71 protein-coding genes, 1 tRNA gene and 1 pseudogene are annotated in these 80,953 nt (G+C 47.9%); 24 read left to right on the top strand and 49 right to left on the bottom strand.

Annotated elements, in window-relative coordinates; genetic code table 11:
* Positions 1-123: 123 nt before the first annotated feature.
* Entirely contained in the window at positions 124-1,413 is a 1,290-nt protein-coding gene (locus tag AC5JLB_RS19115; RefSeq protein ID WP_495875413.1) for an O-antigen ligase family protein, read from the bottom strand.
* Between the two features lie 146 nt (positions 1,414-1,559).
* Complete coding sequence (locus AC5JLB_RS19110; RefSeq protein ID WP_495875412.1) at positions 1,560-2,828, bottom strand: glycosyltransferase; 1,269 nt, start codon at positions 2,826-2,828, stop codon at positions 1,560-1,562.
* Between the two features lie 597 nt (positions 2,829-3,425).
* Between AC5JLB_RS19110 and AC5JLB_RS19105 the strand changes: the two genes are divergently transcribed.
* From AC5JLB_RS19105 to AC5JLB_RS19090, 4 genes and pseudogenes are all read left to right on the top strand, one after another.
* The gene (locus tag AC5JLB_RS19105) at positions 3,426-5,804 is read left to right on the top strand and encodes a glycoside hydrolase family 9 protein (RefSeq protein WP_495875411.1); all 2,379 of its coding nucleotides are present in this window, start codon (positions 3,426-3,428) and stop codon (positions 5,802-5,804) included.
* A gap of 2 nt (positions 5,805-5,806) precedes the next feature.
* Positions 5,807-7,168 carry an oligosaccharide flippase family protein gene (locus AC5JLB_RS19100; RefSeq protein WP_495875410.1) on the top strand — a complete coding sequence of 454 codons (1,362 nt, stop codon included), beginning with the start codon at positions 5,807-5,809 and terminating at the stop codon, positions 7,166-7,168.
* A gap of 375 nt (positions 7,169-7,543) precedes the next feature.
* Entirely contained in the window at positions 7,544-8,674 is a 1,131-nt protein-coding gene (locus AC5JLB_RS19095; protein WP_495875409.1) for a glycosyltransferase family 4 protein, read from the top strand.
* A 140-nt stretch (positions 8,675-8,814) separates the two neighbouring features.
* A pseudogene (locus AC5JLB_RS19090) lies at positions 8,815-9,060 on the top strand (hypothetical protein); the annotation flags it as partial.
* Between the two features lie 55 nt (positions 9,061-9,115).
* On the opposite strand, the gene AC5JLB_RS19085 reads toward AC5JLB_RS19090, so the two are convergent.
* The 5 genes from AC5JLB_RS19085 to AC5JLB_RS19065 all read right to left on the bottom strand — a co-directional run bounded on the left by AC5JLB_RS19085 (position 9,116) and on the right by AC5JLB_RS19065 (position 14,203).
* A complete protein-coding gene (locus AC5JLB_RS19085; RefSeq protein ID WP_495691775.1) occupies positions 9,116-9,562 on the bottom strand; it encodes a ferritin-like domain-containing protein in 447 nt (148 codons plus the stop codon).
* Between the two features lie 110 nt (positions 9,563-9,672).
* Positions 9,673-10,656, bottom strand: a complete 984-nt coding sequence (locus tag AC5JLB_RS19080) for an FTR1 family iron permease (protein WP_495875408.1) — start codon at positions 10,654-10,656, stop codon at positions 9,673-9,675.
* A gap of 117 nt (positions 10,657-10,773) precedes the next feature.
* Positions 10,774-11,790 (bottom strand): 4-helix bundle domain-containing protein, encoded by a 1,017-nt coding sequence (locus tag AC5JLB_RS19075; RefSeq protein WP_495875407.1) that lies wholly within the window; start codon positions 11,788-11,790, stop codon positions 10,774-10,776.
* Positions 11,791-11,965: 175 nt separating this feature from the next.
* Positions 11,966-12,973: a multicopper oxidase domain-containing protein gene (locus tag AC5JLB_RS19070; RefSeq protein WP_495875406.1), complete on the bottom strand. Its 1,008-nt coding sequence runs from the start codon at positions 12,971-12,973 to the stop codon at positions 11,966-11,968.
* A 237-nt stretch (positions 12,974-13,210) separates the two neighbouring features.
* Positions 13,211-14,203, bottom strand: coding sequence for a glycosyltransferase family 2 protein (locus AC5JLB_RS19065; protein WP_495875405.1), 993 nt, complete (start codon positions 14,201-14,203; stop codon positions 13,211-13,213).
* Between the two features lie 738 nt (positions 14,204-14,941).
* Between AC5JLB_RS19065 and AC5JLB_RS19060 the strand changes: the two genes are divergently transcribed.
* From AC5JLB_RS19060 to atpC, 3 genes are all read left to right on the top strand, one after another.
* The gene (locus AC5JLB_RS19060; protein ID WP_495875404.1) at positions 14,942-16,264 is read left to right on the top strand and encodes a glycosyltransferase family 4 protein; all 1,323 of its coding nucleotides are present in this window, start codon (positions 14,942-14,944) and stop codon (positions 16,262-16,264) included.
* 434 nt (positions 16,265-16,698) lie between these two features.
* A complete protein-coding gene (atpD, locus tag AC5JLB_RS19055; RefSeq protein ID WP_495875403.1) occupies positions 16,699-18,156 on the top strand; it encodes a F0F1 ATP synthase subunit beta in 1,458 nt (485 codons plus the stop codon).
* Positions 18,157-18,248: 92 nt separating this feature from the next.
* A complete protein-coding gene (gene atpC, locus AC5JLB_RS19050; RefSeq protein WP_495875402.1) occupies positions 18,249-18,659 on the top strand; it encodes an ATP synthase F1 subunit epsilon in 411 nt (136 codons plus the stop codon).
* A gap of 100 nt (positions 18,660-18,759) precedes the next feature.
* Here the strand turns inward: atpC and AC5JLB_RS19045 are convergent, their stop codons facing one another.
* Positions 18,760-20,250, bottom strand: coding sequence for a type IV pilus twitching motility protein PilT (locus tag AC5JLB_RS19045; protein ID WP_495875401.1), 1,491 nt, complete (start codon positions 20,248-20,250; stop codon positions 18,760-18,762).
* A 249-nt stretch (positions 20,251-20,499) separates the two neighbouring features.
* Between AC5JLB_RS19045 and AC5JLB_RS19040 the strand changes: the two genes are divergently transcribed.
* The gene (locus AC5JLB_RS19040) at positions 20,500-20,694 is read left to right on the top strand and encodes a hypothetical protein (protein WP_495875400.1); all 195 of its coding nucleotides are present in this window, start codon (positions 20,500-20,502) and stop codon (positions 20,692-20,694) included.
* Between the two features lie 2 nt (positions 20,695-20,696).
* Here AC5JLB_RS19040 and ctpC read toward each other — a convergent pair whose 3' ends face one another.
* From ctpC to AC5JLB_RS19010, 6 genes are all read right to left on the bottom strand, one after another.
* Positions 20,697-21,974: a carboxyl-terminal processing protease CtpC gene (gene ctpC, locus AC5JLB_RS19035; RefSeq protein WP_495875399.1), complete on the bottom strand. Its 1,278-nt coding sequence runs from the start codon at positions 21,972-21,974 to the stop codon at positions 20,697-20,699.
* A 94-nt stretch (positions 21,975-22,068) separates the two neighbouring features.
* A complete protein-coding gene (ispG, locus tag AC5JLB_RS19030; RefSeq protein WP_495875398.1) occupies positions 22,069-23,289 on the bottom strand; it encodes a (E)-4-hydroxy-3-methylbut-2-enyl-diphosphate synthase in 1,221 nt (406 codons plus the stop codon).
* Between the two features lie 181 nt (positions 23,290-23,470).
* Positions 23,471-23,659, bottom strand: coding sequence for a hypothetical protein (locus tag AC5JLB_RS19025; protein ID WP_495875397.1), 189 nt, complete (start codon positions 23,657-23,659; stop codon positions 23,471-23,473).
* Between the two features lie 610 nt (positions 23,660-24,269).
* A complete protein-coding gene (gene ylqF / locus AC5JLB_RS19020; RefSeq protein WP_495875396.1) occupies positions 24,270-25,115 on the bottom strand; it encodes a ribosome biogenesis GTPase YlqF in 846 nt (281 codons plus the stop codon).
* A gap of 33 nt (positions 25,116-25,148) precedes the next feature.
* Positions 25,149-25,811 (bottom strand): nuclease-related domain-containing protein, encoded by a 663-nt coding sequence (locus AC5JLB_RS19015; RefSeq protein WP_495875395.1) that lies wholly within the window; start codon positions 25,809-25,811, stop codon positions 25,149-25,151.
* A 68-nt stretch (positions 25,812-25,879) separates the two neighbouring features.
* Positions 25,880-26,284: a universal stress protein gene (locus AC5JLB_RS19010; RefSeq protein WP_495875394.1), complete on the bottom strand. Its 405-nt coding sequence runs from the start codon at positions 26,282-26,284 to the stop codon at positions 25,880-25,882.
* 143 nt (positions 26,285-26,427) lie between these two features.
* Between AC5JLB_RS19010 and AC5JLB_RS19005 the strand changes: the two genes are divergently transcribed.
* A complete protein-coding gene (locus AC5JLB_RS19005) occupies positions 26,428-27,633 on the top strand; it encodes a phosphoglycerate kinase (protein ID WP_495875393.1) in 1,206 nt (401 codons plus the stop codon).
* A 53-nt stretch (positions 27,634-27,686) separates the two neighbouring features.
* Here AC5JLB_RS19005 and AC5JLB_RS19000 read toward each other — a convergent pair whose 3' ends face one another.
* Positions 27,687-29,597 (bottom strand): sensor histidine kinase, encoded by a 1,911-nt coding sequence (locus AC5JLB_RS19000; RefSeq protein ID WP_495875392.1) that lies wholly within the window; start codon positions 29,595-29,597, stop codon positions 27,687-27,689.
* Between the two features lie 82 nt (positions 29,598-29,679).
* On the bottom strand, positions 29,680-30,588 hold the full coding sequence (locus AC5JLB_RS18995) for a transporter substrate-binding domain-containing protein (RefSeq protein WP_495875391.1): 909 nt from the start codon (positions 30,586-30,588) through the stop codon (positions 29,680-29,682).
* Positions 30,589-30,673: 85 nt separating this feature from the next.
* On the opposite strand from AC5JLB_RS18995, the gene AC5JLB_RS18990 reads away from it, so the two are divergent.
* The gene (locus AC5JLB_RS18990; RefSeq protein WP_495875390.1) at positions 30,674-31,450 is read left to right on the top strand and encodes a TrmH family RNA methyltransferase; all 777 of its coding nucleotides are present in this window, start codon (positions 30,674-30,676) and stop codon (positions 31,448-31,450) included.
* Here the strand turns inward: AC5JLB_RS18990 and AC5JLB_RS18985 are convergent.
* A complete protein-coding gene (locus AC5JLB_RS18985) occupies positions 31,442-31,645 on the bottom strand; it encodes a hypothetical protein (protein ID WP_495875389.1) in 204 nt (67 codons plus the stop codon). The genes AC5JLB_RS18990 and AC5JLB_RS18985 overlap by 9 nt on opposite strands.
* Positions 31,646-31,921: 276 nt before the next feature.
* Between AC5JLB_RS18985 and lpdA the strand changes: the two genes are divergently transcribed.
* The 5 genes from lpdA to AC5JLB_RS18960 all read left to right on the top strand — a co-directional run bounded on the left by lpdA (position 31,922) and on the right by AC5JLB_RS18960 (position 37,235).
* The gene (lpdA, locus tag AC5JLB_RS18980) at positions 31,922-33,352 is read left to right on the top strand and encodes a dihydrolipoyl dehydrogenase (RefSeq protein WP_495875388.1); all 1,431 of its coding nucleotides are present in this window, start codon (positions 31,922-31,924) and stop codon (positions 33,350-33,352) included.
* A gap of 156 nt (positions 33,353-33,508) precedes the next feature.
* Positions 33,509-34,393: an indole-3-glycerol phosphate synthase TrpC gene (gene trpC, locus AC5JLB_RS18975; protein ID WP_495875387.1), complete on the top strand. Its 885-nt coding sequence runs from the start codon at positions 33,509-33,511 to the stop codon at positions 34,391-34,393.
* Between the two features lie 167 nt (positions 34,394-34,560).
* Entirely contained in the window at positions 34,561-34,833 is a 273-nt protein-coding gene (locus tag AC5JLB_RS18970) for a DUF5340 domain-containing protein (protein ID WP_495875386.1), read from the top strand.
* A gap of 86 nt (positions 34,834-34,919) precedes the next feature.
* The gene (locus AC5JLB_RS18965) at positions 34,920-35,954 is read left to right on the top strand and encodes a hypothetical protein (protein WP_495875385.1); all 1,035 of its coding nucleotides are present in this window, start codon (positions 34,920-34,922) and stop codon (positions 35,952-35,954) included.
* A 126-nt stretch (positions 35,955-36,080) separates the two neighbouring features.
* Positions 36,081-37,235 (top strand): pyridoxal-phosphate-dependent aminotransferase family protein, encoded by a 1,155-nt coding sequence (locus AC5JLB_RS18960; RefSeq protein WP_495875384.1) that lies wholly within the window; start codon positions 36,081-36,083, stop codon positions 37,233-37,235.
* A gap of 141 nt (positions 37,236-37,376) precedes the next feature.
* On the opposite strand, the gene AC5JLB_RS18955 is transcribed toward AC5JLB_RS18960, so the two are convergent.
* The 11 genes from AC5JLB_RS18955 to AC5JLB_RS18905 form a co-directional block, all read right to left on the bottom strand.
* Positions 37,377-37,916, bottom strand: coding sequence for a hypothetical protein (locus AC5JLB_RS18955; protein ID WP_495875383.1), 540 nt, complete (start codon positions 37,914-37,916; stop codon positions 37,377-37,379).
* Between the two features lie 138 nt (positions 37,917-38,054).
* Positions 38,055-38,819 carry a class I SAM-dependent methyltransferase gene (locus AC5JLB_RS18950; RefSeq protein ID WP_495875382.1) on the bottom strand — a complete coding sequence of 255 codons (765 nt, stop codon included), beginning with the start codon at positions 38,817-38,819 and terminating at the stop codon, positions 38,055-38,057.
* Positions 38,820-39,089: 270 nt separating this feature from the next.
* A complete protein-coding gene (locus tag AC5JLB_RS18945) occupies positions 39,090-40,532 on the bottom strand; it encodes an O-antigen ligase domain-containing protein (protein ID WP_495875381.1) in 1,443 nt (480 codons plus the stop codon).
* A gap of 38 nt (positions 40,533-40,570) precedes the next feature.
* On the bottom strand, positions 40,571-41,716 hold the full coding sequence (locus AC5JLB_RS18940) for a glycosyltransferase family 4 protein (protein WP_495875380.1): 1,146 nt from the start codon (positions 41,714-41,716) through the stop codon (positions 40,571-40,573).
* On the bottom strand, positions 41,713-42,894 hold the full coding sequence (locus AC5JLB_RS18935; protein WP_495875379.1) for a glycosyltransferase family 4 protein: 1,182 nt from the start codon (positions 42,892-42,894) through the stop codon (positions 41,713-41,715). Before AC5JLB_RS18935 ends, AC5JLB_RS18940 begins: the two co-directional genes overlap by 4 nt.
* The gene (locus AC5JLB_RS18930) at positions 42,891-44,093 is read right to left on the bottom strand and encodes a glycosyltransferase family 4 protein (protein ID WP_495875378.1); all 1,203 of its coding nucleotides are present in this window, start codon (positions 44,091-44,093) and stop codon (positions 42,891-42,893) included. Before AC5JLB_RS18930 ends, AC5JLB_RS18935 begins: the two co-directional genes overlap by 4 nt.
* A gap of 51 nt (positions 44,094-44,144) precedes the next feature.
* Complete coding sequence (gene hepA, locus AC5JLB_RS18925) at positions 44,145-45,998, bottom strand: heterocyst formation ABC transporter subunit HepA (RefSeq protein ID WP_495875377.1); 1,854 nt, start codon at positions 45,996-45,998, stop codon at positions 44,145-44,147.
* A gap of 134 nt (positions 45,999-46,132) precedes the next feature.
* Positions 46,133-47,083 carry a heterocyst development glycosyltransferase HepC gene (gene hepC, locus AC5JLB_RS18920; RefSeq protein ID WP_495875376.1) on the bottom strand — a complete coding sequence of 317 codons (951 nt, stop codon included), beginning with the start codon at positions 47,081-47,083 and terminating at the stop codon, positions 46,133-46,135.
* Positions 47,084-47,873: 790 nt separating this feature from the next.
* Entirely contained in the window at positions 47,874-50,093 is a 2,220-nt protein-coding gene (locus AC5JLB_RS18915) for a GumC family protein (RefSeq protein WP_495875375.1), read from the bottom strand.
* Positions 50,094-50,131: 38 nt separating this feature from the next.
* On the bottom strand, positions 50,132-51,244 hold the full coding sequence (locus AC5JLB_RS18910; protein WP_495875374.1) for a glycosyltransferase: 1,113 nt from the start codon (positions 51,242-51,244) through the stop codon (positions 50,132-50,134).
* Between the two features lie 714 nt (positions 51,245-51,958).
* A complete protein-coding gene (locus AC5JLB_RS18905; RefSeq protein ID WP_495875373.1) occupies positions 51,959-52,474 on the bottom strand; it encodes a phosphoribosyltransferase in 516 nt (171 codons plus the stop codon).
* 101 nt (positions 52,475-52,575) lie between these two features.
* Between AC5JLB_RS18905 and AC5JLB_RS18900 the strand changes: the two genes are divergently transcribed.
* Complete coding sequence (locus AC5JLB_RS18900; RefSeq protein WP_495875372.1) at positions 52,576-54,006, top strand: MFS transporter; 1,431 nt, start codon at positions 52,576-52,578, stop codon at positions 54,004-54,006.
* A gap of 230 nt (positions 54,007-54,236) precedes the next feature.
* Here the strand turns inward: AC5JLB_RS18900 and AC5JLB_RS18895 are convergent, their stop codons facing one another.
* From AC5JLB_RS18895 to AC5JLB_RS18870, 6 genes are all read right to left on the bottom strand, one after another.
* Entirely contained in the window at positions 54,237-54,326 is a 90-nt protein-coding gene (locus AC5JLB_RS18895; protein ID WP_495875371.1) for a hypothetical protein, read from the bottom strand.
* Between the two features lie 78 nt (positions 54,327-54,404).
* Positions 54,405-54,566 (bottom strand): hypothetical protein, encoded by a 162-nt coding sequence (locus tag AC5JLB_RS18890; RefSeq protein WP_495875370.1) that lies wholly within the window; start codon positions 54,564-54,566, stop codon positions 54,405-54,407.
* A gap of 96 nt (positions 54,567-54,662) precedes the next feature.
* Positions 54,663-54,854 carry a hypothetical protein gene (locus tag AC5JLB_RS18885; RefSeq protein ID WP_495875369.1) on the bottom strand — a complete coding sequence of 64 codons (192 nt, stop codon included), beginning with the start codon at positions 54,852-54,854 and terminating at the stop codon, positions 54,663-54,665.
* Positions 54,854-55,123 (bottom strand): hypothetical protein, encoded by a 270-nt coding sequence (locus AC5JLB_RS18880; protein WP_495875368.1) that lies wholly within the window; start codon positions 55,121-55,123, stop codon positions 54,854-54,856. The genes AC5JLB_RS18885 and AC5JLB_RS18880 overlap by 1 nt, the downstream gene beginning before the upstream one ends.
* Positions 55,124-55,204: 81 nt before the next feature.
* On the bottom strand, positions 55,205-55,405 hold the full coding sequence (locus AC5JLB_RS18875) for a DUF2283 domain-containing protein (protein WP_495875367.1): 201 nt from the start codon (positions 55,403-55,405) through the stop codon (positions 55,205-55,207).
* A 247-nt stretch (positions 55,406-55,652) separates the two neighbouring features.
* On the bottom strand, positions 55,653-57,740 hold the full coding sequence (locus AC5JLB_RS18870) for an NACHT domain-containing protein (RefSeq protein ID WP_495875366.1): 2,088 nt from the start codon (positions 57,738-57,740) through the stop codon (positions 55,653-55,655).
* A 19-nt stretch (positions 57,741-57,759) separates the two neighbouring features.
* Here AC5JLB_RS18870 and AC5JLB_RS18865 point away from each other — a divergent pair, with 19 nt between their 5' ends.
* From AC5JLB_RS18865 to ypfJ, 3 genes are all read left to right on the top strand, one after another.
* Positions 57,760-58,128 carry a hypothetical protein gene (locus tag AC5JLB_RS18865; protein WP_495875365.1) on the top strand — a complete coding sequence of 123 codons (369 nt, stop codon included), beginning with the start codon at positions 57,760-57,762 and terminating at the stop codon, positions 58,126-58,128.
* A gap of 96 nt (positions 58,129-58,224) precedes the next feature.
* Entirely contained in the window at positions 58,225-58,488 is a 264-nt protein-coding gene (locus tag AC5JLB_RS18860) for a hypothetical protein (protein ID WP_495875364.1), read from the top strand.
* A gap of 150 nt (positions 58,489-58,638) precedes the next feature.
* Positions 58,639-59,499, top strand: coding sequence for a KPN_02809 family neutral zinc metallopeptidase (ypfJ, locus tag AC5JLB_RS18855; protein WP_495875363.1), 861 nt, complete (start codon positions 58,639-58,641; stop codon positions 59,497-59,499).
* 44 nt (positions 59,500-59,543) lie between these two features.
* Here the strand turns inward: ypfJ and AC5JLB_RS18850 are convergent, their stop codons facing one another.
* The 5 genes from AC5JLB_RS18850 to AC5JLB_RS18830 form a co-directional block, all read right to left on the bottom strand.
* Positions 59,544-59,771: a hypothetical protein gene (locus tag AC5JLB_RS18850; protein WP_495875362.1), complete on the bottom strand. Its 228-nt coding sequence runs from the start codon at positions 59,769-59,771 to the stop codon at positions 59,544-59,546.
* A gap of 253 nt (positions 59,772-60,024) precedes the next feature.
* Entirely contained in the window at positions 60,025-60,303 is a 279-nt protein-coding gene (gene rbp / locus AC5JLB_RS18845; RefSeq protein ID WP_495875361.1) for an RNA-binding regulator, read from the bottom strand.
* Between the two features lie 1,154 nt (positions 60,304-61,457).
* Positions 61,458-61,542, bottom strand: a tRNA-Ser gene (locus tag AC5JLB_RS18840).
* Positions 61,543-61,587: 45 nt separating this feature from the next.
* A complete protein-coding gene (locus AC5JLB_RS18835; RefSeq protein WP_495875360.1) occupies positions 61,588-63,813 on the bottom strand; it encodes a ComEC/Rec2 family competence protein in 2,226 nt (741 codons plus the stop codon).
* Positions 63,814-63,975: 162 nt separating this feature from the next.
* Complete coding sequence (locus tag AC5JLB_RS18830) at positions 63,976-64,458, bottom strand: DUF4079 domain-containing protein (protein ID WP_495875359.1); 483 nt, start codon at positions 64,456-64,458, stop codon at positions 63,976-63,978.
* 153 nt (positions 64,459-64,611) lie between these two features.
* On the opposite strand from AC5JLB_RS18830, the gene AC5JLB_RS18825 reads away from it, so the two are divergent.
* Complete coding sequence (locus AC5JLB_RS18825; protein WP_495875358.1) at positions 64,612-65,211, top strand: hypothetical protein; 600 nt, start codon at positions 64,612-64,614, stop codon at positions 65,209-65,211.
* Between the two features lie 214 nt (positions 65,212-65,425).
* Here the strand turns inward: AC5JLB_RS18825 and glyQ are convergent, their stop codons facing one another.
* Together glyQ and AC5JLB_RS18815 are read right to left on the bottom strand one after the other, a co-directional pair.
* Entirely contained in the window at positions 65,426-66,313 is an 888-nt protein-coding gene (glyQ, locus tag AC5JLB_RS18820; RefSeq protein ID WP_495875357.1) for a glycine--tRNA ligase subunit alpha, read from the bottom strand.
* A gap of 7 nt (positions 66,314-66,320) precedes the next feature.
* On the bottom strand, positions 66,321-66,893 hold the full coding sequence (locus AC5JLB_RS18815; protein ID WP_495875356.1) for a Uma2 family endonuclease: 573 nt from the start codon (positions 66,891-66,893) through the stop codon (positions 66,321-66,323).
* A gap of 82 nt (positions 66,894-66,975) precedes the next feature.
* Here AC5JLB_RS18815 and AC5JLB_RS18810 point away from each other — a divergent pair, with 82 nt between their 5' ends.
* Positions 66,976-67,755 (top strand): photosystem II electron transport protein, Sll1252 family, encoded by a 780-nt coding sequence (locus tag AC5JLB_RS18810; RefSeq protein ID WP_495875355.1) that lies wholly within the window; start codon positions 66,976-66,978, stop codon positions 67,753-67,755.
* 132 nt (positions 67,756-67,887) lie between these two features.
* Here AC5JLB_RS18810 and AC5JLB_RS18805 read toward each other — a convergent pair whose 3' ends face one another.
* The gene (locus AC5JLB_RS18805) at positions 67,888-70,170 is read right to left on the bottom strand and encodes a glycoside hydrolase family 65 protein (RefSeq protein ID WP_495875354.1); all 2,283 of its coding nucleotides are present in this window, start codon (positions 70,168-70,170) and stop codon (positions 67,888-67,890) included.
* A gap of 391 nt (positions 70,171-70,561) precedes the next feature.
* Between AC5JLB_RS18805 and AC5JLB_RS18800 the strand changes: the two genes are divergently transcribed.
* On the top strand, positions 70,562-72,193 hold the full coding sequence (locus AC5JLB_RS18800; RefSeq protein ID WP_495875353.1) for a B12-binding domain-containing radical SAM protein: 1,632 nt from the start codon (positions 70,562-70,564) through the stop codon (positions 72,191-72,193).
* A 163-nt stretch (positions 72,194-72,356) separates the two neighbouring features.
* Positions 72,357-73,163 carry a GH25 family lysozyme gene (locus AC5JLB_RS18795; protein WP_495875352.1) on the top strand — a complete coding sequence of 269 codons (807 nt, stop codon included), beginning with the start codon at positions 72,357-72,359 and terminating at the stop codon, positions 73,161-73,163.
* 51 nt (positions 73,164-73,214) lie between these two features.
* On the opposite strand, the gene AC5JLB_RS18790 is transcribed toward AC5JLB_RS18795, so the two are convergent.
* From AC5JLB_RS18790 to upp, 4 genes are all read right to left on the bottom strand, one after another.
* Complete coding sequence (locus AC5JLB_RS18790; protein ID WP_495875351.1) at positions 73,215-74,708, bottom strand: DASH family cryptochrome; 1,494 nt, start codon at positions 74,706-74,708, stop codon at positions 73,215-73,217.
* A gap of 165 nt (positions 74,709-74,873) precedes the next feature.
* Entirely contained in the window at positions 74,874-75,179 is a 306-nt protein-coding gene (locus AC5JLB_RS18785; protein WP_495875350.1) for a YggT family protein, read from the bottom strand.
* Positions 75,180-75,261: 82 nt separating this feature from the next.
* Positions 75,262-75,627, bottom strand: a complete 366-nt coding sequence (locus AC5JLB_RS18780; RefSeq protein ID WP_495875349.1) for a ssl2009 family thylakoid membrane protein — start codon at positions 75,625-75,627, stop codon at positions 75,262-75,264.
* A 97-nt stretch (positions 75,628-75,724) separates the two neighbouring features.
* Positions 75,725-76,381 carry a uracil phosphoribosyltransferase gene (gene upp, locus AC5JLB_RS18775; protein ID WP_495875348.1) on the bottom strand — a complete coding sequence of 219 codons (657 nt, stop codon included), beginning with the start codon at positions 76,379-76,381 and terminating at the stop codon, positions 75,725-75,727.
* A gap of 276 nt (positions 76,382-76,657) precedes the next feature.
* Here upp and AC5JLB_RS18770 point away from each other — a divergent pair, with 276 nt between their 5' ends.
* The gene (locus AC5JLB_RS18770) at positions 76,658-76,891 is read left to right on the top strand and encodes a hypothetical protein (protein WP_495875347.1); all 234 of its coding nucleotides are present in this window, start codon (positions 76,658-76,660) and stop codon (positions 76,889-76,891) included.
* A 55-nt stretch (positions 76,892-76,946) separates the two neighbouring features.
* On the opposite strand, the gene AC5JLB_RS18765 is transcribed toward AC5JLB_RS18770, so the two are convergent.
* Genes AC5JLB_RS18765 through AC5JLB_RS18755 form a run of 3 tightly spaced genes read right to left on the bottom strand, consistent with a single transcriptional unit; the run spans position 76,947 to position 80,859 of the window.
* On the bottom strand, positions 76,947-77,723 hold the full coding sequence (locus AC5JLB_RS18765; RefSeq protein WP_495875346.1) for an HNH endonuclease family protein: 777 nt from the start codon (positions 77,721-77,723) through the stop codon (positions 76,947-76,949).
* 53 nt (positions 77,724-77,776) lie between these two features.
* A complete protein-coding gene (locus tag AC5JLB_RS18760; protein WP_495875345.1) occupies positions 77,777-79,357 on the bottom strand; it encodes an AAA family ATPase in 1,581 nt (526 codons plus the stop codon).
* Positions 79,354-80,859, bottom strand: a complete 1,506-nt coding sequence (locus AC5JLB_RS18755; RefSeq protein ID WP_495875414.1) for a restriction endonuclease subunit S — start codon at positions 80,857-80,859, stop codon at positions 79,354-79,356. The genes AC5JLB_RS18760 and AC5JLB_RS18755 overlap by 4 nt, the downstream gene beginning before the upstream one ends.
* Positions 80,860-80,953 lie beyond the last annotated feature (94 nt).

Raw genomic sequence — 80,953 nt, 5'->3', positions numbered from 1 at the left:
TCCAAGCCTATCACCTTTCCCTTTTCCGCCGGTCTTATTTAATCCACGTTCCTAAGCCTCCCTACTAGTTATTAGAAATGGAAACGAAAGAAGCTGGATCGAAGGAGATCCAGCTTCTTTCGTTTAGTCTTCTCTTACCTGTAGATTTCCGTATTCTGGTAAACGCAAATTCTTTTCAGGGTCTTCCTCTTCATCGACTTGCCATCTGCGTCTGAGTGTCAATGTGGTTACGATAAATAACACAAGGTAAACGTTGCTTAGCCGGAGTAAATAACTCTCGGTCATATTGTTGATTGCTAAGAACGTAAGAAATGCTAAGGGGAACAGCTCCTCAGAATGCTTTGCGGCGTAAGCCCGCTGTAAGGCACAAAGGTAGGCTGCTACGAAGCAGATAAGAAACAGCGCCAGTCCAATTAATCCAATATCTAACGCTGTATCTATAAAGCCATTATGAGCATGGGGAGGAATATATTGGTCTCCAAAGAAGAGCGCTGCTGTTCTTGGAAATCGGCTTTCGGGTGCCCAAAACGCACCGCGTCCAAATCCAAACCAGGGTTTTTCCCAGAAGTGCAGTCCAACAACCTGCCAAATGAAGGTTCTTCCGCTTAAGGTCGGGTCTCTTCCCAGCCCTTTGACGATTTCCATCCAGCTACTCAACAGGGCAGTTACCACACACCCCATCAGGAGAACGCCCAAGTCCAATAGAACGACGGAAAGCTTGCCCTGCCAACGGAATCTTCGGTAGAACGCTAACATTCCGACTATTACTACTAGGAGAATAAGAGCAGTCTTAGACGTAGTTAGAAGAATCATCGCTGTGCAGAACGCCAACCCAAGCCACTTGAGGACTCTTTCAACTGGGCGTTCAATGGGCATCAGAAAGAAGGTAATTACTCCTAACACCATCATGCTACCGAAGGTGTTTTTGTAATCATAAATTCCTTTCCATGCTCCGGGGTGATCTGCACCGTGTTTTCCCGCAGAAGGCAGCCCGATCGCAAAGAGCGCACTTGCCAATCCACCTACTACTAGCGATAGGGCAAGGAGCCGTACTTGCTCACGTAAGGTAAAGCGAGTCGCAAAGTACAGCCCAAAGGAAATCATTTGCAAGACTTCCCGCTCATTCCAGAAGACCCACTCTGGCAAATCTGACCAAGCAAAAGAAACAAGAGTGAGTGCCAACACAAGCCAAAGAATCCAGTCTCGGCTAGCCGTGAAGAGGGCTTTTCTCCAATGCACTATAACCAACAAGCTAGACACGAGCCAGATAAAATATCGAATTCCGGTTACGACAGCAATCGGAATTAAACCTGCTGTCCCATCTTCGGTTCCGCCGAGGGCAAAACCCCCTGTAAAAAAGGTGAATCCTAGGACGACAAAGCAGGTTTCGGCAAATCCAAGTAGCTTTTTCACGGCACAAATTCTGTGGTTTCACAAAAGAACTCCCAACGTTGGAAGTTCTGTTATCTAGAGTAGGCGGTTTTGATGCTTTACTCCCTGCTCCACGTGCCTATCATTCATCTGAAACATTAGTGATGAAATATTACTGAAAGTTTTATCTAGCGGGAGTAAGGAGCTGTGGATAGTACTGAGTCAGGTTTAGCAGGGAGATGTTTCTTAATCAAGCCACTTCGATGATGGAACACAGTCTCTTCATCAAATTGTTGTCCTGTTCGCGTCGCTTCTTGCACTAGAAGACACAATCTTGATCGATCGGCATTGAGCTGAATAATGTGTTCAGTTAACGTAACTTCGTCGTTTATGGGTGAAAACAATCCTCCACCCTGTGCTGCAACCAGTCCCCTAGGATAAGAACTGTCGTATCCGACGATTGGGCATCCCGAAACCAATGCTTCGATGAGACAACGCGGCGATTCTGGAGTTTTGTGACAAAAGAGAAAAAGATGCTGCTGGCGTAAGATTTTTAGAATTTTCTGACGATCTCCTACAAATCCCTCAAAGTGAATGCGATCGCGAATCCCAAGATCGGCTGCAAGCTGTTTCATCTGGGGTAATAACTCCCCATCACCTAACCAAGTTGCGTTGACCTTCACACCCGCTTCACGAAGACGGTAGATGACTCGTATCCAGTCCAGCCCACCCTTCATCTCTGATGCTCGCCCGACATATCCAATCTTAAGAGGCTGTCCCTGAACGAGCTGGTCAATTTTACTGCTCAGCCTATCGCGGCTAATTTGGTCTTCCTTTTGAGTGTGAACATCATAGACGCAGTGGGCATTGTTGCAGAATTGAGAAAACACTTCATAGCATTCTTGTCCCTGGAACAGCCCCAAGCGGCTGCGTTGAATCAAGAATTTTAGGTAGGGCGGCATGAGAGGCAGCAGCAAAAGCTCTTTGATGCGATGCTTCAGTGGATAGCTATTCAGGGTTCTCCAAATCACTTGGTACTCGACGCGATCTGTCGAAACGGCGTAGGGTCGATTTAGCTTCATCGCTTCCAGACAGGCGACGCCTGACCAATCGCCTACTAAAACGCAAGGTGAGAAACAAAGATACTGAGACTCGCGAATCTTGGTTCTAAGAAGCTGTCGGGTTTTGCGATAGGTTCGGATGAAATCTTGAATGCGGTATGCGTAGGGCAAAAGTACAAATTCAATGCGATCGCGACAGGGCAAATCATCGATCGCTCTCCACGTCTCAGAGCTTGATGGTGTGACTTGCTGTGGCAGCACAGTACATGCAAAAATGACCTGCCCAAAGCTTTCAGTCCATCGAACTAGTTTTTCACACGTTTGTTCATCTAATCCTAACCGCCCATTTACCTTGCGTAAACTTACGGGGGAAACTAGAAAAATCTTTTTGCTCATCGTCAAAAACGCTCTCAAATTAGGAGTGGGGGCAATGCACACTAAGTCAGTTGGAAAGGAGCAAAACGGAAAGGGTCTGCGTAACTTAGCTAGGTAACTAAATGTCAGGATTTGAAGAAGATTTGGATTCAAAAATACGCTAGTTCTAAGTAAGCTATACGCATATGCTGAAAAACTTAGAACAAACTTTTCGGCTGCTCCGGGAAAGTACTGCCATTGTAAATACTAAAATTTTGAAACTTCATCCTTAAGTGACAGTAGCTTGACCTGCCCAACGAAGGAGATGTATCTGTTAGGGCAACTATGGCTGAAACTTAAGGCAATCATAAGTCGCAGAATTAGGTTTGAGATTAAAAGACCTTAAAGACTAAGTAACAAATTGATGAACTTTGATCTATTTTTTCTAGAATAATGCGCTTTTTTGATAGGCTAGCAGCGCTTCTTAAGTGCATCTTAATAGTTGGCGCAAATTCTAAAATAATCGAAGCTACTTCACTTAACCAGGTTAACTATAGTAATTCTTCTTAGAAAGACTACGGATGCATCGAAGCAGTTGTTGCAGAATATTGAGAAATGATTTGCGCTAAGCTAAACGCCATGAATGGGTTGCAACGATTAATTTCAATTAGTTTTGCTGTTCTGCTAGCTGGTTGCTCAGCAGACGTAGTGGCAGGCGATCGTCCGCAGATTAAAGTTTCTCAAGCTTATTTAGTGAAACCAGATATTCTGACACTGCAAATCAACTCAGGGCAAGTAGTTCTGGGCAAGCAAGTCCCGTACCAAAAGCAGTTTGGCGATCAGGTGAAACAACCTCGTCCGGTTGGGGATGACTGGGTGAGTCGAGGGGGACAAGAAATTGGTTCTCTTGCGGGTCCGCAGCGCAATATTCTACGTACATTTGATCAGGTTGTTGGTGCGCGGCTAGATCCTCAGTGGGCAGATCAGCAAACGAGCTATAAAATTACGTCTTCAACCGATTCAAGTTATTCATCGGGCATAACTCCTACGGCTGTTTTTAGAAAAAGCAAGCCAACCAATATGGCGCGAACGGGTGCATGGAAATTTGATTTTCCAGTCGCACATACGGTCTATCTCAAGCTTCCCTCTGCGCTTAAACCTGGTAAAACCTATCAACTCAATTTTTCTGGTGGAAATGTTGAGCGGTTGTCATTCAAGTACGAACCTAATGTCACTCGCAGTGAGGCAGTTCATGTTTCACAATTGGGCTTCCATCCGAATGACTCAGCAAAGGTTGCTTTTCTATCGACCTGGATGGGCAGTGGCGGAAAAGCGACATATCCACAAGGACTCAACTTTTCGGTGATTGATGAAGCGACAAACCGATCGGTGTACACAGGTAAAACTAAGCTCTCTAGAGCAAGCAATCAACCCGAAGATCCAGAGAATCGCAATCACACCCTTACCGATGTTCATCTTCTAGATTTCACTTCGTTGCAGAAGCCTGGGCGTTATCGAGCTTGTGTTGACACTGTTGGCTGTTCCCTATCTTTTCAGATCGATCAAACTGTCTGGCAGCAAGCGTTTTATGTGTCTGCACGAGGACTCTATCATCAGCGTAGTGGAATTGAGCTAGGCCCGCCCTATACCAGTGTGAAGCGTCCTCGTCCGTTTCATCCCAAAGATGGAACGACAGTCTACGCGACTACAAAGTCTCTTGCAAGTGTCGATCAAGGAATCGGAGCCGATGATTTCTCGAAGGTTATTGCCAAAAGCAAGACAAATGAGAAACTTCCGAATGCGTGGGGGGGCTACTTTGATGCTGGTGATTGGGATCGCCGAATTCAGCATGTTGACGTCTCGCGATCGTTGCTGGAAATGCAGGAACTTGCGCCCACCTATTTTAGTCAGGTCAATCTCAATCTTCCTGAATCCAACAATTCAATTCCAGATGTTGTAGATGAAGCTTTGTGGAATATTGATTTCTACAAGCGGTTGCAAACTTCCGATGGCGGGATTCGAGGGGGAATTCAATCTGAGATTGATCCAAAGACTGGAGAAGCGAGTTGGCAAGAATCGACGACAGTGCTTGCCTATGCGCCCGATGCCTGGTCAAGCTACCTCTATGCAAGTGTGGCAGCTCGTGCTGCTCATTGGTTTAAGTCCAAAGATGCTAAACGCGCTCAAGACTATCAATTGAGCGCAGTCCGAGCTGTTCAGTATGCAGATCGGCAATCTGCGGATGCGGGTCGTTGGCAAGTTCGAGATGCCCGAAACATAGCGGCTCTAGAGCTATATCGATTGACGGGAGACTCTAAGTGGCATCAGGTTTTTCTACAAACGACGGTGTTTAAAGATGCAAAGCAAGAAACGAATGAGTGGGATAAGCACAATCAGCGAGATGCTGCATTTCTGTATGCGCGGTTGCCTCAAAATCAGACCGATCGCACTGTTCAACAAAACGCGTTTAACGCGCTGATCCGAGAAGCCGATGCGGTGACTGCTTTGACTGATACGACGGCATTCAAGTGGTCAAAACAGCATCCCTACGAACCGATTGGTTGGGGGGCTGGACTCGGCGCTCCTAAAGCCGTTGCAATGGTGCGCGCCCATTATCTCACCAACAATTCCAAGTACCTGAAAGGAAGTGTTTTGGCAAGTCAGTTCTCGCTGGGAGCGAATCCCGATAATATGACTTACACAACAGGTCTTGGACAACGTAGCCCTCAAAATCCGCTAGTCATTGATCAGCGCATGTTGGGACAAGCTCCTCCACCGGGAATAACAGTTTATGGCCCCTATGATCCGGTTCGATACGGTGATTTTTGGACGATTGAACTGCTTAAACCTTCTATTTTTCCTGCTCCCAACACTTGGCCTACCGTTGAATCCTACTTTGATGTGTTCCTGTTCCCAATGGCAACTGAATTCACTGTAATGCAGTCGATTTCCCCCACAGCTTATGTTTGGGGTTACCTTGCTGCTCAAACTGCTCCGAATTTAAGGAACGCAAATTAATCATGGCTGCCTCTCTCAAAAAGCTCGCCGTTCGGGGTGCAATCTGGACAATTCTTGGCTATGGATCAGGGCAAGCGCTGCGACTAGGCAACAATTTGATTCTCACGCGCTTACTAGTGCCCGAGTTTTTCGGACTGATGGCATTTGTAGTCACGCTACGCATGGGAATTGAACTGTTCTCAGATTTTGGAATTTCTCAAAGCATCGTTAACAATAAGCGAGGAGAAGATCCAATCTTTCTGAATACAGCTTGGACACTTCAGATCATTCGTGGGGTTCAAATCTGGCTGATCAGCCTGCTGTTAACGTACCCTATTACAAAGTTCTACGGAGACGATCGGCTGTTTATCCTGATTCCTTTGGTCTGCTTCTCTTCAGTACTTGATGGATGTTCCTCAACGGCAATTCATACGTTGCAACGTCGCTTGGATTTGGGTAGGCTAACCGTCTATGAACTGGTGCTTCAGGTGCTGGCGTTCTCAGTTTTAATTGGACTGTGCTGGTTTAGCCCTTCGGTTTACTCCTTAGCGCTCGGAACTTTATCTGGTGCAGTGCTGAATTTAGTAGGAAGCCATTTATTAATTCCAGGCTACTCCAATCGTTTAGCGTGGGATCGAGAATGTCTGGTGGAACTGCGATCGTTTGGAAAATGGATGGCAGTTGCGTCTGCCTTCATGTTTGTTGCAGACCAGTCCGATCGCTTACTCTTGGCAAAATTGCTCTCATTCCAGCAGTTAGGAATTTATACGATCGCAAATACGCTAGCCAGTATTCCGCGAGAAATCATTCGACAGTTAAGTAGTCGAGTGATTTTTCCAGCGATCTCAAATCAGCTTGAGCTGCCTCGTCATGAACTGCGTCGCAAAATTGTACGCAAACGTTGGCTCATATTAGTTGGACTAGCTGGCTTTCTAGCATTGCTTGTTTGCTTTGGGGACTGGGTGATTGTTGCACTGTATAAGGGTCGTAATCAGCATTGGGATCAGTATCAGCAAGCGGCTTGGATGCTGCCGATTTTAGCTTGTGGAATCTGGTTTTCAGTCTTGTTTTACAGCACGAGTCCAGCGCTACTAGCAATTGGAAAACCGATGTATTCTGCTCAAAGCAACTTGGCGCGATTCATTACGATCGTTGGTGGATTGCCTATAGCATTCTCGCTTTACCAGACGCTAGGAGCGATTGTAGTAATTGCTTTCAGTGATTTTCCGCTGTATGTCGTGAATCTCTTTGCGCTTAAAAAAGAAAAGCTGTCCTGCATAACTCAAGATGTTGTAGCGACGGCGATGTTTGCAGTGCTTCTTGCCATTCTGCTAGTTGGTAGAAAAATCTTAGGGTTTGGAACTCCCATTGATGTCATTCTTTAGACCTTAAAAAGCCTCGTTAATCTTCTCTATGCCCTAGTAGCTCAATCTGTCAGGCTGCTAGGGCGTAGCTTTGTCTGAAGCATGTGTTGTGTTGCATCTCTTATACGGAGAGATCCGGTCGCAAATTCGCGAAAACTTCATCTCTATAGGAATTTCTATAAACTTTTCATTTCGCTAAAGAAAGTAACAGATGATACCTGTATTATTGTCCTCAGTATTTACACTACACGGTACCCAGAAGGCAGTTTTAAGTCTATTCGTAGAGCAGCTTCAGGAGCTTAGGGTACTGACTTGGTGTGAAGCACTCCACCTCAGGCTCAGACTAGTCAGACTTTGTAAGACGTCTTATTCCATCCTCATCTAAAGGAGAATCTGGTGCGGTATCACCTCGTTTTAAATCATCCGTTTGACCTCGACAAAATTGCCCAGGAAGCAGACGCTGACGAGCGTCCACGGCACTGCATGACTGATGCTGGAAAGCTTCTTAATGCAACGATCCACTTGCCCGGTCAAGACTCGATTTCACTGCTCGATAAAGTGTACTCAAAATTAGTTGGGCGTCCTCAAGATTGGGCACTGGCACGGCGGCTTGTAGCTCAATTAGGCAGTGAAGACGTAGTGTTCTGCATTGGAGAGACTGTTGGATTTGCGATCGCTGCCCTTTGCAATCCTCAAAATGCGCCCAAACTCGTGGTCTTCATGCACAATCCTGACCGACCAAGAGCGAAATTAGCGATGAAGCTATTTGGTCTGAAGCAGCGGATTGATCTGTTTATGACCAATACCGTCTTTAAAGCAGAGTTTCTGCAACAGTATTTGCAGTTACCGTCTGATCGAGTTTCTCTATTCCGAGAGCAGCACACCGATATTCGCTTCTTTACGCCAGCAACGCCGTCAGCGCCTAAAAAGCGTCCTCTTATTGGCAGTGGTGGGCTAGAAAGCCGAGACTACCACACCTTGGCAGCGGCAGTTGCCGATTTAGATATAGATGTCCGAGCATCAGCCGTGTCTCCTGATGCAAAAGCGTCTTTGCGTAATATGCCAAAAGTATTGCCAAGCAACATGGTTTGTCGCTATCACGATTGGCACGAACTGCGTCAGTTGTATCGCGACTCTGATGTTGTAGTCATCAGTCTACTGGATCATAACTATCAAGCAGGCTTAACCACATTGTTTGAAGCAATGGCGTGTCGGAGACCTGTGATCATGACACGGACGCCCGGACTGGTTGAAGAAGTGATTGACGGCGGATACATTATTGGTGTCAATCCTGGAGATGTAGATGGGATGAAACAGGCGATCGCAGATCTACTAAATCAGCCTGAAAAAGCTGAAGCTCTTGCTCAGAAGGGCTATGATTTCGTGATGCAACAGCACAACCATAATGTCTACGTTCAGTCGTTTGCGGATCAATTGACATCCCGCTATGGAGCGCCTTCTCGTTCTTCTGATGTGCTCGTAGAAGCTCCAGTTGTCTCTAGAGTTGCAAGTGCAGTTGAGAGTTAGTCTAACTTGCATCACTACAACTTTGAATTGAATCACTACAACAGCGAGAGAGTGTGAGAAGCGATCGACAGAACCTCTGAGCGGATCGCTTCCTCCAACGATCAGGTTGAGGTCTGATAGGTTATTGAGACTAAGCAGCCTTGTTGATTCAGCAGTGCATTCCCATTCAAGACATTTTTAACTCATGTCACGGGTTGATTTGCCATGAGATTGTTCATCACATAGCTATCACTAAGGTCAGTCTTTTCACCCAGACATCGCTTATTTTTGCGGCTGGGTTTCTCGGTTCGTACACAACGTTTTCTACTTACACATTAGATATTTCACTTCCAATGCGATCGCAAGGACTCTACCTAGCGTTGTTTTATTGGCTAGGTAGTGCTGTTTTGGGTGTAATAGGGTCGAACTTGGTGGCGTTGGCGCTCGCATCAGATAACACAATTAGCTCGCGTTGGGTTGAAAGTCGCGTAGCATCTTGCGTAATTCCATCCCATGCAGTTCTTCTTGCCCGATCATACCCCGGGCAAATTCTTCAAGATAAATACTGGCATCTTCTACCACTTCTAAGAGTTGTTTATACAAAGTCAAGGCAGAGGCTTCGTGGTTCAAGCTCTCTAGCAAAATGTCATAGATTGAGTGCTTATGAGTCTCCTCAACGGGAGCAATTTTGAGGCTGGGATGCCCGTTTAACCCAGTTAAAATCTCGCCTGCTTGCTGAGCGTGAATCAGCGACTCACTGGCTTGGTCTTTGAGAAACTGAACGATTGGAATTCGATTGGGTCCAGTCACCATCAGCGAATAATGGGTATAGCGCACAACACCCGCCAATTCTGCTTCCATTATTAAATTAAGCAAGTGTGTCGCCTTGTCTGTATCGAGGTCTCTCATAAATTTATTTGTGTGAATCTATCGCGAACAGGACTGACAAACACTTTACTAGCAATTCTACAAAGCGTGGCAAATCCACTTTCTTCGGATTGCGCTCTGCACTAACCCGCTTATGTTGTTTGTTTAGATTTAGAGGAATTCGGTTCGACGCCCTTAGTGGAGGCTTTGCGAGAAAAGACTGCCCGTCCAGAAAGCGTCTGAAAATAAATACTACCGATCGTCGCTAGAAAAACGACATAAGCAACGGCTTGAACCGCATACAATCGCTGAGTATAGCCAAACAACGCGCTCAAGATTGCTCCTGGGAACCGATCGTCAGGCAGCACTTTTGCAAAGTTCCAAACCATGGGGCCTAGAATGCAGTCTCGGTCTTGAGGTTTGGCAAACCGTTCGTAAAAGAAACACAAAGACTGAGATTTCCGATCAAGCTGTGCCACTGTACTGAGGGCAGTGTCAAAGTGTCCCAATGCTGTGACGACCAGACCCGACACAATGAGCAGCAACAGCACACCCATCACTAAGAAAAATTTTCGCAAATTGAGCTTGATGCCCCACTTAAACAGCAAGACGCCAATTCCAGCAGATGCAGCGATTCCAGACAAAGCGCCGATCGCGGGAATTAATCCTTGCTGAAACTTGCCCACAATAAACAGGACAGTCTCAAATCCTTCTCGTAGTACCGCGAAGAAAATCAGTCCAAAAATGCCCCAGCCTGCCCTAGCATTACGACTCAACGCTGAGCCAATGGCTCCTTCAACCTCCTGTTTCAGGCTGCGGGCGTGCTTAGTCATCCAAATCAGCATCCAACTGAGCATCGCGATCGCAAGCAGACTAAAGACGCCTTCGAGCAGCGGCTCTAGCGCTGAGCCATAGGGAAGATTTGCTGATCCCAAGCTCTGAATCATCCATCCAAACAACACGCCGACCAAGGCACTCGCCATGAGTCCAACGACAATCCCACCGTAAACCCAGGAGTTTAGATGACGCTGTTTCGCTTTTTTGAGATACGCCAGAACGATCCCGACGACCAACGCCGCTTCGACCCCTTCCCGCAAAGTAATCACAAAGGTGGGTAACGCTGAACTAAAATCCATAGTGAAGTACGTCAATACGAGAGTTACGTGAGGGGCATTCAAAAAGGGCAGCAATCAGGATTCCCGAAACCAGCAACTAACAATAGACGTGGCTTCGGAAATCTCAATCTGTAATGGTCACGAAGCCTTTGTCACTTTCTGAGTACTCGCTTCAATCGTCTTCACCATTTTGGAAACCTCATCGCTGGTACTGACTGGCGCAGCAGGAGCCGTCGGCGTGGGCCAAGTCTTTGTCAAGGTTGCCATCGTGGTTTCAATTTCTTTATGAGCATCAGGATACTCCTTTGCCATTTGAGCCGAGATCCCATCGTAGAGTTCATTGGCATACGTGACAAAGCCGCGAGAGTCCTGATATTCGATCAACTGAGAGATTTTGCCATCGGCGATCGCAGCTCCATACTCGGAGTTGGCGGTATCTAGCAATCCGTTGATCGTTTTCAGCACAAAGCTAGGGGAGTTGCGTTGCGTTTCAGGAAGGGCCGCGATCGCGGTGTCAACTGACTGCATGGAAGACTTGAAGCCCGTGCCAACTTTGGCTGCATCTTTTGCCCCGGCTTTAACCTCATCTTGCAGCGCGATCAAAGGCTCCTTAAATGCCTGCACTTTACGCTCATTGAGTTGGTCCTCTACATCCGCGTAAATTTCCTCAACCGGATGCCCAATATGAGGTTCAGCCTGATCAGGCTTTTGTAAATCTAGCAATTCTTTGGCAACCATCAAATGACCTTTCATCAAGGCTAGCTTGGTCATGTAATCGACATCTTTAGCTTCCCCTTCAAGCTGAATATCTTCGATCGTTACCATGTCTTTGATCTGATCGAACTGCGGCTGCGTGACAACGTTCTTGGCGACCAATTCTTCGACATTGCCATAAGGTCGACTTGCCTGAATCTTGTTCGACAGCGCTGGGACGCCTAATTTTGCTTCTAATTTGTCGAGTTCCGACAAAATGGCAGAATTAATGTTGATCTTTCTACCGCCACTCATCGAGTGATTCATCGCTGAACTTGCTTGGGTAGAACTTTGAGCCGCTGGAGCCGAGGTTGTTGCGTTCGGGGTCTGATTGCTACAAGAAATTAGGATCGCTAGGCTCAACGCTGAGCAGAAATAACCAATAAACCGAAAGATAGACATGGTGATTGTGCAATACTAAACAAGAGTTTGAGAGTTAAAACAAGATTCTTATGAAGACTTTCATCTGAGAAAAAAATTTACTTACTGAAAAAGCTTCTCATCAAGTAGTCACAAGTATTTTGACGGCTTGTGGGAATAATTGTCAATAATTTGGCTGGGCGCGTCCTATCCTGATTCAAGCTTTAGCATTGCCAACAACCTCAAACAGTCCCATACACCCTGCTTCTGCGATCGCGTCTTGATGCGGATGAAACATAAATTTGCCAGGATAGCGGAAGCTAAATTCTAAAATGTGCCGCTCTGCGGTGCCCATCGTGATTACGTCAGTTTCTTCGCTCGGTTCTAGGGTGCGTCCTGTCCGAAATACTTTAAACATATTGGCGTGTAGATGGAACGTGACGACGGGATCAAACTCAATCAGGTTTAATACATACAGCCGGATCAACTGATTTTGTTGAATCGGAATCGGGTGATTCATGTAGTAATCGGGCAAGCCATTGATTGCGTAAAGTTCATTTTTCTGATCTTCGTTTGTGTCATAGCCCGCCATAATCATGATCATCTCATCCGCAGGCGGACGCGGCGTTGGCGGGTCAATAATAAACATGCCATAGAGTCCTTTGCCTACATGCCGCGTCACAGGTGCAATATGGCAATGATACAGATGAACGCCGTACGGCTCTGCATCAAACTCATAAATCATTACCGTATTATTTCGCACAGGCTTAATCCCATCCATATCAGGGGGATGTACGCCGTGAAAATGTAGTGAGTGAGAATGCCCAGCCCGGTTATAGAAGATGACGCGAATGCGATCGCCCTCGGTTGCTCGAAAGGTTGGCCCCGGAACTCGTCCGTTTAGATTCCAGGTGATAAACGTGGTGGATCTGTTGAGTTGAATGGGTGACGTGTGCGCTTCAACCCGAAATTCCCGCACCGTGCGTCCATTCTCTTGCTTGACTGTTCCATAGTCAAAGTCGCGCAAGACTGCTAATGGGTTCGCTACTGCTGTGTTTGACAAACTATTCTGCACAGGAGGGATAATAACTTGAGACGATGAGCGCCGATTGAGTGCCTCAACTCCCAGCACCGATCCGACGGCTCCAACTCCTGCGACTAGTCCCCACTTCAGCGCTTGACGACGATTTAAAGGAAATTTCTCTAAATTTTTATCATTAAACATGACGATCGCGAGCCAGTGGGCTTAAGTAAAGATGTCCCCTTTAGCAGAATAACGTTGACGTTTATTTTTAGCAATTATTGTCATCAAGCAGCCATAGCTGCTATTCGCAGTAACTCCAATCAATGGGTCGAAATGATTTAACTAGAAAAACCGCGCCTAAAGAGTAAGCGCGGTTAGAGATGAGTAGACAATTTAGATGATGAGATGAGGGTCTAAATTGAGAGTCAGCGGCAAATGTTAGGATTCTGTTTTACTAAGCACTGAGCCAACAGGAGTGAAGTCACTAGAAGTATTCAACACTACCCGCTCCATATCGAAATCCGATTCCCATTGACGACTGGCTGCAAACTCTTGACGGAAACGATCGCCAAATTGCTCTCCCGATCCCGTGACGCTCTCAATGCCGCGTCGCAGACTCCACTCCACTAATTTCTGCACACAGCGAGCGCGTTCAATAGGGGACATCGGAAAAGTCGCGATCGCATCTAAATAGGTTTTGGTCTTCGCCAATCCAGTGAACTTCGATAGGCTGCGCTTCACCTTAGGATCAAACCACTCTAACTTCGTTGCCGTGTCTTTTAGTTTGCAATAACATTCTGCATGGTCACGGCGAGAGAATAGGTATTTCTCAACGTAGCCCACATTGCCTTGCAGTAGCATGTCTGCGACAAAATTGCGATCTGATCCTGCGAAGCTACGCTGTAGGTGAGTTCGTTTCACCATATGCGATCGCATGAGGCCAAACACTTCAGTAAAGTAGCCTGCCCAGAGAATTTTCCAAAACCGCTCAGACGGAGTTGCACCGTTTAACCGAATTTCGCCATCATAGGTTCCGAGACACTGCCCAGTCTCGTTGATGACTAGCGATCGGCTGTGAGCAATTGCAAGAGAATCATCTTGATTCAACAGCTCTACACACTGCCGCAAATAGTCTGGCTCAATCGTGTCATCATGCGCTTGCCACTTAAAGTAATCAGCATCGCTAGCCTGAAAGACATAGTTGTAGTTAGGTCCACCCCCGATGTTGTGCTCTTGGCGATGATAGACGATGCGGCTATCTTGCTTCGCATACTCACGACAGATCTCTTCAGTCGTATCTGTGGACGCATTATCGCTAATGAGTAATTGAAAATCTGTATATGTCTGCGCCAAGATTGTCTCGATCGCATGACGAAGATAGTTTTGACCGTTGTAAACGGGTAAGCCGATGACAACACGAGGACTTCTCATTGAACCACCTGATGATAATGAATAGAGTGTCTAAAATGGGTTACTTGAATCGTTCGCTGGTAGCTTTCTACTCCAGGCCTTTAGCAGTTCTAAATTTAGAAAGCATGAGTAATCACCAATTCAGAAGGGCGCTACTGCTCGTTTCTCCTAAACAAGTGAGATGGCTAAAGCCTTTCCGGTAGGTAGTAAGTGTGTCTTCATTAAAAAACGTTGACAAGCCGTAGAAAAAGTGACTTTTGCCTTTACTGTGGAAACTACTTAAGTATCTTCACTAATATGTATCTGCAAATTACAAAAACCACTAGGCAATCCATCTAATCTTTACCAAAACTAAATATCCAATAAGGAGGATGTGAATCTTCCTTTCCTTTGATTCTCTAGATATAGCTATGTAACTACCGTGTCTGCGCAAAACCTATCTGCGCAAAAGTAGGCAATGTGCAACTTTAAGTTTGTCGTACTCGGAATCCTCACACCGCCCTGATCCCCAGCCCTCCTCCCGTGGAAGGGGAAAGAGAGAGCAGGAGCATTCCCACTCCCCTTATCCAGTGGGAGAAGTTGGGATGTGAGGGGAACGGCAGTTGCGCATTGCCTAAACGTGTGTTCTTAAATATCTAGCTTAGATAAAGTTTCCCCAGTTTTGTAGATATATCTGTGGACTTTCTCAGTTAAACGAGTTTTCAGTTGAACGCTTCGATCGAATGAAATTGGAAGACAAGTGGAGCAAGTTGAATTTATATGCGAGTCCTAATATTGGCTGAGGATTGCAACCCGGATTGGCCTTCGTTGCCTGTGGTTGGTTACAAGTTCGCACGAGCGATCGCGGAGCAGGCAGATGTAACACTCGTCACGCAAATTCGCAACAAACCCAATATTGAGCGAGACGGCTGCGGCAAGGCTAAAGTAATTTATTTAGATACAGAAAACTTTGCAGCCCCTCTCTATAAGTTCACAAAGTTCTTACGGGGAGGCGACCAAACGGGGTGGACAACTAGCGCGGCAATGAACTACTTTCATGCGCTCTATTTCGAGTGGGCCGTCTGGCAGCAGTTTCAACATCAGTTAAAAAATCATGAGTTTGATGTTGTCCATCGATTAACTCCGATGTCACCGACGCAACCGAGCCTCATAGCAACCTTAAGTCCCGTTCCGTTTGTTCTGGGTCCTCTTAATGGTGGCTTGCCTTGGCCTAAGCAGTTTCAAGCGGAACTCCGGAGAGAAGGTGAATGGTTAAGTTATGTCCGTGCGGTCTATCGCCATTTGCCGTTTGTTCAAGCGACATATCAAAAGTCAGCGGCTATTTTGGCAGCCTTTGAGCATACGATCGCAGACTTGCCCAACCGCGATCGCTCAAAGGTAATTAATTTTCCAGAAGTTGGCATTGATCCAAGATTATTTTCTGCTCCTAACCGCCCGCAGCGGCAGCAGATGACTATTCTCTTTGTAGGTCGTCTCGTTCCTTACAAACTACCGGAAGTGGTCGTCCGCACGTTTGCATCAAGTCCGCTTCTAAGAGAGCATCGGCTCGTTGTCGTTGGAGATGGTCCTGAGCGATCGCGGTTAGAAGACATTATTGCTGAGCATCACTTAGAAGATTGTGTGCAATTGGTGGGTCGCAAATCTCAAGTGGAAGTTGGGCAGATGATGCGCGACTCTGAGATCTTTGCCTTTCCATCAATTCGTGAACTAGGGGCAGGCGTTGTCATTGAAGCAATGGCGTGTGGTATGGCTCCTGTGGTTGTAGATTACGGCGGCCCAGCGGATTTAGTACAACCTAATTGTGGTGTCAAAGTGCCTATGGGAAATTTAAATCAACTCGTGCAACGGTTCACTGCCGAGCTAGAGAACCTTGTTACTCATCCCGCTCAGGTCACAGCTTACGGTCAAGCCTCTCATCAACACGCCGTAACCCATTACAGCTGGAATGCCAAAGCTAATCAAATCATGCATCTCTACGACCACTTATCAGGTCGGAAAATGTCTACACAGGAAAATGCTTTAGAGGGATTCGTCAGTCCTTCTAACCTTTCCAAATGGCAGTCTCCCTTAGTGAAATCGTAAGAGCAACACTTTAAACAGTGTCTGCTTAACTCACACCTTAATATTTACGGGGTAAAGAGATTTCTAGGGCAGAAAGCAGAGAGTTTTTCATGAAGAGGAAAAACTGCTCGCCTCTGCTCTTCTCTTATCCCAAACTCAGAGCAAAATACTTTTCTTTAACTAATGTATTAGTTTCACCTTCTAAATGTATTAGTTTCACAATGTGCTGCATTGGCGAACCACGGCGCGAGACAAACAGGGCTTACTGCGCATAAAAGATCCGCTTGACTCACAGCTTGGCTCACAGTGGGTCAGACCCGCTAAAAGCTTTTCCAGAAATCACAGCAGTAGGAAAAATTGCTTAATCAACTGTAACCCCTCGGTGATAAGCTGAGAGCTGGCGATTAACGCACAAAATTGTATTTGAAATAGCTGAACCACAGTAGGGCGTAAGCATGGTCACCACCGCAGAAAAAACAAGTGTCGGTTACATCACACAAATCATCGGTCCGGTTCTGGACGTTCGATTTCCTAACGGCAAAATGCCACAGATTTATAACGCCCTGAAGATCAAAACTAAAACTGATGCGGGTCAAGACGTTTCTGTGACCTGTGAGGTGCAGCAGCTTCTCGGTGATAACCAAGTCCGTGCTGTTGCTATGAGTTCTACAGACGGCTTGGTGCGCGGCACGGAAGTCGAAGACACAGGCGCTCCCATTAGCGTTCCGGTCGGAGCCGCCACCTTGGGTCGGATCTTTAACGTCTTGGGAGAACCTGTAGACAACCGAGGTCCCGTTAACAATACCGAAACCTCTCCAATTCACCGCGATGCTCCGAAGCTGACCGAGCTGGAAACCAAGCCTTCCGTATTCGAGACCGGCATTAAGGTGATTGACCTGCTAACTCCCTATCGGCGCGGTGGAAAGATTGGGCTATTTGGCGGTGCAGGCGTTGGTAAGACCGTCATTATGATGGAACTAATCAACAACATTGCGACTAAGCACGGTGGGGTATCAGTGTTCGCCGGTGTGGGTGAGCGCACCCGTGAAGGAAATGACCTCTACAACGAGATGATGGAGTCTGGCGTTATCAAGAAGGATAATCTCAATGACTCTAAGATTGCGCTAGTGTACGGTCAGATGAATGAACCGCCTGGAGCAAGAATGCGCGTCGGTCTGTCAGGTCTGACAATGGCAGAGTATTTCCGGGATGTTAACAAGCAAGACGTTTTGCTGTTTGTGGATAACATCTTCCGGTTTGTGCAAGCGGGTTCAGAAGTATCTGCACTGCTTGGACGGATGCCATCTGCAGTAGGATATCAGCCAACCTTGGGTACAGACGTAGGTGACTTGCAAGAGCGGATTACCTCGACGACCGAAGGTTCGATCACGTCGATTCAAGCCGTCTACGTCCCAGCGGATGACTTAACTGATCCTGCCCCTGCAATCACCTTTGCCCACCTAGACGGAACTACCGTTCTATCTCGTGGTCTTGCCTCTAAAGGAATTTATCCAGCGGTCGATCCGCTAGATTCGAGTTCGACCATGTTGCAGCCAGCGATCGTAGGTGATGATCACTACGACACAGCTCGTAACGTGCAGTCCACCCTCCAGCGCTACAAAGAGCTTCAGGACATCATCGCCATCTTGGGTCTCGATGAATTGTCGGAGGAAGACCGGTTGACCGTGTCTCGTGCCCGTAAGATCGAGCGCTTCTTGTCTCAACCCTTCTTTGTGGCAGAAGTCTTTACCGGATCTCCAGGCAAGTATGTGACGCTTGGCAAAACGATCGAAGGCTTCAAGCGGATTCTGGCAGGCGAACTCGATGAGTTGCCAGAGCAAGCTTTCTACTTAGTAGGCGATATCGATGAAGCGATCGCGAAAGCCGACAAGATGAAGGCAGAGGCTAAGTAAAGGACGAGGGAGGAGGGAGGATTGACAAAACTGATTCTACTCCTCCTGCTCCTAGGTTGTGGGTTTTGATCGTTTACTTCTGACTGAAGATTATGCCGTTAACTGTTCGGGTTATTGCTCCAGATAAAACTGTCTGGGATTCTACTGCTGATGAAGTGATTTTGCCCAGTACAACTGGGCAACTGGGAATTTTGGCAGGGCACGCGCCGTTGCTGACGGCTCTCGATACGGGCGTCATGCGAGTTCGGGCAGATAAAACTTGGGTTCCGATCGCGCTAACAGGTGGCTTTGCTGAAGTTGAAAGCAACGAAGTGACGATTTTGGTCAATGGGGCAGAGCGTGGTGACACCATCGATCGTGATACCGCTAAGACGGCCTACACTGAAGCAGAAGCGGCGCTTGCAAAAGCCGAGCAAGGTAACTCTAAGCAAGAGCAACTGCAAGCTGTTCAAGCTCTGAAAAAGGCACGGGCACGATTGCAAGCTGCAGGTGGAACTCTCTAATCTTTAGTTCCAGATCGAGTTTGCGAATAAGAACGAATAACAAACAAAGGGAGGGCTGGTGAAAGTCCTCCCTTTGTTCTTTTAAGAGCGAATTAGTAGTCTACACTCGCCCCCGCAGCATCTGAGCCATTTCGTTCTGCTTCGGCGACATCTCTAACGCAACTTCCTCGGTAATCCGACCTTCTTCGTACAGTTTGTAGAGCGATTGGTTCATCGTACACATGCCGTCGAAACCGCATTTTGGCATAATTGCTTCAATTTCATCTAATTCCCCTTTACGGATGTAGTCTCTAATCGCGTCAGTGTTAATCATGATGTCGTGGAATGCTGCCCGTTTACCATCCGTTGTGCGGCAAAGTCCCTGCGCAATGACAGTCACCAACGATTCTGCCAGTGCCACCCGCATCGGAGGCTGTTCCTCTGGCTTAAACAAGCTCAGAACCCGCTCAATGGTTTTCACCGCGCTATTAGTGTGCAACGTTCCCATCACTAAGTGTCCCGTTTGAGCTGCCTTTAGAGCTGTGTTGACGGTCTCTTTGTCGCGCATTTCACCAATGAGGATAATATCTGGATCTTCCCGCAGTGCGGCTTTAAGCGCATTGTCGAACTTGTGGGTATGTACACCGACTTCGCGGTGCTTAATCAACGATTTTTGGCTCTTATGGATAAATTCGATCGGGTCTTCGATCGTAATGATGTTCTTCGGCATCTCCTTGTTGATGTAGTCCATCATTGCCGCCATCGTAGTCGATTTACCTGATCCTGTAGGACCCGTCACCAGAATCAAGCCTTTGTGATAGTGACATACATCTTTGAAGACAGGAGGCAAGTTTAGCTGCTCCATCGTCAAAATCTTAAGCGGAATCAACCGCATGACCATTGCCCCGCCGTGCAACGAGTCAAAAATGTTGATTCGGACCCGCGCGAATTCGTACTGAGTCGCACCGTCAAAATCGAGAGTATCTTGGTACTGCTTAATCTCCGCTTCGCTCAATACCTCGCGTAACCAGCTCATGAAAGTCTCGTGATCGGTCACGGGATAGTCTGTCGCTTCAATTTCGCCACGATTGCGGAAGCGAGGCACTTCACCTACTCCCACATGAACATCTGAAAAGCCTTTATCAAACGCAACTTTAATGAGTTGCTCTAAGGTTGGAGACCCATTGGAAGAACGTCGTGCCGTACTAGGAACTGTAGGTGGTGCAGTAGGACGATGTCCCATGATAGGAGGCGTTGCTCCACTGGAGATGTCGGGTGTGGAAGGAGGTGGAGATGAAATCACACCCGTAGTTGAAGTCGCCTCTGTGGAACTGCGGTTTGCACTAGTTGCAGGTGTTGGCATCGCGACGGTAGGATTTGCAGAAACGGGCGACGCACCTGGTGTGGCTAGAGTTTGGGTTGCTGCACTCATTTTACTGACAGGAGCGACGAGTCCAGTAAATGGTTGCGAAGCAGGTTCTTCAGGCGGACGCGGAGCGCTGATTACGTCTGTCATTGCACTACTAGAATGCCGCAGAGGAGGTGGCGGTGCAGGCGGCACGCGAGGCGCGGGAGGAGGCGTAATGGACGGACGCTGTGTTTCTGGTGTCATATCCTGGTGCGGTAAAGAACTCTGAAGGGGAAAGGGATCCTGTGGGAGTTTGGTGCGATTAATCTGGGAGGAGTTAGGCGTCGGTCAATCCAGTGGAGGCTAGATACTGCTATCGTCTAAACTGTCTTCTTGCCAAGGGTCTTGCAACAAGCGCTTGACAGATCGACCGTAGACTTTTAGCTTTTAATCAGCTTTCCCGAAACACGGGTGCCAGTATCAAGAAAAGCGATCGCAAGGAGAACTTAAAGCATGAGCCAGGCAGACGAGTGGTATGTGGTGAAACAACCAGAGGGACATTGCCAAATTCTTTCCGCCCGTGAAGTGGAGGAAAATCATGAAAAACCCTCTGAGGAAACGAAACACTGGGGTCCGTTTGATTCAGAGGGTGAAGCGATCGCACGTCGCGTTGGTTTAATTCGGGCTGGAAAATGCCAGCCTAGCTGAGATTACTTTGAGCCAGCGCGAGTGATATCTTTGCCAGAAATGCGCTGGTTTAACACTTGCAGCGCTTTGGCATACTGTGGATCTTCGGGAGTGCCAATCTTGTCGCGATCGCGCACCAAAGCCTGACGCTGCTGATCATTTAAATCAAGCACCACATCTGGATCGATGCCGTGTTTGTTGATATCTCGACCCAGTGGTGTGAGGTATTTCGAGATGGTCACCGCTAGACCTGATCCGTCTCCCAAGCCTCGTACCGATTGAACCAGTCCCTTTCCAAAGGTTTTGGTTCCAACGATCGTGGCACGGCGATTGTCTTGCAATGCGCCAGAGAGAATTTCACTCGCGCTGGCAGAGCCACCATCCACCAAAACAACCAATGGTTTCGCGGTCAAGGCGCGATTGTTGGCGGTCTCTTTGTCAGACACACCTTGTCGATCAACCGTTGATACAATGCCCCCATTTGGAATCCACATCCGCGCAATGTCAACGCTGGCATAGAGAAGACCACCTGGATTAGAGCGTAAATCTAGAATGTAGCCAGAAACGCCTTGCTTCTCCAGGTTCTGAATGGCGTCGCGCATCTCAGTCGCCGCATTAGCGCTAAACTGCACGAGGCGAATGTAGCCAACATTTCCAGTCGGAGACGTTTTGGTGCTGTAACGCACCGGGTGAATTTCAATTTTGGCTCGCTTGAGCGGGAAATCGAGCGACTGGTTGCCTCGAAGAACGGTCAGCTTCACCTCGGTTCCTACGGGACCTCGAATCAGGGTGACGGCTTTATTCACGTCCATGCCTTCGGTACTCTTGCCGTCGATTTGAGTAATGATATCTTTTGCTAATACCCCGGCAGATGAGGCTGGACTGCCTTCGATCGGCGCAATGACAGTCAGTTTCTTGGTCTTTTCATCGGCAGCAAGCTGAATTCCGACGCCCGTTAGTTCTCCGGACGTATCGATCTGCATATTTTTAAATTCTGCTGGATCCATAAAGCGGGTGTAAGGATCACCCAACTTTTTCAGCATTTCTCGAATCGCTTTATATGCCTCTTCTTTGTTGGCATAATTGCGATTGAGATATTGGCTGCGCGTCGCTTTCCAATCGGTTTGATTGAAGGTGGGATCAACGTAATTTCGATCGATGACCTGCCACACTTCATCCACGATTTCCTTCGGACTCTCCCGAAAGAACGCTTGCCCTTTGTTGAGAATTCCAGCCCCCGTGATGGTGATACCAGTAACGGCGACTGCCGTAGCACCTAAGACAAGCGCTCGTTTCGTCATGGTCATATGGCTCAATGCTTAGAAGGTGACTGAAAAGATTATGCTCAATCTAACACAGCAAACTGAGGCGATCCGCAATAAATATGCTTAAGTTTTACGGATCAATCCACCGCCCGTCAGATTTAATTAGGTTGATTAGCTCTTCCACACCGTGGGCTTCAGGCACTTTCTTGATCTCGTTTCGACCCCGGTATAACGAAATGTAACCTGCTTGCTTACCAACGTAACCGTAGTCTGCATCTGCCATTTCTCCAGGGCCGTTGACAATGCATCCCATCACCGCAATGTCTAAGCCAGTCAGGTGTTGAGTGGCAGTTCTGACTTCGTGCAGCACCTCTTCTAGGTTGAATAAGGTGCGTCCGCAGGAAGGACACGCTACATACTCCACCATGGTTTTACGGAGTCCCAAGGCTTGCAAAATTCCGTAGCACACCGGAATTTCTTTTTCTGGAGCCTCAGTAAGCGACACACGAAGCGTATCGCCGATTCCTTCTGCTAAAAGTGTTCCGATGCCTGCGGTCGATTTGATCCGCCCGTATTCGCCGTCTCCCGCTTCGGTGACACCTAGATGAATTGGGTAGTCCATTCCAAGTTCGTCCATGCGCTTCACCATGAGGCGGTTGGCCGCGATCATGACTGGTACTCTAGAAGCTTTGAGCGACAGTTCAATGTTGTAAAACTCTAACGATTCGCAAATTTGAATAAACTCCAATGCCGATTCCACCATGCCTTCAGGAGTGTCGCCGTAGGTGAAGAGCATCCGTTCTGAGAGAGAACCATGATTGACGCCAATCCGCATCGACTTGTTTTGATCGCGCAGCGAAATCACCAGAGGTTTGAGGGTGTCGCGAATCTTCTCGCCGATTTCATCAAATTCTGCTGGGGTATATTCCGTGCGATCGCTCTTTGGCTTTTCAAACACATACAGCCCCGGATTGATTCGCACGTTATCGACATAGTTTGCCACTTCTAGGGCAATCTTCATGCCGTTGTGGTGGACATCTGCTACTAATGGAACCGGCTTGTAGGTTTTGTGTAAACGATCGCGAATCTCTTCCATTGCCTTGGCATGCGCCATGCTGGGCACAGTCACTCGAACAATTTCGCAGCCAATTTCGTGTAGGCGACGAATTGCCGCTACAGACCCATCAATATTTAGCGTATCTTCATTGATCATGGACTGCACCGCGACGGGATATCCGCCTCCAATCGTGATGCTGCCAACCGGAACAGGACGGGTTTTGCGACGCTGAATGGCAGGATCGGTCGAATATTGGCTTGAAGCGGTAGCAGTAGGACTCGGCAAAGTTTGCATATGCAGCGAATTAAACTTTCGACAATGTGAAAGAGAAGATCAACATTTCTTACTGTCTTTCAGATTGCCACAGAAAGTGAAGTTCTGACGGTTTTCTGGGCGACAGGCATCAAGAATTATTGGGTAGAACGCCCCTTTTCGGGTTAACTCTCTAATATTCTTAACCTCGACCCCCAACTTTCTAGCCACGACATAAGCGAGATTCTTGCTTGACGGATCCTGCCATTGCTGCTCGCTGCAAAGTCATAAATGCCCGGAAATCCTCTTGCTCATATTTCATGCTCAACAGTTGCCGAAGCAAATTCTCGGCTTCAACCGTCAAAACTCCAGTCGCAAGGGCTTGTTGAACAACATCACGAATTAGAGCCATAGCCACACCCCACATGCATTAAGAAAGATTGTTTATCTATAACATCGCTATCTCAGCAGGTTATCGAGCAAACCCATTTACCATTCGTTTCTAAATCGCTCTCGTAACGGTTGTATATAGAAAGAATAAAGAGTGTATAACTGTCTGAAAATAGTAGAGCGATTTAAGCTGAAAAACGGTATCCCCTCAAACAGTTTTCGATAGGTGCGTTGAACGCTGAAACCCAACGATGTAAGAGGGTTGAAGATTATGACGAAAAAAAAACTGAGAAGTTCCTCACCTGAAGAAGAAATCTTTGTCTGTTTAAATATCCGTAGAAAGTGTGTTTAAATTTGACGAATCGTATCTTAAGCAGAACTGCCTAGAGAAAGCAAGTAATAGTTAATACATTTCAACTTAAAATATGGCTTTTTGAAGTGTTAAATGACTTGCTTCTTCGTCAACAATTAAACTGAAAGCTCAGAAGAATTGGCTGTATTTAACTATTTTCTTACAATCATTACACCGTCAAGAAGGTGTAGCAAATTACCCTAAAAAGCGCCTCAGACAAAGAGCGCTCTAGAGATTAGCAAATGTTACAAATACCGAATTTCGAGTGACGTAATACTGCTTATTCCGCTGGAGGATATTCTAGTGCGATCGCGCCTAAGTTCCCTTTCCGAAAATCGGTCAAAATCTGCCTTGCTGTGCGCTCGATGTCACCCTGATAGGTTCGATCAGCAAGCGATCGCAAGTAGCTTTCTCCACTCAGATCCTCTAAGGCTAAAGAATAGCGTTCTTGTAAGGCTTGTTTAACCTGCAAGTCGTTCAGCAGATCGATGAACGCGGCCGCGACGCGCTGATTGTCATACCCAGCTTCGCCAATATCATCACAAATGGCTAATTTAATCGCTGCATTTTGATCTGTGAGCTTGTTCGGAAGGACACCGGGAGCATCTAAAAGATCAATTTGCTCAGAAATTCTTACCCAGCGTAACTGGCGAGTCACCCCGGCCCGACGGGCACTTTCGACGACTTTTCGTTTGAGCAATCGATTAATCAACGCTGATTTACCAACGTTTGGAAATCCGAGCACAACCGTACGGATGGGCCGAGGCAGCATCCCGCGATCGCGCCTGCGTTCGTTCACCTGAGCGCCCGCGACTTGAACGGCTTTAGAAACGGCATCGATCGCTTTTCCGTGTTGAGCATCGGTGAAGTAAGGCTCTTGTCCCTGCTGCTGAAACCATTCTGTCCAGCGCTCTTTGGCAGACGCTGAGATCATATCCATCCGATTGAGAACCAGCACACGCCCCTTGCTGCCAAGCCACTGCTCAATCTGAGGATGATGAGTTGCCTCAGGAATGCGAGCATCACGCACTTCTAAGACCACATCAACGCGCTTTAGCTGCTCAAGCAGGGATTTTTCTGCTTTAGCGATGTGACCGGGATACCACTGGATGGGAGGAGAGGACATGAATGCAAAATATTGATTTGGGCTGAGAAGCTTCTATCCTAGCGACTGTAAGCAGGATAAAAGTTTTTCTCTTCCTATAACGTACACTCCTTCAACAGGGTTAGAAATATCTAAAACGGTTGCACTTGAGAAAACCACGAGGGGTGTAACAAATTTAGAGTTCTGGTTCTGCTTCATAACGACGGCTTGACGCTTCGCTTGTTTCAAAAAGTCTTTCTCGAAGGGGAACTGGGAGCGTCCATATTGCCGAAGCAGTTGCTTACCATTCCAGCGGACATTACCTTTGTGAGATTTTACATCGATCGTGTAAGCGCGTTTTTTGGGCGAGAGCAAAAAAACGTCAATATCGCCGACTCTGCGATCGCGAATTCCATAGTCGATCTGCCAGCCTAAATTTTTCAGAGGATCAAGCATTGCTGCAATTTCTTCCTCTGCCAATGCTCCTTGATCGGCATGATTTGCTCGTTTCCACCAGTACTGAGCCTGAACTAATACCAGTACAGCAAAGAAGAAGCAAGCCAAGTACACAGGAATTGGCAACGTAAACTTAGTAGACGGTAAGAACAAGAAGTTTTTTGCAAAAGATGTCGCAACGAATGGCAAAGCAATGAGGGCCACTGACGTGCCAACCAACGATATAGCCTTTGTACGGCGGTGGAATGCTAACAATCGAACATTTCTTCCTGCGTGAGGCATAGCACTAGCGCGTTTAAGCGGGGAATGGTTGTTTTCAAGCATTCCCAGGCATACAAGGCGGTTAATCGCTATGGCACAACTAGCACCGGACATGGCGACAAACTAATCACTCGATTCGTGACACTTTCAGAGACTTCGTCGGTCAGTCCGAGCCCGCGACAGCCCATCACAATCAAATCGGCGTCGACTTCATCGGCAACATCGCAAATGGTGAAGGCGGGGTTTCCTTCTCGTTCAATCGTTTCTGCTTCAATGCCTTGTTGAGAGAATAATGATTTTGCGTTTTGTAAGAGTTTGGCGACCGCATCTGGTGATGCCATCGTATCGGTCGGAACTTCTTCGACTGCTGAAGCTTCAACCACAGACACGATGATGAGACGGCTCTTGTGAAACTGCACAATTTCTGAGACTTTTTCAGCCGCTTGGCGGGATTCACGGCTTTGGTCGATGGGAAACAAGACTGTCTTAAACATGGATTTGTGTGAATGGGACAGATAACTCAATAGGTCTTATCTTTCTGAACTTACAACAGGATCAGTGGATTCGCGATCGCAGAGGGGCAATTAATGAGAAAATTTAAGACGTAGGTAGAAAGACTCATTCTAGGAGTAGTATCGTGCCCAAAAAGACTGTTAACAATCTATCGTCCTCTGATTTGCAAGGAAAGCGCGTGCTGGTGCGGGCTGATTTTAACGTGCCGTTAGATGAGCAAGGCAATATCACCGACGATACGCGCATTCGGGCAGCGCTGCCAACCATCCAAGCGTTGACCTCGAAAGGCGCAAAGGTGATTTTGAGCAGTCACTTTGGGCGTCCGAAAAATGGTCCTGAAGACAAGTACCGTCTGACGCCCGTTGGCAATCGGCTATCTGAGGTATTGGGTAAGCCCGTGACCAAGTGCAATGACTGCATCGGTGATGAAGTGAATGCCACCGTGAACGCAATGCAGCCTGGTGATGTCGTGCTGCTAGAGAACGTTCGCTTCTACAAAGAAGAGGAAAAGAACGATCCCGGATTTGCTCAAAAGCTTGCGTCGATCGCAGATCTATACGTAAACGATGCCTTTGGAACAGCTCACCGCGCCCATGCGTCCACAGAAGGCGTAACCAAGTTTCTAAAGCCCTCCGTGGCAGGATTGCTGATTGAGAAAGAATTGGAATATCTCCAGAGCGCGATCGAGAATCCTCAGCGTCCGTTAGCGGCGATTGTTGGCGGTTCTAAGGTTTCTAGCAAAATTACCGTGATCGAAACCCTGCTCGATAAAGTCGATAAGCTGCTAATTGGCGGTGGCATGGTGTTCACCTTCTACAAAGCACGCGGCTTAAACGTCGGTAAGTCATTGGTTGAAGAAGATAAACTCGACTTGGCACGGGCACTGGAAGCCAAAGCAAAAGAGAAAGGCGTTGATTTGCTGCTGCCGACCGATGTTGTCGTTGCTGATAATTTTGCACCCGATGCAAATGCTCAAACGGTCAGCGTCGAGAATATTCCTGACGGTTGGATGGGGTTAGATATTGGGCCTGACTCCGTAAAGACGTTCCAGCAAGCGCTGTCCCAGTGCAAGTCGGTGATTTGGAATGGTCCGATGGGAGTATTTGAGTTTGATAAATTTGCGGCTGGTACGGAAGCGATCGCACGCACCCTTGCCGAGCTGACCCCCAAAGGAACGATCACGATCATTGGTGGTGGTGACTCGGTAGCTGCCGTTGAAAAAGTCGGCCTAGCAGACCAAATGAGTCACATTTCAACTGGTGGTGGTGCGAGTCTAGAACTGCTAGAAGGCAAAGAACTCCCTGGAATTGCGGCGCTCGACGAAGCTTAATTTCGTAATTTAGCAAGATCAGTCGCGGATGAGGCAAACGTCTCATCCGTTTTTTATGCCGCCAAAGCTTCAGCGGGCACAGTTCCTTCAGAGTTGCGCAGAGCGCAACTCGGGATCTCAATCCAAAATGCAGCCCCTTGTCCTGGTGCCGATTCACACCACATCGATCCCTGGTGTTTCTCAGCCACAATTTGATAGCTAATCGACATACCCATCCCCGTGCCTTTACCCACTTCTTTGGTTGTAAAGAACGGATCAAAAATGCGTTGCTGCACTGCCGTAGACATCCCGTTTCCGTTGTCTGCAATGCAAATTCGGATGCGATCGCTGCCATAGCGTTGAGTCGTGATCCGAATCGTTAGCGGTGAGCATTCTAAATTCCTCGCCTCCTGTTCTTCTAAAGCGTCGATCGCATTGCTCAAAATATTCATAAACACTTGATTCAGTTGCCCTGCGTAGCATTCTACTTCTGGCAGATCGCCATATTCCCGAATCACCTGCATTTCCGGGCGGTCTGAGGTTGCTTTGAGGCGGTGTTGCAAAATCAGCAACGTACTATCAATGCCCTCATGGATATCGACGGGCTTCACTTCTGAATGATCGAGGCGAGAAAAATTCCGCAGCGATAACACAATCTGACGAATGCGATCGGCACCCATTCGCATTGAGGCGACTGTTTTAGGTAAATCTTCAACTAAAAAAGGAAGATCGATTGCCTCTGCCTGCTGTTCAATTTCGGCATGGGGGCTTGGATAGTGTTTTTGATAAAGCTGAAGCAGATCCAGCAGATCACCGACATACTCACGCACGTGGTTGAGATTGCCAAAAATAAAACTGACAGGATTGTTGATCTCGTGAGCAACACCCGCAACTAAGCTGCCAAGCGCAGACATTTTCTCGCTTTGCACCAGTCGAAGCTGCGATCGCTGCAGTTGCTCTAAGGTGGCAGATAGTTTTGCCGTTCGTTCGCTAACTCGTTGCTCTAAAACTTCTTTAGATTGCTTGAGTTGTCGTTGTTCAAGCGCCTGCACTTGCCAGAGAATCACGATCATGGTGCCCGCAAGACCGAATATGACAAGGGCAATGACATCAAGCGATCGCAGCTTCGATTCAATATCCTCGCGCGGAATTACTAGCGCCATTGACCAGTTTGCTTCTTTTAGCGGTAGATAAGCGACATACTTTAACGTGCCGTCGATCGGGAGTAATTCAATTCCCTGCTGCTGTTTGATCATACGCTGTGCGATCGCAGCTAAATTGGAATCGGTGGCTTGAGCAAGATTGGAGGTGGAATTCTTCACGCTCAGCATCAGTGTCGGATCGGGATGCGCGATCGCGCTGCCGTTTGAGTCAAGGGCGAAGGCGTAGCTATGATCGCCATAGCGAACGTTATTGACCACTTGCGCGATGCGATCAAGTCGGATAACATTCTGAACCACGCCGATCGGTACACTCGCTGTATCAAACTCTTGCCGAATCGGAGCCGCAACGATGATAGCGGGCAACTTCAGCGATCGACTAATCAGAGGGTCACTGATATTCGTGTGTCCAGCGATCGCTTTTTGAAAATACACCCGATCCCAGATATTAATTGAGCCGCCGCCTATGACATTCCGCAGACCATTTGAGCGCGCCGTCACAATCTCGTAGCTATCACTAAAGCGCAATACTTCGGCTTTTAGGTAGGGTTCAGCTTGCGACCAATCCATCGATCGCACAGCCGGGGTGCTTGCCAGCGTTTCAATATGCGTTTTGAGGTTAGAGAGCCAGCGATCAAGGTCATCTCCGCCTTGCTGAACTTCTAAAAACGCATTGCGCTTGAGGCTTTCTAGCATAGTGTTCCGAACAACTTGGTAGCTGGAGTAAGCTGTGATACCTACAACCAGTGCTGTACTACCAATCAAAAGCCGCATGAGGAGATTGCGCTTTGCATCAGGAATTGGTTTGAACCGTTTAAGCTTCATTACCCACACGTAGGAAGTTGATTGGATGCGAGTTTGACAGAAACCTTTGTCACTGTCTCAGGTGATAGATGCAATGGACGAATCACCGCTTTATCGGACTCGCGCTGATCGAGCGAAGGGGACGATCGCCTGGTAAAAGCGGCTCGGTCGGCAGCTGATCAAACGTGATCTTGAGCCATTTTTCCTGAAGTTTCTTCAGTTCTCCTCCTTGGCGCAAATCACCCAAAAAGCCATTCAGAAAATTAAGTAGCTCTTGGTTGCCTTTGTTAACTGCCCAGGCTGCATAAGATTTACGACCGACTCGTTCTCCTAACCCAAAGATTGCAGGCTTCTCATCGACCAAGACCGAGAGCGATACAATGTTGTGCAACACGGCATCTAGACGCTGATTCAGTAAATCTTGGTACGCTTCAGCAAACTTGCGATACTGTTTCACCGGGCCAAGCTTGCCGCCTTTTTGTTTTAGTACTGCTTCAAGATCTGGCACGGCCGCAAACGAAGCCCCGCCTTGTTGTGCTCCTAGGGCTTTGTCAGCCAAATCTTGGAGCGTTTTAATTGAGGCATCGTCTTTGCGTTTGACATAGGCGATCGTTGATTCCGCGAACGGCGTCGTGAAATCCAATGTTTCTGCCCGCTCATCGGTAATCACCGCTGCTGTCAGCGCAACATCGTACTTTCCCTCTGCCACGCCCGGTAAAAGCCCTTGCCAAGGCACGATCTCCTGACGAATCTCGAATGGCACTTGTTTTCTGAGGCGATCGAGCAGTTCGTGATCGAATCCCGTCGGCTTGCCATTGACGAGGAATTCAAAGGGCGGATAATCATCTTCGGTGGCAACGAGTAAATATCCGCGTTGCTGAATCTGCTTGAGTAGTGTGTCAGTGATCGCGATCGTTGGGCTACTCTGAGATTGCTGCACACATCCATGCGCGATCGAGGCAAGCAGTGTGCCAGCGCCAGCCTGAAGGAAAGCCCGTCTGCGAATGCTCATATTAAGGGTGAATCCTATGGGTAAATCCCGGAGGTGAATCCGCAATTTTATTTTCAAGAATGCCCTGACTGTGCTTGCGACAATCATGCTTACTAGTCTTCAAAATCCGTTAGTTAAACAATTGCGTAAGCTACACCGCGCTAAAGAGCGACGCGAACAGCAGCTTTTTCTGTTGGAAGGAACGCATTTAGTTGAAGAGGCGTGCGCCGTCGGGTTGCCCCTCATGACCATTTGCTGTACAGAAATATGGCAGGCTCAACACCCTTCATTGTGGCAGCAGCTTCAGAATCGCTCTCAGCGGCTAGAAATAGCCAGTCCTGAAGTGGTAAAAGCGATCGCAACGACCGTTGAACCTGATGGCATTGTTGCCACCGCAGAACGCATTTATTCTCAGCCATTGGCACTCAAACGCTTTGGACTTGTTCTTGAAACAATTCAAGACCCTGGCAATCTTGGCACCATGATTCGGACGGCGGCGGCGGCGGGAGTAGAAGGACTTTTGCTCAGCGCAGATAGCGTGGATTTGGACAATCCAAAAGTGCTAAGAGCATCGGCGGGGCAATGGTTCCGGTTGCCGATGGGCGTTAGCTCCAACTTGAAGGCAGAAATTCTTAACGCCAAACAACAGGGCATGCAGATCATCGCGACCGTTCCCACGGCAGCGCAAACCTACTGGGAAGTCGATTTTAGAAAACCAAGTCTGATTTTGATGGGAAATGAAGGAGCCGGGTTGTCTCGCCATCTGAACGAGCTTGCAGATGCTCAAGTGACTATTCCGTTAAGCCCAGGAGTGGAATCGCTCAATGTGGCGATCGCGGCAGCCCTCATGCTTTACGAAGCAAAACGACAGCAATCAGGCTGATTCGCCCTTTGACTGCATAAACTGCTCAATGTCCGCCACTGCTTGCTCAAATTCCTCAAGCTGTACTGGCATTGCTGGTGCAGCTGTGGGTTGAGCCTTCGTCTTGGCTTCAGACTCAGATAGCGTTTCTTGCAGCTTATCGAGTGATTCCATAAATGCTTTAGCTGCTGCACGTCGCAGTTCTTGCTGTTCCATAATGCCTAACTCTTACTGAATGGACTGAGCCGTAAGCTCGCCTTGTAATCGCCTTGAGTCAACAGATTTCTTCAATCTGAGTAGACTAACCCTAACTATAGGTTCCACGGATTCTCCGCTCTGATTAGAATGCCCACTCCTGTCACAATCGGCTCATTTCATGATCGTCAGGTTGAGCAAACTCTTCTTGAAGTGCCATGCCCAAAAGAATCTGTGTTGTCGAATTTACCCCTGGCAGTTGACAATAGATAGGGCAATAACCACCAGGAGGGCGATGTGGCTAACGATTTTGATTTTGATTTGGTGATTGTTGGTGCAGGCGTTGGTGGACACGGTGCAGCACTCCATGCCGTGGATTGTGGACTCAAGACCGCGATCGTCGAAGCGGCAGATATGGGCGGAACCTGCGTCAATCGCGGCTGCATTCCGTCAAAAGCGTTGCTGGCAGCATCGGGGCGGGTGCGAGAATTGCGAAATGCCCACCATCTCAAGTCGCTAGGGATTGAAGTCGGTTCGGTTGGATTTGACCGCCAAGCGATCGCAGATCATGCGGCTGGAATTGTGCAGAAGCAACAGGACGGCCTCACCAACAGCTTAAAGCGGCTCAACGTTGATGTAATTCGCGGCTGGGCAAGAGTTTCAGGAGCGCAGAAGCTCAGCATCTCCACACCAGAAGGAGAAAAAACGATTACAGCAAAAGATATTATTCTCGCTCCGGGGTCAGTGCCGTTTGTGCCACCCGGGGCTGAGACAGACGGCAAAACCGTATTCACCAGCGACGATGCGATTAAGTTAGAGTCGCTGCCGCCGTGGGTGGCGATCGTCGGTAGTGGCTACATCGGTCTAGAATTTGCGGATGTCTATACGGCGCTCGGTTGCGAAGTGACGATGATCGAAGCATTAGATCAACTGATGCCCGGATTTGATCCCGATATTGCAAAACTGGCACAGCGCATTCTCGTAACGCCGCGTGACATTGAGACCAAGGCTGGAGTGTTAGCGGCAAAAGTGACCCCTGGTTCTCCCGTTGTGATCGAACTGATTGACGCCAAAACCAAAGAACCCCTGGAAACGCTAGAAGTGGATGCCTGTCTAATCGCCACAGGTCGAATTCCTTTTGCGAAAGATTTAGGGCTGGAATCGGTGAGCGTGGAATTAGATCGACGAGGCTTCATTCCAGTGAACGATCGCATGGAAGTGCTGTCTAATGGCGAACCTGTGCCTCACTTGTGGGCAATTGGGGACGCGACCGGGAAAATGATGTTGGCTCATGCGGCGTCAGCTCAAGGCATTGCGGCGATCGAAAATATTTGCGGACGCGATCGCAGCATGGACTATCGCAGCATTCCCGCCGCCGCGTTTACCCATCCAGAGATCAGCTTTGTTGGCTTAACCGAGCCTCAAGCCAAGGAATTAGGACAGGCAGAAGGTTTCGAGGTAGCGACGGTGCGAACCTACTTTAAGGGCAATGCTAAAGCGATCGCAGAAGGAGAATCGGAAGGAATTGCTAAAATTGTTTATCGCAAAGACACAGGCGAAGTTCTCGGCACTCACATCATCGGACTTCACGCGGCTGATTTAATTCAAGAAGCTGCAAATGCGATCGCCAATCGTCAATCGGTAAAATCGCTCGCATTCTCGGTTCACACCCATCCGACGCTGTCCGAAATTCTAGATGAAGCTTATAAGCGGGCAGCCGTTCATTAATGTACTTTGAATGTGTTTTGCCCTCACCCCCAACCCCTCTCCCACAGGGAGGGGAGCCGATCCTAATCTTGTTCCCTCTCCTGCGGGAGAGGGCTAGGGTGAGGGCGCATTAATCGCCTCAACGTCATCCTCTCAACCCTTTTACCCTTGTGCAACATGGAAATTCGTCGTCGCCGTCCTAATCCTGCGATCGCGGTGCAGGAGTTACGATACCAAGTCAACGCGCCGGAAAATCAACCTCAAAATATTCTGGAAGAGATTGTTTGGCAAAAAGAAGTTGAAGTGACGCAGATGCGGGATAAGATACCCCTGAGCGAATTGCAGAAACAGGTTGCAGAAAGCGACTCTGTACCGCGTAACTTCTTAGCGGCTTTGCAAAACGGTAAAACTAACCCCGCCGTGATTGCAGAAGTCAAAAAGGCATCTCCTAGCAAAGGCGTGATTCGAGACGATTTTGATCCGGTTGCGATCGCCAAGGCTTACGCTTCTGGTGGGGCAACCTGTCTATCGGTCTTAACCGATAAAAAATTCTTTCAAGGAAGCTTTGAGAACTTAGCGCAAATTCGTGCGGCTGTCGATCTCCCGCTGTTGTGCAAAGACTTCATCGTTTATCCTTATCAAATGTATTGGGCAAAGTTGCAAGGCGCAGACGCCGTTTTACTGATTGCAGCAGTTTTACCTGATAAAGATTTGCAGTATTTCTTGAAGATTGTTAAAGCGTTGGGCATGACGGCGCTGATCGAAGTGCATACGCTTGACGAACTCGATCGGGTTCTTGGCTTAGACGGAGTAACGCTGATCGGTATTAACAATCGCAATCTTAAAGACTTCTCCGTTGACCTCAATACCACTAAGGCGATCTTGACAGCTCGTGGCGCTCAGCTTGCAGAACGAGGTATTCTTGCAGTGAGTGAGTCAGGTATCCATACCCCCGAAGACATTTCTCTCGTTCAATCAGCAGGTGCAACGGCGGTTCTCGTAGGAGAGTCATTGATTAAGCAATCCGATCCAGGGCAAGCACTACGGCAACTGATCGCATGACGTTGTCTATCTCAAGTTAGCGGCGAGGTAGCCACAAGTTAGCCACTAGGAGGCTAGACAGCCTCTAGTTAGTCTGCCATTTTTAAGAAAGATTGTGTTTTCGTCAACTTAGTCTTTAGATACTAAAATCTAGAGCTTTACTCTTTACCGCGATAGGTGAGCGTTACATGGAGCCAATTCCCCTTCCATCGCATATTCACTACGAATTACTGCTGCAACTTTTGGAGCGCCAAACGATGTCTGCAGTCAGCCAGCATCCTCACCAACGCGAACAGGTTCAGCAACTGATCGTCACCTTGCGAAAAGCCATTTCTCAGCAAAAGCATTTGGAGGAAACCTGCGATCGCTTGAGAGTTCCAGTTGAATATCGCTGGTCGCTCAATCGCGTCGATGCCCCCGAAGGCGCGATTAAAGTTCCTACGGAGGTGAAAAATTCGTGAGGCATGTAAGCTGAAGACGTTCCGGTGGCGGAAACCGTTCTCCGCTGGGTGCTCGGGAGGCTTTTTTTGAGGAGGGATCGATCGAAGTGGCTGAGCCAAATCATGCAGAGCAGGCTGAGTTTGAGGCAGATGTCCTCGAACTAGCTGTGCCTGCAAGCGCACTAGCTCAACCGCCGGTCAGTCCAGAGAACACATCGGAGGACACAGGGGATTTGACGCAGATGCAAGAGTGTGTGCAGCGTCAGATGAATCGCATTCGAGATTTAGAACATGCGTTAGATCAATCGCTCGCCAGTTTGGATGAGTTGCGCCTGCAAATTGTCGATCAAAACTTTTTAGAGCATCAGTTGGCTTCGACAGAAGAGTATGCCAATGTTCAAGAGCAGGCGATTCATCAGTTACGGCTGCAATTTGAGAGTCAAAAAGCCGAGCTAGAAGCGCAGATTCGGCAAACACAAGACCAGTTGGGAGCCGCCGAAGTCCTAGCGCAAACGCAGCAACTTGAGCTAGAACGCCTCCGCACGAGTGGCATCCCGCTCTCAGAAGACGCGCTGGAGCAACTGGGCAAGAGTGCAACTGGGACAGAACCAAAGCCACGGGGATTGCAAAAAGCAAAGCCTCATGAGTGGCTGACGCCAAAAGACTGGCTGCGTCACACGCCAAAAGAGCGAGTGGCCGAGCTGGAAAACCAGGTTCAAGAATTAGAAGTTCAAGTTGCCAAACAGATTACAACCCAAGCGATGTTGCAACAGGCATGTCAGGAATTAGAGCGCGATCGCGAACAAAGCCAGCACCGCATCGCTGAACTAGAACAGTATGCCGCCGAGATGCAGGAACAAATTTTAAGCCAAGCGCAGCAGGCGAGTGAGTATGAAACGGCGGTTCAGCACTGGAAGAATCGATTTTATGACATTCAGGATCAGGCACTAGCGCTGAAAAAATGGCTAGAAGAGCAGGGATCAGCGCTACCCGAGGAAATAACGGAGTTTTTAGCGTCGCTAGAAGAGGTGCCGGCAGCGGAACCTCAATCGACTCCGCGCCGAAATCCATTTAATGAAGATCTCAAAATTGATTTGCCGGACTTTCTAGCCCGTCGTCGCAATCGGAAATTCGGTTCGTAAGGTTCCATTCGCTGCCTTAAAGACGGGTATAAATTACAAAGTACGAATTACGAATTTCAGATATTGTGTAATCCTGGATCATGCACAACAAACTGAACTTTCGTACCTAAAAAAGGACGCATTCTCATGGACGATAAGCTAATGCTGATGATTCCGGGTCCAACGCCCGTGCCCGAACAAGTTTTGTTAGCAATGGCAAAGCATCCCATCGGGCATCGGAGCGGCGATTTTAGCAAGATTCAAGCTGAAATCGTGGAGAACTTGAAGTGGCTGCACCAGACGCAGAATGATGTGCTGATTTTGGCAGCAAGCGGCACGGGAGCGATGGAAGCCGGAATTATCAATTTTCTGAGTGCGGGCGATCGCGTGCTGGTTGGCTGTAATGGTAAGTTTGGCGATCGCTGGGCAGAAGTGTGTGACGCCTATGGCGTGCAAGCCGAACGAATTACTGCTGAATGGGGAAAGCCCCTCGATCCCGAACAGTTTCGCGAGAAATTAGAGAGCGATCGCGACAAGCAAATCAAAGCGGTGATTATCACTCACAGCGAAACGTCGGCGGGGGTGATTAACGATTTAGAAACGATTAACCGCCATGTCAAAGCGCATGGAGAAGCGTTGATCATGGTTGATACTGTAACCAGTTTGGGCGCAACGAACGTTCCGGTTGACGAGTGGGGCTTAGATGTCGTCGGGTCGGGTTCTCAGAAAGGCTACATGATTCCGCCTGGATTGGGATTTGTAAGCGTCAGCGCCAAGGCGTGGGAAGCGTATAAGACCGCTAAACTGCCCCGGTATTATTTGGATTTGGGCAAGTATCGCAAATCTGCTGCTAAAGATACGACCCCATTTACGCCCGCCATTAACATGTTTTTTGCTCTGCAAGTGGCATTGCGGATGATGAAAGCGGAAGGATTGGAGAATATCTTTGCGCGGCATCATCGGCAGTCGAAGGCAACTCGCGCCGCGATCGCGGCATTGGGTTTGCCGCTGTTCACCACCGACGAGTGTTCTAGTCCGGCGATTACAGCCGTTGCGCCAGATCGGGTAGAGGCTGAGCAAATTCGCTCAATTATGCGGAAGCGGTTTGATATTGCCTTAGCTGGCGGACAAGATCATCTCAAAGGGAAGATCTTCCGCATTGGGCATCTGGGCTTTGTGGCAGACCGGGATATTTTGAGCGCGATCGGGGCGTTAGAAGTGACGCTTCAAGAGTTGGGTTACGAGAGTTTTAGTCCAGGTGCAGGGGTTGCAGCGGCAGCAAAAGCGTTCAACACGCTGTAATTTTTCTACACTGCAAGGCTCCTACACGGGTTCTGCCTTCTCGCATGTTGAGGGCAGAACCATCAGGACTCACACAAAGTTACTTACACAAAAGGTTTAACTGCCAATGTGTCAGTCCTGAACTTTGGTTATATCTTCAAACTAACGAGTACTTGCCAACTCTCGTTCTTCAACACGTTTCTCCTGATCCCACCGCAGCAGCCGAGGAAGTTGGATTAAATTGAAGCTGTAATTCACAATCCAAATTCCGATTTCGAGCAACAAAAGATTCCGAAACCATCCTAAATCTTCTATAGAAGCTGCACCAATACCCTGATATAGCTGCCAAACTCGGTAGGGCAGATATAAATAGGGAATCGCGATCCAGGCAACTGTCCGAAACTGGCGCAGGAGAACAACTTCAGTAACAATTTGTAATCCTAGCATCAACAGGTACGACAACAGAATCGGCAACACAGGTGAATCTGTTGATGAAAATCCAGCCCAAATACTAACTCCAACCGGAACTAATACCCCAAACACTTGAACTGTGAAGAACCAAACCTTGAGCCAAGTCGGTAAAGGAAGCGGAATCTCAAACGGTTTTGTGTGACGCCAAACCCACGTCAGAAACGCGAGAAAGGACGTTGCGATCGCAAAGAAGATCAGATTTTCAGTCCAGATGAATCCAACATCACTCATGAGCTTGACCGCAGGTTGAAAAGGGCAGAATCAGCGAAATCGTACGTTGTCCTTCTGAGTCTTACCTCTAGCTAAGGAGGGGATTGCTGTCTATGCCTTGTTGCAAAGCGGTGACGCAGGCCGTCCCTCAAGCCGAAGCTATTTTGTGAAGATAAAATCTGCACTACAAGGCAGAAGATAGCGCAACCCAGGAACAGCGCTTAGCACCGCAAAATAGACGGTTTGGTTCAGTCCTCGATTCGTGACCGTCGGATCAAATCGAATCTCAGTTTTTAGCCCCGCTTCTGTCGCCAGTTCTTTGATTTTGGGATAAATCAAAACATCTTCTGGCACTTCAGGACGCTTACTATTAACTCGTGCATACGCCAAGGGGTGAATAAACGATCGGCAGACCGGCTCATGTAGATATAGACAGACGCCGCCTTTCTTTAGCACTCGGTGGACTTCGGCAAGCGTCCGTCGATGCTTGACAAAGTGGTGTGCCGCCTCGAAACAGAAGATCAAATCAACGCTCGCATCTTCCATTGGAATTTCGTAAGAGCGACAATGAGTTGTCTGATCGAGTCGAGTTTGAAAAATGTGTTCCCACTTGTGAGCAGACGCGATCGCGTAGGGACTAATATCGGTTGCGATCAGTTTCTTTTCGCCAAACTGCCGCTTGACCAAACACGACGCCCAACCTTGACCCGCTCCCAGCTCTAAAATCGAGTTTGCCTGCTCAAACAGAGCGCGATGATAGTCTAGTTTCTCTAGCAAAACCTTGGCTTCACAGAATTTGTTGACCAAGTTCTCAACCGCCTCAGATTTCGGATTCTCAATCGGAGAATGTTGCCAAAACTGAATCTCGATTTCCTCTTTGTCAGCGATGTCTAAACCTACTTTTTTACGATTCGAGGATTGCATAGACACGTTAAATAATGGATCTGGAAATAATTCATTTGGGCAGCGAGTTGCTGAAAATTCACTATATATAGAGGTTCAGCACTAGGAAATAATCAAAAGACAGAAATAATTTTCGTGATGCCTAAACTGACACCTGAACGGCGGAGTGAAAATGAGGGCCTTCCCTAGCCCTACGCTCCCTTTAGAGCCATGCCCACGCGATTTCGATTACCCATGTCATTCGACCTATGCATCTTCGATCCAACGCCGTTGTCGCGCTCCGAAGCATTACTATCCATTAAACGAATTATTAAACGGATTAATGCGTCCTGACAAATTCTGCTGAGCGGATTGATATTGCTGAGCGTAATACACACGGGCCGCGATCGCCAGCCCAATAAAGCCCCAAAGCACCATACCAAAAGCAGATAACATCACATTGTTCAGACTAAACTGCGAAAACGTCGCGATCGCGATCGCCCGTGCCGCGCTCACCACCGGATCAAACGTTGCCTCTCGGCTCTGCAAAATGCTGATGATTAACAAGAGCAAGCCGCCGACATAAGGCAACGTTCCCACCCAGCCTAGATTCAGCAACATCGTCAGCACTCCACTATCGTTACTGCCAATCGAGACATCTTCGATCTCGTACCCTAATCCTTGCCCTTTGACTTCCCCCAGCGCTTGGCTTAAAAGCCTGTTATAGCCGTCTTGCCGCTCAGCCACACTAATATCATCTCCCCCTGATCCAAACGTTTGGATTCGAGATGCGATTACGGTTGAGAATGGTTCAACTGTCGCCAAGGGCAACACAATTAACATCATGGCCAGCAACGTTGTAACTAACCGCATCTGCAATTTCGGCTTGAGTGCCGGTAGAAGCACCAAAATGCCAACAAACCAACTGAGCCAAGCAGACCGCGCTAACGACAGGAGCAACGCCAAATATCCGACGGCGGAGGCTGGAAATTTGAGAGGAGTTTTGGCGGCAAATAGGAGAAATAATCCAGCAACCATCGTTGCCGCAAACGGCTGCGGCGACTGCATTGTACTAAATACTCGAATGCCAAACGGAGCGGGAATTCCGAACGACTGATCGGGAATGTTTTGCAGCCAAAATCGATCCCACGGCGGCGCGATCAGAAACTGCACGACTCCATACAGTCCCATCACCAGAACGCCCCAGACAAAGACGCGCTGCGTGATTTGGCGGTAGGCCGGAAATTGCCGCCAGTTTGCAAATAAGTGAAACCCAAACAGGATCGGGGGTAGCCAGTTCAAGAGGGCAACGAGGACGGATTTAGCGGAAAGTGACACAACTCCAACAAAGGCACCATAGAGAACGCTGGCGATGCACAAGATGAACGGGAGTCCGTTGCCGTAGAGCGCCACGGGCAGTTGGCGAGCCAGAGTGATGCCAGAAATAATCGTGACGAAAAAGGGCGCGAGGAGGACAGGACTGGGATCGTTTAATCCGATCGGCATTTCGATGACGCGCCGCAAAAATGCAGTGAGAAACCAGATCCACCAGGTAAACCCCACATACAAAACGGGATATCGAAAATAGAGAAATGCTCCCACTCCAAAGCAAGCAACTGGATAAGCCAGCACTAAAATTTTGCCAAAGCTTAAGGCAATTCCCATTGCAACAAACAAAGAAAACCCAAGGATCACAAGCCACGCGATCGCAGGCTGAAACAGTTTGGTGTTAGAAACGGGTTGAGACGTAGACATAGGCAATAGCCAGGAGAGTAAAGAATTTTCGTCGCGATTTAGCGTTTGCTGGCGTCAGCTTTTTCGTAGTAGCGCAGATTGTCTTGAGCGATGTGTGACCAACCAAACCGTTGTGCTGTTTGATAAGCGCTGTGGCGCAACCGATCGAGCAAGGCGCGATCGTGAATCAGCCTTTCTAACGCTTTTTCTAGCGCTGCCTGATCGCCCACGGGAACCACGAGAGCATCCTCCCCATCTTGAACGATTCCAACTGGTCCTGGAGTATTGGTTGTAATTGGGGCGAGTCCACACGCCATCGCTTCAACTAAGGCGATGCCAAATCCTTCTGAGATGGTCGGGAAGAATTTGATGTGATGTCCTTTTAGTAGGGTGGGCAACGTGTCGTTGACGTAGTAGGGAACAACCTTAACGCGATCGCGTACCTCTGGGGCAAAATCTGCATAGACCTGCTCAACAGGACATTCGGTTCCGAGCAAACTGAGTTCGACGTGGGGATAACGGCTGAGAATTGCATTGAGCGCAGGCGTGCCGTACTGAATGCCTTTACGAATGATATAGCTGCTGACTTGCGCGATGCGCAGTGATTCCCCGGCGGCGGGCGTTGGCTCAAAGGGTAGATTCAGCATCGTATCTGAAATGCCATTAGCAACGATGTGAGCGCGATCGGGATGAACGCCTAATTGCTCAATGGCATAGTCGCGATCGCGCTGATTGAGCAACAAGACTAGATCGGCACAGCGCATAGAGGTGGCAGCTTCCCATAAACGAATGCTGCCGCGATACATCGAGTATTTCCAGCCTAGCTCTAGATTGCCGCGCCTAGCTTCTTCTAAAAAATCTAGATGCTGAATGTGTTCGAGTCCATGCGATCGCGCGACGAGCAACGGTCGTGGCTGGCATGTTTGGTGAAATTTTTGCATCAGCGTTGCCCAAATCCAGGCATCGCCCGTGCAGGTGTCAATCACATCAATCGGGTTGTGCTGAAGCTGTTGTGAAATATGACGCGCCACAAACGCTGGAAACGACATAAACTTCAACAACGGATGCAACTTAGGTAAATCGTTTAGCGAATAGAATTCAACCTCGTGCCCTAACTGTTTGAATTCTTGCCCCAACCGCCATGTTACGCCTGCGGCTCCTGAGTTTGGATCAAAGGGATACTGGCAGGTAAATAATGTTTTCATCGTGGGGCTACATCTGATGTTAAACGGTCTTCATTCAACGCGGTTTTGCGAACGGCTATGTTGAATAACCTTTCAAGCTGCTCAAAGTGGGTTCGGTAATTGAATTTCTGCTCTGCAACCAGCCGCCCTTTTGCACCCATCGTTCGTCTGAGATCAGGATTGCGGAGCAATCGTCTCATGCCATCGGCTAATGCGGTGCGATCGCCCGGTTCAATTAACAATCCCGTCTCCTCTTCGGCAACGATTTCAGGAATCGCATTTAAACGAGTAGCCACGATCGGTAAGCCTGCCGCCATTGCCTCAATAAACACCCATCCAAACGGCTCAGAATAGGTTGGCATGACGAATAAATCTGCCTGCTGATAAAGCTCTAGCCATTCAGCGGTGTATGCTTTGATGTTGGTATAAATGTGAACATTAGTGTGATCGCAAGTGATCGACGCTTGAGTCACAAGATGCAGCTTAGCCTGATTTGAAAAATGTTTCAAGAACACGTCTAAAACGTCGTACCCTCCTTTGCGCTCAAAATCGCCTCCTATGAATAAAATGTTGCATAGCGTTTGAGAATCAGTAACCGTCTGATGACACGGCGTGATTTGCTTAACATTCACACCCGGGTAAACTAAGGCTACTTTGTCTGGCTTAATTCCATAGTCCTCAATCACAGAGCGACGGGCAGATTCTGAAAAGCTAACAATGCTTTGAGCGGCTTCAAATACTTTTTTTTCTAACCTAATGTTGGGTTGAAACGTCCAGTAAAACGAAGCGCTAGTGCGCTCTCTAGCCGCTTGTACAGTCGTGCGATCAAGACTGACGATCGCCGGCAGTTCTCGCATCAAATCGAGGCAGAAAAACGCCAAGGGCTGCGTGTGAAAATGCAGAGCGGAATACTGAGCTTGCGCTAACTTTCGGATCACCAAACGGCGTGCCATGTAAGCAAAGCCAATCTGAAATCGAAACAAATGCAGATCAACATTATTTTGCTGCACCCATCGATTGGATGAATAGTAGCTCAGCAAACGGTTCAAAATGCGAGTATGCAGTTCCCGCTCTTCATTAAACCAGTAGAAGTCAACCGCACAGGACTCCACCTGCTGAAAATACTCGCGCATCAGACATCCATAGGTTTGATGTCCGATATAGGCTTCGATTACAGAAAGAATGCGAGGACGATTCATGGTGACGCCTGACGAATGCGGGTACTTGCCTGACTGAATGGAACCGTTTTGAGAATGGATCGCTCCACTCCCTCGATCATGCTGGTATGACTAAAATGCTTGACGACATGATGGCGGGCGCGATCGCAAAGTTGAGGGTCGCGATCGCGCCATTCCAACACTTGGGCAAACCGACTCGCCAAATCTTTGGCGTCGCCTGGTTCAAACAAATGCGCCGCAAACTCACCCGTCAACACTTCGGGAATGCCACCAATTCGGCTGGCTACGACCGGGGTTCCACAGGCGAGAGACTCGATCAAACTGCGTCCGAACGGTTCTGACCACACGCTGGGTAGTACGGTAATGTCGCTCGCTTGATAGAGCGAAACCGGATTGGCAAGATGCCCTAAAAAGGCTATCCGATCGCCGACGCCCAGTTGTTGCGCCAACGCTTCAAGCGATCGCTGATACTTCATGCCTTCTTGCTCGCACAGTTGCCCCTTTGAATGGCTGTAATGCACTACAGGCTTACCCGCTAAGCATACGTGAACATCGGCTCCTTGCTTGCACAGAATTGCGATCGCGTTGATCAGCGTTTCCAAGCCCTTCTCCGTATCGATTCTGCCAACATAGGAAATGAGTTTGGTGTGTTCTGCAATTCCCCATTGGCGACGCATCGAACCGTTATCAATCCTTAACTGAAATTTTTCGAGCGCAACTCCGTTGTGAACCACATCAATTTGGTCTGAGGAATAACCCGCCTCTACCCAGTCGCGTTTGGTCTGGTGAGAAACCGCAATGAAGCGATCCACACGGCTCAAGCCTAGTTTTCGCTGTCGGTTGAAATCACAGGGCGGAATTTGCAGATAGCACAAGAAGGGAAGATTGCGGAATTGCGACAGCGCATAGCCAAACAATGAAAAATGATAGTCATTGCTAAAGACAACGCTATCGGATGATGTAGAGATGGACAACGCTTGAACTAAACTCGGAAGAAACTTGAGTGTATCTTTCAGGCTACGCCGATCAAATCCAAAAGAACGAATTTTGATCACGCGATCGCAAAAGCGGCGATATGGCTCCAGCAAATTGCCCGCTTCCAGGTAGAGCAAACTGATAGAATGCCCGCGATGCGCTAATCCTTGGCAGACCTCAAACAAGTTTAATTCTTGTCCGCCGCGCAGTGACGTTAGCTCATTTTCTAGAACAATCAGGTGCATAATTTAGCTCGTCCGCAGCCCCATTACAGGGAGTTCTCCCTCACTCAATCTTTAACCCTTAACTCTCGTTTCGTGCTGCATCTGATGATAATTCCACAGCCGACCTCGGAGGTTAAGCAGCTCTTGGTAGGTTCCCTGTTCTGCAATTTGACCCTGTTCTAACACGACAACCTTATCTGCTCGGACAATGGTCGAGAGTCGATGCGCGATCGCAATTACCGTCCTGCCTTCAGACAACTGCTCTAGCGATTCTTGAATCAGCCGCTCCGAGACAGAATCGAGAGCACTGGTGGCTTCATCGAGAATCAGAATTTCTGGATCGCGCAAAAGGGCGCGGGCAATCGCTAAGCGCTGCCGTTGTCCTCCAGAAAGTCGAACTCCGCGATCGCCCAGTGGCGTTTCAAATTGCTCTGGCAAATCTAGAATAAACTCCAGCGCGTTGGCCTGCTGAGCGGCTTTCCAAACCATTTCGTCTGTCACGTCGTCTAGTCCATACGCAATGTTGTAGCGCACCGACGCATTAAACACAAACGTATCCTGACTGACGATCGCCATCTTGCGCCGCAGAGATTTGATCGCAAACGATCGCACGTCTACGCCATCAAACAATACCTGTCCAACGGTAGGATCATAAAATCGGGGAATCAAGTCTACAAGAGTTGTTTTTCCGGCTCCAGACCCTCCCACGATTGCCGTCATTTTTCCTTTCGGAATGGTCAACGTCACGTCCTTTAAAACCACTTGACCCGGTGCGTAGCCAAACTCGACAGCAACCAGGTCAATCGCCCGCTCCAAGCTCGTGTAGGCGCGATCGCCATCTTGAAAGTAAGGCTTATTATCCTCGCGTAGCACTTCACTAATATTGGCAAACGCTCCATCATAACTGCTTAACTGAGCGCGATTCCCATTGATTTCATGCAACGCTGGAACCAGACGGAACAACAGAAACAGAAACGTTAAGAGAGAAGCCGTCTGCAACGTTCCATTCGCAACAAACACCGTAATTGCCAGAATGATCATGCTGATTAAAACGGTCGTCGCTAACCCTTCTGCCATGGGCCGCACGATCGCCCAACGCCGCGCCGCGTTCATTCCGGTATTCAAGACGTTAGAACTCGCTTGATAGAAGCGTTTCCGCTCATAGTCTTGGGTGGCAAACGCTTGCACCGTGCGAATTCCGTTGACAAATTCCAGCGCGATCGTGGTGAACTTTCCACTAGCTGCCGTGACCGCAAAACTGCTCTCTCGCACTCGTCGATTGAGTTTCGTCAGCCCAACAATCACAAGCCCAAATAGCACGACCGATACGATCGTCAACTTCCAGGAGATAGCAAATAGCAAGAAGGTATAGACCAGTAGGGTCAGCCCTTTAGTGACAATGTATGCCAACAACCCAAAGGCGATTTGAATCTTGCCAATTTCTCCGGTGAGCGTATTGATCAGTTCGCCAGAATGGGTCTGCCCAAAGTAGCTGAGGTTCACCGCTTGCAGACGCTCAAACGTTTGTTTGCGCAAGCGATCGATCAGCTTTTGCTGAGATAGTTCGGTATAAATTTGGGTTAAGTAGTTAAACGCCGCTCGAATCCAGGTTGCAGATAGAATCAGAGCAGAAATTCGGTAAAGCTGCTCGGTTTTAGAGCGATCAATGCCAAGAATCTGCACATCAAACCAATTAATTCCCGTTTGGAACGGGAGAGCAGATGGGCCTCCCACCAGACTTTGCAAAAATGCCAGCAGTAATCCAAATCCAAATCCTTCAAACGCGGCTGACGCCAATGCAAAGGTAACTGCTGCGGTGACCACCCAGGGGAAGTGTTTAAACTCTCGTAGAATCAGGCGATTTTCCCGCCAAACGCTAGTTGATTTCAACACACTCCTCATCACATTGGGAAGCTTCGATCGCATGAACGGGCATACCTCTTGTTACTAGCTCTTAGAGTCAACGGGCAATCTGAGAATAAGAATATTAGGCGCGACTAGATAATTCCTAAAATGCGTGCATTGACGGCCACCCTGCGTCCATCCCTTAGCGTACTAAATTAATAAGCTCCAAATCCAGATAACACCTTGGGAACTGTCCGCAGCAGAATTTTCAAATCTCCGCCAAATGACCAGTTGCGGAGATACTCCAGATCCCGATGGTTAACGCTATCAAGATCGAGCAGCGTTGATCGAGCTTCGACTTGCCAAGCCCCTGTAATTCCGGGAAGCGCATTGAGCCGCGATCGCAGGTCTGGGCGAATCCGAACGGCATCGTAAAGTGCCCAAGGGCGAGGCCCGACCAAGCTCATTTCGCCGCGCAACACATTGAACAACTGAGGCAGTTCGTCTAGGCTATAACGGCGCAGCCACCGACCCAAGGGCGTGATGCGCGGATCGTCTTCGCGTTTGTGCAAGCAATTTTTGGCTTGACCTGCCATGACTTGATGATGATGCTGTTCAGCGTTCACAACCATTGTGCGGAACTTCATCACCCGAAACAGTTTACCTCGCTGCCCCACGCGCCACTGCTGAAAGAAAAGAGGACCTGGCGTATAAAGGCGCATCAGAACAATAATGGTCAGAATCACTGGACTGAGCAAAATTACCATCAGGGCAGCTATGCCCCAATCCAGCAGTCGCTTCAGCCACCAGAGATGATTGGACTGAGGAAGCTGTGCGGCTGTCGGAAGACGCAGGTGAATCGCCTTGTTCGCCGCCTCACACGCATTTGCCCACATCCGGATCTCTGCTTCATCCAAGCTGGAGTCCACGCGTACTAAGCGCACAGGTGAACGCTTCAAACGCTCAGCAATTTGAAACGGGTCTGAAGATACGGAAAGACAACATGGCGGGTAGATCTGCCTTGCAATTTCCCCTTGAGGAACTCGCAACACCAGTAGCTGCTTTTGCCGCCAGTAAAGAACGCACGCAGATGAATGAGGACTCAACCGCCTCTCACGAGGAAATCGGTCTTCCTGCACGGCAAGAGGATTGAAAGAAATTGTCATGGGTATTCGACTGTAAATCACTAGATAGAGCCAAGCGTGCGAACTAAAACTAAGCCAACTACGCTAGAAATTTGATGATTTCCTCTACATAATTTTGTCTCAACACTTAGGTGATCACTTTAGGTGATTTTTGGAGCCGTTTAACCGTTATTTGAATAATTGAGTAACTCTAATATAGAGGGTCAATCAGGAAAGGAATCTTCAGAAAGTTAGATTCATTAATTTAAGTTTAAGTCTACCTGTTTCAATTTCAAAATGAGTCCTTTGTCTGAAATCCAAGTAGTAATAATTGCACCTTATATAGTTGTCTAAATCATCACTTAGTGGGATAGGTATGAAAAATTGCTTTGTTTTCAAGAGTGGATAATCAAGAACTAGGAGCGCTTTGGGGAGCGGAATTCAAGCTTAGTCAGCACTTTAGAAGTATTAATCTAGGCCTGTGGTTACTTATGTTCATGACTCTAAGCTATTTAATTTATTTTGAATAGCAAAAAACTGAATTGTTTAGTACTAAGATACGAGCATTTTGCGTGTAGCTTAAAGCACAAAAGCAGAGCTAAAAAGTGCTTCTGGCAACTTAATTAACTGTTCAAATTTTCGAGAGATAGCTATTTTTGGATAGGTAATAAGAACTACAATTGCGCATTGACACCTACCCTCATATAGATATGCTCTAATAGTTCAAGCAACCAAACTTAAAATAATTTGTGTAGAACAACTGCGCGATCGCACTTCAGAGATTTCTCTTAGAGCGATCGCGCACCTTAGTAAGAGCTAACGAGAGTGACGATTAGGCAATGCGATCGTAGTAGTAGCTGCTGGGGCTAGTTGCTCCATTGGCGACAATCCCCAGCAAATTTAAACGGCTCAACGTGTTTGCCGCTTCTGTGACCTCGTGACGCGTTACACGACCCATGCGGCCTACCAGCAGTGCCCCATCACAGAATGATGCTGCCAAAATTGCATCCACAATCCCCAAAGTTGGTGGTGCATCTACAATCACTAAGTCATAGCTCTGCTCAAACATACTCATCAAATCGCGCATCCGTTTTGAGCTGAGCAGTTTGACAGAATCCGTCGGAGTTGGGCCAGCTGTCAGTACCGATATGGGCAGATCGCTATAAGTATTGGCATTTTGTACCGCGTTTGTGCCTAAGAAGCGATCGCTCATCAGGAGGGTCGAAAGTCCTTGCTCATTGGGCAAATCTAACTGTTTGTGGAGTCCCGGACGACGCAGATCCGCATCGATCAGCAGTACTCGCTGATGCAACCGCGCAGCGCTAATCGCTAGTCCTAGTGCCACCGTTGATTTTCCCTCTCCTGCCAAGGCAGACGTAATCACCAATGAATTGATCGGCGCACCGTCCGTCATCAGTTGCAGGTTTTTGTAAATCAAATCTAACGATTCTCGGAACGGTGCCCAGTGCAAGACTTGCATCGTGGACGGGTCAAGTACGTCCGATTGCTGGAACGGTAGACTACGACCTAATGTGACTTCGGGTAACGGCAGCTCTGGAACCATACCCAGCAGAGGTACAGGTAGCTGTTTGGTGAGATCGTCTGAGGTGCGGACTGAATCATCTGATGATTCGCGCATCAGCGCCGCCGCGCCGCCTAGCATCAAGCCCAATACGCCTCCTGCTAACAGGTTTTTCAGCCAGCTAGGACCCACTTTCTTGCCCAACTTCGGCTGCTCCAAGGTTTGCCAGTCATACGCTCCGCGAGCGATTTCCAACCCAAGCTCTTGCTTTGCCTTGAGTAACTGCTCTAGCGTTTCACGGTTGATTTTGACGTTTGGCTGTAAACGATTGAACTCTGCTAGCAGTGCCGGAAAGCGCTGGAGTTCGCCCTTAAGTTGAGCTTGGTTAGCCGCCAGGGTGCGATCGCGAGCTTGAGCGGCCAGAAAGCTCACCTGAGCTTCGACTAATCCGCTCGCAAACTTGAGGTCGTTTTCTCCCAATTGCCCAATTGAGACTAGATTTCCGCCAGCCGATGCCAGTGCTCCGGCATCTGCCCCTAACACTCGCTGCGCTTCTTGTTTAAGCAGCACGGCTTGCTGCTGACGCTGCTCCAGCAAGGTTTGAACAAAGGGCGTTTTCTCAGTAAAGCGCAGTTTTTGCTGCACCAACGCGACTTCGGTTTTCTGAATCTCATTCAGTAGGGCCTGATAGCGAGACGATTGACTTAACCGAGCCGCGATCGAGGCTTGACGCGGATCACGATTCAGTTGGCTCTGCAACGCTAAATACTGCGTTCGAGACGACGCTAGGGTGGCCTGGTTAGTTTGCTGGTCTTTCTGTAATGCAGCTAGCGCCCCGATCAGCGATTCTGACTGGAGTTCTGGATCAATGAGATCTTGCGACTTCCGAAATCGCTCCAAGGCAGATTCTGCTTGACTCACTCGCGTTTCAGCCTGTGGAATTTGCTCGTTGATGAAGGCCAATCCACGGGTCAAGCGCTGCTTTTGTTGAGACACGTTGTACTGCTCATACACCGTTTGTAGTGCCATTAAGACATCCCGCGTCTTAGCACGATTGTTATCGGTGTACGTTACTTGAAAAATACTAGTATTGACCTTCTCGTTGCCCTTCTGCTCTTGAATCGTGGAGACAGCTAGCTTCTTCTGGAGTTTCTCAACTGTTAAATCTGAGTAGCGGGGTTTAAGACTGTCGATCGCGCGTTGTAGCAGTTGAGCGCTTCGCATGACGTTTAGCTGTGTGGCATTGTCAATCTCAACGTTGGGGTCAGCGTAAGAAAAACTCGGGTTCTCGGGCGATGCTTGTCGAGTGCGATAGTTAGAGTCCACCATCAGTTGCATGGTGCTGCGGTAGGTCGGTCTCATCACCAGCGTCGCGCCTGCGGTTGCTGCCAATGTGGCAATCAGAATCCCTAGCACCCAGTTCCGTCGCCGCACCAGCACATTCAGCAGATGACCGTAGCCAGGTTCGGTCTCCACCTGCTGAGGCAGGGATGGATTTCCGTTGTAGAAGGTTAAGTTGCTCTGAGCCACGTTGGTTTCTCCCTAAGGCTGAATAGACGACAAAATAATCAGGCGGATCGATATTGCTCGAGTTGCCCGGTGCGGCATACTTCTCCGATCACGCGCTCCACCGACTGAAAAAAGACTTCTTCAGAGAAGTGGCTGAGGGCGTGGTTCCGAATGGTTTGGTAATCCCAATTGATGGTAGTGGCCTGTAAAAGAGCGCGATAGAGGGCATGAGGCGTTTGAGACTTGAAGAAGACACCCGTTTTGCCAGGAACTTGTGTATCTAGCACACCGCCTTCACCAAAGGCAATCACGGGTGTTCCGCTTGCGTTTGCCTCAATTGGCACTAACCCGTAATCTTCTAAAGCGGTCACGATCACAGAGCGAGACTTTGCTAGCAGCCACTTGCGATCGCTATCGCTCACATGCCCCAGAAACTGCACGTTCTTCATAGCCCGTGCTTGCAGGGCTTCCCGCTCAGGGCCGTCGCCTGTTATCAGCAGCGACCAGCCCAACCAGTTAAACGCTTCAACAATCACATCAATGCGCTTGTAGCTCAGCAGCCGCGCTGACGCTAGATAAAAATCTTCCTTTTGATCCGAGAAGGTGAACTGCTGACTATCGATCGGGTAGTTGATGACGATCGCTGGACGCTTGTAGATTCGCTCAATCCGCCTGGCAACGGTGCTGGAGTTTGCGACGTACAGATCGGGGCCTTGAGCATGGGCAAAATCCGCCTTTCGCATCAACCGAAAGATGCTTTCTAGAAGCGGATAAAAGCGGCGGTAAGCGCTGTATTCTCGCAGATACGTCTTGGTATCCCACAGAAACCGTGTCACGTTATGGCAGAAACAAATGTGCTTGGCGTCGGGACGCTTTCTCACGGCCTTCGCAAAACTAGTCGTGCTGCTAATGATCAAATCGTAATCTCGCAAATCCAAGGCACGAAAAGCGGAGTAATAGAAAGGGGCAAGCAGTTTGAAATACTGGGGTGCATGGGGGAGTTGCTGTAAATAGGTCGTGTGAACGACGCGATCGCCTAGATCAACCGATGACCGAGGATCATAAAGGGATGTAAAAACATCTGCATCAGGATAACGCTTGCAAAGTAGCTCGAACACTCGCTCTGCGCCACCTTTTTGTGTTAGGTAGTCATGGACTAAGGCTACTTTCATGACTGATGCACTGGTAGAAGGGTTTCACCACAAGATCCAGATTCAGCAGAGCGGTTACTGTGCAAAATCTCAGACTTATCTTGAGCAGCGTTGCCCAAGCATTGGATGAAAACCAGTTTGCTAACCCCAATTTGCTAACCGAAACACCGCCCTAGAACTCTATTTACCGTAAAACTCTACAACAGAGTTACGGAATCAGAGTTGCATAGAGTCCAGCAAGTTCACAAGAAGGAAGATCAAGGGCTGAGAAGACAGGCTTTCGGATTAGATCGTCACTTGGCTCTAATGACTATCAAAGAAGAACTGTAATTTTCTAACTGATGGCTGAGCATCTTCCAATCGGTAGATCTCTCCACAGAAAGAGAACGTGCCATGAGTCACGACCTGAAAGATAGATGCACAAAGAACTAGTTCGCTATTCTACACATGAGAGTTAGGTTCATCATTTATGCACATGTGTAGAAAATTGCAAGAACAAAAGGTGTAATGCAGCAGACTCTGTTAATTACTCGCTTTGGCGATTAAGGAATTGAATCGCGACAAAGCAGCTAGCCGTAAGCTTCAGCGAGTTGTCACTTCATCTGCCGAGTTAGGTTGAACAAGTAGTAAAGAAAAGCGATGATTCAGAAATTTTAATAAGTATATTTACGGAGGTTCTCTTTCAACTAGTTTGGAATGGAGTATTGAGCTAGTAGCGCTGATTAGCAAATCTATTTAACCTTGAGTCGGCCAAGACTGATCCAGATCTTTCGGCTCCATCTCCTCATACTTCTCAAACGGCTGATGAATCCAAGGATCATCTGGCAAATACTCGACATAATAGTCGGGTTTGATGATGGAGCATTGCTTATACCACAGCACCGCTGTCTTAATTTCCTCAACGTAAACGCCATATTGATGCTTGAGCCAAGGAATCGTCTTCTGCAACGTTACGCCCGAATCGACAAGATCATCAACGAGCAAGACCCGCGCTCCTAAATTTAGGGTTGTCATTGACAGTTCGCGCGAAAACACCAGCGCACTCCGACCACGGTTGCCACCGCGATACGATGAGGTCGATAAAATCGCCAACGGCACATCGTAAATTCGTGCCAACACGTCTCCAACTCGTAGCCCTCCCTTAGCCAAACAGACAATTTGATCAAACTCCCAGCCAGAACGGTAGATTTGAGCCGCAAGTTTCTCAATGGTTTCGTGGTAATCAGACCAACTAACGAAAAGTTCGGGCATTGTGACAGCTAAAGATAAATAAGATTTAGAACGAACTGCGTGATCAGAAACAAAACTGAGGAAGATAATACAACTGATAACCCGGTTTCTACGACTTCTGTATGAATAATTCTGCCGATCAACCTGGTGCAAAGAGCGAAAAATTAAGCTTTAGTACAAAATTGGCGTATGGCGCAGGGGATTTGGGTCCTGCCATTACAGCAAATATTTTAGGGGTCTTTCTACTGATCTTCTTCACGAATGTTGCTAACCTCAAACCTGGCATTGCAGGGAGTATTCTACTGGTCAGCAAGATCTGGGATGCGATCAACGATCCGATCGTAGGGATGATGAGCGATCGCACCCGCAGCAGATGGGGGCGTCGCCATCCGTGGATGCTGTTTGGGGCAATTCCATTCGGTATTTTCTTTTTCTTGCAGTGGATTGTTCCAGATCTCGATCAGTGGGGATTGTTCTGGTACTACGTGGCAATCTCGATTATTTTCAATAGCTTCTATACGGCGGTCAATTTGCCATATACGGCTCTAACTCCTGAACTCACTCAAGATTACGACGAGCGCACGAGTCTCAATAGCTATCGATTTGCTTTTTCTATTGGCGGTAGTATTCTCTCTCTTGTCTTGGCGCTAGTGATTTTGGGTGCATTCAAGGGTGATCCGATTAAACAGTATTGGGTACTCGGTGCGGTCTGTGCAGTTATCTCTGTGCTGCCGTTGTATTGGTGTGTGTGGGGCACGCGCAAACGGGTTCAAGAGACAGAGCGGCAACGCCAAGTGGTGACTGCTGAAGAGACGCTGCCTTATTTGGAGCAACTCAAAATTGCGTTTTCTAACAAGCCATTTCTATATGTTATTGGAATTTATCTCTGTTCTTGGCTGGCTGTTCAGAATACGGTTTCGGTGATTCCGTATTTTGTTAAGAACTGGATGGGCTTGGATGATTCTGACTTTACCAAAGTGGTGATTGCTGTCCAGGTGACGGCATTGATTATGCTGTTTGTCTGGAGCGGGGTCAGCAAACGAGTTGGTAAAAAAGCTGTCTACTTTATGGGAATGGCGGTCTGGATCATTGCCGAGATTGGGCTATTTACGTTGCGGCCTGGACAGATTGGCTGGATGTATACCTTGGCGGTGTTAGCAGGTTTTGGTGTCTCTACAGCCTATTTAATTCCGTGGTCGATGATCCCCGATGTGATTGAGCTAGACGAATTGCAAACTGGACAACGCCGTGAGGGGGTGTTTTACGGGTTTATGGTGCTGTTGCAGAAGGTGGCTCTGGCGCTTGGTTTGTTTCTTGTCGGTTGGGTGCTGCAACAGTCTGGGTTTGTCGAAAGTGGTGCGGGTCAACCTTCGCCAGTTCAGCCTGAGTCGGCACTTTGGGCAATTCGGGTGTTGGTGGGTCCGGCTCCGTTGGTGGTGCTGCTGATTGGTTTGGTCTTGGCATATTTCTACCCGATTACGAAAGAAATTCATGCAGAGATTTTGCTCAAGCTTCAGGAACGCAAACAGGCAAGGAGTGAAGAACACCTTTGATAATGCTTTGCAATTGGTGTTGACAAGATTTTGAGCAGCGTGATCGCGTTCCATTGTGATCGCGATCACGATTACTAAAGGGGTGGGTAAGGTCTGCGATCGTGTCACGGTTTTCTCGCTTTTAACTGCGATCGCGGCTCATTGCGATCGCGTCTCATGATTACTAAACGGATGGGTAAGGTCTGCGATCGTGTCACGGCTTTCTCGATCTTAACTGCGATCGCGTCTCTCTACTCATCGCTGACCGTAAGCATTCGAGACTCGATGCCTTCCCACACCTGCGGCGACACGCGCAAGGCAGCTTCTTTACAACGGCTCATCAACTCATTGACGTAGAAATAGTTTTCGAGCGGGCAGCTTTACTATGCCAAAGGCGCTGCTGTGAGACTGTCTTTATTTCACTCATTCGAGAGGTTTTGCGGCTGTACGATCGTGATTCCTGAATCGCTGGGAAAATCGCGTGGATTGAGCGTGAGCAAATAGGTGATTTGGTGAGTCAACATGACTGCGATTAAGCGTAAATCGTGAGTTCGCTTTCCCATCACGCGATAAATTGTCACAAGTTCTAACCAAGTTGTGAAGATTTCCTCGGTTTCTGGTAGGGATGGAAATTCAGTCAGCAGTTGCGAGATTGCGCTACTGGTTTGTTCGATCGTTCAGCCTAATCTGTTGACATTGCTGGGTCGAGTAGCAACGACCCAAAATTCGATCAGGACTTGCGAAGTAACGACGCACTGATTACCTTGAGTAATAAGTTGAGCGATCGCATTGAAGATCATAAGTTGATCGGGTGAGGCAGAATCACTCAAGCGAATGAGAATGTTGGTATCAAGAAGATACTGTGTCATTAATCGTACATCGTGTCTCGATGTAACGCTTCTTCGGGTAGTGGAGAAGCGGTTTTTGGTAGACTTGCGACCCATTCTCGAAAGCGTTGAGCACGCTCTTTAGGGGTTTTTGGGATTTGTTTTTGAAGTTCCGCAGTATCGATCGCAGCCTTATCAAACTTCGATACAGGTTGCTTGGCTTTGGTTGATCGTAGAAAGTTCAGTGTTTCGGCAATGAGTTCATCTGGCGCTTGTTCAATTTCTTGCAGAAGTTGTTCTCGATCTGTCATTGGAGTTACCTCATGCTCCTGAAATAAACCTACTTTTTAATTCTGACAAGTAATAGATTAAATGAAAACGATCGCGGCTCTCTACTCATCGCTGACGGTAAGCATTCGAGACTCGTTGCCTTCTATAAATTTTTGAACGTCCAAGATCTCAATTAGAACCAGTTTGTCGTGTTCGGAGTAATGCAGAATCAGTTGTCCGTCATCTTCGGCATGAAAAATTGGTTCATCTGAAACTTGAATTAATAATGCATCGACATCTGGGCTATAGCGAATCTTTTGCATATCTTGATCTCCTGCCTGGATAGAGCGTAATAACTAAAATGAAGGCAGCAAATCGATACACCACTCGCAAAACTTGCCGCTCATCGAGTTGTTTTTGAGCAATTTGCTTTCCGTCTTCCTCAATCTCGACAAAATCGGGTCATCTCAGCACGTCTACAATAAATTCGGTTTCAGTGAAATTCCAAGTTCTTCTAAAACTTGAATTTTTGAGAGTGCGTGTTCACTAAATTGTATTTCTTTTTCCATTTCACTCTCTGACCGTGAGTATTCGAGATTCGATGCCTTCCCAGACCTGCGGCGACACGCGCAAGGCAGCTTCTTTACAACGGATCATCAACTCATTGGCGTAGAGATAGTTTTCGAGCGAATCCACCTCTTCTTTAGATAAATTGAGCCATTCCCGATCGAGATGGAAAGCATCGTGCCAAGTTTGACGAAGACGATCGGCAAATGCTCGACGCACCTCAATAGGTGCATTATCACTTGGAACAGAAGCTCTCATGGCTCCAAATTGATTAATCAAAGTTGAGAAATCAACCGAAGAATTGAAGATTTCTACTTTGGCGCGGTCGCGGGCGAAGTCGCGGGCGAAGTCGAAGTCGAGGGCGAGGGCGAGGGCGCGGGCGCGGGCGAGGGTGCCGTCGAGGGCGCGGTCGAGGGCGAAGTCGAGGGCGCGGTCGAGGGCGCGGGCGAGATCGAGGTTGAGGGCGCGGGCGCGGGCGAGGTTGAGGGCGCAGGCGAGGTCGAAGTCGAGGGCGCGGGCGTAGAAGAGAGCAACAACTCTCTTAGCTGCTGGTTTCAAATCGCCTGCTGATCCAGTGGTTATTTCATCACTCCACTCAACCAATGCTTTGAGTTTCTCTGAATGGATCAAGTTTTGGGCTTCCTGCTCCATAAGCTTTAAAGGTTCATCTGCACTTCGCATTAAGCCAGCTACGAGAAAAAATACCTCACGCCAACGCTGATCAGAGACATGTTGTGCAACAAGTGTTCCAACTTGCCGTTCATCTACGATGTATTGCGCGGTGAGGTACTCCTGAAAGGTCAAATGCGAGAACGAATAGGCATCTCTCGCTCGTTCTACCAAAATTCCTTGCTGCACTTGAATGGCATTCAGCACCGCTTCTGCATCTAGGTGCTTTGGTGCATTCAGATTACTCATTAAAAATTCTCGGATTTGGTCAGTTAGCTCTCGTTTTGAGAAAAACAACTGATCTTCAGCAAAGCTTCTGTAAGCAATCTCGGAAAGCAATATTTTTTCTAGCTCTAGACTCAATTCCCGGTAGATCGGGTCATGAGCAATGCGTTTCTCTGAAGCCCATTTCTTCAGCCATACCTCCAACGCCTCACCATACAATGCTGCTCGCTGCTTTGGTAAGTTTTGCGACTCGTCATATACAGCGCAAAGCAGCGTCAGAAGTAATGGCGTTTGCCCCAGTTCTTTCGCCGCTCTGTAGTCTGGGCTTTGTAGCAACTTCCAACACTCATCAGCATCCTTCGGTTCTTTCCGAAACCACTGGCGCACAAATGTTTCCATCTGCGAATCATTAAAAGATGCCATTGTCACATCTTTAAAGCGCGGAAATCCTCCTTTGTAAGCCGCAATTCGACAGGAGGCAATGAAGTGATTCTTATCGTAGCGATCAACCAAGTTTCCAATCTGCGTAATGGCGCGATCGACATGCTCGATCGGCACTTCATCTAAGCCATCTAGCAAAATGAGAAGCTTTCCTGCTTTTAATAGCCTCTGGGTAAACACTTCTGCATTGGGAAATCCACAATTTTCAAACTCTTGAGCAATGAATTGCTCGATTTGAGTTTGGCTCGAATCAAATCGTTTGAGTTCCACAAACACTGGAATCAGTTCGTGTCGAAATCTCGCCGTTTCCCACTTCAGCGCTTCTAATCCGACTTTCCTCAGAAACGTAGATTTGCCGATTCCCGGACTTCCCAACACCATTAACCGAGGGCTTAGATTCGCGACCGCAATTCCGTTCTCGCGCGTTGTCCGCTCAAAGGCGAAACCTCGTCCAATTTCGAGGTAAAGCTCTTTCAGAGTGTCAGGAGATTCAAAGCGGCGGCTTTCTCGCGTGTCTAAAACCTGCACATCTGTGTAAATATCTTCCAACTGAGTAGGATTATCCATTCGCAAGCACTCATATTTCAGAGTGCAGTGTCGTTTCTGATAGGTTCGTACATATTCTTCTACTGCTGTTCCAACTTGCTGCTGAAGCTGTTCTGTAATTTTCTCGCCCGATTTCTTCCATACAGTCTCGATTATCAAACCAGACAGCTTTTTAATGACTTCCAGCGAAATTGGATCAGTTGGCAGCATGATTTAAGCAGCGATTTTGTTGGGCGTTCCCTCAGTGATACACGACGATCGTGCCTCTCCCCCGACCCTTCAGGAAAATTTCCTCATCATTGCAGTTCCAAGCCCGGCACTCCGGGTTCAGATCTCGACACTCCGAGTTCCAAGCTCGGCACTTCGAGCAAAAAGCCTGACGCTCCGAGTTCAAAGCCTGACGTTTCGAGTTCAAAGCCTGACGTTTCGAGCAAAAAGCCTCATGTTCCAGGCTCCAAGCCCGACACTCCGAGCAAAAAGCCTGACACTTCGAGTTCAAAGGGGCGCGATCGCGCTACTGAATGCAAACAATCAGAGTTTGGGAGCGATCGCACTCCCCCCAATGCCCAAACGCCTAGATAAAAACGCCTCACTCTAACCATCGACAGCGCAAGTTCTAACCCTTTACAGAGAACGTCCCCTTCATTCCTGCATTAAAGTCGTAACAAAACTATATAAAGACAACTTTTCTGCCATGTTTCCCAACCTATTACAAGCAACCAACGAATACTGGCGCAAGCTCAACGAGCTAGAAGCCGCTTACAAGCGAGGCGACGTTTCGCTAGAAGAAGTAGATGCCACAGTCAAAGTCCTAATGGCAGACCTCAAACAAGAGCGTCGAGAAGCCCTAGCGTTTGTCTTCAACGGGTTGGGTTCCCTTTGGTACCAACAGCGAGAAGTCGTCATCGGACTGGGTTTAATTGGAATGCTCACCTACACCTGGATTGTGGTGAGTTGACATAACTTCTATTTAGTTGAGAAAAACCGCCTCACCCACTCATCCTTGGATAGATGCCCTGACACGGTCTAAATAACTACTCTGCGAATGACCGCGCATAGTTGTAATTGTCCAGATTTGGACAGCTATCAGAAATCTGGAGATTGCAAAATGGACTGGAAGGATGGTCGTCGGAGTACGAATGTCGAGGACAGACGGGGCAGAGGAATTTCTGCTCCAGTAGTTGGAGGCGGTATTGGAACCATTGTTTTAGCGATCGTAGTCACCCTCTTGGGCGGCGACCCCAGCGTAATTCTCAATCAATCCCCTAACGATCAAGCCCCTGCGCCTCAAACTCAGAATCCGCAGACCGGACAGCCTCCCGCTAATGACCAAATGTCAGAGTTTGTTTCTGTCGTCTTAGCAGATACCGAAGACACCTGGAGCGAAGTTTTCCGGCAGAACGGCAGCACCTACCGAAAGCCGAAATTAGTCTTATTTTCAAATGCGGTTGAATCTGCCTGCGGATCTGCCCGCTCTGCTATGGGTCCGTTCTACTGTCCCGCCGATCAGAAAGTGTATATCGATCTAAGTTTTTACCGCGATCTCAGAACCAAATATCAAGCACCCGGAGACTTTGCCCAAGCTTATGTACTGGCGCATGAAGTCGGGCATCATGTCCAAAATTTATTGGGCACATCAGACAAAGTGCAACGGCTGCAAAAACAGGTCAGCAAAGCAGAAGCCAATCAGCTTTCGGTGATGTTGGAATTGCAGGCAGACTGTTATGCAGGCGTTTGGGGAAATCGCGCTCAGCGATCGCGGCAGATTCTAGAGCAAGGCGACATTGAAGAAGCATTGAACGCCGCAAGCGGGATTGGCGACGATCGGCTGCAAGAGCAAGCCAGGGGACGCGTTGTTCCAGAATCCTTTACTCACGGTAGTTCTGCTCAACGCACACGCTGGTTTAAGCAGGGCATTGAGACGGGAGATCCGGAGCAGTGCAACACGTTCGCAGCCAAGAATCTTTAAAGGGATTGAACGAGCTATTTTCCTTCAGTTGAATCTTTACTCAACTAAGCTTTAGTTGCAGGTTCAATCTGAAGGCTTCCCATGTACACATAGCCAGCGAAACCATCAACGCTGTTCTGATAACTGAACAGTTGCGCTGAGCCGTTCTTGTCGCCTTCTTTTACTTTGTGACAATCAAATTCAAAGATTCGGAATTTCAATTCTTCTACTTCTAAATAGTAATCATTCTTGTGAATATGAAGCGTTCCCATTTGTCTATCTAGAGTGTGCATAGTTATTTTCTCTGGTGTACAAGCTACTTTGTTGATGACGAGCTTCGGTTAGCCCTGCTTTCCTTCGTAGAAAACCCAATTGCGGCGATCTCACTCGATTAATTAAAAACAAAGGCTCAAGCATCCCTGCCTGAGCCTTTTGAAATCAGATCCAGAAGTTGAAACAAGATGACGAACAACAGTAAGTTATCTTGTTTCAATTCGGGGTTCAAGATCTGATCGTCTCAACTTTCTAATTGTTACAAAGAAACAATTATCTGCGTCCGCCACCAAAGGAACCACCGCGATCTTCACGAGGCTTCGCTTTGTTAACCTTCAAATCGCGACCCATCCACTCTGCTCCATCCAGTGCTTCGATCGCTGCTGTCTCTTCAGCATCTGCCGCCATTTCTACAAAGCCAAAGCCGCGCATACGACCTGTTTCACGATCGGTGGGAAGCTGAACTCGCTTGACCGATCCATACTCTGCAAATATGGACGTTAGACCTGCTTCTGTAACCTCATAAGATAGATTACCTACATAAATCGACATAAGACTGTCTCCAAAATTAAAAGGGGTGTGGAGTAAAATTTCGGAGAGAAGTCTGCCGATGAAAAACGCAAAAGATCCGTTAATCCCAAAAACAAATGCTGCAACCGATACTCTATTCGCTAGTTCATTCTAACAGCACTTTTGCAAAGCGGAGTGTTGCAGATGGACTAAAGGACTAAAACTATACAAGATTGAGCTTAGTTGCCTATTGGCCCGTCGTATCTTGCGGTGTCTTTACTTTATCTTTCGATCATCGGGTTTCAGCTTTTTGGATTTTTGTTGCCTATCTCTGGTCAACAGACTGTTACCTGACTAGTAGTTTCACCAGCCGCGATGCACTGGCAGCGATTTGCGATAGAGATAGTGTCTGCTACCGACAGACAAGTTGCATCGCTGAACTGGTTACTTCCGCAGAAACGGCTTTGCTAACTCTTAGCTTGAAGTTCGACTAGCGCATCTCCACTAAAACGGATTACACGCGAAAGCGAGTTTCGGGAATGCTCAGTTGTCGAAACTGACAGAGTGACATTGTTCCGACCAGGCTCTAAAATATGCTTCACCTTGCAGACTTGCATCTTGTTGTTGCAGTAAGCAAGGATGCGATCGCCGACCTTAATTTCTAACGCTAGAATTTTCAATGACTGCTTAACCTCATTAAGGAATTAGCCTGACTGGACTGAGTTAACGCTGCCTGTTGTTATGTAGCAGCGAACCAATAGCTGTCTATGAATGTGCTTTAGCAGACGCACAGACCCTGACCGCTTTAGCTCGATAGTCCTATATAGGTGGGAAAGAAGCTATTTACTGCAAAGGCCTAATTTTTTAGGAATTGCAATACCTCTGCACTCTATCACAAATTTTTCAGTAGCAAAACTCGCAGTCTACTGTCAATAAGAATTTATACTCAAAACAGTGATAAGCGTGGATTCCAAGAAAAGCAGGAGCGACAGAGGCACTACAGTCTATAGAAGCACTACAGCCTGTGCGAATCTAGCAGTAATCTCTTAGTAAGAATCTCGGTTGAGCAGGTTAGAACCGACAGAGAACTGTGTGCGATGACTCATCTCTATGCGGTCGTGCGATCGATTTTAATGCGATCGGCTTTATGCACTCACTCCAATAGTGCTTGCCTGCCAAGATTGGCTGAGTTGAAACGGAGAGGGGGGGATTCGAACCCCCGTTGGGTTTCCCCAAAACGCATTTCGAGTGCGTCACCATGAACCGCTCGGACACCTCTCCAGAGCTATGAGTAAGCGTAACTCGTACCCACAGCTACCCATGATACTACAAGAGTGCGGCGTCTGCTTCGCCCGATTCTAAAGTTGCCTTAAACCCTAGCTTTGGCGTCCATTGAATCGCGCCCGTTTGAGCCGTCCGGTAGACCGAGGTTCCAATGCGCTGCAACTGATTGTAGGTTCGAGAACTCACCTGAGCGTAAGCGATCGCGCTTTTTGGTGAGAGTGTCTTCAGCAGCGTTGGCGGTAAGGCTTTTCCAGACCACCACAAGATTTGATTGCCTTGCAGATCGACTTCAGATTCTGTCTGATCGGTCGGAACATCTTTGAGCCACAGCCAACGCTGCGGCCCAATTTGAAACTGAACAATTGTTGGATTAAGGCTCAGTGGACGAACGGCGACCGAACCCAAAGCAATGTTTTCGGTGAGCTGAACATACTGGCTGTGCTGCTTCTCCAGCGATCGCATCGCTTGCGGATTCAAGGCAGGCTGATTTGCATCGGACAAATCATAGAGCGCTTTAATTGGTAATGTGTCCAGAAGCGTAGCCCAGCCATTGGGATTAGAGGGATTCGCCGCGATCGCCCAATCGATCTGATTCACACCTTGCTTCTGCAAAAACGGCAGCACCGTCGAACTTGCAGTCGCTGCATCCCCTGTGTTAACTAATCCGACTCGTCCTCCGTCTTGAATAATCAGGATCGGATCGCGATTCGTTGCGATCGCGCTCACCTGCAATAAATTCGCTCTCGCATAGCTCGCCGGGATAAACACTAAACTAATGCCTACCAACAGAATCAGCCCCCACCAACGCTGACATCGCGGCTGCAACCAAGGTAAGCAAATCAATCCATATAAGGCTAAGGTCAGCACACTAGAGATGGTTCCAAGGGCAACCGAGTTTCCGGGTAATTTGCAGAAGAAGATGACGATCGCAATCAACCAATGTGTTGGATAGTAGAATAGCCATGCCGCATAACTGCCAATCGATTCTGATGCTAACGCTAATATCGCGCTGATAAAACCACCAATACTAAGAATAGAAATAAGCGGCGTGACAATCACATTCACTAAAATGCTGTACGGCGAAACTATGCCAAAAGCATAAAGCTGTAGAGGTAATGTCCAAATATATGCCGCAATCGGGACAGCGAAGGGAGGTGCGATCGCGCTGGGTAGCCAATCTAACCATTTTGTTAATATTGGAACAGTAACGAGTAAACCTAAAGTTGCGAGAACGCTAAGCTGAAATCCTAAATTCCAGATCCAAGTCGGATAGATAAATAGTAGGATTGTCACGCTCAAGAGCAATGAACCAATCGGCTTAACTTGTTTATCGGCTGCAACTCCGATTAAAATCGCAAATCCCATAAAGACGGCTCGAAGCACAGCTGGTTGAACTCCTGCAAGGCCGAGAAAGATGATCAGTCCTGTTGCACCGAAACAGACTTGCACCAGTTTGGGAAACCGCCGAGTCAGGGCTAACACAACTCCTAAAATGAGTGATACTTGAAACCCGGATGCCGCTAAAGCATGACTCAATCCAATCTTGGTAAACGCATCTTTCACCTCAAACGGAACATTAACCACGCGACCCCCTAACACCATCGCGCTGAGCAATGCGCCTTCGGGGCTTCCCAATCGATCTGCTTGAGATTTGATAATTCTCTGCTGAACCATCCATAGTCCCCAACTCGGTTTCTGCGTTGGTTCTAGACGCTCTACGGTTGTTGCCTTAAATCCTGCAAAACTTTCTTCCTGAGCCAGGTATTTCTGAAAATCAAATCCGCCAGGATTCAGAGCAGGTTTAGGTTTGTAGAGCGATCCGGTGAGTGCGATCGCGGCTCCTGGATACAGATCTTTCGCCATGACTGGCGGCATCGTCACATAGAGTTTGCCGTCCACTGTTTCATCGATTGACGCTACTCCACTGACCGCTAACCATACTTGCGATTTTCCACTCCGCGTCAGTCTCGGCAATTCTTCGACCTGACCGTAAACCGTCATTTCTTGTCTCGCGTCAGTGGCGAAACGACTGACATCATGAGCGCTAGGTTGAGGCGATCGCAACGGTAAATAGAAACTCGCCAGCACTCCAATCACGCCTGCAATGAGCCAAATTTTTGCTGGAAAGTATCCTGGTTTAATTCGAGGCACGACAAATGCAGCGATCGTTGCACACCCTAAAACAGCGGCTCCACCCCAGGGAAAGGCAGTTGCCATCAGCCCTAAAATGTAAGCCAAGCACCAGATTACTACACTTGTCACAGCCATGAATTTCTTCTCTAAATCGCCAAAACTGACTTAGAGTACCCCGTCTTTCTAATGGTCTGTCGATTTTGAACTAGGGGATTCAGGACGCTTAGCACTTTACGAGGAAAGAAGAATGAGGATTAGCTTTCATCCCTCATCCTTCATCCCTCATAAAGAAAACGTTTAGATAGATAATCCAAGTCTGATTCCGAAAAAAGCATGAAGCAGTAGAACACCCATTGCAGCACTACCTAAATAAGCATGAAACATTCGCAAACTGGGTTTGTTTCCAGCGAAATTAGTGAAGGCAATAATGCCATTTAGAAACAAGAAGCCTATCGCAATGTTTGCCGTCCAAAAATGCGGACTCTCTAAAATTGGCTTTTGTTGCATCACCAATGACAATACGCCTCCGGTATAGCCCAAAGCTAGAAACAGTGTCATTGCGGGCGCAATCTTACGATGCTCAAGCCGACTTTTAGCAGCAACTTCTTTGTCGCTCGATAATCGACCGCGCCACCCTGTCCACGCTACAAAGCTTCCCATGACGAGAACTACGATCGCCATCATGGCAGGGTGTCCCCAATGCACAATCGGCTCTGGAATGTTGAAGCTACGAAACCACGCCGCGATTGGCTCTAGAGTTTGACTCGAACTAGACGACATCGTGTTCTCCTCGATTTGAAGACTGAGTTTAAGAATTGTTGAGAAATATTCTACGCGAAGTTAAGCTTGCTAAGTTGCGTTCTCAAGAACAAGCTCAATATACTAAATCTAAATAAGTATCAAATTCCGAGTTGCTCTACCCGGCAAAGAGACATGGCTTACAGCGATTTCAAACTAAGCGAGTTAATTAAAGATTTCAGCTTGACGCTTCGAGATTCGGTTAATCTATTTTCTACAGTTGGAGAAGCCGAAAGCAGTGAACATCTGAACTATACGTTAAAAGAGAATCTTCCTTTAGCTATAGCAATTGGCTCAGAGAAAGCTCGATCAGAAATGATTATATCTCCAATTCTTATAGAAGTAAGACGTAAACTTGACCGTAAAGTGAGCCTGTTTTCGGGTGTTGATTTCACAGTTGATCCTACAAAAGGGTTAAGCGGAATTTGCGATTTTATTTTTAGCAAAAACCCAGAGCAATTTCTAATTCAATCGCCTGTTGTAGCGATCGTTGAAGCAAAGAATGAAAACTTAAAAAGTGGTTTCGCACAATGCATGGCTGAAATGATCGCGGCTCAACTGTTCAATCAGCGCGAAGGAAACGATATTCCAATTATTTATGGTGTTGTCACCATTGGAACAATCTGGAGATTTTTTAAGTTACAAGGTCAAGTCATAGAAATCGATTTCACCGAGTACTACATCGAGAGCCTCAACAAAATCTTAGGAATTCTGCTACACATACTGTCTTCCTAGTTAAGAAAAAGGTTAATTACTTAACTTTGATGAACATGTGAAGTAAAGCTAATTTAATTCTTAGAAATTGAGTTCTTCCTGACCATTAAAACTTTGAAACTGGATTATGCTCACTTCGTACTTCTTGCCCATTTGATGCTTTCTTTGCAGCCCAAAGTACAAGGTTAGGCTAACACTACTAATAGGTATAAACCACCGTGAATTTGCGATGCGATCAAGCAACTTCAACCTTTTCACCTTTCAATAGCGGAAATCCTGCTGCTTCACGCTGCTTCAAATAAAGTTGTGCAACTTGCCTTGCCAAATTGCGAACTCTACCAATGTAACGGGCGCGTTCTGTTACAGAAATAACGCCTCGTGCATCTAATAAGTTAAACGTGTGAGAGCATTTCAATACCTGGTCATAAGCAGGTAGAACTAATTCTTTCTGCATCAATTGTTGAGCTTCTTGTTCATACAATTTGAACAAGGTAAACAACAATTCTGGATTCGAGGCTTCAAAGTTGTAGGTAGAACTTTCAATTTCACCTTGAAGGAATACGTCTCCGTAGGTTAGTTTATCGTTCCATTTAATATCAAAAATGGAGTTAACACCCTGAAGATACATCGTTAGGCGCTCTAGCCCGTAGGTAATCTCGATCGAGACGGGGCGACAATCTAGGCCACCGCACTGCTGGAAGTAGGTAAACTGAGTAACCTCCATTCCATCGAGCCATACTTCCCAACCGACGCCCCACGCACCAACTGCTGCATCTTCCCAGTTATCTTCCACAAATCGAATATCGTGATCTTCAGGATGAATTCCTAATGTTTTCAACGACTCTAAATAGACCTCTTGAATATCATCAGGTGAAGGCTTGATCAGCACTTGATACTGATAGTAATGCTGCACTCGATTCGGGTTTTCTCCATAGCGTCCATCACCAGGGCGACGGCAAGGTTCTACGTAGGCAACCGACCAAGGTTCAGGTCCAATGGCCCTTAAAAACGTGTGCGGACTCTTGGTTCCTGCCCCTTTTTCCGTGTCGTAGGGTTGAACAATGAGACACCCGCGATCGCTCCAAAATTGATGCAGCGTAGCAATAACCGACTGAAAATTCATACTCTTCTCATCCTCCTGCTTTTAACACTTGCTCTGCGGTCAGGTGCAGATCGTCAAAGTTGGGAGAGACGATACGATCGTTGCCTCGAAACTGCGTCACCTGATACTCACTGTTGCCTAGTTCACAGACCGATATTACCTCGATTTCAGGATCAACAATCCAGTACTCAGGAACTGCGATCGCGGCATACTGCGATCGTTTAGCGACGTAATCACGGTCACGCTGCAACTCGCCCGGACTCACTACTTCAACAACCAACGCTGGAGGAGCCATCGAAAGCCGAATCGTATTGCGGCGCTGCAATTGGGACACATGTTCTTCTCGAAGAATCGTCAAATCAGGATATCGGTTGCGGGGTTCGCCTCGAACTTCAAGCTCTAGCCCATGCGGTCTAACTCTAAGATGTCCGATGATCGCAGCGAACTGTAGCAGTAGAAAGACAGCAATTTCCGTATTTTGTCCTGACTCTGGGGGCACTTCGATCAATTCTCCGTTAAACAGTTCGTATAGTGTATCTGTGCCATCGTCGTAAGTCAGATAGTCATCAAAGCTTAGAAAACGCTGTTTGGCTTGAGTCATCGCAATTGCAAATGGCAGGGTTGCTCTGAGCCAGGACTATCTTCGATACAATGAAGTGTCCTAGCACGATTGAGACATTTACATGCTACCGCGAGAAGACCTGCTTAAAGGTGTAGAAAATCGAGACACTGTGGCGCGAGTGATCGACCAGGCAGAACAAGCGATTAAAACGTGGGAGGTTGTTCAAAGCGATTTTCTATCGCCTCCTGAATTCGCCGAGGTGCAGCGGGCCTTTGGGCGACTGACTGAGGTGCAGTTGATTGAATGGGGCGGCTATCCTCAAGCAGAACGAAAGCGTCTTGCGATCGCACGTCCTGACCTTCCTCTAGAGACAGAGCAAGTCGAACTGACTGCCCTTGAAATTGCCGGAAATTTCCTCTTCGATCCCGCGTCACATCGAGACTTCTTAGGCGCACTGCTAGGAACAGGACTAGTGCGGGAGAAAGTGGGCGACATTGTGGTGCTAGGAGAACGCGGGGCACAAGCGATCGTGGTTCCAGAACTGGTGGATTTCTTGCAATCTAGTTTGCAGCAAGTGCGATCGGTTCCGGTGAAAACACAAGCGATTCCGCTTAGCGAACTGAAGATTCGGGAGCCGAAGAAGAAAGAACTAACGACTGTGGAAGCGTCGATGCGACTCGATGCGATCGCGTCTGCTGGCTTTGGCATGTCGCGTAGCAAAATGGCGGATCTCATTAACAGCGGCGATGTGCGTGTGAACTGGAGAGATACCACCTCTTCTAGTCACATCGTTAAAGCCGGAGATCTGATCGCGATTCGGGGCAAAGGCCGGGTCGAAGTTGGAGATGTGATGGTGACGAAGAAAGACCGATACCGCGTTCAACTGACTCGATTTGTTTAGAGCGTGGATGGGTCACGAGGATCCTGTCGAGAATAAAAATCGGCCCTCATCCCTAACCCCTTCCCCAAACGTGGAGAAGGGGTTAGGGATGAGGGCAGACATTTGCAAGAAGTTTAATCAGTCCTGGCTCACTCAAACACGATGAACCGTTACTGTATCCTTCGCGATTTCTGTATGACGTTCTGCTGCGATCGCATCGAAAGTAACCTCAGCGTGATGGGGCGTCAGGTCAAATTCATGCCACTGATCGCGCCACTTGAGGCGGAACTTTAGACGAGTCCAGTTAGACGGCAGATTGGGACAGGCGATTGGACCAAACTCCGTCAACCGAATGCCACCAAAGCCGAAAATTACGGTCTGCCAAACTCCACCCGCCGACGCCGCATGAATTCCTTCTGCCGCATTGAGTCGCACATCTTCCAGATCAACAAGAGCAGCCCGCAGGAAGTGACTGTAAGCGTCTTCAGGTTGATTGAGGTCACACGCTAGAATCGCTTGAACGGCTGGACCCAAAGACGAACCATATTTGAGATCGGTTCGGGGCGTGTAGTAATCCCAATTTGCTTGCAGTGTCTTTTGATCAAACTGTTGCCTTAGCAAATAGATCAGCATCAGCACATCGGGTTGTTTAAGAATCTGTCGCTCATTGGTTGGCTCAATGCCCAGCAGAGCTTGCATCGAAGTCGTCCGGGGTTCGTAATCGGCGAAATTGACGTCTTCTAAATCAAAGAATCCATCGAATTGCTCGATCAATCCCGTCTCGCGATCGCGGCGCATAACCAGCGATCTCGCAACGTCTGACCAGTGCTCAAACCGTTCTGATGTGAGGTCGAGCGACGTTTCTAATCGAACGGCTGCTTCTGGATACGCATGAGACAGCCAATCCCAAAGTTCAAGTGCTGATCGCAAATTCCATTGCACCATGCCGTTCGTAAAGGCATTGTTATCCACATGCTCATGGTTCTCATCAGGACCAATGACATCCTTGATCTCATAGGTGCGATCGCTAGCATTCCACGTTGCGTAACTTCCCCAGAATTTAGCTGTGTCTAGTACCAGTTCTGCGCCGCGATCGCGCATCCACTCATCATCGCCTGTCACTTTCCAATACTGCCACGCCGCATAAGCAACATCGGCAGAAATGTGTAGCTCAATATCACCACACCAAATGCGAATCAACTCTCCGTTTTTTCCAGGAACCCAACGGGGTGTGACCTCATCTCCACTGCCTGCGCTCTCCCAAGGAAACAGTGCGCCTTCAAATCCGGCAGCCTGCGCCTTGCGACGCGCCCCCGCTAGATTGTGATAGCGGTAGTTGAGGAGATTACGAGCAATGTGTGGCTGGGTCAGACTAAAAAATGGAGTAACAAAGATTTCTGTATCCCAGAAGGCATGTCCTCGGTAGGCATATCCAGACAGCGTTTTAGCCGGAACACTCACGCGATCGTCGCTTCCAGAAGCGGCAATCAACAACTGAAACAAGTTATATCGCACACTCACCTGAGCCGTCGGATCGCCTTCAATCTCGATATCGCAGTTCTGCCAAGTCATGCCCCAAACCGCAATATGGGCGGCAAAGGTTGTTTGATAGCGTGCGGTTGTCGCCAATCGGTTCAGAGCCGCTTCTAGCGGAGTTTCTGTATCACGCGAGGTGTAGAGCGTAACCGTCTTTTCGATGGTAATTGTTTGGTTTTCTGTAATGGAAACGGTTGTCGTAAGCGTTGGCTGACTAGACTTCCCCTGCATTGGCAAAATTCCATCTTCGGCCAACACTACAATTTTCGCCGTCATGCCTAGCTGAAGCCCCGAGTGCATCGTTTCAGACAACAGCCAAATAACATTGTTGATACTGCCCTGTTGCAGCGTTTTCCAGTGAGGCACTCCTTGCGTTTCTGGCTCTGTCTCAAAGCCAGATTCAATCTCCACATCGCCCGTAAAATTAATCGATGTGACGTGGCATCGCAAAGATAGGACATGCGGATCGGCAACGCTACAGAACCGCTCAAAGCGAAAATCGAGAATGTGCCCGGCGGGACTTTGCCACCGGAGGGAGCGCATGAGTAATCCGAGCCGTAGATTGAGGCGGCGATCGTAGCTCAAAGTTGTTCCTGAATCGAGCCGAAATGCTTCTCCATTGACCTTAATGGTCAGCGGCAACCAGTTGGGACAATTGACCAGTTCTGTTATGCAGATGGCAACGTCATCAAACATCCCGTGAACCAGCGTGGCGGCATTTTCGTTGGGGTAGCCTTCTTCAAATGCACCCCGAGTTCCGAGATATCCATTGCCAATTGTAAAGACCGTTTCTTGAGCGTGGAGGCGTTGCGGGTTAAATTCTGTTTCTGAAACCGTCCAACCTGTAGGGTCAAGTGTGTAGGGGTTGATAGGAGCAGCCGAGTCGAAAGCGTTGGACATGACCAAAGATCCTTACAAGCAATGGGGTAGCGATTAGGGTGCGATGAATAGAATCACAATGCGCCGTCGAAATTACTGAATCTTCCTTGAACATCAGCAATCACGATGTAAGTATGCTGTCTTCATCCCTCTATAGATAGAGTCGATCAATGGTTTTAAGAAAAACGACTACCCATACCAATCGATAAAAAGTGAAACATTTAAAAATACTACGAACAAAACTAAATCTAAGTCGTGATTGATCGGTAATATTCTGTCGCAATTAAAGTTGCGAAGTGATGATTTATTCATTCGAGAATTGTTAAACTTACGAGAAATTAGCGTAAAAGCAGCGCTCTCTTCGGCTGTTGCACCTATCTTCTTCAACCTGAACTCGTGAGGAGCAATCTCGATGACCGATATTCTAGACGCCCCCCAATCGACTTCATCTCCTCAGCAGGCCGATCTGCCTCAACGATCGCGCTACATACCGCAAAACCATCGACGAATTTTGTGCGTCTTCCCTAAATACAGTCGCTCGTTTGGAACCTTTCATCATGCCTACGGGTTGAGGGGCGTTCAGGCATTTATGCCGCCTCAAGGTCTCTTACTGGTGTCCGCTTATCTGCCCGAAGAATGGGACGTGCGGTTTGTCGATGAGAATATTCGAGCGGCGACGCGGGCAGAGTATGCGTGGGCAGACGTAGTGATTGTGAGTGGAATGCATATTCAGCGCCCTCAGATCAATCATATTAATGATCTTGCGCATGAAGCTGGAAAAATAACGGTGGTGGGCGGTCCGTCCGTTTCCGGGTGTCCTGAATATTATCCTGACTTCGATATTTTGCATGTTGGTGAATTGGGAGACGCGAGCGATCGCATGATTGAGTATCTCGATCAGCACTCCGAGCGTCCAGTTACGCAAGTTCGATTTGAAACCCGCGATCGCTTGCCGCTCACTGAGTTTCCAACTCCGGCCTATCACAAGCTCAATTTAGATCATTATTTTCTAGCCAACGTTCAGTATTCGAGTGGCTGTCCCTACCAGTGTGAATTTTGTGATATTCCAACTTTGTACGGTCGCAATCCACGGCTGAAGACACCTCAACAACTTCTGCGTGAGTTGGATGCCATGCTAGAAGCAGGAAATCCTGGTGCCGTTTATTTCGTCGATGATAACTTCATTGGCAACCGCAAAGCGATTTCAGAACTGTTACCCCATTTGATCGAATGGCAGAAGGCAAATGGTTATCCAGTGCAGTTTGCTTGCGAAGCCACATTGAATTTGGCTCAGAGTCCAAAGTTGCTTGAAATGATGCGAGAAGCCTATTTCTGTACCGTGTTTTGCGGTATTGAAACACCTGATCCAGAAGCATTACGAGCAATTTCTAAATTGCATAATCTCAGTATGCCTATTTTAGATGCTATTAAGATCATAAATAGCTATGGCATGGAGGTTGTATCTGGCATTATTTTAGGATTGGATACCGATACGCCAGAGACGTGCGATCGCATTATCGACTTCATTCGTTTGTCTCAAATTCCAATGCTCACGATTAATCTTCTCTACGCGCTGCCAAAAACGCCGCTTTGGGATCGATTGCAGCAAGAAGGACGAATTGTGCCTGATCAGGGGCGCGAATCGAACGTCGAGTTTCTCATGCCGTATGACCAAGTGATGGAAATGTGGCGACGCTGCATCGCGACGGCTTACGCTCCAGACTTTCTCTACGAACGCTTTGCTTACCAGTGCGAGCATACTTATCCCAATCGCATCAAGGTTCCCAACAGTCCTGCTCGCACGTCTCCTGAGAAGGTTCGCAAAGGCCTAACCATGCTGGCAAAAATCTTGCTGCAAGTGGGCGTGTTTGGAAACTATCGGAAAACGTTTTGGGCAATGGCAAAACCAGCGCTAAAGCAAACGAAAATTGAACAAGTGATTCACGTCGGATTAGTCGCTCATCACTTGATTAAATTTACGCAAGAATGCACAAAAGGAACAGAGTCTGCATCTTTTTATTCTCAAAAGTTGCGACAGCGTTAGCAATGCTATGAAGAAAAGATGATTTTGAGGACAAACCGCAAAATGGCTTTTCTTAATTTCGCTGAGCTTAATTTCGCTAAGATTGATGCGATCAGTGAAGCCTTAAAGAAACTTTAGGCTCGGAACGCTCATCACTGTTATTGCTGTCATTGTCTGAATTACCATGCTGTTAGGAATTGATGTTTCAGATTATCAAGGTCGCGTCGATTGGCAAGCCGTTGCCAAGTCAGGCGTTTCTTTTGGCATTGCCAAAGCATCAGAAGGACAAACCCTAGTGTCGGAAACCTTTGCCGCAAATTGGGCAGGCATGAAAGCCGCAGGTTTAGTGCGGGGAGCCTATCACTTCTTTCGTCCCCGAACCGATCCGGTCGCTCAAGCGAACACGTTCTTGAGAACTGCGAAAACGGTGCTCGGAGACTTGCCCCCCGTGCTAGACGTAGAAGTGAGCGATGGCGTGGGAGCGAGAGACCTCAACGATCGCATTGCTCAATGGCTACGAGTTGTTGAAACTGCCACAAAACGCCAAGCGATTATCTATACCTCGTTGGGGTTTTGGGAAAGCTCGCTCAATAACTCGGACGCGTTTCGCGGCCATCCTCTATGGATTGCTCAATACGAGGTTGATCGACCTATACTCCCTGGGAATTGGCCGCAGTGGGTCTTTTGGCAATATTCTGATTCTGGTCGCATTTCGGGCGTGCAGGGCGGGGTTGATGTGAATCGATTTAATGGCCCAATCGCTTCGCTACGGGATTTTACTCAAGGCTACATCTGGTTAGCTCAAGGGAATCGAGGTCCGCTTGTGGTGGTGTTGCAGCAAAAACTGCAACGCAAAGGATTTAATCCTGGTGCGAGCGATGGCATTTTTGGCACAGCAACTCGCTCAGCGCTAATTGCCTTTCAGCGCTCTGCCAAGCTTAGCCTCACTGGGGTTGCTGACGCACCCACTCAACGAGCACTGAATGCCTGATTGCAGCACCAGTAGGACGGGTATAGCTGAGTCAAATTCTCAAGAGAACTGCTATCGTCTACCCCTCACTCTCGACGTCTTACCGGATGGTTGCCCCTGGTTGTAGAGCTTCTCGTTTGCCTCGCCTGACTTAAACAAATCTACAACCGGGTTGGGATAGTCAACGCCGAGTCTCACTTCAAAGCGATCTTGCTCCACAGAAGCCAGCTTCCACGGCTCATGCACTTTTGCGGCAGGCACATTGGCAAGTTCAGGCAACCAGTGTTTCACATACTCTCCTTGGGGATCGTAATCCTTGGCTTGCTTAACAATATTGAAAAACCGGAATCCACGGGCATCGTTGCCGACTCCAGCCGTGTAGTTCCAGTTGCCCCAATTGCTGCATACGTCATAGTCAATCAGCAGCGACTCAAACCATTCGGCTCCCCATCGCCAGTCGATACCGAGATTTTTGGTCAGAAAACTCGCGACATTTTGCCGTCCGCGATTGGACATGTAGCCTGTAGCCGCAATTTCTCGCATGTTGGCATCGACAAGCGGAAAGCCGGTTTTGCCCTCGCGCCAGAGATCAAATCGTGCTTCGTCCTCTTTCCATGCGATCGCTCGACCCTGCATTCCTGATGCCCGAAAAATATGGTTCCCATGCTTAGCGCAGATGAACCAAAAATAATCGCGCCACAGCAGTTCAAAAATTAGCCAATACGTCGAGTCATTGCGGATGCGCTGCGATTCATATGCCTGCACTTGCCAGTAGATATAGCGCGGCGACAAACAGCCTAGTGCTAACCAAGGTGAAAATTTCGAGGAATAGTCTGCACCAAGCATTCCATTTCGCGTTTCTTTGTAAGTTTTGAGATGCTCTTGCGTCCAAAAATAGTGTTGTAGTCGCGCCAGCCCTTCCGTTTCTCCACCCTTAAAGGGAAGAACAGCACGTGGATCGACTAACGGAGGTTCTAAGCCAAAATCTGCTGGGGTTGGTAACTCACCAACTTCAACTTCCGGCAAATCATCTAGCGTTTGCGGTGCTGGAAAAGTTTCATAAACAGTCGAAGCTTTCTCGACTTGTTTGCGAAAGCTGGTAAAAAGTTCAGGAATGTCGCCAATGTCAAAGGGCAAGTCATCCACATGATATAGCGTGTGTCCCCAAAACCGTTTGGTTTGAACTCCGATCGCACTCAAGGTCTGCTCCAGTGCAGATTCAACCGCTCGCTCTTCAGACGTTACTTCCCCATAAAAATACACCGCCTGAACTTCTAACGCTTCGGCTAATTTAGGGATCACCTTTTCAGGCAAGCCGCGGCGTAGAATCAGGTTGCTGTTTACAGCCCTCAAACTCTTCCGCAAATCGGCCACGCTCTCTAACAAAAACTGCGCTCGATATGCGCCCGTTTTTGAAAATCCGTAGGACGTTGTTCCAAACTGCCTCTCATCAAAACAATAAACAGGAACAATAGCGGCTCCTGTTTCGAGCGCTTTTATCATCGGCTCATGGTCTTGAATCCGCAAGTCATTGCGATACCAAATCAGAATTCGCTGGTTTGCCACGTTCGAGATTATGAGTTACATTCCTTGCGATCGTAGCGGGTTCTGCTCAAAAGGGTCTCTCTCAACAAAACAAGGAGCGGGCGCAACTCCAAATGAACTGCGCCCGCTCCTTATTCTCTAACTTCGACCCCTGCTGACACCTGGGAAAATGGAAACTTCCTGATGCTAGGCGGCGGGGTATGAAATCACTAAGCCTGCAACCACTCGTGCTACAGAGGGCAGCACAACACTTTGAATGAGATTCAAGACTAAGAACCCTAAAATCGGAGAAAAATCAATTCCACCGAGCGGCGGAATGACCGAGCGAAACAGATTGAGGTAGGGATCGGTCAATTGACTCAGAAGCGCAAAGGGCTGCTTATACCAATCGACGTTGGGGAACCAAGTCAGCAAAATTCTAATAATCAGCAGAACGGTATAAATGCTGATAAAGCTATTTAACGTGGTTAGCAATAACGCTAAGGCTTCCATAGTTGTGGTTTCCTTTCAATGTCTAGGGGTGTTTAGCTTTGAACACAGTTTAAGCGATTCTTCTCACAATTGGCGAACCGCTTTAGGAGGTTTCTACGCTTCCATCTGGATTGCGCTTTGTGCCAATCGTATTCTCCTCTAGCTCGGTCGGACGACCGTTGACGCTGCCTAGCTGCTGCCGCACGTCGTCAATTGCCGTATTCAACTGCGCGATCTTGTCTTCCAAACTTTGGCGAGCCAGCTCAATATTCTGCTCAGAGGAAGCTCTTAGAGAACGCCGTCTGGCTTTTAGAGCTTTGCTTTGAGCGGATTCAGCCTTGAGCAACGGTTCTTCTACTGATTTATCGCCAAGGCGTTGGCTGACCAGTACGCCCAATACACCGCCGACAACACCGCCCGCGATCGCGCCTAGAAAGAAGCCACTTGAAAAGTTATCTTGTTGACTCATAGCTGACTCAAGATGCTTTCCTTCTATTGTATCGATTGAGGGCCATTCATTACTCTTGCAAAAAGGATTTTAGTGATAACTGATACGGATTCGCCCTCTAATGCGCTGTGCCAAAGGTGCGATCGCCCGCGTCTCCCAACCCTGGCACGATGAAGCCACGATCGTTAAGCCCTTCATCGATCGCGGCGGAATAAATATTCAAACCCGGATACGCAGCGCTCAGTTTTTGCAAAGCAGGCGGTGCGGCCACCACACAAACAATTCTTACAAATGTTGGATCAATGCCCCGCTTTACTAATTCTGCCATTGCCATCATGGTTGATCCACCCGTTGCCAACATCGGTTCAGGAATCAAAACCCGAGTTTGAGGATCAAATTGAGCGGGCAATTTATTTAAATAGCAACTGGCTTCTAACGTTTCTTCATTGCGAACTAGACCCAAGTGATAGACCGATGCCAATGGTAAGAGAGACTGTGCTCCGTCGAGTAAGGCGAGTCCTGCCCGCAAGATCGGGACAACAGCGATCGGCGTTTCTGGATTAATAAACGTGGCAGGGCAGGGCGCAAGCGGCGTTTCGACCGTTGTATCTAGCGTTGGCAACCATTCCCGAACCGCTTCATAAGTGAGCCACCGACCCAACTCAGTCATGGCGCTCCGAAACAGAGCCGACGGTGTGGACGCATCGCGAGCGACTCCCAACCAGTGCTGAATTAAGGGATGAGGCGGAACGTACACACGTAGTTGGAGAGTCATAGTTTGGAGTCAGCAAAATCTTGTAAGTCCCAAATATAATACTCCTTCTAAACTTTTTCAGGTAATACGCTAATACTGGCTGAGACAGGTCTTGAATGAAGTTATGCCTTTTCTACACAGCGTTGCCAATGGCAGCTCTCTTCTTAGGATTAAGACCGTTGACTAGGGATCGATTGGCAATTGAGAATTTATTGCAGTTGTATTGACAATGATTCGCAGTAAATTTATAGTGTTCTACAGTGTTCTCCTCTCTAGAGGATCGGCAGCGGGCGTGAGATGTGGTATGCATTTTGCGTCCGGTTTTTTATGAGACGCGATCGCATCCGGCAGATTATTGAAGATCGATTGAATGAATATGACGATCGCGCTGCGGAATTGAGGAACGATCGTAGGTTTCTCACCGAAAGTTGGCATTTAATCCTGGCGGTTGGAATTCGGAACCTCCTCGATCCACTCTTGTCGCTTCATCTGATGACTGCGCTCCACATTGTAGATTTCAGCCCTGCATAAGCTAACGCTGCTGAATATTCAGAATCAATGAACCGAAGAAGCTTCTCCTGCTATTTTAGGCACTCTGAAGAAAACCTCTTAATCGCGGATCTGGTGTACTCAATAAACATGCACGCGCTACAGCAGACAATTCCTGGTCGGCTTTGAGCATTTTGCGAATGTTCCCAGCTTCTTTTCTAAAGGCTTCTTTCGCAATAACGTTATTTCTATCTTTGTCATACTTTCTCAGCTCTTCCAAATAAGCCTGGACATGCTGCCAACAATCTTGCCAAACCACCTTACGCTTATTCATAAGGGGAGGAAAATCGAGGTTGTATCTCTCAACTGAGTATGTGACCCGCAATTGCTCCCACTCATCATGAACATAGGGACTAGGAATTACTCGTCCTTCTACGTTGAAAGATAAAAGAGTTGGATCATGATCATGAGCGGGATCTAGTAATAAAGGATCTTCAAACCGCAAATCACGATTGGGATCTGTAGCTCTTGCACATCCTTCGCGTAATGGAAAGAACGTTCCTTTCTTTCTATTGCCTGCATTACCGCAGATACGAAGGTTGCTCCAGTCAAACGTGAGCCACCAGTAACCTTCGTGTTCAGTGCCATCCAAATCTTTAGAAGATTTCTTTGGGCGAAAGTGTTCTACATCCCAATGGCTAAAGCAGTCTTTTGCTTCTGAGAACCAACACTTCTGGTCTGAAAGTGTGAGTAACCACTCTTTCAAATCGCCCCAGACCTTGCTGTTACCATCAATTATCTTCTTTCGTTCTTCTGCATTTGGAGCCGCTTTTAGATCCTCAAGCAGTTCGTTCGCCTTTGTAAGAAATTTCAAATATTCCGAGTAATGCTGTGATTCTGGTTTAGGAGGCTCTAACGGAATGTGTCTCAATTTTGTTTACCCTCCTCTAACGCATCTTCCTCCACAAGAATTTCAGCTAAAACCTCGTCGGCTAATCTAGCTTGGTCTTCTATCTCCTCTTTAGTTAATACATCCTGTTCAGGTATAGTTCTCGCCATTGCATTCGCAAATTGCTCGAAATAGGGATTTGGGTGTGTACGAGACACATGTAGTGAATTGAGTTCATTAGCTAGTTTGATCAATTTCAGTTCTTCTTCAGGGGTTTTCTCCTGAGTGCCCAACAAGCGATAATGCTCATCAAGCTTTTCCAGGATTTCAGGTGCTAGGGTTGATCTCAGACCGTACAGTTCCGACTTCAGCAATCCTTCTATTCCAATACCAATTGGGTCGTACTCAGGTTCTTCGGCCATTGTGGCTTGCTCTTGCTGCCTGAGAATACGTACCTGGTTTTTGTGCAGAGTCCCGATCATAAGTGGATTATGAGTGGCAATGAGTAATTGCCCCTTCTCAGCCCGAATATTGTCTTGGAGAAGTTTTAGAAAGTCGTAAGTCCACACTGGATTCAAGTGAGTATCTGGCTCGTCGAGTAAGTAGAGCGACTCGTCGTTCTGAGTAAATAGCAAGAGTCCGAGTACAGTCAATAGTTGCTGTTCCCCTTCACTTAATTGAGTGAACTTAACTTGTGTGCCATCACTACGCTCAACAGTGACCCGTACTTCATCCATCAGGTCGCACAGAAACAGGCTTTCGAGATAACCAAATAGTGTTTTTGGGTCTTCCTGCTCTTTTTTCAGCCGCGCAAGCTCAACTTGATTTTTGATAAACAAATATAATCGCTCGACTTTCTCTCCTTGCCGCCGTACATCCCGCTCAATGGATTCAGTATTGCGAATGGGAGCTAAAGCGCCATTCCAAAGTGTATCTAAAAAGGTTTTGAATGCACCACGGGCATACCAGAAACGAGGATCGCCTTCATCTCGTTGTATCTTTTTGGGCGCACCACTACCGCGCCACCAAGGCGTTTTTAAGACAAAGAGTGCAGAGCTAAAACATTTGATATTGAGATAATCTTCTAGTAGCTTCAGTGCGCTTGTTGACTCAGATAAAAAGAAAGCTAGCAACACCAACTGGCTATACTCTTTGCGGCAAAAGAACAGTCGCCGTAGCGGCATCTCACTTCCCTTGCTATCTAGAATTCTTAGGTAGTAGTCGCGCGTTGGTTTGTCAAAGTGCTTCTCCAGTCGGCTGCTCCAGCCAGAGTAATAAGCAAACACATAACTCGGCAAATAGTCATCAATACTGGCTTTAAAGTCTTTTTGAGAGAGGGATTTTTTGTCAACGCTGATTTTGAGTCGTCTGCTTGTCCGTTCTGGATCAGCATCTAATTCGATGATTTTCTCTCGATATACATAGCGAAGCATATAGGCAAATGAGGGTGCACGACCAATTGCTAACTCCCGAAAGATCTCGACGATTGCCTCAATCAGATTAGACTTACCTGAACCGTTGCGCCCAATGATTACTGCCGTGGGCTGTTCTTCGTCAAAGTCAATCTCAAAGTTCTGCAAGTTTCCATAGCTGGGAATGCGTAGCCAATCTAGTCTCATGCTGCCTCCAACAGACGTGGGGCATTAGAAGTTTCTTCCCTCGTTTCTTTCAGAAGACCACGAGCTTCTTCGTCTTTCAACTGGTCGTAGAAATCGTCGATCTCCAACTGCGAGGCAGACCACAAGTTTTCTGCTGTCATTGAACCATGTTCCTTGAGAATGTCAGCAAGATGAGAGGGTTGAATGTCCTTGCGCTTGAGCATAATAACCTGGGGCTGAGAAGTTTTGTCAGTAGGCTTGCGCCGTAGCGGTTTAGTCAGGTTTTCTTCGGTAATCGCGCGCATCCTGCGAATGCGCTCCAGCAATATTGATGCGGGTTCGTCGTTGGGATCTTGTGGTACTAACTCGCCTCTAAATGCCTCGTCTAACAATGTAGGTATCAATCGATCGAGTCGATCGTAGGTATTTCGATAACGGGTTTTGAGGCGATCAACGTAAGTAAACAAATCTGCGACTCGACGGACAATTTCTTGTTGTTCCCTAATTGGAGGGAGTGGAATTGGGAATGCTGAAAACCTTTCTTTGCCGAGGTGGTGAATACCGATGCCACGAGTTTCTTCAACGAAAGCTTTTGACAAAGCTGCATATAAGAACACTAAATACAGATACTCCGACATCTTCTCGAATGGACGAACGCAAATGAGAGTGTTCTGAAAACAGCAATTTTCTATCTCTCCTCGCCATATAGCTGGTTTTCCAACTTCACTAGCGCTACCAGAGCCTTCATTAATCAAAACATCTCCAGTCTGCAATTTATACCTCTCGAAATCACGAGGGTTAAAGTTCATTTCTTTAATATCTGAAAAATCCCATCCATCCCAAGTAATGTTTGCTGCTCGAATATAGGGACGCATGTTTGAACCACTATGATTCTTAGGAGATCTCTGACGACCTAAAAAAACCTCTCCTACGGCTTCTACTGAAGTAGACAACCAGCCTTCAGGTAATGTATGTTCAGAAATTCTATCCGCTTGAGAATCCGATATTCTGTGTATAAAACCTTCTCTAAACCGTTCCTGAAGTCTGATAAGCAGATTAGAAGCAGGCTCAACGTTGTTAGAATTTTCTTCTCTCCAATCTTCGGTCAGTTCTCCTGACAAAGCGGTGGCAAGAATAGATTGACGGAAGCGATCGAGAATGAGCCGCACCCGATCGAGTCGATCACGACAAGCATCCACCCGCGCAAACAATTTATCAAGATTCTCAGCAATACGTTTTTGTTCTTCGAGTGGAGCTATAGGAAGCTCAATCTCTGCAAGATCCTGTTTATTAAATCCACTTTGAGCAGAGCGAGAAACTAGCCGTAGTGGTGCTTGAAATGTCTCAGAACGTAATAGGTAATACACAAATCGCCTGTGCATTTCTTCTGGAATATCTACTTTAGCCATTGCTACGTTGTAGGCACCAGAAAGCCCAGTTAATATTCGTCCTATGGATGCACCATATCTAGCAATTAGAATATCCTGCTCAGTACATTTTTTAAGGGTATCTGTATCTTGAATGTAAGTGGGAACTGAACGCTCGCCGAAATCTCTAATCTGTAAAAACTTAAGTTGCTAGTTAGAAGCGGCAGGGGAAGCAAAGCAAATAAAATCT

The sequence above is a fragment of the Myxacorys chilensis genome, assembly GCF_059505265.1.
The sequence above is the reverse complement of the archived record's forward strand: the minus strand, read 5'-3'. Positions and strand labels throughout refer to the sequence as shown.

What these genes read in the sequence shown, in the direction of transcription:
- AC5JLB_RS18850 (WP_495875362.1), bottom strand. Translation starts at nt 59,771, where the DNA reads ATGCACACTCTAGATAGACAAATGGGAACGCTTCATATTCACAAGAAT.
- AC5JLB_RS18770 (WP_495875347.1), top strand. Translation starts at nt 76,658, where the DNA reads ATGTGGTATGCATTTTGCGTCCGGTTTTTTATGAGACGCGATCGCATC.
- glyQ (WP_495875357.1), bottom strand. Translation starts at nt 66,313, where the DNA reads ATGAATTTTCAGTCGGTTATTGCTACGCTGCATCAATTTTGGAGCGAT.
- AC5JLB_RS18805 (WP_495875354.1), bottom strand. Translation starts at nt 70,170, where the DNA reads ATGTCCAACGCTTTCGACTCGGCTGCTCCTATCAACCCCTACACACTT.
- AC5JLB_RS19080 (WP_495875408.1), bottom strand. Translation starts at nt 10,656, where the DNA reads ATGGATTTTAGTTCAGCGTTACCCACCTTTGTGATTACTTTGCGGGAA.
- upp (WP_495875348.1), bottom strand. Translation starts at nt 76,381, where the DNA reads ATGACTCTCCAACTACGTGTGTACGTTCCGCCTCATCCCTTAATTCAG.
- rbp (WP_495875361.1), bottom strand. Translation starts at nt 60,303, where the DNA reads ATGTCGATTTATGTAGGTAATCTATCTTATGAGGTTACAGAAGCAGGT.
- hepA (WP_495875377.1), bottom strand. Translation starts at nt 45,998, where the DNA reads ATGCGATCGAAGCTTCCCAATGTGATGAGGAGTGTGTTGAAATCAACT.
- AC5JLB_RS19105 (WP_495875411.1), top strand. Translation starts at nt 3,426, where the DNA reads ATGAATGGGTTGCAACGATTAATTTCAATTAGTTTTGCTGTTCTGCTA.
- AC5JLB_RS18950 (WP_495875382.1), bottom strand. Translation starts at nt 38,819, where the DNA reads ATGCAATCCTCGAATCGTAAAAAAGTAGGTTTAGACATCGCTGACAAA.
- AC5JLB_RS18905 (WP_495875373.1), bottom strand. Translation starts at nt 52,474, where the DNA reads ATGCCCGAACTTTTCGTTAGTTGGTCTGATTACCACGAAACCATTGAG.
- AC5JLB_RS18835 (WP_495875360.1), bottom strand. Translation starts at nt 63,813, where the DNA reads ATGGCTGTGACAAGTGTAGTAATCTGGTGCTTGGCTTACATTTTAGGG.
- AC5JLB_RS18870 (WP_495875366.1), bottom strand. Translation starts at nt 57,740, where the DNA reads ATGCTGCCAACTGATCCAATTTCGCTGGAAGTCATTAAAAAGCTGTCT.
- ypfJ (WP_495875363.1), top strand. Translation starts at nt 58,639, where the DNA reads ATGGACTGGAAGGATGGTCGTCGGAGTACGAATGTCGAGGACAGACGG.
- atpD (WP_495875403.1), top strand. Translation starts at nt 16,699, where the DNA reads ATGGTCACCACCGCAGAAAAAACAAGTGTCGGTTACATCACACAAATC.
- AC5JLB_RS18900 (WP_495875372.1), top strand. Translation starts at nt 52,576, where the DNA reads ATGAATAATTCTGCCGATCAACCTGGTGCAAAGAGCGAAAAATTAAGC.
- atpC (WP_495875402.1), top strand. Translation starts at nt 18,249, where the DNA reads ATGCCGTTAACTGTTCGGGTTATTGCTCCAGATAAAACTGTCTGGGAT.
- AC5JLB_RS19100 (WP_495875410.1), top strand. Translation starts at nt 5,807, where the DNA reads ATGGCTGCCTCTCTCAAAAAGCTCGCCGTTCGGGGTGCAATCTGGACA.
- AC5JLB_RS18825 (WP_495875358.1), top strand. Translation starts at nt 64,612, where the DNA reads ATGGCTTACAGCGATTTCAAACTAAGCGAGTTAATTAAAGATTTCAGC.
- AC5JLB_RS18830 (WP_495875359.1), bottom strand. Translation starts at nt 64,458, where the DNA reads ATGTCGTCTAGTTCGAGTCAAACTCTAGAGCCAATCGCGGCGTGGTTT.
- AC5JLB_RS18885 (WP_495875369.1), bottom strand. Translation starts at nt 54,854, where the DNA reads ATGACACAGTATCTTCTTGATACCAACATTCTCATTCGCTTGAGTGAT.
- AC5JLB_RS18815 (WP_495875356.1), bottom strand. Translation starts at nt 66,893, where the DNA reads ATGACTCAAGCCAAACAGCGTTTTCTAAGCTTTGATGACTATCTGACT.
- trpC (WP_495875387.1), top strand. Translation starts at nt 33,509, where the DNA reads ATGGAAATTCGTCGTCGCCGTCCTAATCCTGCGATCGCGGTGCAGGAG.
- AC5JLB_RS18995 (WP_495875391.1), bottom strand. Translation starts at nt 30,588, where the DNA reads ATGAGCATTCGCAGACGGGCTTTCCTTCAGGCTGGCGCTGGCACACTG.
- AC5JLB_RS18800 (WP_495875353.1), top strand. Translation starts at nt 70,562, where the DNA reads ATGACCGATATTCTAGACGCCCCCCAATCGACTTCATCTCCTCAGCAG.
- AC5JLB_RS18895 (WP_495875371.1), bottom strand. Translation starts at nt 54,326, where the DNA reads ATGAGCCGTTGTAAAGAAGCTGCCTTGCGCGTGTCGCCGCAGGTGTGG.
- AC5JLB_RS19065 (WP_495875405.1), bottom strand. Translation starts at nt 14,203, where the DNA reads ATGAGAAGTCCTCGTGTTGTCATCGGCTTACCCGTTTACAACGGTCAA.
- AC5JLB_RS18810 (WP_495875355.1), top strand. Translation starts at nt 66,976, where the DNA reads ATGCTACCGCGAGAAGACCTGCTTAAAGGTGTAGAAAATCGAGACACT.
- AC5JLB_RS18860 (WP_495875364.1), top strand. Translation starts at nt 58,225, where the DNA reads ATGTTTCCCAACCTATTACAAGCAACCAACGAATACTGGCGCAAGCTC.
- AC5JLB_RS19000 (WP_495875392.1), bottom strand. Translation starts at nt 29,597, where the DNA reads ATGAAGCTTAAACGGTTCAAACCAATTCCTGATGCAAAGCGCAATCTC.
- AC5JLB_RS18985 (WP_495875389.1), bottom strand. Translation starts at nt 31,645, where the DNA reads ATGGAACAGCAAGAACTGCGACGTGCAGCAGCTAAAGCATTTATGGAA.
- AC5JLB_RS18785 (WP_495875350.1), bottom strand. Translation starts at nt 75,179, where the DNA reads ATGGAAGCCTTAGCGTTATTGCTAACCACGTTAAATAGCTTTATCAGC.
- AC5JLB_RS19025 (WP_495875397.1), bottom strand. Translation starts at nt 23,659, where the DNA reads ATGGCTCTAATTCGTGATGTTGTTCAACAAGCCCTTGCGACTGGAGTT.
- AC5JLB_RS18970 (WP_495875386.1), top strand. Translation starts at nt 34,561, where the DNA reads ATGGAGCCAATTCCCCTTCCATCGCATATTCACTACGAATTACTGCTG.
- AC5JLB_RS18875 (WP_495875367.1), bottom strand. Translation starts at nt 55,405, where the DNA reads ATGCAAAAGATTCGCTATAGCCCAGATGTCGATGCATTATTAATTCAA.
- AC5JLB_RS18990 (WP_495875390.1), top strand. Translation starts at nt 30,674, where the DNA reads ATGCTTACTAGTCTTCAAAATCCGTTAGTTAAACAATTGCGTAAGCTA.
- AC5JLB_RS19070 (WP_495875406.1), bottom strand. Translation starts at nt 12,973, where the DNA reads ATGTTTAATGATAAAAATTTAGAGAAATTTCCTTTAAATCGTCGTCAA.
- AC5JLB_RS18760 (WP_495875345.1), bottom strand. Translation starts at nt 79,357, where the DNA reads ATGAGACTAGATTGGCTACGCATTCCCAGCTATGGAAACTTGCAGAAC.
- AC5JLB_RS18930 (WP_495875378.1), bottom strand. Translation starts at nt 44,093, where the DNA reads ATGCACCTGATTGTTCTAGAAAATGAGCTAACGTCACTGCGCGGCGGA.
- AC5JLB_RS18910 (WP_495875374.1), bottom strand. Translation starts at nt 51,244, where the DNA reads ATGAAAGTAGCCTTAGTCCATGACTACCTAACACAAAAAGGTGGCGCA.
- AC5JLB_RS19085 (WP_495691775.1), bottom strand. Translation starts at nt 9,562, where the DNA reads ATGAGAGACCTCGATACAGACAAGGCGACACACTTGCTTAATTTAATA.
- AC5JLB_RS18945 (WP_495875381.1), bottom strand. Translation starts at nt 40,532, where the DNA reads ATGTCTACGTCTCAACCCGTTTCTAACACCAAACTGTTTCAGCCTGCG.
- AC5JLB_RS18940 (WP_495875380.1), bottom strand. Translation starts at nt 41,716, where the DNA reads ATGAAAACATTATTTACCTGCCAGTATCCCTTTGATCCAAACTCAGGA.
- AC5JLB_RS18780 (WP_495875349.1), bottom strand. Translation starts at nt 75,627, where the DNA reads ATGAGTCAACAAGATAACTTTTCAAGTGGCTTCTTTCTAGGCGCGATC.
- AC5JLB_RS18935 (WP_495875379.1), bottom strand. Translation starts at nt 42,894, where the DNA reads ATGAATCGTCCTCGCATTCTTTCTGTAATCGAAGCCTATATCGGACAT.
- AC5JLB_RS19075 (WP_495875407.1), bottom strand. Translation starts at nt 11,790, where the DNA reads ATGTCTATCTTTCGGTTTATTGGTTATTTCTGCTCAGCGTTGAGCCTA.
- ylqF (WP_495875396.1), bottom strand. Translation starts at nt 25,115, where the DNA reads ATGTCCTCTCCTCCCATCCAGTGGTATCCCGGTCACATCGCTAAAGCA.
- ispG (WP_495875398.1), bottom strand. Translation starts at nt 23,289, where the DNA reads ATGCAAACTTTGCCGAGTCCTACTGCTACCGCTTCAAGCCAATATTCG.
- AC5JLB_RS19110 (WP_495875412.1), bottom strand. Translation starts at nt 2,828, where the DNA reads ATGAGCAAAAAGATTTTTCTAGTTTCCCCCGTAAGTTTACGCAAGGTA.
- AC5JLB_RS19010 (WP_495875394.1), bottom strand. Translation starts at nt 26,284, where the DNA reads ATGTTTAAGACAGTCTTGTTTCCCATCGACCAAAGCCGTGAATCCCGC.
- AC5JLB_RS19040 (WP_495875400.1), top strand. Translation starts at nt 20,500, where the DNA reads ATGAGCCAGGCAGACGAGTGGTATGTGGTGAAACAACCAGAGGGACAT.
- AC5JLB_RS18960 (WP_495875384.1), top strand. Translation starts at nt 36,081, where the DNA reads ATGGACGATAAGCTAATGCTGATGATTCCGGGTCCAACGCCCGTGCCC.
- ctpC (WP_495875399.1), bottom strand. Translation starts at nt 21,974, where the DNA reads ATGACGAAACGAGCGCTTGTCTTAGGTGCTACGGCAGTCGCCGTTACT.
- hepC (WP_495875376.1), bottom strand. Translation starts at nt 47,083, where the DNA reads ATGACAATTTCTTTCAATCCTCTTGCCGTGCAGGAAGACCGATTTCCT.
- AC5JLB_RS19045 (WP_495875401.1), bottom strand. Translation starts at nt 20,250, where the DNA reads ATGACACCAGAAACACAGCGTCCGTCCATTACGCCTCCTCCCGCGCCT.
- AC5JLB_RS19015 (WP_495875395.1), bottom strand. Translation starts at nt 25,811, where the DNA reads ATGCCTCACGCAGGAAGAAATGTTCGATTGTTAGCATTCCACCGCCGT.
- AC5JLB_RS18880 (WP_495875368.1), bottom strand. Translation starts at nt 55,123, where the DNA reads ATGACAGATCGAGAACAACTTCTGCAAGAAATTGAACAAGCGCCAGAT.
- AC5JLB_RS19060 (WP_495875404.1), top strand. Translation starts at nt 14,942, where the DNA reads ATGCGAGTCCTAATATTGGCTGAGGATTGCAACCCGGATTGGCCTTCG.
- AC5JLB_RS18955 (WP_495875383.1), bottom strand. Translation starts at nt 37,916, where the DNA reads ATGAGTGATGTTGGATTCATCTGGACTGAAAATCTGATCTTCTTTGCG.
- AC5JLB_RS18795 (WP_495875352.1), top strand. Translation starts at nt 72,357, where the DNA reads ATGCTGTTAGGAATTGATGTTTCAGATTATCAAGGTCGCGTCGATTGG.